Annotated in this window: 123 protein-coding genes and 1 pseudogene (2 of these 124 running past the window's edge); 21 read left to right on the plus strand and 103 right to left on the minus strand. The window is 48.2% G+C overall.

Translation table 11 applies throughout. The features are described 5' to 3' along the window. The 10 genes from mtrA to fdxA form a co-directional block, all read right to left on the minus strand. Positions 1–667, minus strand: the 5' portion of a protein-coding gene (mtrA, locus tag A1sIIA65_RS04960; protein WP_095676456.1) for an MtrAB system response regulator MtrA. Its footprint begins 14 nt before the window's first position; only the first 667 of its 681 coding nucleotides appear in the window; its start codon is at positions 665–667; its stop codon lies beyond the left edge, outside the window. Beyond that, positions 668–1948 carry an adenosylhomocysteinase gene (gene ahcY, locus A1sIIA65_RS04965; RefSeq protein ID WP_190277104.1) on the minus strand — a complete coding sequence of 427 codons (1281 nt, stop codon included), beginning with the start codon at positions 1946–1948 and terminating at the stop codon, positions 668–670. It abuts the gene before it with no gap. A 98-nt stretch (positions 1949–2046) separates the two neighbouring features. Continuing rightward, positions 2047–3426: a phosphomannomutase/phosphoglucomutase gene (locus tag A1sIIA65_RS04970; RefSeq protein ID WP_095676458.1), complete on the minus strand. Its 1380-nt coding sequence runs from the start codon at positions 3424–3426 to the stop codon at positions 2047–2049. A gap of 36 nt (positions 3427–3462) precedes the next feature. Next, a complete protein-coding gene (locus A1sIIA65_RS04975) occupies positions 3463–3834 on the minus strand; it encodes a DUF3499 domain-containing protein (RefSeq protein ID WP_095676459.1) in 372 nt (123 codons plus the stop codon). Between the two features lie 32 nt (positions 3835–3866). Continuing rightward, complete coding sequence (locus A1sIIA65_RS04980) at positions 3867–5168, minus strand: DUF5719 family protein (RefSeq protein WP_095676460.1); 1302 nt, start codon at positions 5166–5168, stop codon at positions 3867–3869. Continuing rightward, on the minus strand, positions 5165–8200 hold the full coding sequence (locus A1sIIA65_RS04985; RefSeq protein ID WP_095676461.1) for a glycosyltransferase: 3036 nt from the start codon (positions 8198–8200) through the stop codon (positions 5165–5167). Before A1sIIA65_RS04985 ends, A1sIIA65_RS04980 begins: the two co-directional genes overlap by 4 nt. 42 nt (positions 8201–8242) lie before the next feature. Further along, complete coding sequence (locus A1sIIA65_RS04990; protein WP_223298028.1) at positions 8243–8551, minus strand: WhiB family transcriptional regulator; 309 nt, start codon at positions 8549–8551, stop codon at positions 8243–8245. A 149-nt stretch (positions 8552–8700) separates the two neighbouring features. Beyond that, the gene (locus tag A1sIIA65_RS04995; protein ID WP_095676462.1) at positions 8701–9657 is read right to left on the minus strand and encodes a nucleotidyltransferase family protein; all 957 of its coding nucleotides are present in this window, start codon (positions 9655–9657) and stop codon (positions 8701–8703) included. After that, positions 9657–10754 carry a succinyldiaminopimelate transaminase gene (gene dapC, locus A1sIIA65_RS05000; RefSeq protein ID WP_095676463.1) on the minus strand — a complete coding sequence of 366 codons (1098 nt, stop codon included), beginning with the start codon at positions 10752–10754 and terminating at the stop codon, positions 9657–9659. The genes A1sIIA65_RS04995 and dapC overlap by 1 nt, the downstream gene beginning before the upstream one ends. Continuing rightward, complete coding sequence (gene fdxA / locus A1sIIA65_RS05005; RefSeq protein WP_095676464.1) at positions 10717–11037, minus strand: ferredoxin; 321 nt, start codon at positions 11035–11037, stop codon at positions 10717–10719. The genes dapC and fdxA overlap by 38 nt, the downstream gene beginning before the upstream one ends. Before the next feature lie 98 nt (positions 11038–11135). Here fdxA and cysS point away from each other — a divergent pair, with 98 nt between their 5' ends. After that, complete coding sequence (cysS, locus tag A1sIIA65_RS05010) at positions 11136–12710, plus strand: cysteine--tRNA ligase (RefSeq protein ID WP_223298029.1); 1575 nt, start codon at positions 11136–11138, stop codon at positions 12708–12710. Position 12711: 1 nt separating this feature from the next. Here cysS and A1sIIA65_RS05015 read toward each other — a convergent pair whose 3' ends face one another. The 3 genes from A1sIIA65_RS05015 to moeZ are packed head-to-tail and all read right to left on the minus strand — an operon-like array spanning position 12712 to position 15073. Continuing rightward, positions 12712–13023: a hypothetical protein gene (locus A1sIIA65_RS05015; RefSeq protein ID WP_095676466.1), complete on the minus strand. Its 312-nt coding sequence runs from the start codon at positions 13021–13023 to the stop codon at positions 12712–12714. After that, positions 13023–13865, minus strand: a complete 843-nt coding sequence (gene mshB, locus A1sIIA65_RS05020; protein WP_223298512.1) for an N-acetyl-1-D-myo-inositol-2-amino-2-deoxy-alpha-D-glucopyranoside deacetylase — start codon at positions 13863–13865, stop codon at positions 13023–13025. The genes A1sIIA65_RS05015 and mshB overlap by 1 nt, the downstream gene beginning before the upstream one ends. Before the next feature lie 26 nt (positions 13866–13891). Beyond that, complete coding sequence (gene moeZ, locus A1sIIA65_RS05025; RefSeq protein WP_095676468.1) at positions 13892–15073, minus strand: adenylyltransferase/sulfurtransferase MoeZ; 1182 nt, start codon at positions 15071–15073, stop codon at positions 13892–13894. Positions 15074–15128: 55 nt separating this feature from the next. On the opposite strand from moeZ, the gene A1sIIA65_RS05030 reads away from it, so the two are divergent. From A1sIIA65_RS05030 to A1sIIA65_RS05040, 3 genes are read left to right on the plus strand one after another with little or no spacing between them, the layout of a single operon-like run. Continuing rightward, entirely contained in the window at positions 15129–15764 is a 636-nt protein-coding gene (locus tag A1sIIA65_RS05030) for a TetR/AcrR family transcriptional regulator (protein ID WP_095676864.1), read from the plus strand. 16 nt (positions 15765–15780) lie between these two features. Beyond that, positions 15781–16032, plus strand: a complete 252-nt coding sequence (locus A1sIIA65_RS05035; RefSeq protein WP_095676469.1) for a DUF3107 domain-containing protein — start codon at positions 15781–15783, stop codon at positions 16030–16032. After that, positions 16033–17394, plus strand: a complete 1362-nt coding sequence (locus A1sIIA65_RS05040; protein ID WP_095676470.1) for a DEAD/DEAH box helicase — start codon at positions 16033–16035, stop codon at positions 17392–17394. It abuts the gene before it with no gap. Here A1sIIA65_RS05040 and A1sIIA65_RS05045 read toward each other — a convergent pair whose 3' ends face one another. The 3 genes from A1sIIA65_RS05045 to A1sIIA65_RS05055 are packed head-to-tail and all read right to left on the minus strand — an operon-like array spanning position 17395 to position 19756. Beyond that, positions 17395–18006, minus strand: a complete 612-nt coding sequence (locus tag A1sIIA65_RS05045; RefSeq protein WP_095676471.1) for a MarC family protein — start codon at positions 18004–18006, stop codon at positions 17395–17397. It lies immediately after the preceding gene. Beyond that, positions 18003–18848, minus strand: coding sequence for a PHP domain-containing protein (locus tag A1sIIA65_RS05050; RefSeq protein ID WP_095676472.1), 846 nt, complete (start codon positions 18846–18848; stop codon positions 18003–18005). The genes A1sIIA65_RS05045 and A1sIIA65_RS05050 overlap by 4 nt, the downstream gene beginning before the upstream one ends. Further along, complete coding sequence (locus A1sIIA65_RS05055) at positions 18845–19756, minus strand: DMT family transporter (protein WP_095676473.1); 912 nt, start codon at positions 19754–19756, stop codon at positions 18845–18847. The genes A1sIIA65_RS05050 and A1sIIA65_RS05055 overlap by 4 nt, the downstream gene beginning before the upstream one ends. A gap of 41 nt (positions 19757–19797) precedes the next feature. Between A1sIIA65_RS05055 and A1sIIA65_RS05060 the strand changes: the two genes are divergently transcribed. Together A1sIIA65_RS05060 and A1sIIA65_RS05065 are read left to right on the plus strand one after the other, a co-directional pair. Further along, positions 19798–21099, plus strand: coding sequence for a magnesium transporter MgtE N-terminal domain-containing protein (locus A1sIIA65_RS05060; protein ID WP_095676474.1), 1302 nt, complete (start codon positions 19798–19800; stop codon positions 21097–21099). Positions 21100–21101: 2 nt separating this feature from the next. Next, positions 21102–21596, plus strand: coding sequence for a DUF1003 domain-containing protein (locus A1sIIA65_RS05065; protein WP_095676475.1), 495 nt, complete (start codon positions 21102–21104; stop codon positions 21594–21596). Here the strand turns inward: A1sIIA65_RS05065 and A1sIIA65_RS05070 are convergent. From A1sIIA65_RS05070 to A1sIIA65_RS05110, 9 genes are all read right to left on the minus strand, one after another. Beyond that, on the minus strand, positions 21567–22685 hold the full coding sequence (locus A1sIIA65_RS05070) for an Mrp/NBP35 family ATP-binding protein (RefSeq protein WP_095676476.1): 1119 nt from the start codon (positions 22683–22685) through the stop codon (positions 21567–21569). The two genes, A1sIIA65_RS05065 and A1sIIA65_RS05070, sit on opposite strands and share 30 nt — an antisense overlap. Next, the gene (locus A1sIIA65_RS05075; RefSeq protein ID WP_095676477.1) at positions 22682–22990 is read right to left on the minus strand and encodes a sec-independent translocase; all 309 of its coding nucleotides are present in this window, start codon (positions 22988–22990) and stop codon (positions 22682–22684) included. The genes A1sIIA65_RS05070 and A1sIIA65_RS05075 overlap by 4 nt, the downstream gene beginning before the upstream one ends. A gap of 19 nt (positions 22991–23009) precedes the next feature. Beyond that, on the minus strand, positions 23010–24128 hold the full coding sequence (locus A1sIIA65_RS05080; protein ID WP_095676478.1) for a S1C family serine protease: 1119 nt from the start codon (positions 24126–24128) through the stop codon (positions 23010–23012). A 12-nt stretch (positions 24129–24140) separates the two neighbouring features. Beyond that, complete coding sequence (locus A1sIIA65_RS05085) at positions 24141–24767, minus strand: O-methyltransferase (protein ID WP_095676479.1); 627 nt, start codon at positions 24765–24767, stop codon at positions 24141–24143. After that, complete coding sequence (locus A1sIIA65_RS05090; protein WP_223298513.1) at positions 24764–25933, minus strand: leucyl aminopeptidase family protein; 1170 nt, start codon at positions 25931–25933, stop codon at positions 24764–24766. The genes A1sIIA65_RS05085 and A1sIIA65_RS05090 overlap by 4 nt, the downstream gene beginning before the upstream one ends. A gap of 327 nt (positions 25934–26260) precedes the next feature. Further along, positions 26261–26440, minus strand: coding sequence for a DUF3117 domain-containing protein (locus tag A1sIIA65_RS05095; RefSeq protein WP_020045748.1), 180 nt, complete (start codon positions 26438–26440; stop codon positions 26261–26263). A gap of 112 nt (positions 26441–26552) precedes the next feature. Then, positions 26553–26753, minus strand: coding sequence for an RNA polymerase sigma factor (locus A1sIIA65_RS05100; protein WP_095676481.1), 201 nt, complete (start codon positions 26751–26753; stop codon positions 26553–26555). 52 nt (positions 26754–26805) lie between these two features. Next, entirely contained in the window at positions 26806–27255 is a 450-nt protein-coding gene (locus A1sIIA65_RS05105) for an SRPBCC family protein (RefSeq protein WP_095676482.1), read from the minus strand. A gap of 2 nt (positions 27256–27257) precedes the next feature. After that, positions 27258–27797 (minus strand): LOG family protein, encoded by a 540-nt coding sequence (locus A1sIIA65_RS05110; protein WP_095676483.1) that lies wholly within the window; start codon positions 27795–27797, stop codon positions 27258–27260. A 30-nt stretch (positions 27798–27827) separates the two neighbouring features. On the opposite strand from A1sIIA65_RS05110, the gene dapD reads away from it, so the two are divergent. Continuing rightward, complete coding sequence (dapD, locus tag A1sIIA65_RS05115; RefSeq protein WP_095676484.1) at positions 27828–28745, plus strand: 2,3,4,5-tetrahydropyridine-2,6-dicarboxylate N-succinyltransferase; 918 nt, start codon at positions 27828–27830, stop codon at positions 28743–28745. 3 nt (positions 28746–28748) lie between these two features. Here the strand turns inward: dapD and A1sIIA65_RS05120 are convergent, their stop codons facing one another. The 4 genes from A1sIIA65_RS05120 to A1sIIA65_RS05135 are packed head-to-tail and all read right to left on the minus strand — an operon-like array spanning position 28749 to position 32563. Further along, on the minus strand, positions 28749–29930 hold the full coding sequence (locus A1sIIA65_RS05120; protein ID WP_095676485.1) for a SpoIID/LytB domain-containing protein: 1182 nt from the start codon (positions 29928–29930) through the stop codon (positions 28749–28751). After that, entirely contained in the window at positions 29923–30729 is an 807-nt protein-coding gene (locus tag A1sIIA65_RS05125; RefSeq protein WP_223298031.1) for an ABC transporter ATP-binding protein, read from the minus strand. The genes A1sIIA65_RS05120 and A1sIIA65_RS05125 overlap by 8 nt, the downstream gene beginning before the upstream one ends. Further along, positions 30707–31534 (minus strand): ABC transporter permease, encoded by an 828-nt coding sequence (locus A1sIIA65_RS05130; protein ID WP_125932729.1) that lies wholly within the window; start codon positions 31532–31534, stop codon positions 30707–30709. The genes A1sIIA65_RS05125 and A1sIIA65_RS05130 overlap by 23 nt, the downstream gene beginning before the upstream one ends. 30 nt (positions 31535–31564) lie before the next feature. Beyond that, positions 31565–32563: a glycosyltransferase family 2 protein gene (locus A1sIIA65_RS05135; protein ID WP_095676487.1), complete on the minus strand. Its 999-nt coding sequence runs from the start codon at positions 32561–32563 to the stop codon at positions 31565–31567. Between the two features lie 36 nt (positions 32564–32599). On the opposite strand from A1sIIA65_RS05135, the gene A1sIIA65_RS05140 reads away from it, so the two are divergent. Together A1sIIA65_RS05140 and A1sIIA65_RS05145 are read left to right on the plus strand one after the other, a co-directional pair. Then, a complete protein-coding gene (locus A1sIIA65_RS05140) occupies positions 32600–33700 on the plus strand; it encodes an LCP family protein (protein WP_095676488.1) in 1101 nt (366 codons plus the stop codon). 46 nt (positions 33701–33746) lie between these two features. Next, positions 33747–35057: a UDP-glucose dehydrogenase family protein gene (locus A1sIIA65_RS05145; protein WP_095676489.1), complete on the plus strand. Its 1311-nt coding sequence runs from the start codon at positions 33747–33749 to the stop codon at positions 35055–35057. Here A1sIIA65_RS05145 and purE read toward each other — a convergent pair. The 3 genes from purE to A1sIIA65_RS05160 are packed head-to-tail and all read right to left on the minus strand — an operon-like array spanning position 35054 to position 37369. Continuing rightward, complete coding sequence (purE, locus tag A1sIIA65_RS05150) at positions 35054–35569, minus strand: 5-(carboxyamino)imidazole ribonucleotide mutase (protein WP_095676490.1); 516 nt, start codon at positions 35567–35569, stop codon at positions 35054–35056. The two genes, A1sIIA65_RS05145 and purE, sit on opposite strands and share 4 nt — an antisense overlap. Beyond that, positions 35562–36674, minus strand: coding sequence for a 5-(carboxyamino)imidazole ribonucleotide synthase (locus A1sIIA65_RS05155; RefSeq protein ID WP_095676491.1), 1113 nt, complete (start codon positions 36672–36674; stop codon positions 35562–35564). Before A1sIIA65_RS05155 ends, purE begins: the two co-directional genes overlap by 8 nt. Before the next feature lie 5 nt (positions 36675–36679). Next, positions 36680–37369 (minus strand): biotin--[acetyl-CoA-carboxylase] ligase, encoded by a 690-nt coding sequence (locus tag A1sIIA65_RS05160; protein ID WP_190277105.1) that lies wholly within the window; start codon positions 37367–37369, stop codon positions 36680–36682. A 90-nt stretch (positions 37370–37459) separates the two neighbouring features. Here A1sIIA65_RS05160 and A1sIIA65_RS05165 point away from each other — a divergent pair, with 90 nt between their 5' ends. The 9 genes from A1sIIA65_RS05165 to A1sIIA65_RS05205 are packed head-to-tail and all read left to right on the plus strand — an operon-like array spanning position 37460 to position 47258. Further along, positions 37460–39037 carry an acyl-CoA carboxylase subunit beta gene (locus A1sIIA65_RS05165; protein WP_095676492.1) on the plus strand — a complete coding sequence of 526 codons (1578 nt, stop codon included), beginning with the start codon at positions 37460–37462 and terminating at the stop codon, positions 39035–39037. A gap of 2 nt (positions 39038–39039) precedes the next feature. Beyond that, on the plus strand, positions 39040–39222 hold the full coding sequence (locus A1sIIA65_RS05170; protein ID WP_095676493.1) for an acyl-CoA carboxylase subunit epsilon: 183 nt from the start codon (positions 39040–39042) through the stop codon (positions 39220–39222). Next, positions 39223–39825 (plus strand): Maf family protein, encoded by a 603-nt coding sequence (locus tag A1sIIA65_RS05175; RefSeq protein ID WP_095676494.1) that lies wholly within the window; start codon positions 39223–39225, stop codon positions 39823–39825. Next, the gene (locus A1sIIA65_RS05180) at positions 39822–41540 is read left to right on the plus strand and encodes an acetyl/propionyl/methylcrotonyl-CoA carboxylase subunit alpha (protein ID WP_095676495.1); all 1719 of its coding nucleotides are present in this window, start codon (positions 39822–39824) and stop codon (positions 41538–41540) included. Before A1sIIA65_RS05175 ends, A1sIIA65_RS05180 begins: the two co-directional genes overlap by 4 nt. After that, entirely contained in the window at positions 41537–42367 is an 831-nt protein-coding gene (locus A1sIIA65_RS05185; protein ID WP_095676496.1) for a purine-nucleoside phosphorylase, read from the plus strand. The genes A1sIIA65_RS05180 and A1sIIA65_RS05185 overlap by 4 nt, the downstream gene beginning before the upstream one ends. Positions 42368–42385: 18 nt before the next feature. Then, the gene (locus tag A1sIIA65_RS05190) at positions 42386–44002 is read left to right on the plus strand and encodes a phospho-sugar mutase (protein ID WP_095676497.1); all 1617 of its coding nucleotides are present in this window, start codon (positions 42386–42388) and stop codon (positions 44000–44002) included. Then, positions 43999–44946 carry a deoxyribose-phosphate aldolase gene (deoC, locus tag A1sIIA65_RS05195; protein WP_095676498.1) on the plus strand — a complete coding sequence of 316 codons (948 nt, stop codon included), beginning with the start codon at positions 43999–44001 and terminating at the stop codon, positions 44944–44946. The genes A1sIIA65_RS05190 and deoC overlap by 4 nt, the downstream gene beginning before the upstream one ends. 11 nt (positions 44947–44957) lie before the next feature. Next, positions 44958–46406, plus strand: coding sequence for an aldehyde dehydrogenase family protein (locus A1sIIA65_RS05200; protein WP_095676499.1), 1449 nt, complete (start codon positions 44958–44960; stop codon positions 46404–46406). Then, a complete protein-coding gene (locus tag A1sIIA65_RS05205; protein ID WP_095676500.1) occupies positions 46407–47258 on the plus strand; it encodes an aldehyde dehydrogenase family protein in 852 nt (283 codons plus the stop codon). Positions 47259–47262: 4 nt separating this feature from the next. On the opposite strand, the gene A1sIIA65_RS05210 is transcribed toward A1sIIA65_RS05205, so the two are convergent. The 10 genes from A1sIIA65_RS05210 to A1sIIA65_RS05255 form a co-directional block, all read right to left on the minus strand. Further along, positions 47263–48357 (minus strand): adenosine deaminase, encoded by a 1095-nt coding sequence (locus tag A1sIIA65_RS05210; protein WP_095676501.1) that lies wholly within the window; start codon positions 48355–48357, stop codon positions 47263–47265. A gap of 3 nt (positions 48358–48360) precedes the next feature. Further along, positions 48361–49644 (minus strand): thymidine phosphorylase, encoded by a 1284-nt coding sequence (locus tag A1sIIA65_RS05215; RefSeq protein ID WP_095676502.1) that lies wholly within the window; start codon positions 49642–49644, stop codon positions 48361–48363. After that, positions 49641–50039 carry a cytidine deaminase gene (locus A1sIIA65_RS05220; RefSeq protein ID WP_095676503.1) on the minus strand — a complete coding sequence of 133 codons (399 nt, stop codon included), beginning with the start codon at positions 50037–50039 and terminating at the stop codon, positions 49641–49643. The genes A1sIIA65_RS05215 and A1sIIA65_RS05220 overlap by 4 nt, the downstream gene beginning before the upstream one ends. After that, complete coding sequence (locus A1sIIA65_RS05225) at positions 50039–51316, minus strand: ABC transporter permease (protein WP_223298515.1); 1278 nt, start codon at positions 51314–51316, stop codon at positions 50039–50041. The genes A1sIIA65_RS05220 and A1sIIA65_RS05225 overlap by 1 nt, the downstream gene beginning before the upstream one ends. After that, a complete protein-coding gene (locus A1sIIA65_RS05230; RefSeq protein ID WP_095676505.1) occupies positions 51316–52467 on the minus strand; it encodes an ABC transporter permease in 1152 nt (383 codons plus the stop codon). Before A1sIIA65_RS05230 ends, A1sIIA65_RS05225 begins: the two co-directional genes overlap by 1 nt. Continuing rightward, positions 52464–53963, minus strand: a complete 1500-nt coding sequence (locus A1sIIA65_RS05235; protein WP_095676506.1) for an ABC transporter ATP-binding protein — start codon at positions 53961–53963, stop codon at positions 52464–52466. Before A1sIIA65_RS05235 ends, A1sIIA65_RS05230 begins: the two co-directional genes overlap by 4 nt. 105 nt (positions 53964–54068) lie before the next feature. Then, entirely contained in the window at positions 54069–55130 is a 1062-nt protein-coding gene (locus tag A1sIIA65_RS05240; protein WP_095676507.1) for a BMP family lipoprotein, read from the minus strand. Between the two features lie 137 nt (positions 55131–55267). Then, positions 55268–56254: a BMP family lipoprotein gene (locus A1sIIA65_RS05245; RefSeq protein ID WP_095676508.1), complete on the minus strand. Its 987-nt coding sequence runs from the start codon at positions 56252–56254 to the stop codon at positions 55268–55270. Continuing rightward, positions 56254–57246, minus strand: a complete 993-nt coding sequence (gene trpS, locus A1sIIA65_RS05250) for a tryptophan--tRNA ligase (protein WP_095676509.1) — start codon at positions 57244–57246, stop codon at positions 56254–56256. The genes A1sIIA65_RS05245 and trpS overlap by 1 nt, the downstream gene beginning before the upstream one ends. Positions 57247–57266: 20 nt before the next feature. Then, positions 57267–58562, minus strand: coding sequence for a hemolysin family protein (locus A1sIIA65_RS05255; RefSeq protein ID WP_095676510.1), 1296 nt, complete (start codon positions 58560–58562; stop codon positions 57267–57269). A gap of 134 nt (positions 58563–58696) precedes the next feature. Here A1sIIA65_RS05255 and A1sIIA65_RS05260 point away from each other — a divergent pair, with 134 nt between their 5' ends. Further along, complete coding sequence (locus A1sIIA65_RS05260; protein ID WP_095676511.1) at positions 58697–59779, plus strand: ABC transporter ATP-binding protein; 1083 nt, start codon at positions 58697–58699, stop codon at positions 59777–59779. Positions 59780–59823: 44 nt separating this feature from the next. Here the strand turns inward: A1sIIA65_RS05260 and A1sIIA65_RS05265 are convergent, their stop codons facing one another. From A1sIIA65_RS05265 to pcrA, 11 genes are all read right to left on the minus strand, one after another. Next, positions 59824–60510 (minus strand): Type 1 glutamine amidotransferase-like domain-containing protein, encoded by a 687-nt coding sequence (locus tag A1sIIA65_RS05265; protein WP_095676512.1) that lies wholly within the window; start codon positions 60508–60510, stop codon positions 59824–59826. 21 nt (positions 60511–60531) lie between these two features. Further along, positions 60532–61746, minus strand: a complete 1215-nt coding sequence (locus A1sIIA65_RS05270) for an NADP-dependent isocitrate dehydrogenase (protein ID WP_095676513.1) — start codon at positions 61744–61746, stop codon at positions 60532–60534. A 26-nt stretch (positions 61747–61772) separates the two neighbouring features. After that, a complete protein-coding gene (mdh, locus tag A1sIIA65_RS05275; protein WP_095676514.1) occupies positions 61773–62723 on the minus strand; it encodes a malate dehydrogenase in 951 nt (316 codons plus the stop codon). A gap of 52 nt (positions 62724–62775) precedes the next feature. Beyond that, positions 62776–63003 carry a hypothetical protein gene (locus A1sIIA65_RS05280; protein WP_095676515.1) on the minus strand — a complete coding sequence of 76 codons (228 nt, stop codon included), beginning with the start codon at positions 63001–63003 and terminating at the stop codon, positions 62776–62778. After that, positions 62991–63833 carry a bifunctional methylenetetrahydrofolate dehydrogenase/methenyltetrahydrofolate cyclohydrolase gene (locus A1sIIA65_RS05285; RefSeq protein WP_095676516.1) on the minus strand — a complete coding sequence of 281 codons (843 nt, stop codon included), beginning with the start codon at positions 63831–63833 and terminating at the stop codon, positions 62991–62993. Before A1sIIA65_RS05285 ends, A1sIIA65_RS05280 begins: the two co-directional genes overlap by 13 nt. A gap of 21 nt (positions 63834–63854) precedes the next feature. Further along, on the minus strand, positions 63855–65402 hold the full coding sequence (gene purH, locus A1sIIA65_RS05290) for a bifunctional phosphoribosylaminoimidazolecarboxamide formyltransferase/IMP cyclohydrolase (protein WP_095676517.1): 1548 nt from the start codon (positions 65400–65402) through the stop codon (positions 63855–63857). After that, positions 65395–65955: a phosphoribosylglycinamide formyltransferase gene (gene purN / locus A1sIIA65_RS05295; RefSeq protein ID WP_095676518.1), complete on the minus strand. Its 561-nt coding sequence runs from the start codon at positions 65953–65955 to the stop codon at positions 65395–65397. The genes purH and purN overlap by 8 nt, the downstream gene beginning before the upstream one ends. Next, the gene (locus A1sIIA65_RS05300; RefSeq protein WP_095676519.1) at positions 65952–67025 is read right to left on the minus strand and encodes a cell division protein PerM; all 1074 of its coding nucleotides are present in this window, start codon (positions 67023–67025) and stop codon (positions 65952–65954) included. Before A1sIIA65_RS05300 ends, purN begins: the two co-directional genes overlap by 4 nt. Positions 67026–67032: 7 nt before the next feature. Continuing rightward, positions 67033–67914: a succinate--CoA ligase subunit alpha gene (gene sucD, locus A1sIIA65_RS05305; RefSeq protein ID WP_095676520.1), complete on the minus strand. Its 882-nt coding sequence runs from the start codon at positions 67912–67914 to the stop codon at positions 67033–67035. Then, a complete protein-coding gene (gene sucC, locus A1sIIA65_RS05310; protein ID WP_095676521.1) occupies positions 67914–69080 on the minus strand; it encodes an ADP-forming succinate--CoA ligase subunit beta in 1167 nt (388 codons plus the stop codon). The genes sucD and sucC overlap by 1 nt, the downstream gene beginning before the upstream one ends. Positions 69081–69141: 61 nt before the next feature. Beyond that, complete coding sequence (gene pcrA, locus A1sIIA65_RS05315) at positions 69142–71385, minus strand: DNA helicase PcrA (RefSeq protein ID WP_095676522.1); 2244 nt, start codon at positions 71383–71385, stop codon at positions 69142–69144. A gap of 28 nt (positions 71386–71413) precedes the next feature. On the opposite strand from pcrA, the gene A1sIIA65_RS05320 reads away from it, so the two are divergent. Continuing rightward, on the plus strand, positions 71414–72139 hold the full coding sequence (locus A1sIIA65_RS05320) for a PIG-L deacetylase family protein (RefSeq protein ID WP_095676523.1): 726 nt from the start codon (positions 71414–71416) through the stop codon (positions 72137–72139). 1 nt (position 72140) lies between these two features. On the opposite strand, the gene A1sIIA65_RS05325 is transcribed toward A1sIIA65_RS05320, so the two are convergent. The 5 genes from A1sIIA65_RS05325 to A1sIIA65_RS05345 are packed head-to-tail and all read right to left on the minus strand — an operon-like array spanning position 72141 to position 77545. Next, complete coding sequence (locus tag A1sIIA65_RS05325) at positions 72141–72821, minus strand: peptidylprolyl isomerase (protein WP_095676867.1); 681 nt, start codon at positions 72819–72821, stop codon at positions 72141–72143. Positions 72822–72832: 11 nt separating this feature from the next. After that, positions 72833–74383: a glutamine-hydrolyzing GMP synthase gene (gene guaA, locus A1sIIA65_RS05330; RefSeq protein ID WP_095676524.1), complete on the minus strand. Its 1551-nt coding sequence runs from the start codon at positions 74381–74383 to the stop codon at positions 72833–72835. Further along, positions 74373–75485, minus strand: a complete 1113-nt coding sequence (locus tag A1sIIA65_RS05335; RefSeq protein WP_095676525.1) for a GuaB3 family IMP dehydrogenase-related protein — start codon at positions 75483–75485, stop codon at positions 74373–74375. Before A1sIIA65_RS05335 ends, guaA begins: the two co-directional genes overlap by 11 nt. A 2-nt stretch (positions 75486–75487) precedes the next feature. Beyond that, positions 75488–76600, minus strand: coding sequence for an IMP dehydrogenase (guaB, locus tag A1sIIA65_RS05340; protein WP_095676526.1), 1113 nt, complete (start codon positions 76598–76600; stop codon positions 75488–75490). A 45-nt stretch (positions 76601–76645) separates the two neighbouring features. Beyond that, a complete protein-coding gene (locus A1sIIA65_RS05345; RefSeq protein WP_095676527.1) occupies positions 76646–77545 on the minus strand; it encodes a MerR family transcriptional regulator in 900 nt (299 codons plus the stop codon). 143 nt (positions 77546–77688) lie between these two features. On the opposite strand from A1sIIA65_RS05345, the gene A1sIIA65_RS05350 reads away from it, so the two are divergent. After that, complete coding sequence (locus A1sIIA65_RS05350; protein ID WP_095676528.1) at positions 77689–77991, plus strand: WhiB family transcriptional regulator; 303 nt, start codon at positions 77689–77691, stop codon at positions 77989–77991. A gap of 62 nt (positions 77992–78053) precedes the next feature. Here the strand turns inward: A1sIIA65_RS05350 and groL are convergent, their stop codons facing one another. From groL to rplN, 45 genes and pseudogenes are all read right to left on the minus strand, one after another. Next, positions 78054–79688: a chaperonin GroEL gene (groL, locus tag A1sIIA65_RS05355; protein WP_095676529.1), complete on the minus strand. Its 1635-nt coding sequence runs from the start codon at positions 79686–79688 to the stop codon at positions 78054–78056. 3 nt (positions 79689–79691) lie between these two features. Continuing rightward, on the minus strand, positions 79692–79985 hold the full coding sequence (gene groES, locus A1sIIA65_RS05360) for a co-chaperone GroES (RefSeq protein WP_095676530.1): 294 nt from the start codon (positions 79983–79985) through the stop codon (positions 79692–79694). Between the two features lie 121 nt (positions 79986–80106). Further along, positions 80107–81135, minus strand: a complete 1029-nt coding sequence (gene tsaD / locus A1sIIA65_RS05365; RefSeq protein WP_095676531.1) for a tRNA (adenosine(37)-N6)-threonylcarbamoyltransferase complex transferase subunit TsaD — start codon at positions 81133–81135, stop codon at positions 80107–80109. After that, positions 81135–81587 carry a ribosomal protein S18-alanine N-acetyltransferase gene (gene rimI, locus A1sIIA65_RS05370; protein ID WP_095676532.1) on the minus strand — a complete coding sequence of 151 codons (453 nt, stop codon included), beginning with the start codon at positions 81585–81587 and terminating at the stop codon, positions 81135–81137. The genes tsaD and rimI overlap by 1 nt, the downstream gene beginning before the upstream one ends. Beyond that, positions 81584–82117, minus strand: a complete 534-nt coding sequence (gene tsaB / locus A1sIIA65_RS05375; RefSeq protein WP_095676868.1) for a tRNA (adenosine(37)-N6)-threonylcarbamoyltransferase complex dimerization subunit type 1 TsaB — start codon at positions 82115–82117, stop codon at positions 81584–81586. The genes rimI and tsaB overlap by 4 nt, the downstream gene beginning before the upstream one ends. After that, positions 82114–82569 carry a tRNA (adenosine(37)-N6)-threonylcarbamoyltransferase complex ATPase subunit type 1 TsaE gene (gene tsaE, locus A1sIIA65_RS05380; protein WP_190277106.1) on the minus strand — a complete coding sequence of 152 codons (456 nt, stop codon included), beginning with the start codon at positions 82567–82569 and terminating at the stop codon, positions 82114–82116. Before tsaE ends, tsaB begins: the two co-directional genes overlap by 4 nt. A 54-nt stretch (positions 82570–82623) precedes the next feature. Next, complete coding sequence (locus A1sIIA65_RS05385) at positions 82624–84261, minus strand: serine aminopeptidase domain-containing protein (RefSeq protein WP_095676534.1); 1638 nt, start codon at positions 84259–84261, stop codon at positions 82624–82626. Then, on the minus strand, positions 84261–85559 hold the full coding sequence (locus tag A1sIIA65_RS05390; RefSeq protein WP_095676535.1) for an ABC transporter substrate-binding protein: 1299 nt from the start codon (positions 85557–85559) through the stop codon (positions 84261–84263). The genes A1sIIA65_RS05385 and A1sIIA65_RS05390 overlap by 1 nt, the downstream gene beginning before the upstream one ends. 48 nt (positions 85560–85607) lie before the next feature. Further along, the gene (locus A1sIIA65_RS05395) at positions 85608–86585 is read right to left on the minus strand and encodes a branched-chain amino acid ABC transporter permease (protein WP_095676536.1); all 978 of its coding nucleotides are present in this window, start codon (positions 86583–86585) and stop codon (positions 85608–85610) included. Continuing rightward, a complete protein-coding gene (locus A1sIIA65_RS05400) occupies positions 86578–87468 on the minus strand; it encodes a branched-chain amino acid ABC transporter permease (protein WP_223298035.1) in 891 nt (296 codons plus the stop codon). The genes A1sIIA65_RS05395 and A1sIIA65_RS05400 overlap by 8 nt, the downstream gene beginning before the upstream one ends. A 17-nt stretch (positions 87469–87485) precedes the next feature. Then, on the minus strand, positions 87486–88196 hold the full coding sequence (locus A1sIIA65_RS05405) for an ABC transporter ATP-binding protein (RefSeq protein WP_095676538.1): 711 nt from the start codon (positions 88194–88196) through the stop codon (positions 87486–87488). A 1-nt stretch (position 88197) separates the two neighbouring features. Next, complete coding sequence (locus A1sIIA65_RS05410) at positions 88198–88962, minus strand: ABC transporter ATP-binding protein (protein ID WP_095676539.1); 765 nt, start codon at positions 88960–88962, stop codon at positions 88198–88200. Beyond that, positions 88952–90055, minus strand: a complete 1104-nt coding sequence (alr, locus tag A1sIIA65_RS05415; RefSeq protein WP_095676540.1) for an alanine racemase — start codon at positions 90053–90055, stop codon at positions 88952–88954. Before alr ends, A1sIIA65_RS05410 begins: the two co-directional genes overlap by 11 nt. Continuing rightward, positions 90052–90393, minus strand: a complete 342-nt coding sequence (locus A1sIIA65_RS05420) for a holo-ACP synthase (RefSeq protein ID WP_095676541.1) — start codon at positions 90391–90393, stop codon at positions 90052–90054. The genes alr and A1sIIA65_RS05420 overlap by 4 nt, the downstream gene beginning before the upstream one ends. 20 nt (positions 90394–90413) lie before the next feature. After that, positions 90414–91082, minus strand: a complete 669-nt coding sequence (locus A1sIIA65_RS05425) for a phosphatase PAP2 family protein (protein ID WP_223298516.1) — start codon at positions 91080–91082, stop codon at positions 90414–90416. 2 nt (positions 91083–91084) lie between these two features. After that, complete coding sequence (glmS, locus tag A1sIIA65_RS05430; RefSeq protein WP_095676542.1) at positions 91085–92923, minus strand: glutamine--fructose-6-phosphate transaminase (isomerizing); 1839 nt, start codon at positions 92921–92923, stop codon at positions 91085–91087. A 3-nt stretch (positions 92924–92926) separates the two neighbouring features. After that, positions 92927–94273 carry a phosphoglucosamine mutase gene (glmM, locus tag A1sIIA65_RS05435; RefSeq protein WP_095676543.1) on the minus strand — a complete coding sequence of 449 codons (1347 nt, stop codon included), beginning with the start codon at positions 94271–94273 and terminating at the stop codon, positions 92927–92929. Positions 94274–94321: 48 nt separating this feature from the next. Then, positions 94322–94807 carry a 30S ribosomal protein S9 gene (gene rpsI, locus A1sIIA65_RS05440; protein ID WP_095676544.1) on the minus strand — a complete coding sequence of 162 codons (486 nt, stop codon included), beginning with the start codon at positions 94805–94807 and terminating at the stop codon, positions 94322–94324. 17 nt (positions 94808–94824) lie between these two features. Beyond that, positions 94825–95277 (minus strand): 50S ribosomal protein L13, encoded by a 453-nt coding sequence (rplM, locus tag A1sIIA65_RS05445; RefSeq protein ID WP_095676545.1) that lies wholly within the window; start codon positions 95275–95277, stop codon positions 94825–94827. Between the two features lie 133 nt (positions 95278–95410). Beyond that, positions 95411–97012 (minus strand): ABC-F family ATP-binding cassette domain-containing protein, encoded by a 1602-nt coding sequence (locus tag A1sIIA65_RS05450; protein ID WP_095676546.1) that lies wholly within the window; start codon positions 97010–97012, stop codon positions 95411–95413. Beyond that, complete coding sequence (gene truA, locus A1sIIA65_RS05455) at positions 97012–97860, minus strand: tRNA pseudouridine(38-40) synthase TruA (protein WP_095676547.1); 849 nt, start codon at positions 97858–97860, stop codon at positions 97012–97014. Before truA ends, A1sIIA65_RS05450 begins: the two co-directional genes overlap by 1 nt. A gap of 33 nt (positions 97861–97893) precedes the next feature. Beyond that, positions 97894–98247: pseudogene (gene rplQ / locus A1sIIA65_RS05460) on the minus strand (50S ribosomal protein L17); the annotation flags it as partial. Between the two features lie 11 nt (positions 98248–98258). Beyond that, positions 98259–99269, minus strand: coding sequence for a DNA-directed RNA polymerase subunit alpha (locus tag A1sIIA65_RS05465; protein ID WP_017955271.1), 1011 nt, complete (start codon positions 99267–99269; stop codon positions 98259–98261). 62 nt (positions 99270–99331) lie between these two features. Then, positions 99332–99958 carry a 30S ribosomal protein S4 gene (gene rpsD / locus A1sIIA65_RS05470; RefSeq protein ID WP_095676549.1) on the minus strand — a complete coding sequence of 209 codons (627 nt, stop codon included), beginning with the start codon at positions 99956–99958 and terminating at the stop codon, positions 99332–99334. Positions 99959–99974: 16 nt separating this feature from the next. Continuing rightward, positions 99975–100394: a 30S ribosomal protein S11 gene (gene rpsK, locus A1sIIA65_RS05475; RefSeq protein WP_095676550.1), complete on the minus strand. Its 420-nt coding sequence runs from the start codon at positions 100392–100394 to the stop codon at positions 99975–99977. Next, on the minus strand, positions 100394–100771 hold the full coding sequence (gene rpsM / locus A1sIIA65_RS05480) for a 30S ribosomal protein S13 (RefSeq protein ID WP_029166716.1): 378 nt from the start codon (positions 100769–100771) through the stop codon (positions 100394–100396). The genes rpsK and rpsM overlap by 1 nt, the downstream gene beginning before the upstream one ends. Positions 100772–100903: 132 nt before the next feature. After that, positions 100904–101017, minus strand: a complete 114-nt coding sequence (rpmJ, locus tag A1sIIA65_RS05485) for a 50S ribosomal protein L36 (protein ID WP_017955275.1) — start codon at positions 101015–101017, stop codon at positions 100904–100906. A gap of 30 nt (positions 101018–101047) precedes the next feature. Then, complete coding sequence (infA, locus tag A1sIIA65_RS05490; protein ID WP_017955276.1) at positions 101048–101269, minus strand: translation initiation factor IF-1; 222 nt, start codon at positions 101267–101269, stop codon at positions 101048–101050. A gap of 144 nt (positions 101270–101413) precedes the next feature. After that, positions 101414–102565, minus strand: a complete 1152-nt coding sequence (locus tag A1sIIA65_RS05495) for an MFS transporter (protein ID WP_095676551.1) — start codon at positions 102563–102565, stop codon at positions 101414–101416. 6 nt (positions 102566–102571) lie between these two features. Then, positions 102572–104074 (minus strand): tripartite tricarboxylate transporter permease, encoded by a 1503-nt coding sequence (locus tag A1sIIA65_RS05500; RefSeq protein WP_095676552.1) that lies wholly within the window; start codon positions 104072–104074, stop codon positions 102572–102574. Next, on the minus strand, positions 104074–104556 hold the full coding sequence (locus A1sIIA65_RS05505; RefSeq protein ID WP_190277107.1) for a tripartite tricarboxylate transporter TctB family protein: 483 nt from the start codon (positions 104554–104556) through the stop codon (positions 104074–104076). Before A1sIIA65_RS05505 ends, A1sIIA65_RS05500 begins: the two co-directional genes overlap by 1 nt. A gap of 24 nt (positions 104557–104580) precedes the next feature. After that, a complete protein-coding gene (locus A1sIIA65_RS05510) occupies positions 104581–105699 on the minus strand; it encodes a Bug family tripartite tricarboxylate transporter substrate binding protein (protein WP_190277108.1) in 1119 nt (372 codons plus the stop codon). Between the two features lie 125 nt (positions 105700–105824). Further along, on the minus strand, positions 105825–106637 hold the full coding sequence (map, locus tag A1sIIA65_RS05515) for a type I methionyl aminopeptidase (RefSeq protein WP_095676555.1): 813 nt from the start codon (positions 106635–106637) through the stop codon (positions 105825–105827). A 9-nt stretch (positions 106638–106646) separates the two neighbouring features. Next, entirely contained in the window at positions 106647–107282 is a 636-nt protein-coding gene (locus A1sIIA65_RS05520) for an adenylate kinase (protein WP_095676556.1), read from the minus strand. Continuing rightward, a complete protein-coding gene (secY, locus tag A1sIIA65_RS05525) occupies positions 107282–108577 on the minus strand; it encodes a preprotein translocase subunit SecY (RefSeq protein WP_095676557.1) in 1296 nt (431 codons plus the stop codon). The genes A1sIIA65_RS05520 and secY overlap by 1 nt, the downstream gene beginning before the upstream one ends. 37 nt (positions 108578–108614) lie before the next feature. Continuing rightward, positions 108615–109055, minus strand: a complete 441-nt coding sequence (rplO, locus tag A1sIIA65_RS05530; RefSeq protein WP_095676558.1) for a 50S ribosomal protein L15 — start codon at positions 109053–109055, stop codon at positions 108615–108617. A gap of 2 nt (positions 109056–109057) precedes the next feature. Beyond that, positions 109058–109240: a 50S ribosomal protein L30 gene (rpmD, locus tag A1sIIA65_RS05535; RefSeq protein WP_017955281.1), complete on the minus strand. Its 183-nt coding sequence runs from the start codon at positions 109238–109240 to the stop codon at positions 109058–109060. Next, the gene (gene rpsE, locus A1sIIA65_RS05540; RefSeq protein ID WP_095676559.1) at positions 109240–109875 is read right to left on the minus strand and encodes a 30S ribosomal protein S5; all 636 of its coding nucleotides are present in this window, start codon (positions 109873–109875) and stop codon (positions 109240–109242) included. Before rpsE ends, rpmD begins: the two co-directional genes overlap by 1 nt. Next, positions 109875–110252, minus strand: a complete 378-nt coding sequence (gene rplR, locus A1sIIA65_RS05545) for a 50S ribosomal protein L18 (protein ID WP_095676560.1) — start codon at positions 110250–110252, stop codon at positions 109875–109877. The genes rpsE and rplR overlap by 1 nt, the downstream gene beginning before the upstream one ends. Beyond that, the gene (rplF, locus tag A1sIIA65_RS05550; RefSeq protein ID WP_095676561.1) at positions 110252–110791 is read right to left on the minus strand and encodes a 50S ribosomal protein L6; all 540 of its coding nucleotides are present in this window, start codon (positions 110789–110791) and stop codon (positions 110252–110254) included. The genes rplR and rplF overlap by 1 nt, the downstream gene beginning before the upstream one ends. A gap of 7 nt (positions 110792–110798) precedes the next feature. Further along, positions 110799–111203 (minus strand): 30S ribosomal protein S8, encoded by a 405-nt coding sequence (gene rpsH / locus A1sIIA65_RS05555; protein ID WP_095676562.1) that lies wholly within the window; start codon positions 111201–111203, stop codon positions 110799–110801. Positions 111204–111270: 67 nt separating this feature from the next. Continuing rightward, positions 111271–111456 carry a type Z 30S ribosomal protein S14 gene (locus tag A1sIIA65_RS05560; protein ID WP_017955286.1) on the minus strand — a complete coding sequence of 62 codons (186 nt, stop codon included), beginning with the start codon at positions 111454–111456 and terminating at the stop codon, positions 111271–111273. Between the two features lie 2 nt (positions 111457–111458). Then, entirely contained in the window at positions 111459–112016 is a 558-nt protein-coding gene (rplE, locus tag A1sIIA65_RS05565; RefSeq protein ID WP_095676563.1) for a 50S ribosomal protein L5, read from the minus strand. Further along, the gene (gene rplX, locus A1sIIA65_RS05570) at positions 112016–112327 is read right to left on the minus strand and encodes a 50S ribosomal protein L24 (protein ID WP_095676564.1); all 312 of its coding nucleotides are present in this window, start codon (positions 112325–112327) and stop codon (positions 112016–112018) included. The genes rplE and rplX overlap by 1 nt, the downstream gene beginning before the upstream one ends. A 2-nt stretch (positions 112328–112329) precedes the next feature. After that, on the minus strand, positions 112330–112372 hold the end of the coding sequence (rplN, locus tag A1sIIA65_RS05575; protein ID WP_017955289.1) for a 50S ribosomal protein L14. It continues 326 nt past the right edge of the window; the window shows 43 of its 369 coding nt (coding positions 327–369); the start codon falls outside the window, past its right edge; the stop codon is at positions 112330–112332.

A 112372-nucleotide genomic window follows, 5' to 3' on the forward strand; every position in this document is an offset into this window, starting at 1 on the left:
CTGCCTTATAGCCAACACCACGAACTGTCATAACAATTTCAGGATGCTCAGGATCGTGCTCGATCTTTGAACGAAGACGTTGAACGTGAACATTTACTAGGCGAGTATCCGTGCTGTGACGATAGCCCCAAACCTCACTGAGCAGCGCATCGCGCGTGAAGACTCGTCCTGGATCTTTAGCAAGTGCCACTAGAAGGTCGAATTCAAGACGTGTGAGCTGAATAGATGTAGCACCACGATGGACTTCATGAGCTGTCACATCGATGGTGAGATCTCCGATGGTGAGTAGACCTGTGACATCGGCATTGGTGCGACGAAGACGTGTGCGAATTCGAGCTATGAGCTCGGCCTTATCGCGAAAGGGCTTTTGCATGTAATCATCTGCGCCAGCTTCAAGGCCACGGACAATGTCCTGTGTTTCACCTTTAGCGCTGAGCATGACGATTGGAACCATTGATTCTTGTCTGATTAATCTGCAGACCTCAATGCCATCAATTCCTGGCAACATCACATCGAGTAAGACGAGGTCTGGAGGATTATTTCTAAATACCTCCAGCGCCTCATCTCCGCGACTGACAAGATCTACATCGAAGCCTGAACTTGTGAGAACAATTCCAAGCATTTCTGCGAGGTCTTGATCGTCATCGACGACCATAACCAAGGTCATTTATGAACCGTGCTCCCAAGAGTTGAGGTACATATCTTGTGCAGGTGTAAGCGTGTCGATGCGTCCACCCATTGACTTGAGTTTCAGTGAAGCAACTTCCTTATCAATGTATGTAGGAACTTCGTGAACACCAGCTGGAAGATTCTTTGCTTCCTTGACTAAGTATTCAGCTGTAAGTGCCTGATCAGAGAATGACATATCCATTACTGATGCTGGGTGACCTTCTGCAGCTCCAAGGTTTACAAGGCGTCCTTCTGCAAGAAGAAGTAGGCGACGGCCATCCTTCATGACGTATTCGTCAGTCTGGTGACGCATCTTCTCGTTCTTCTTTACTGAGTTCTGCTCAAGCCATGCAACATCGATTTCGATATCAAAGTGACCTGAGTTGGCCATGATTGCGCCATCCTTCATCACTGCGAAGTGCTCATCGCGAAGAACATCGCGGTTACCTGTAACGGTAATGAATACATCGCCGACCTTTGCCGCATCAACCATTGGCATAACGCGGAATCCCTGCATCATGGCATCAAGTGCCTTAGTTGGATCGATTTCAGTGACAACAACATCAGCGCCCATGCCCTTGGCACGTTCTGCAACGCCCTTACCGCAGTAACCAAATCCAGCAACAACGACGATGCGTCCTGCAAGAAGGAAGTTAGTCGCACGGAATACAGCATCCAGTGTCGACTGACCTGTTCCATAACGGTTATCGAACATGTGCTTTGTATCAGTGTCATTGACAGCGATCATTGGGAAAGTCAGTGCGCCATCTTTTGCCATCTGGTTCAGACGGATAACACCCGTTGTTGTCTCCTCGCAACCACCAGCGATGTTGGGAAGAAGTTCCTTACGGGTTGTGTGAAGAGTGTTCACGAGGTCGCAACCATCATCAAAGACTTGGTGTGGGTTGATATCAAGTGCTGCGTTGATGTGTGCGTAGTAACCATCACGGTCGACTGAGTTACGTGCAAATACTGAAATACCGTATTCGTGAACGAGCGCAGCTGCTGTGTCATCTTGTGTTGAAAGTGGGTTTGAAGCACAGAGTGCGATATCAGCGCCTCCTGCTTTAAGAACGCGCATCAAGTTTGCAGTCTCTGTTGTGACGTGCATGCATGCTGCGATACGTACGCCTACGAATGGTTGTGACTTTTCAAAACGCTCACGGATCTGAGCAAGCACAGGCATGTTGCGCTCTGCCCATTCGATCTTCTTACGGCCAGCTTCAGCAAGTGATGCATCTGCAATGTCATGCTTTGGAATAGTTGTGACAGGTGTCATGTGTATTTTTCTCCCTAGTGTAAAAACGGCTGTTTTATTCGCTTGACCTTCGGCGTAGGGCTCTACTGTGCTAGTCGGCTATGGGCATAGCCTACTAGTTACGGGATTAATACGAGGATGTCGAGGTCGCCTCGAATGGTGTTAAGTACATCATCTCGAACCTTCTTCATGCGGGCCTCTGTTGAAGCCTCAACGTTGAGTCGAAGGAGGGGCTCGGTATTGGATGCGCGCAGGTTAAACCACCAGGTATCGCCATTGATGGTCAGGCCATCCAGATGATCAACTTCAACACCATCTTTCTTTCCATAGATTCCTTCAATTTTAGCCATCGCAGCTTTAGCATCCGAAACCGTTGAATTGATTTCACCGCTTGAGTGATATCGATTAAATGGAGCTAGAAGTTTTGACAGCGAAGTCTTTCTTTCTCCAAGAGCTGCGATTGCGTGGAGGGCTGCAAGCATTCCTGAATCTGCCTTCCAGAAATCGCGGAAGTAGAAGTGACCTGAATGCTCTCCCCCGAATACAGCGTTTGTCTCAGCCATCAACTTCTTAATATATGAGTGGCCCACTCGTGAGCGAACTGCAGTGCCACCATTTTCTTCAACAACTTCCTTCACTGCGCGCGATGAGATTAAGTTATAAATAATGTTTGAGCCTGGATGAAGCTTGAGTTCGCGGGTGGCTATCAAAGATGTGAGAGAAGATGGATTTACGAGATCTCCATTCTCATCCACAAGGAAGCAGCGATCGGCATCACCATCAAAGGCAAGGCCAATATCTGCGCCATGCTTCTTCACAGCCTTCTGGAGATCTTTAAGATTTGATGGCTCAATCGGATTTGCTTCATGGTTGGGGAAGGTGCCATCGAGCTCAAAATACATCTCAATAACTTCAGCGTTCAGGCGCTTAAAGACTGCAGGTGCTGTGTATCCACCCATTCCATTACCGGCATCAATAACTATTTTCAGTGGTCGAATGGCTGAGACATCAACGAGTGAGAGAAGGTGATCTACATACTCCTCAAGCATGTTCTGAGTCTTCTCAACTCCAACGTTACGCATCGCCATAGGAGTTCCTTCTTTGACGAAGTTTTCAATGGTTACTAGACCCGACTCTTTACCAATGGGTCTTGCGCCACTAAAGCAGAGTTTGATTCCGTTGTAGGCAGCAGGATTATGGCTTGCAGTGAACATCGCACCTGGAAGATTGAGCTTTCCTGATGCGAAATACAACATATCTGTTGAGGCTAAACCAATACGAATGACATCAAGTCCTTGAGAGGTAATTCCTGCAGCAAATGCAGTTGCAAGTGTGGGAGATGACGGGCGCATATCTTCACCGATTACCACAGTGCCCGGTTCGCGCTCTAATTCAAGAAATCGAGCAACGGCAACACCTGTAGCAAAGGCAAAATCAGGGGTGAGTTCTTTATCGACTAGACCACGTATGTCATAGGCCTTAAAGATAGATGCGCTCATATGGATATCGTAAAGAGAAGAGTGTGGAAATAGAAATTAGGAAGGGACTGCGCGTAAGTGACCACGTCGACCCACGCTTGACTGGGATGGCGATGTTGATACTTCGTGCTCAGAGGCGAGTGCAACCTGAGCTACTTCGCGGACTGCATCTGCAATTGCCATCAAATCATCATCACTGGGTCCAGCGCTATCAACATCAACGCTCTGACGAATTACATTCCAACCATTGGGAACTGTAAGCCGTGCTGAATGTTTTTCACAGAGATCATAGGAATGTGGTTCAGAGAAAGTAGCAAGTGGACCTAGGACTGCTGTGGAATCTGCATAGATATATGTCAGAGTCATCGATGCGACGGAGCGACAAGTCACACGTGAACACACGCGACCTGTCCGTACTTGATTACTCATGTCAACAAGATTAGTGGGGGTGAGTCCGAAAGTTAGGGATTGAGTACTCGAATATTCGATGCGGGTACAGAAGATTTTGCTAGAACGCTGCCAGCATTGAGTGGGATGTAGCCATAGCCACTCTTGGATGCGATCAGTGCAGCGCCCGATGTGCCCGATGAGATTGCGCTAAATGAGACTGCTCGTACAGAATCAGGAACGACATAGGTTGCAATATCCTCGGCTGCAATCTTGATCGTCTTCGTTTTGCCATTGGTATAGGTCAGCTCCAGATTGACCTTGATGCCAGTGCCAGTAAATACAAGGGTAGGAGCCAATCCTGTTGTGGCAAGGGTGTACTCAGTCAGATCTTCGGCTGCAGTACTCCAGACAAAGTCACGCTTTCCCTTCACCAAAGTCTGAGAGAAGACAGAGCCAAGGATTGGTTGATCCGATGAAATATGCAGCGCAAATTTTCCAGATTCCATCGTCACATCCAGGGGAATTTCAATGACTTTCTTATGTGCAATCACTCTTCCATCAATACCAGCTGGGGCAAATGTTCCATCTGTTGATTTGATTACCGCAGTAATTCGCGCATCAACATCACCGGGAACAAGAAGGCGCAGAGTATGCGGTGTGGAGCCCCGCCTTCCAGTCTGTTGAGGTATTGCAGGGATTTGCAACTTCTTTATTGGCTCCCTTGTTGAATTCACAATATCTCCACCGAGGGCCTTTAACCCTTTGCCACGTTCATCGATGACAAATCCATTCACGCGTCCCGAACGAGGAAGTAAATGGATGGCAATCTGCTTAGAGCCCGGCGCCAAGGACGCCAACGAAATAGATGTAAAGGTATTTGGTTTGAGTGAAATGGTGCGTGGAGTGATTGCTCCATTTTCAGTAAACAGCTTTATCTCAACCAGTGCGCGACCTAGACCACTATTAACAACGTTGAGTGAACCTTTAGATGTGATATCTGCAGTTGCGCCGACAAACCACTGCGATGCAACCGGTGCACTGCAGGGAACAGCGCCCGCCCACACTCCCGTGCGCACTTGCCATGCAACAGGAGTGATAACACCTGCTTCAATCACAGCAGATTGTGCAGCCACTGCAAAGCGCCTAATGCCAACCTCTGACGTCTGCATCGATGAGGTTCCAGTTTTGCGCACAAGTGTCTTCGGGCTTGTTAAAGAAATTGCAGTAGATAGGCCTGCTGTATTGGGTGGGCATACCGATGCTGGGTATGAAGAGTTAAACCTGCTGGTTGAGACTGTGAAATTAAGTATGTTGCTCAGAAAGAGCACTGTTGCAGTGGCGATAGCAAGGATCAATATGCGTTGGTTTTTCATGCAATCACCGCATCTTCAATTTCACTTCTGCGACGACCTGAAGGGAGGGCGAGAACAACTGTGGTGACCAACACGATGAGGAATAGTGAGATCCATCCACGTCTGATAGTGCCATCGTGAATGACTGAGATATCTCCCCCTGTTGTGACCTCAAATGATGGGAGTTCGTTGGCATTCTCAATTTTTGCTAAGCGGTATCCATTCTGGAAAATCTGCCATGCATTGCTATAGCTCTCAGTTAATGTGATTGTTCCTGGAGAAGGTGCATAGGCGCGCACGCCTTTAGAGGCAAGAGTCATCTCTTTGCCAGAGTAATCAACAAATCTTAATCGTCCAGTATCTTTCAAAACTCGCCAAACAATTCCAGCATTTGTTGCAGATGTTCGATTAAAACCACCTAGGCCATCGATTGTTTGTACAACATCATTGCTGACTGGATTCTTTAAGAACACATACTTAATGCCATAAGTTGAGAAAATATTGCTTGATGTGACGCCAGTGTTGTCAACAAGCCCCTCGATAGCTTGAGTCAGAACGGGAAGATCTTTCGGAGCAACATCTGGTTCGCCCAACATAATCGCAGATCCTCGTGAAATGTAATACGACAATGTGGTCTGATTGTTATGTCGATATGAACGTAGAACAACAGTTTTGGCATCTTTCTCAATAGCAAGAAAGGCTGGAAGTATCTCCTTTGATGTAGTTCGAAGAGGTGAATCAGCTCCGGCAGTGACTAGCCAGAAAGTTGAAGTGACTGAGTAAGCCATCGTAATGAGTAGAACTAGTGCAACCGAGACGTGACGGTAATTCACGTGTGACTGTTCAAGTCGGGCGCGAACTTTGTCGAACATCACCACAGCCGATGTAATCGATAGCAAGGTGGCAACTGCAATGAATGTGGCTGCATTAGCGCGAGTACTGGTAGCTGAACCGTTTCCTGAGACAACGAGTGCACTGAAGAACGTTCCAGCAAGCAAGAAGATTAAACCTAGCGTTGCAAATTTGCGCGAGGCAGTTGTTGAAAAGAATGTAACAAGGAGAACGATCGCTATTGGGCTTACAGACCACCATGGAAGTGAACCTGGACCACCAGGGTTTGCAAAGAATGCGAAGTTGGCACCGCCTCCTGGGATAGTGAGTCCGATCTCTGCAAGAAGTCGTGTTGGCTTCATAAAGACTGCAAAGGAACCAGGCGCTGATAAGAGAATAGGCAGAACCACCAAGGTGGTCCTGCGAATGACTCTCTCAATAAAGAGTGGATCTTTATGGTTCTTCTGCGCACGTAGAAAATCTCTATAGAGAGCAAAAGCTACTGCGGCAATCAGAATCAGGAGCACCGATGGGTTAAAGGCAAAGAGCAACCAGATAAAGAGCGAATAGGCGAAGATGCTTCGCCATGTCCGCTTTTCAATATCAACCCAGTTGCGAAGGCCTGCAGCAAATATTGGCAAGAGCGCTATAAAGACAAGCACTCCTAAGCGCCCAGAGTTCACAGCAGCAATTGAGACAGGAGAGAGTGCATATAAGAGCGATGCTCCCGCGGATAGCCACTGGTTATCGGTATAGCGCTTGAGGAATTGATGTGAAGTCAAAAGGAATATAAAGGGGGCTGCAAGAAAGAAGAGAGAGATAAATACCTTCACATTACCGAATGTGAGTAGCGATGCACCGCTGAGGAGTAATACCCATGGAGGCGTCGATAGACCGCTTCCCATTCCAATTTCATGCCAACTTTGGAGATAGAGCTTAAAGAGATCTTGGAAGCTGCTGGGAGATTGCGGAAGCGCTCCCCCAGAGACTGCGCCAAGTCTGTGACGAGCCCAGAATATAGAAATCACAGCAAGAATTGTGAACACCGCAACGAGAGGGCGAGCAAAGACTAATCTCCATGGCTTAACTGAAATCGGAGTAAGTAAATCCTCATCTTCATTGATATTCAGAACACTTGCAGCAGGAACACTTTCATTAACGTCGTCAGGCAGTAAACGCGATCGCAACCTTTCAAATCCGTGAGAAATTGAACTTCGCAGTTGTGTGAATCGCGAGGGAATAAAAGTCTTTACTACGCGGCTTGAAATGTAGCGGCTCGCCTTGCGTACCTTGCGTGCCTTCAGAAGCTCTGTGGGATGAATAAGAAGGGTAGCGATTGCCAAAATCTCATCACTTGCATATCCAGGAAGTTTGGCAAAGAGATATCCAACAGATCGCAGAAGAGCACCTGCAAGCAATTGGATGGATAACCAAGGAAGTGAGTACCAACTTGAATTTGCTAGAAGAACATAGGCAGCGTTGCGGCGATCAAGAAGTAATGGGCGATGCAGGAATGCACCTTTGACATCCACCGCACGCCGTTCATTGCTAGCAGCTTGCGCGTGATACCCAATGGCATCGGTGACAACTGCAACGGAGTGGCCTGCTGTTCGCACTCGCCAGCCAAAATCAACATCATCGCGGAAGAGTTCAAGGTTCTGATCAAATCCACCAAGCTCTTCAAAGACATCGCGTCTGATGAGTGCTCCAGCAGTACTTACTGAGAGAACTTCATATATTCCATCGCGCTGACCTTGGTCATATTCATTTGCTTCAAGACCTGTCCAACGAGCACCGTTACTAGCAAGACTGATTCCAACTTCAAGTAAGTGTGTGCGGTTATGCCACCCGAGTAACTTTGGTCCAGCCATCACAACGCTGGGTCTTTCAGAAAGTGCGCTTAAGAGTGATTCAAGGGCGCGCGGATGCAGTGCGCAATCATCATGGAGAATCCATAACCATTCTTCATCACCTTCGATAGGAGCTGCCAGTTTTTCCACTCCATAGGCAACTGCTTCACCAAAACCTGTTGCGCGATCAAGAGTTGTCACTGGAATGCGAGCGCCTTTAAGAAGTTTTGCCGAACCATCAAGTGAGCCAGTATCGACTGCAAGAATCTGATCAACGTTTCGCGTCTGAGAGACGATCGATGCAACAACTTCAGGCAACCACGTTGACCCATCATGGACAACGAGAATTGCAGAAACGCGTTGCGTACTCATAAGGGAAACTTATCGTTTGAAACGGTGGGTGAAGCGGCGCGCTTAAGCAGGGCGACGCTTGAGACGGCGGCGCTCACGCTCGGAGAGGCCACCCCAGATTCCAAAACGCTCATCATGTGCGAGCGCGTATTCAAGGCACTCTTGGCGGACATCACATGAGAGGCAGACACGCTTTGCTTCGCGTGTAGATCCACCCTTTTCAGGAAAGAAAGCTTCGGGATCTGTCTGAGCGCAGAGAGAGCGCTCTTGCCAGGAGAGTTCAATATTCTCTCCACTTGCTAGTTGGATAGTTGGTCCAGCAGTGGGGGCTGATGGCTTGCCAGTCGATGTTCCTTCTGGGCGGATCGGCATATGAAAAGCTCCTCAAGTCATTAGGGCGCACTTCGGTGTGAAGAACGCGCTCTAGGTATGAATTACACCGTTGTAATCCCTCTGAGTCAACCCCAAGGTTGAGACTTTCCTCAGAAATTTAGGCACAAATGAAGAAAAAATAAAGATTTCTACACAATTATCGGTAAATCGAGCTTTTGTGAGAGGTAATGAGCGCTTTTCTGAACCCCTGCGGCAACTGCTGTGCCATGGGCGATAAATGAATGTGAGAGCCGGGCTCCATCCCCGATTGTGACGTCATCTCCAATGATGCAGTCATCGATATGAACCCCTGCGCCAATGGTGCAGCGAGCACCGATAGATGTTCCACCGGCAATCACCGCATCGGGTGCAATGGTGGTGCCAGCCATCGCCTGGAAATCGCCTTCAACAAGATCGCGCGAGCCCTTAAAGAGCGCCGCTGGAGTTCCCACATCTAACCAATAGGACTGCTCTTTATATCCAAAGACAGATCTACCACTTGCAACGAGTGCGGGGAAAGTTTCGCGTTCAACACTGACTACTGTGCCGAGAGGGATTTTATCAATCACATCAGGGCTAAATACATAGCATCCAGCATTGATTGAGTTCGTGACTGGGTTATCCATCTTCTCAAGAAAAGCTGTGACGCGACCATCGGCATCGGTTGGGACGCAACCAAAGGCGCGAGCATCTTCCACATCAATCAAGTGAAGTGTGACATCTGCCTTGTTATCGGTATGAAACTTGATTTGATCTGCAATCGAATGGCGACTTAAGACATCACCATTGAAGACAACTACTGGTTCATCTCGTCCAAGTAGCTCTGCAGCATTACGAATTGCACCACCTGTGCCAAGAGGTTCTTTCTCAACGGCGTAGAGGATCTTCATCCCCCACTTAGCTCCATCACCGAAGTAGGGAGTAAAGATCTCTGCAAGATATGAGGTTGCTAAGACGAGTGTGTGAACTCCAGCTTTCTTCGCAGCAAGGATTTGATGTTCTGTGACAGGAAGACCTGCAACAGGAAGCATCGGCTTAGGTGATTCATCTGTCAGAGGTTTCAGTCGTGTACCAAAACCACCAACTAAAAGAATGCCTACAGCCATTATTTGGCACCTACTTTGCTGATGATGCGTGCTGCAGCATCTTTTATCTGCGCATCCGTAGCTGTCAGTGCGATACGAATATGGGATGATCCGCCTTCGCCATAGAAGATACCGGGAGTTGCGATGATGCCAAGATCTGCAAGCCATGAGACTGAGTCCCAACAATCTTCTTTGCGGGTGGCCCAGATATAGAGCCCGGCTTCTGAATCTTCGATCGTAAATCCTGCTGCAACAAGTGCCGGTGCAAGAGTTGCGCGACGAGCGTTATAGCGCCCACGTTGTTCTGTCACATGCTTTTCATCAGAGAGAGCTGCAATCATCGCGTGCTGCACAGGCAAGGGCACCATCATCCCTGCATGTTTGCGCACCTCAAGGATTCGAGCAATCAACGCAGCATCTCCCACAATGAAGGCAGCACGATATCCAGCCATAGATGAGCGCTTGGAGAGTGAGAGGACAGAGAGAATGTTGGTGTTATCTCCCCCTGTGTATTGCAAGATGGATGTCGGTTTTACGGAATCTCCAAATTCGAGATAGCACTCATCAGAGACGACAACGCTCTTGTGCTTGCGTGACCAATCGATTGCAGCCTTTAACTCGGCTTCAGTATGAACGCGACCTGTCGGGTTTGATGGTGAGTTCACCCATGCCATATCTGCCTGTGGCCATGAAGTGGCATCGAGTGAGACAGGTGTTGCTTTGGCTTGTGCAAGAAGAGAGCCCACCACATAGGTTGGATATGCAACATCAGGATAGAGAACACTCTGTGCTTCAATGAAAGTAGGAAGCCATGCAACAAACTCTTTTGAACCAATAAGTGGAAGCACGCCGAAGTCACCTGTTGCTCCAAGATATTTCTTTGCCCATGCCGTAATTGCTTCACGCAGTTCAGGAGTTCCTACGGTGACGGGATAACCTGGTGAGTTAGATGCTTTCTGAAATGCTTGCTGAATAAATTCAGGAGTTGGATCTACTGGTGTTCCCACGGAGAGATCGATTGCTCCTTGTGGGTGCGCTCTTGCGATAGCTCCGTATGGGGCTAGCGCATCCCAAGGAAAATCAGGAAGTTTTTGGCGCAAGAGCAGTGACTTCTGCATGGTCGGTATTTGTCTCCCCGACCTTCGCAGCTCCCCCAGGTGAACCGAGTTCGATAAAGAATTCTGTATTGATCTTCTTATAGCCCTGCCACTGACCTGGAACATCATCTTCGTAGTAGATAGCTTCCACTGGACATACTGGTTCGCACGCACCGCAATCAACGCATTCATCAGGCTGGATATAGAGCATGCGGGTTCCGTCATAGATGCAGTCGACGGGGCACTCCTCGCGGCATGACTTATCTTTTACATCCACACACGGTTCAGCAATTACATATGTCACGAAAGTCCTCCGAGGGCTTTAAATACTTATGAGCGGTAGGCGGTAATTCTAACCCTGCAGGAGCGCCCGTGCACGATTATGGTTGCTATATGGCCTCCATGAGTTTGCGCACGCAAATAGCGCAGGCGCTCGGCAAGCGAGCGACTATCCGCCTGCGCGATAGCGATGGGGGCTTGCGAGATATCGTGGGCGTTTTACAGAGTGAGACAGAGCTGATTAACCGCCGTGGTGAAGTAGTGAACTTCAACCCTGATGAGGCCGTGGCCTTTCGAGTGATCCCTGTATTTAATCGTCGTGATGTGTCGACAGGTTCACTATCTATATATGACACCAAGTCAAAATCATTACACACCATTGCCGGCACTGACGGAGTAGTGCGGATCTATTGCTGTGGTCCGACTGTCTATCGCGATGCTCATGTGGGAAACCTTCGCACCTTCTTACTCTCAGATCTCATCTCTCGCACTCTGCAGATGACAGGACTTGATGTGAGCCTGGTGCAGAACATCACCGATGTTGGCCATATGGCTGATGATTTTGAAGAAGACAAGATGTTGGCAGAGTCTGCAAAGACAAAGGTGAATCCTTTTGAGATTGCCCGCACATTTGAAGATAGATTCCATATTGATTTAGAGCGTCTGAATATTCAGCCTGCAGCTTCATATCCACGAGCATCAGAGAAGATGGCTGAGATGATTACTGCAATCGAGAAATTGATTGCGATGAAGCGCGCTTATGTTGGTAGCGATGGATCTGTCTACTTTGATGCTACATCTTTCCCCACTTATGGCGCTCTGAGTGGAAATAAACTTGATTCACTTCAACCAGGACATCGATATGAATTCACCGATGAAGGTGGCAAGCGTTTTCATGCAGATTGGGCGCTCTGGAAATTAGCAGGTGCTCGAACACAAATGATTTGGGATTCACCATGGGGTGCTGGTTTTCCGGGCTGGCACATCGAGTGCAGCGCAATGTCTATTGAGCTCCTCGATGCTCACGTCGATCTTCACCTTGGCGGTATTGATCTGCGCTTTCCTCACCATGAAAATGAGCGAGCACAATCGAACTCACTCACAGGCAATGAAACCGTTGATACGTGGGTTCATGGCGAGCACCTGCTCTTTGAGGGGCGCAAGATGTCAAAGAGCGCAGGAAATGTTGTCCTGCTGCAGGATGTTATTGATCGTGGGTTGGATCCACTCTCCTTGCGTTTTGCACTCCTTGAGAACCGATACCGCTCACAGATGGATTTAAGTTGGGCATCTCTTGAAGCAGCTCATTCCACTCTTAAACGATGGAGACAGCTACTGAGTAATGCTGGGACAAGTGCAGAGATGAAATTTGATCAAGAAGTAAGTGATGCCCTAACAACTGATCTCGACACACCACGCGCTATGCAGCGCATTCGCACCATTGAAAAGGACTCAACTATTGGGGCACTCGATAAACGCGCGCTCTTTCTCTTTGCAGATCAAGTATTCGGGTTGGACCTTGATCGTGGAGTTGAACAACGAGAAGTAAGTAGTGAGATTCAAGCGTTATTGGATGCTCGCATCACAGCGCGTGCTGAGAAAAATTGGAGCTTGAGTGATTCTTTACGTGAGCAGTTAACCAATGCTGGACTTGAAATCAATGATGGAGCAGAAGGTCAAAGTTGGAGCTGGAAGTAGCTTAAGGATTGCGTAAGACTGCAACAACGCCTGCAACAAAGCCGATAGTTAAGAGTGCACTGCCTTGGTTATCTCCTTGAATCAGAAGTTCCTCACCAACGCCAAATGAACCAGCAATCGAAATCACAGCCAACCAAGCACTGAGGGCGATGAGTTTGTAGCGACGCTTTCCATAATGGCGACCCACATACCAAATACCTAAATAGGTAGCGAAGATTCCAACGCTCACACCAACTGGTGGCAACGTCTGGTGCACAAGGGTTGCGGAAATAGCGATCATTGCGCCAAAGAGGAGTGAGGATAGAAATTGCATTACGAAGGATTTATCCCTGCAAAGAGATCCATCTCGTGTCCACGAGAATCCAATGGCTCAGACTTTTCTCCCTTTACAAGTGTGTAGTACTCATTGCCCCACACTTGAAGTCCTAAGTTGTTGGAGAGTGCAAAGAAGGGGCCATCAACCTCAATCTGCGTTGAGTGTGCTCGCATTGCATCCATCTTCTTCTCAACATAGGCATTGCCATCAACCATCGCATGAACGAAAGAGTCGTCCTTTGCGAAGGGAAGATCTTCAGCTTTCTCTGCTCCCATAAAATCAGAGCCAAGCTTCTTCATCGCATCGATTCCCTCTTGAATGACAGAGCGTGGCATGACATTCCAATAGATCTTTTCAATATTCCAGGACGATTTCTCAGATGCTCGCATGGCAACGCGGTGAGCTTGAATGTGATCTGGGTGCCCATAACCACCAATCTCGTCATATGTGATGAGTACGTGTGGCTTCACTTGATCAATAACCTTCACTAACTCACTTGATGCTTCCTCTAAGTCAGCCTGCCAGAAGACATCGGGGCGATTATTAGGTTCTGTTCCCATCATCCCGCTATCACGATACATCTTTTCTCCTTCACCAAGGAAGCGATGGTCAGTTATGCCAAGTGCTTTCATTGCATCAGCTAGCTCGCCTACGCGATGTTCACCTAGAGAATCGGTTTCGTGAGCAGCTAAATGAGCAAGATCCTTAACAAGAACTTCGCCTTCTTCACCACGCGTGCATGTCACCAATGTGACATCTGCGCCGAGTGCTGCGTACATCGCCATCGTGCTTCCATTATTAATCGTCTCATCATCAGGATGCGCATGAACGAGCAGCATGCGATAACCCTTATAGCTAGAGAGCATTAATAGACCGGCAAGGTTGTATCGATTTGCTTAGCCCATGCAATAACGCCACCAAAGACGTGGGATGCATCAGCAAAGCCTGCATTCTTCAAGATTGCTAAGCACTCAGCAGAGCGAACTCCACTCTTACAGTGAAGAACTATCGGCTTATCTTGTGGAAGTGATGCAAGAACACTGCCATCGATAAATCCTTGCTTAGGAATGAGATGCGCAGTTGGAATATTGACGATTTCATACTCACTGGGTTCACGAACATCGATGAGATAGAAATTATCCTTATTATCAATTTTAGCTTTGAGATCTTGCACAGTAATTGTCGAGCCAGAGCTAGCCTCTTGTGCTGCCTCTGAGAGTGTTCCGCAGAATGCTTCGTAATCAGGAAGCAGCGCAGTTTGTGTTGCATTCTCGCTACACAATGGGCAGTTAGGATCTTTGCGCACCTTAATCTTGCGAAATGTCATATCGAGTGCGTCATAGACCATCAATGAACCAATCAGTGGTTCACCAACTCCTGTCAGCACTTTGATTGCCTCTGTTGTCTGAATAGAACCGATGGTTGCGCAGAGAACTCCGAGCACTCCACCTTCGGCACAACTTGGAACCATTCCTGGAGGTGGTGGTTCTGGATAGAGACAGCGGTAGCAAGGACCGTACTCGGCCCAGAACACACTTGCCTGACCATCAAAGCGATAGATAGAGCCCCAGACATACGGCTTCTTCAGTAGCACGCATGCATCGTTAACTAAATAACGTGTAGCAAAGTTATCTGTTCCATCAACAATGATGTCGTACTGAGAAAAAATCTCCATCACATTGGAGTTATCAAGACGAGTCTCGTGAAGAATGACATTGACGTAAGGATTGATTTCGGCAATCTTCTCCTTGGCACTGAGGGCCTTGCTCTTTCCAATATCTGATTGGCCATGAATAATCTGGCGCTGCAAGTTAGATTCATCGACTGTATCGAATTCAACGATGCCCAATGTGCCAACGCCAGCTGCTGCAAGATACATAAGTGCAGGAGAGCCGAGTCCACCAGCGCCAACGCAGAGAACTTTTGCATTCATCAAACGTTGCTGACCCGCCATTGCTACATCAGGGATGATCAAATGGCGGCTATAGCGGCGCACTTCATCAACGGTTAGCGCAGGTCCTGGCGTGACTAGAGGAGGCGTCTTCATGCAGGTAATTCTGCCGTACTGTGCCTTTCGTGGCGAATTCAGTACGATTCGCACAATGACTACAGAATCAGCAACTGCAAACAATTCGCGTTCAGATAAGTCTCGCCTTCCTCGCGATGAAAGACGCGCAATTTTGCTCTCTGCTGCCCTCGAAGTTTTCACTGCGGCTGGGTATCACTCCGCAGCGATGGATGAGATTGCAGATCGAGCAAATGTCAGCAAGCCAGTTCTCTACCAACATTTCCCATCGAAGCTCGATCTCTACCTAGCCGTTCTCGATCTCCATATTGATTCACTGGTCTTTGAAATTCAGAAAGCAATTTCTTCAACGCCTGATAACGAGCGACGAGTGCATGTGACCATCGAGGCTTACTTCAACTTTATTGAGAACGAAGGAGAAGCATTCCGTCTGCTCTTTGAAAGCGACATGAGTGTTGAACCACAAGTGCGTGAACGTCTCAATCGAATGACATATGACTGTGCTGCGGCTGTGTCAGGTGTTATTTCAAATGACACTGGCCTTCCCAAGGAAGCTGCAATGATGCTTGGAGTTGGGTTAATTGGTTATGTCCAGGTCACAGCTCGCCACTGGCTTGAGCGTGATAGCAAACTCACGCGTCAGCAAGCTATGGATCTCGTTGAAAACCTCATGTGGCGAGGAATTTCTGGATTTCCCCGTACAGACTCTTAGCGAATAAGATAGGCACATGAGTTCAAAGAAATCTGAAAAAGCAGCAAAAGTTCGTATCTCCATTATCAATGTTGGAAGTGAACTCTCTTTTGACTGCCCTTCAACTCCCGCTGAGATCAAGAGCGCAGTTACTGCAGCTCTGACAGCGCAGACACCACTTTCTCTTCAAGATGTACAGGGCCACGAGATCATCGTCCCTGCGGACAAGATTGGTTATGTCGAAATCGGCGAGCCAGCTGAACGCCGCGTCGGTTTCGGCGTTGTGTAAGTGAGCCTGACTTTCGCAGATCTTCCTCTTCGCAAGGAAACAATTGATGCTCTCCACGAGCATGGCTTCACATCCCCCTTTCCTATTCAAGAGATGGTGATGCCTATTGCACTCGCTGATGGCGATGTCATTGGTCAGGCAAAGACAGGAACAGGTAAGACTCTCGCATTCGGAATTCCCGTTATTGAACGTGTTATCGCACCTAATGATGCAGATTGGGCCCAGCTTCCTAATCAAGGAAAACCTCAAGTACTCATCGTTGTTCCAACACGCGAACTCTGCGTTCAGGTCACCAAAGATGTTGAAGAGCTCTCATTTAACCGCGGCATCCGCACACTCGCTGTTTACGGTGGACGCGCATTTGAACCACAGATTGAGGCGCTTAACAACGGTGTTGAAATCGTTGTTGGAACACCAGGACGCCTTCTTGATCTCTATCGCCAAGGACAATTGACGCTCAAGTTTGTCTCTCGTGTTGTTCTTGATGAAGCAGATGAGATGCTCGACCTTGGCTTCTTACCCGATGTTGAAAAGATCTTTACAAGCACTCCAGCTCGCCAGCAAACAATGCTCTTCTCGGCAACAATGCCTGGCGACATCATTGCTCTCGCTCGCCGCTTCATGAATCAGCCAGTACATATTCGTACGCAAGATAATGAAGATGAAGGCGCAGTTGTCTCGCGCATTGAACAGCATGTTATTCGCGCACATGCCATGGATAAGATTGAAATGCTTGCTCGTATTCTTCAAGCAGATGGACGCGGACCAACAATCGTCTTCTGCCGCACCAAGCGCACAGCACAAAAGACTTCAGATGATCTCTTTGAGCGTGGATTCCGTGCAGCAACCATCCATGGCGATCTTGGACAATCTGCCCGTGAAAAGGCACTTAATGACTTTAAAGCCGGCAAATCAGATGTTCTGATCGCAACTGATGTTGCAGCTCGCGGAATTGATATCGATGGCATCACCCACGTCATCAACTACCAATGCCCTGAGGATGAGAAGACCTACGTTCACCGCATTGGTCGTACTGCTCGTGCGGGAGCAGCTGGAATAGCTGTGACCTTTGTCGATTGGGATGACCTTGCACGCTGGAAGATGATTGACACAGCACTAGTGCTGGGATTACCAGAACCAGTTGAAACGTATTCATCATCTGAGCATCTCTTTGAAATGCTCAATATTCCTGCAGGATCTTCAGGGCGTATGACAAAGAAGAGCGCTGCTGCGGTTGATAAACCAAAGAGTGATCGCCCTAAGAGTGATCGTCCAAGAAGTGAGAAGGCAGTTGAGCCAAAGAAGCCGGCAGCCGATCGCATCAAGCGCGAACGCACACGTACCAAGCGAATTTCTGAGTAATTAACTCGCAGCAAATGCCTTAATTGCATTTGCCAACATCTGAACAGCAATAGCTGCAAGTAAGAGACCTGCAATACTTGCAAGAAGTGTGACACCTGAATCCTTAATGAGACCAACGATTTTTGTCGATGCCATCAGTACAGTTCCGATAATCAGGTGCACGGCCAAAATGGCAATTACCAAACCAAGAATCTGAGCATTGGTATCTGCCTTCTGCACATAAATCATGGTTGCAACAATCGCACCAGGACCTGCAAGAAGTGGTGTTCCCAGTGGGACCATCCCAATGTTATCGCTGGCATTTTCTGTGCCAGTGTTTTTGTTGCCAGTTAGTAGCTGCAGAGCAACATAGAGAAGGAGTAATCCACCTGCTGCTTGTAGTGCTTCAATCGAAACATTCATGTAATCAAGAATGAAGCGACCAAAGAGAGCAAAGCTTGCAATAACAAAGAGTGAAACACCTGCAGCCTGCCAGGCAAGACGCACGCGCTCACGAGGAGACTTATCACCAACGAGTCCCAAGAAAATTGGTGTGGCACCCGGTGGATCCATAATGACAAAGAGGGTCACGAAGGCTTGGGTGGCAAAGGTAACTGCTCCGAGTGAATTCATTTCTTAACAACCCTTCGCGCATCTGCAAGTGACTCTAATTGTTCCCATTGTGCCTGATGAGTTGTGTTTTCTGCTAACCCATTAAGTTTGCCTGTGCCGTGATAATCACTTGAGCCTGTAATAACAAGATTTAACTCTTGAGCAATGGCAGTCAAGGTGCTTTGTTCGTCAGCGCTCTGATCTCGGTGATGCACTTCTATTCCATTAAGCCCTGCTGCGACTAAATCAGTAAATGTTGATGCAGTGATGATCTGGCCACGGCGAGATGCAAAAGGGTGAGCAATGACTGCTACTCCCCCAGCTTTTCGAATTACTTCAATCGCATCAACGGGTGTGGGCGCAGCATGGGTGACATAGTATTTCGATTCATTATTGAGCAGATCTAAGAAAGCTTCATCACGTGTTGCTACTACTCCATTTGCCACAAGTGCATCAGCTAAATGAGGACGTCCCACTGTGGCACCTTCTGGCGTTGCTCGATAGACATCATCGAGTGAGATGTTAATTCCATCTGCGCTCATGAGTTCAACCATCTTGCGCATACGTGGCACACGAGTATCGCGTGAATCCGACAGCATTTGCTGCATCTCACTGTTCTTACCATCAAAGAGAAGGCCGAGCATATGAACACTGATGCCATCTGTTGTTAAACACGAAATTTCTGCACCGAGTACGAGTTCGATTTGCGGCTGAATAGCAGAGACTGCTTCCTCCCATCCAGCAGTTGAATCATGATCGGTGATGGCAAGTGTTGTGATTCCTGCAGCTAACGCCTTCTTCACGAGTGCAAAAGGAGCATCCGTTCCATCGCTACAGGTTGTATGAGTGTGAAGGTCAATCATTGTTCTGTCATCACACTTTCTGGTCGAGTACGCAAGACAACAAGTATGCATCCAAGAAGAATAAGAATCACGCCAGGAATAATAGACAGGGTTGGTTGCTTACCAATATCAAAAACCAACGACACAATCGCTGCGACAGGAACTTCAAAGAAGACAATCATGGAAACTACTGCAGGTGACACGCGCTTTAAGGTCATGTTAAACATTGTGTGACCCAGAATTTGAGCCCCGATGATGAGTCCGAGCAAGATCCACCATTCGCGTAGAGCGAAGCCGACAATGTCATATCCGGATAAGAGTGCCATGGGAAGTGCCGTCATTGCGCAGACAAAATAACAAATAGTCGTATAGGACGTGGTTGCAAGCGTTTGCTGAGCACGTGAACCAATCAACATGTAAGCGGCAGCAAGCGCTCCTGAAATCAACGCTGCAAGGTCTCCAAGAAATGATCTGCGGTCGAGTTGAAGGTCGATACCTGTTACAACAAGTACTCCAGTGAAACTGATGAGCATTCCAAGCCAGGCTTTCGTTGGAATATGTCCACCAGTAAGTTTGACGAAGAATGCAGCAAAGATTGGTTGCGTTGCAACGATTGCAGTTCCAGCAGTCACGCTCGTCATGCGCATCGAGAGGAAGAATCCAACAAAGTGAACTGCAAGCACGATGCCAGCTAATACCGCCCACTTCACACCAGTGCGATCTAATTTATGGCGAAGAGCGAATGGAAGAGTCATGAGAGAGCCGCCGAGATTGCGCCAGAAAATTAAGGTCGGAACAGGCATGGCGCTCAAGGCGATGAGAGGGCCAGATGAGCCAATTCCAAATATGCCAATAATCAGGCGAATGAGGTCAGGTCGTGCGGGCAGCTCAGTGTGATTATGAACTGTTGCTTTCTGGGCCTCGGACATAAGGCAAACCTAGTCGATACCTCAACGGTTACTCTTATCCCATGAGCGGAAATAACATCAATCGCATATTTCTCGCCCGTCTTGCTGGAACTGCTGTCTTTGACCCAAATGGGGATCCTGTTGGCAAGGTGCGCGATGCTGTCGCGACCCTTCGTTCCAATAACCAATCACCACGCGTACTTGGTTTAGTTGTTGAAGTTCCTCTACGCCGTCGAGTCTTTGTTCCTATTACTCGAGTTACCTCTATTGAATCTGGCTCCGTTGTCATTACAGGGTTGCTCAACATGCGCCGCTTTGAAACTCGCACTGGTGAGATGTTGGTCCTTGGAGATTTACTTGACCGCACTATTTCACTGACTGAAAATAGTGAAGATGTTCTTGTCGAAGATATGGGCATGGAGCAGAACCGCACTGGTGATTGGCTCATCACTCGCGTTCACATCATGCGCAAAGGACGTGGGCTACGCCGCAAGGGTGCAACATCAACTGTCGCGTGGGAAGAAGTCACTGGCTTTACTCAACACGAAACTAATCAAGGTGTGTCAAACCTTCTCGCAACGCTCAGCAACCTGCGCGCTGCTGACTTAGCTGCAGTGATTCAAGATTTGGCGCCTAAGCGTCGCGTTGAAGTAGCGCGCGCACTCGATGACGAACGTCTTGCAGATGTTCTTGAAGAGATGGATGAGTCCGAGCGCGTTGCACTGATGGCAGAACTTGAAGGCGAACGTGCTGCAGATATTCTTGAAGAGATGGATCCAGATGATGCAGCTGACTTGCTGCGCGAAATTGGCGAAGAGCGTGCTCAAGAATTGATCGGGTTGATGGATCCTGAAGATGCTGAAGATGTTCTGCGCTTGATGACATATGAAGATTACTCAGCAGGCGGAATGATGACGACTGAGCCAATTGTGATGTCCGCTGATTACACAGTTGCAGATGCACTCGCTGCTGTTCGACAGAGCGAAATATCTCCAGCACTTGCATCCCAAGTTTTTATCGCTCGCCAGCCACTAGAGACTCCTACGGGTCGCTTCATTGGAATGGTGCATTACCAGCGCCTCCTACGTGAACCACCTTCAACACTTCTAGGCTCAATCGTCGATACCAATACGCAGGGCGTTAATCCCGATGCATCCTTGCATGCTGTTTCGTCATACTTAGCTAGTTATAACTTGCTCTCACTGCCTGTTATCGATGCCAATGATCGCCTACTCGGTGCAGTCACTGTCGATGACGTGCTCGATCACTTGTTGCCTACCAACTGGCGTCACGATCACAGAGATTCAGCAGCTGCTACAGCTGCTCTTGAAAGTATTGACACTAATTTCACCGAGGAGGTGTAACGATGGCACGCAACTTTGGTTTGGATACACCGCGCGAGACTCGTCGTTCGCTTCGCGGAAATATTGACCCTGAGACTTTTGGTCGCCTCTCAGAACGTTTTGCACGTTTCTTAGGCACCGCTCGCTTCTTGGTCTATATGACAGCCTTTGTTCTCACATGGGTTCTCTGGAACACATTGGCACCGCGAGATATTCGCTTTGATAATTATCCATTTATCTTCTTGACGTTGATTCTTTCACTTCAAGCATCGTATGCAGCTCCATTGATTTTGCTTGCCCAAAATCGCCAAGCAGACCGTGATCGCATTGCTCTTAATGAGGATCGCGCTCAGAATGCACGAAGTATTGCTGACACCGAATATCTCACTCGCGAGCTTGCAAGTCTTCGTATCGCTTTAGGTGATGTTGCAACTCGTGATTACCTACGTAATGAGCTTGGTGATATGGCGAAAGAAATCGTTGTAGAACTACGCAAGCCCGAGTCTGACGCCAAGTAGAGATTTTTCGCGCACAATCAACTGAGAAACAATTGCTTCGATTGCCTTAGCACTTGGGCTATCAGGTGCTGAGATCACCACAGGAGCGCCCGCATCTCCACCTTCGCGAAGATCTGGGCTAAAAGGAATCTTTCCTAGTAGCGGCACATCAGATCCCACTAATTGTGAGAGACGTCGAGAGGTTTCTTCTCCCCCGCCTTCACCAAAGAGTGAAGTGAGTTCGCCACATTTTGCACATGGATAGGCAGACATATTCTCAATCACGCCGATAACACGTTGGTGAATTTGATGCGCAATACGTCCTGCACGTTCTGCAACTTCAGCTGCTGCAACTTGTGGGGTAGTCACTACAACGATCTCTGATGAAGGAACTAATTGACCCAATGAGATTGCAAGATCGCCTGTTCCAGGCGGAAGATCGATATAGAGAAGATCAAGATCGCCCCAATATGCATCAGAGAGCAACTGCTCAAGAACGCGGTGCAGTAGCGGTCCACGATATGCGATGGCATCGGAGCGCTCTGGCTTAAACATCTCCATGGAGACTGTCTTCACACCGAAAGATTCCAGAGGAATAAACATCTGATCAATTGCTGTGGGGCGCTGACCAATCAGGCCCATCAGACGAGGAATCGAGTGTCCGTATACATCAGCATCAAGAATTCCGACTCGCAAGCCCTTTTGCGCAGATGACACTGCAAGATTGGCAGTCAGTGAAGATTTACCAACGCCGCCTTTGCCGGATGCAACTCCAATGACACGAGTGAGTGAATCCTTTTGAGCAAAGGAGATAAAACTTTCACGGCCATTACGAAGAAGCTTTTTAATATTGGCCCGCTGCTCTTCATCCATCACACCAAATGTGAGCTCTATGGCAGAGATGCCTTCCACTGCAGTCACAGCACTTTCAATATCTTTCTGCAGGCGATCGCGCATAGGACATCCTGAAATGGTCAGGAGAATTTCTAAGTGGGCAATGGAGCCTTTGATTTCAACAGATTTAACCATCCCAAGCTCAGGGAGAGCTCTGTGAAGTTCAGGGTCCTGGACAGTTGCAAGCGCTGCGTGGACTGACTCAAGAGTTGTCATAGCAGATCAGGATCTATTGTGCTTGTGCGCTTAGAAGTTGCTGGAGTTGAATCATCATCATCTAAGACGCTAGAGAGCTGCTTCTTAATAAAACTCTTTGGGTTCAAATCGGTAGGTTTGAGATCTTCAAAACCCGGCCCTAGATTATCTTTGAGCTCTTCTGTGGCCTTAGATGCCATTTCGCGGATGCGCTTTACAAACTTTGCAGCATCAACGGCCAAATTCGGCAGGCGCTCTGGGCCGATAAGAATCATCGCAAGAATCGCAAGGCCAACTAACTCGCCCGCACCAAAATCGAAGAACATAGTGGTGAACCTTACTCTGCTACTTCGAAGCCGTCAGCGTCAAAGTTGCTGACTTAGATTCAGAGCCACGCTTATATGTCACAACGACTGAATCTCCGATGTTAAGGGATCGAATCGTCACGATGAGCTCTTCGGGAGAAGTAATGGGGCGGCCATCTATCGCTGTGATGATGTCACCTGATTTCAAGCCAGCTTTGGCTGCAGGCCCACCTGGCAAAATTGCCTGTGCATTCTTTGCAATCATCGCGCCATCGCCTGAGAAATTCATATCGACAGAGATTCCCATAACTGGATATGTCGCTTTGCCATTCTTAATCAATTGATCTGCAGTCTTACGTGCTTGGTTGATGGGGATTGCAAATCCCAAACCAATGGAGCCCGTCTGCGAGCTAAAGCTTGAACCAAGAGATGCAATCGCAGAGTTAACGCCAATAACCGAACCCGTTGCATCTACAAGTGGTCCTCCAGAGTTTCCTGGATTAATAGCTGCATCTGTTTGCAGAGCATTGATAAATGAATTCTCAGAGCTGGATTCCCCAGCAGTAACGGCGCGGTCTTTTGCGCTAATGATTCCGAGTGTGACAGTGCCTGTTAATCCCAGTGGTGAACCGATTGCTATAACTGAATCTCCGACTGCAACCTTGTCGCTATCGCCAAATTGAAGTGCTTTAAGTGATGCGCCAACAATTTTAAGGACGGCCAAGTCATAGGAGCTATCGCGTCCAACAACTTTTGCATCAAAAGGTGATCCGTCATTGAGGCGAACAGTGATATCTCCCCCGCTCGTTACGGAGGATGCAATTACATGGTTATTGGTAAGAATGTATCCGCTGCTATCGATGACAAAACCTGATCCAGTTGAACCACCATTGGAAGATTTGGCCTCGATTGAGACTACTGATGGCAATACGCGCTGTGCTATTTCTGCAACAGAACCAGCTGGTCTCTCAATGGCAGATGTGGATTTCACTAAGTTCACTGAGCGACCAAAGAGTGATCCAGATGATGAAGCACCAAAAGCTCCAGCGATGACACCAACGACAAGGGCTAAAACAATGGCAGAACGCACAGTGATGTTCTTGCCAAGTCCACTCTTACTGGGAGCATCCCACCAAGGGCCACCGTTATTTATGCTCATAGGATTATTCTGCTACAACTTAGTTGCGAGCAATAATCCATCACCCGTTGGGATGAGTGAGCTCACCCACGAATCCGTATCGCCCTTAATCAACTTCCCGGCTTCGCGCAGAGCAATGGTCTTTGGATCACGTTGAGCTGGATCGTGAACCTTTGAACCACCGAAGAAGTTATCGATAACAAAGACTCCACCGCTTCGCAGAATGCGATGTGCTTCAGAGATTGCAAAGGATAAATCCTCAGGATTATGGCGGTATACAACTAAGTCATATGCGCGATCAGTGAGCTTTGTCATGACATCCATGACTGAATTGGTAATGAATCGATAGCGTGATTGAGCAATGTCAGCATCTGCCATTGCAAGCTTTGCAATAGATGTATGTTCCATCTCGTCATCGATTGAAGTAAGAGTTCCGCTTGCAATCATTCCTTCAAGAATCCAGAGTGAACCCACACCAGAACCAGTTCCGATTTCAACAACTGATTGCGCATCAAGGAGATGGGCAAGGTGGCGAAGATATGCGCCTGTGCCTTGAGATGCATCGAGGGTGCCGAGTTCTAGCCCACGTGCACGTGCAGCAATCTTTACCGCATCTTCTGCAATGAAGGATTCTGCATAAGAGTGCGGGTTGTTGTTCATGAGAGAGACAATATCCAATCGATGAAGAAACGCACGCCGAATCCAGTGCCGCCTTTAGCGTTTTCTCCAGAATCAGTTTCGCTACGGCCAGTTCCTGCAATATCTAGGTGGACCCAGCGAGAATCACCAACAAAGTGCTCGAGATAGAGAGCTGCAGTGACAGAACCAGCTGAGTAATCGCCCTTATCTGCAGCATGGTTGAGATCTGCAACATCACTTTCAAGTGAATCTTGGTAATCATCTATCAATGGCATATGCCAGACGCGTTCGCCGGAAGATTCACCAACTGAGACGAGCTCTTTGGCGAGTTTTTCATCGCGCGTGTACAGAGCGGCATATTGGCGACCAAGGCCAAGAGTTGCCGAACCTGTCAAAGTTGCAATATCAAATAGGTAATCAGGATCGAGATTTTCGACGGCATAGGCCAAACCATCTGCAAGAACGAGGCGACCTTCTGCATCGGTGTTAATGATTTCAACAGTTGTTCCACCATATTGTGTAATGACATCAGATGGACGCTGTGATGTGCCAGAGAGTGAATTCTCAGCACACATCATCAGCACTGTGACTTTTACCTGCGGTTGTAAATCTGGAAGTGCACTAATGGTTGCAAGGGCTGCAGCAGCACCTGCCATATCGCTCTTCATTGCTGTCATAAACTCATAAGGGCGCTTGAGTGAAATACCACCAGTATCGAAAGTAATTCCTTTACCAACAATGACAACATGAGGTAGCGCTGCAGCCGAACGTGCCTTGCCCTTGGGGATATATGTAATCTCGATAAATCGTGGGCCTGGCTTAGGTGATGAATTACCTACCGCTCGAAGACCGCCAAATTGTGAAAGGTCTTTACCTGCAAGAACGGATATTGATAAACCTTTTTCTTCGGCAATCTTCTTGGCCTCTTGCGCCATCCATAATGGATTCTTGATATTTGCTGGCGTGTGGATTAAATCGCGCGCTGTATAGAGGGCTCGAGCAATAACACCTGCTTCAGAGACCGATGCGCCATCTTTAGTTGCAATTGCAATCGTGGCAATTTCTGCTGGTTTTCCAGTCTTGAGATTCCACGTATATGCACCCAGAAGAATTGAGACTCCGTGGGCGCGAATTTCTGCTCGAGATTGGCAGACAAGTGAGATGAGTTCAATCGCCTTGCCACGCACTTTACGGCCAAGTGATGCCCCTGCTGCGCGAAGTGAGGCAAGTGAGCCATCTCCGACTGCAACGAGATAGAGGCGATCTACCGTGGAATCTTTATGGAGGACGGGGATTTCAAAGAGCTCCCCCGCTTTTCCAGAAGGTGCAAAGAAAGTGATTTCATCAATGAGGTTGATTCCAAAGTACTTTTCAAGTGATGAAATTAAGCGAGCGCTACCAACGAGCTCAATGTTTTCATCGTTCTTCTTTGTAAAACCCAGTGCAAGGACATCTGCGCTAATAAGCGCTTCGAGGTCAGGTGCAACTGTGTGAAGAATTTTCCTAAATCCGCTCTACTTCTTAATGAGGGCAACAGCGGCTTCAAGAGCTGCGCTGAGGTTATTTGCTTCCTGTGGGTTGAGTTCAACTACCAGGCGCCCGCCGCCTTCGAGAGGAATTCGCATAACGAGTGAGCGTGCTTCCTTAGTTACTTCCATTGGTCCATCACCGGTACGAGGTTTCATAGCTGCCATGGTGGGGACTCCTTGTTGGTCTGACTTCGGGCGGGGAAACTTTCCTCAGGGAAAGTCGAGGGGAGAAGTATCTCGCAGAATGAGCCGAGGGTGAAATCGGCAATAGCGGGCTTTAGAGGCCCAATATCGCCTTTAGGCGCGTCTTTCCAGACTCAATAACGACAATAACGGCGCGCTCTGGGACAGAGAGCAAGGTTGCAATCTCTCCACTTGATTTAGATCGAAGGTAATGCAAGGTCAAAATGATTCGCTCTTCTTCAGGAAGAGATGCGAGCAGTTCAGCAAGGGTTTGAGGATTGCTTGAGCTGCTCATAGGAATAGAGGTTACTCGCTTGATTCTTAAAGAAACCGAAGAAAAGGGTGACTTAGGTAAAAGATCGAGCAAATCGTGCCAGGGATATGCGCACGCCTACATAGAGAAAAGGAGCAGCAAGCAGAAATATCGCCTTAGGGGCCACGATCGTTTCTGACCAGTCAAATCGCGTGGATGAGCCATTTATCTCACTGAGTTGAAATGATCCACTTCCCTTTAACACCTTTCCAACATGGTCAACATCGCAACGGTGTGGAGGTTGCCACTGTGTCACCACCATGAGATCGAGAAGTCCAAGAGATTTTAAACGTGGATAAAACTTATGTAGTGGTCCTGTGAAAGCAGCAATTGAAGTTCCCACTCCCTCTACTTGATTAGATGTCACCCATACCTTTGTCTGCAACATCCAGTCACCTTGTGATTTCCAATCTGCAATTTTCTTCCACACAACTTCACGTGGTGCATCAATGGTCAGGCTAATCGAAAGCGTGTTACTCGACATTTTCACTTTTTACCGTAAGCAATAGCAACAGCTTCTTCAACTGTTGTAGTCCAATGCAAGAGATCGCGCATTCCTGGCTTCACAAAATTCTCATTTTCAAGATGCTCAACGAGTGCATGAAGTGGTTGAAATACACCATGTGGATCAAGAATGATGACTGGCTTATCGTGAAACTTAAGATAGCGGCCAACCCAAATCTCAAAGAGTTCTTCAAGGGTTCCAAGACCACCGGGAAGGGTTATGAAGGCATCTGATAGATCTTCAATCTTCGCCTTTCGGGTGCGCATGGAATCAACAACGATGAGTTCATCGCTATCGTGATCTGCAAATTCAATATCAACAAGTTTCTGAGGAATGATGCCAATTGTCCGGCCACCTTGACTGCGAGCACCTCGAGAGATGGCGCCCATTGCAGAGATATGGCCCCCGCCGGATACGAGTTCAGCGCCGCTTTGTGCAATGCCAGCGCCAAGTTCAAATGCCAAATCGATAAATTTGCTATCAATCGTGGGTGATGAGGAACAAAATACTGCAATGCGCATGAGGGACAGGATAGGGGTTAGGCTTAGAACATGTCTTCTTTAGCTCATGGCCATGGAATCGCAACACTTGCGGGTTCAACAGTTCTCGATGTGTGGTTTCCATCCCCTGCTTTAGGAGCACTTGCTGGCACACCTGATGCAACCCTGACTTCGATGGTCGGAAGCGATGAAGCGCGCGGTGTCACACGCGAATTAGTCTCAATTGAAATTGATCTCACCGTTGCACCAAAAGATGCAAAAGATGCTTATCTTCGACTTCACCTACTTTCACATCGACTTGTTAAGCCGCATGGTCAATCCCTTGAAGGGATCTTTGGGTTACTGACAAATGTTGTCTGGACATCTGCTGGAGCTTGCGCAGTCGATGGTTTTGAAGCCACACGAGCAAAGCTCAAAGCTAAACATGGACATGTCTCAGTATTCAGTGTCGATAAATTCCCTCGCATGGTTGATTACGTCATTCCTTCCGGGGTTCGTATTGCCGATGCAGACCGCGTTCGACTCGGTGCATACCTTTCCTCTGGTACAACTGTGATGCATGAAGGCTTTATCAACTTCAATGCTGGAACTCTCGGTACTTCAATGGTGGAAGGACGTATTTCAGCAGGAGTGGTTGTTGGGGATGGAACAGATGTTGGTGGCGGTGCATCCATCATGGGCACTCTCAGCGGTGGTGGTAAAGAGGTAATTTCAATCGGTGAGAAGTGTCTTCTCGGTGCTAATTCAGGACTTGGAATCTCACTCGGAGATAACTGCGTTATTGAAGCAGGTACATACATCACAGCTGCAGCAAAGGTGAAGCTGCCTGATGGCGAGATCGTAAAAGCTGGAACTCTCTCTGGTGCTAATAATCTTTTATTCCGTCGTAACTCACTTACTGGTGGACTTGAAGCGGTAATGCGTACCGGCACCTGGGGCGGATTGAACTCAGTTCTTCACGCTAATTGATATCTATTGCGCTAGCTGAAAATATGGCGAAGGAATCTTCGCACGGCTTCTGAAGGTATCTCCTCGCAGTAACTTTGTGGATCCGTTACTGCTTGTTCCTTTGATATAGGTAACTGCTCCTGCGCTATTGCGTGAGATTATCTCCAGAGAAATAACATCAGGAAGTAGAAATGCTGCTGCAACTAAATGTTGTGTTGAACTTGCCTTCCATGAGGCAAATCGAGGATTAAGTTTGGGATCAAGGCCAGCTGGATCTGCCACAGATTGGGTATAGGAGGTTGCCTGTCCCCATGCATCAAGAGTTGTCTGTGTAGCGCCACCAGATGATGATGAGTAGTAAGCCTGTATGGGCTTGCCGTTAGCAAGAATTACCAAACTAGTTGATGAGTCAATATTGGTACGAGTAACCGCGGCCTTCCACAACGCACCAATCTTTGGCTCAGCCTCTTTTGAATATCCTACAAAGTTTTGATCTGCGATATGTGAATACACGTGGCAATCACACGATGGCTTGAGAACACTGACCTTTGATAAAGCATAGGAGCGAGATGCAATCACTTGCGCTTCAAGTGCTGCTGTTGGCCATGCAGATGACATCTCACTGATACCCCATAAATATTCATCATGAATGCTCAGAGAGTTAGTTACTTCGATTGCGCCTTTTACTACCTTCATCTGCATCTGCCCGTAGCGATACTTCACAGCACTGCCCGGTTGAGAAAAAGTGATGACCGAATTGGGCCCAGTCCATCGAATAGTGAAGCTCTTTCCAGATACTGGCCCAGTGATAACGCCACTGGCATCGAGCCTGAAGGATGCTTTCTGCCGTGTAGAAAAAGTTGCTAGGGGTGCGATATCTGTAGGACCTACTACTTCACCTGCATAGATTTGAATGAGTGAATCTGGTGTTGCCGAGACAAATGAGACTGAGCGGAGCAGATGACCAATATTGACTCTCACAGTGTGTGTATCAACTGCTGGAGCAATCACAACATCTTTGTAGTAGAAATTAAGAATGGTAGTTGCACTCTCGCCAGCTAGTGCATGAGCTCGTGCACCCATCTGGCTCATGCCAACACCATGGCCATAGCCCGCACCAGTAAATGAAAAGGATTGCGGCGTTTCTGCCTGAGCTGTAGGAATGAGAGAAAAAGTTAGAAGTGAGAAAAGAAGGGCTTTATACATCCTCATCAGATGACGCGCTCTTTCTTGCATCTACGAATTCACGATAGGCGGCAATAACATCCGATGGATTACCTCGCATCATGAGTTTGCCCTTATTAAGCCAGATCACTTCATTACAAATATCTTCAATAGTTGCCAGCGCATGGCTAACAAGGATGAGTGCACGATCTGCAGTACGTAACTCTTTAATGCGATTAAGGCTCTTCTCCTTAAACTTCGCATCTCCCGTGCTGAGCGCCTCATCGATAATCAAAATATCGGGTTCAACCACAGCAGCTACAGAAAAAGCTAGACGCGCATACATACCTGATGAATAGGTGCGCATTGGTGCATCAATTGATTCTCCAAGTTCAGAGAACTCTGCAATGGAATCAAAGCTTGCATCAATTTCCTCACGAGACATACCTGCGGCGAGCCCACCTAAATAAACATTATCGCGGCCAGTCATTGAAGGATTAAAGCCAACACCTAAGGCAAGGAGTGTGCTGACACTTCCAAACACTTCCACGCGGCCTTGTGTGGGTGGAACAATTCCTGAAATCACACGCATAAGTGAGGACTTACCAGCACCATTTGAACCAATAATGCCAAGCACTGTTCCGTAATGAACATCGATTGAAACATCATTAAGTGCGCGGACAATGCGTGTGTGCTTTTTCCCTCGTCCAAGAGTTTTTAAACGAGCTTTCAGAGTTGGCTTCTTATCAATAGATGTTGTGTAGGTAAGGCCGAGATCTTTCACCGAGACAGCGATGCTGTGGGGAGAATGTTCGTGGTTATAGTCGGACAGCGAAATCACGCTCCCTCGATAGGAAGAAATAAGTTCCTGTTAAGAAGATAAAGAGAGCCCAGGCGGTTGCATGTAAGAGGCCATTCATTGAGGGTGCCTCGGCATGCACGATAACTCGTGACCAAGCATCAAGTAAATAGAAGATTGGGTTTGCAATCTCAAGAGTTCTTATTCGATCAGAAACACTGGATGCCTCATAGAGAATCGGTGATAAGTAGAGAAGGCTTCGAGTCAGGTATGGAAGCATGCTTGAAATATCACGGAAGTAGACATTGATGCATGAAATCAAAATAGCCATACCCAGCGCCATGATGAGCGCAATCAGAAGAATTGGTATCGCCCACAACATCTGCCATGAATATGGGAGTCCGATTACTGCATGGATGATGACGAAAACAAAGAGAGTTGGAATAAATTTAAAGAGGGCAATGACTGTTGCAGAAATTGGCAGCATGATGCGAGGAAATGAAGTGTTGAGAATCAAACGCTGACCCGAAGTAATTGCCTTCACTCCCCCAGTCAAGCTATTTGCAATGAGATAGAAGAGAAAGAGGCTGGCAGTCAGGTGGCCAAATCGAATTGCATCGCTACTTCCTCCGATTACATAGATCAAAAGGAAATAGACGCCAGAGAGCAGTAGAGGGTTAAGAACTAACCAGAGCTGACCGAAGATAGAACCGTAATTCTGCTCACGAAGTTCAGAGCGGGAAAACTCGGCGATAAAGGTGCGCCGGCTCCAGAGTGAGCGCATGTACTCGCGCATGGGAGGTAATCCCGCGCGGAATGGCTCGTAAACAACTACTGGTTTCTCCACGTGCGAAAGGCTACCGCAGTAGCCACCTCGTTATTCAGATGAAGGGACGAGAGTCTTTGGTGATGAGATAAATCCTGCTCCCCATGCGAAGTGCATGGTCGGAATCACTGCCAGGAGTAGGAAATATTCTCGAATGGAGGATGCAATTCTGACCGATGCTGCAAGGACAAAGAGAAGATAAATCCATGCTGGAATAAAGAGAATCGGTAGAAAGAATCCTGCAATCACGGAAAGTGAGAAACCAACAAGTGCAAAAGGTGGAGCAAGGTAGCGATAATTAATTGTCCCGCTATGTCGACGAGAGACAACGCGGCGCCAACGCCCATATTCAAAATATTGTTTCGCAAGTGCTCTCACCGTTGATCGCGGTCGATATGTCACATGAAGGCGAGGATCGAAATACACGATGCCTCCTTTTTCACGCAGTCGAAAATTAAGTTCCCAATCTTGTGCACGAGTAAATCGTTCATCGAATCCACCGATAGCAACGAGTGCTTCTCGTCTAAATGCACCGAGATAGACAGTATCTACAACTCCAGCTTCTCCACCTGTGTGAAAGCGTGATGCGCCTACTCCAAGTGGGCTGCGCATTGCACCTGCAACTGCTCGCTCAAACGGTGTGGTGCCAACAGCTGCCATGACTCCACCGACGTTGACCGCCCCAGTTTTATTCAGAATTTCAACAATAAGTCTGAGATAGTCATTTGGAATTTGCGCATGTCCATCCACACGAACAACTACCGGACTCTGAGATTTGTTGAGCGCAAGATTCAGGCCTGCGGCTGTGCGACCACTGGGATTATCAACTAAGACAACTCGTGAATCTCGGCGTGAGATGGATTGAGCAATTTCTAAGGTGCGATCATGTGAAGGTCCAACTGCAAGAATTACTTCAATCTTTCCCTGATAATCCTGAGAAAGAATTGAGTGCACTGCATCTTCGAGATGTGCCTCTTCATTTAAAACAGGAAGAATGACGCTGATGGATGGGTGTGGTGAGCCAAATAACTCAGGAGTCTGTGTCGCCATAACCCCTCCACGCTATCGTCCAAGTACCCTACGGATGTGAAATCATCTCGTGCAATTCGAATTATTACATCACTCTCTGTGGGTGTTGTCCTGATTGCATCCCTTTCATGGCTCGGATTGGGTCAGGTAAGTGGGCAAATTTCACGCATTGATGTCTTCGGTTCACTCAAAGATCGTCCGGAGAAAACCTCGCGCGCCCTCAATTACCTCGTCGTTGGTTCTGACACCCGTGAAGGACTTACTAAAGCGCAGATTAAAGCGCTGCGTGTAGGAAGTACGGCGGTAGCAGCAGGTGGGCGTTCTGACACAATGTTGCTTGTTCATATTTCAAAAGCGCGTGATGCTGCATTTATCGTCTCAATTCCACGTGACACGTTGGTAACAATCCCTGCTCACCGAAGCCAAGATGGGACAAGAGATATCCCGGCTCGTCCTGGAAAAATCAATGCGGCCTTTGCATTTGGTGGCGCACCTCTATTGATTCAAACTATTGAAGATAAAACGAACCTCAAGATTGATCACTATGTTGAAGTCAGCTTTGCTGGCTTTACGGGAGTTGTCGATGCACTGGGTGGCATTGAGGTCTGTTCTAAGGTTGCCATCAACGACCCAAAGAGCCACCTTGTGATGGCTGCAGGCACGCATGTACTCGATGGCATTGAAGCTCTCAAATATGTTCGAACACGTGATTTCGATGGTCGCGGAGATATTGGTCGCATGGAACGTCAACAACAATTTGTGGGCGCAGTGCTTCGCAAGGCAACAAGTAGCGGAGTGCTACTCAACCCAATCAAACTCACTCGGTTCTATAACGCAACCATTTCAACAGTGAAGATGGATTCATCCGTGAATAAGAATGACCTGCTTACACTTGCAAAGCAGATGCGTAATCTCTCATCAAGCAGTGTCCGCACATTGACTGTGCCACTTTCAGATCCCAACGGAAGCTATCCAGGAGTTGGATCTGTAGTGATTTGGGATGAAGAGCTTTCAAATGATTTATGGACTCGTATCCGGGGCGATGAAGTGCTCGTTGAGACGATCAAGCCAACAGCTAAAGCAACCACAAATGCTGTGATCATCGACAAATTTAAGAGTAAAACAGCGGCTGATAATCCATGTGCACCCTCGAAATAGCCTCAAATTTTCGGAATTCAAATAGCTCTGCAATAGACTGCCACTTATGACTCTGAAGCTTTCAGTAATTGGTTGCGGCTACCTCGGTGCAACACATGCGGCATGTATGTCCTCTCTCGGTTTCGAAGTAATTGGTATCGATACCGATCAGAGCAAGGTTGATCTCCTGTCTAACGGCGAGCTCCCTTTCTACGAGCCAGGGCTAGACACACTGCTTGCTGCAGAGATGAAGACCGGTCGACTCTCATTCACAACTGATTTCTCAGCTGTTGCTGATGCTGATGTTCACTTCATCTGCGTGGGTACACCGCAGAGTAAGGATGGGCTTGCTGCAGATCTAACCTATGTAAAGTCTTCTGTCGCAGCGATTGCACCATTTCTTAAAGAAGGTTCACTCGTTGTGGGAAAGTCCACAGTTCCAGTTGGAACGGCCCAATTGCTACGCGATCAGCTTTCTACGACTGCTCCTCAAGCAGATCTTGCATGGAACCCTGAGTTCCTTCGTGAAGGTTTCGCTGTTGAAGATACTTTGACTCCAAATCGTTTGGTTGTTGGCGTTGCCAATGATCGCGCTGAAGAGATTCTTAAAGAGGTTTATAAGCCAATCATTGATCTTGGCACTCCGTGGATTCGTGCAGATCTACCAACAGCTGAACTCGTCAAGGTCGCTGCAAACTCATTTCTTGCCACAAAGATTTCATTTATCAATGCCATGGCTGAAGTGTGTGAAGCAGCAGGAGGAGATGTCACTGTCCTTGCTAAGGCAATTGGCTATGACCCACGTATTGGAAGCCGCTTCTTGCAGGCAGGTATTGGTTTTGGTGGAGGCTGCCTACCTAAAGATATTCGTGCATTTATGGCGCGTGCTCAAGAACTGGGTGCAGATCAAGCTCTCGAATTCTTACGTGAAATTGATGCAATCAACATTCGTGCACGTCAGCGTGTTATCGATGTAGTGCGTGCAGATTTATCTCATGACCTTACTCAATACAAGATTGCTGTTCTCGGTGCAACATTTAAGCCCGACAGTGACGATGTGCGTGACTCTCCGGCACTTGATATCGCTGCACAACTTCAAGAAGCAGGTGCACAAGTTGTTGTTCATGATCCTAAGGGCATCGAACCTGCACGCAAGCGCTTTCCTAATCTTGATTACCAGGAGAAGGTCGTTGATGCAGTTAAAGGTGCAGATGCAATCTTGCACCTTACTGAATGGAAGGAATATCGCGAGCTCGATCCTTCAGTCATTGGTCAACTAGTAAAGTCAAAATTCCTTATTGACGGTCGCAATATGTTAGATCGCAATAAATGGCGCGCAGCTGGCTGGCGCGTACATGCACTGGGAAGAACTGACTAGAAACCAGTTTTAGTATTGCGACGGGCGCTCAATTGAGCGCCTTTTGCTTTTGCCTCATCTGTCAGTTCAGACAGTTGAGCCTCAATCTTCTTTGATACAGATGCATCTGATGATCCAATGATTCGTGCCGCAAGAATTCCAGCATTTTTTGCATTATCAATTCCCACAGTTGCTACTGGGATTCCACCAGGCATTTGAACGATGGAGAGAAGTGAATCCATTCCGTCCAAGTTCTTAAGAGATACGGGAACTCCGATAACAGGAAGTGTTGTGAGTGCTGCAACCATCCCCGGAAGGTGCGCTGCTCCCCCTGCGCCAGCAATGATTACTCTGTAACCCTTTGGTGCAGCGCTCTTTGCAAACTCAACCATCTCTTCTGGCATGCGATGAGCAGAGACAACATCAGCGCTATAGCTAATGCCAAATGAATCAAGTGCCTTTGCAGCTTCCTCCATGACTGGCCAATCAGAGTCAGAGCCCATGATGATTGCGACATCTTTACGATCACTCATCGATTACTCCGCTCATGTAGTCACGTGCATGCTGCACATCAGTGGTTAATTGTAGGAGGTCTGAACCAACTGCGGTGACATGGCCAATCTTGCGCCCAGCGCGAACTTCCTTCTTGTAGTGATGAAATTTGAGGTCTGGATTGCGCGCCATGAGATGCAGGTATGGGCGATACATATCCGTCTTATCGCCACCCAGGATATTTCCCATGACTGCAAAGTCGGCGGTCATCGAAGGATCGCCAAGCGGGAGATCAAGAATTGCTCGCAAGTGTTGTTCGAACTGACTTGTCACAGAGCCATCAATAGTCCAATGGCCAGAGTTATGTGGGCGCATTGCCAGCTCATTGATATAAAGATGTTCACCTTTTACAAACATCTCCACAGCCATAACGCCAATAACTCCAACTTCTTGTGCAATATCGAGTGCAATCTTCTGCGCCTTTTCAGCTAGCTCGGCAGAAATACTCTGGGCAGGAGAGATTGTCATCGTGCAGATTCCATCCTCTTGAACAGTCTCTGTTGGCGTCCATGATGTTGCTTGTCCATGAGGTGAACGTGCGACCATCACAGCAATCTCGGTATCAAATGAGATGAGTTCTTCAATCAGTAATTGTGGCGTTGTCTTAAGCACCTCGCCCAGCTCGTCTTGGGAGTTAATCTTCCAGACTCCGCGTCCGTCATATCCACCTGAAATTGCCTTTGCAATAAGTGGATAGCGATCAATATCTGCAGTTGATGTAACAACTTTCCAGGTTGGAGATGGGAATGAACTGAGCTTCTCGCGCATCTGCGCCTTGTCTTGTGAATAGATAAATGCTGATGATGGTGGATAAACCTTTACACCCGTTGCTTCAAGACCTTTGATGACCGATAGCGGCACAAGCTCGTGTTCGAATGTAATGACATCGCATGAGACTGCAAATTTCTTGAGAGCTTCCAAGTCTGTGTAATCACCAACAACGTGATGGGTGATCTGGGCACCAGAATCTTCGGCGCTTTGTGCAAAGAGAAGAAGATCAATTCCAAGTGCGGTAGCTGGCGCAACCATCATCCGTGCCAATTGTCCTGCACCTATAACGCCAACACGGGGGAATCTTTCGTTCACGGAAGCTATCGTAGATGAACGATGTCCCCCACTGTTACTCGAGAACCATCTTCCAGAATGAGTTCGCCAGTAAGCGTGACATCAACGGCCTTGCCCGTCTTATAGCTTCCATCAGGATGTTCAATTCGAACTTGCTGACCCATGGTTGATGAGCGTTCGCAGTAGAGATGGCGCAGATCTTCACCGCATTGCCACCTTTCAAAGAGTTCTTCAAAGGTGGTTAGAAATGAGGCAAGTATCAAATTGCGATCAAGAATTGGAAATTGATGGAGTGCAAGTGATGTCGCATGCGCAACAGGAAGTTCTTCCTGTGTCATTCCAACATTAACTCCAACTCCAATTATGACTCCATCTCCACTTACTTGGGCAATGATTCCGCCAACTTTGCCATCACCGATCACAATGTCATTCGGCCATTTAAGAGTCGGAGTAAATCCTGGATTAAGTTTTGTGAGTGCGAAGATCGCACTCAGTCCTGTGAGTAATGTGAGAAATGACCAATCAGATTTATCACGTTGTGGTTTTACATAGAGAGAGAACATGAGAGCAGATGAAGAAGCTGCATCAAATTTTCTATCGAGTCGACCACGTCCTGCACTTTGATATTCCGTTGCAATCACTTCGCCATGCTGCGCTTTTTCTTCTGCGGCCAATTGAGCAATATCGTCTTGTGTGGAACCCGTGACTTCAACCACGCTTACTCGCCAGTACCGCGAGATATTTTCTGAGATCACCGAACTATCAAGCGGTGGTCTTGGCGCAACTGTGCTCACGACTAGTACCTTATGTTCATGAGCCCTGATCTGCACACTACCGCGGGAAAAATCGAAGACCTCCGCGAAAGAATTGATGAAGCTGTCAACGCTGGTTCTGCCCGAGCAGAAGAGAAGCAGCATGCAAAGGGCAAGGGCACCGCTCGCGAACGTATCGAGATGCTTGTGGATCCTGATTCATTTACAGAAATCGATGAGTTTGCTCGCCACCGCGCACAGAACTTTGGCATGGAGAAGAACCGCCCCTATGGCGATGGAGTAATCATCGGAACTGCAACAGTAGATGGGCGACCAATTGCACTCTATTCACAAGACTTCACAGTCTTTGGTGGATCACTCGGTGAAGTACACGCAGAAAAGATTGTAAAGATTGCTGAGTTTGCGCTGAAGTCAGGAATTCCACTGATTGGAATTAACGATTCAGGTGGAGCTCGAATCCAAGAAGGCGTTGCCTCACTTAATGGTTACGGAAGAATCTTCCGCCTTAACACTCGTTCATCAGGTGTCATTCCTCAGATTTCACTCATCCTCGGTCCATGCGCAGGTGGATCTGCATATTCCCCAGCGCTGACTGACTTCACCGTTATGGTGAAGGAGACTTCAAACATGTTTATTACTGGTCCTGATGTGATCAAGACTGTTACGGGTGAAGATGTTGATATGGAAGAGCTCGGTGGAGCATTCACTCACAGCACCAAATCCGGAAATGCTCATTACATGGCAGATTCTGAAGCTGATGCCATCGACTACGTGAAAGCACTCTTGTCATATCTTCCATCAAATAATATGGATGGATCTCCGGTTCTTCCTCCTACTGAGACTCTCGATAAGAGCGCATCCGATACTGCCCTCAACACATTGATCCCTGATAGTCCTAACCAGCCTTATGACATGAAATCCCTGATCCAGGCCCTTGTTGATGAAGGTGAATTCCTAGAGGTACATGCGCTCTATGCACCGAATATTGTTGTTGGATTCGCGCGTATCGAAGGTCAATCCATCGGAATCATTGCTAACCAGCCATCACAACTTGCTGGAACACTGGATATCAACTCATCTGAAAAAGCAGCGCGCTTCTTGCGTTTCTGCGATGCCTTTAATATTCCAATTCTTACTCTCGTCGATGTGCCTGGATTTATGCCTGGAACAGAGCAAGAGTGGAACGGCATCATTCGCCGCGGCGCAAAGCTTCTCTACGCATACGCTGAAGCATCAGTGCCTCTTGTAACACTTATTACTCGTAAGGCATACGGTGGAGCATTTATCGTGATGGGTTCTAAATACCTTGGTAGCGATATCAACTTTGCGTGGCCTAGTGCTGAAATTGCCGTCATGGGTGCACAAGGCGCGGTCAACATTCTCTATCGTAAGGATTTAGCGGAAGCTAAAGATCCAGATGCAAAGCGTGCAGAGTTAATTACTGAATACACCGAAAAGTTCTCAAATCCATACTTGGCCGCAGAGCGTGGAACCATCGATAGCGTCATTGAGCCTGAAGATTCACGTCAATACATCACCAAGGCTTTTCGCACGTTAAAGACTAAGCGCGATACCTTGCCAGCTCGTAAGCACGGAAATATTCCTTTATAAGAATGAAATTCACTGTTACAGCAGGCAATCCAACGCCTGAAGAACTCCTTGCGCTCCAAGCGGTATTGGCGCACCACAAAGCAGTCGACATCAAACCTGTCATTAAGCGAAGTGTCTTTGCACTTCCTCAACTCCGCCAGCCTCTGCCACATCAACTTACCTTCAGCGCACGAAAGCACCGCTAAATGCCTCGTATTGTCTTAGCATCACAATCAACCTCTCGACGTCGCCTGCTTGAAGATGCAGGGCTTAAGCCAACGATCATCGTCAGCAATGTTGATGAAGAGACTGATTTCTTCAATGCCATGCCTCCTACAGATATGGTCATTGCTCTTGCAATATCGAAGGCTCACACTGTTCGCGAGATGCTTGATTACCCAGCAATTATCATCGGGTGTGATTCCACATTTGATGTCGATGGAGTCTCCTTCGGTAAGCCAGGAACACCTGAGATTGCAATCGAGCGCGCGCAGAAGATCAGTGGTCGAACAGGCCTTCTCCACACAGGTCATTGCATTATTGATACAGAGCAAGGAATAGAGATTGCTGATCGCGTGACTACAAAAGTCACCTTTACAGATATGACAGAAGAAGAGATTGCTGATTACGTGGCATCTGAAGAGCCTTTGCATGTCGCCGGAGGATTTACTCTCGATGGCTTCGGAAGTCCATTTATTCCCGTGATTGAGGGCGATTACACCAATGTTGTAGGTATATCGATGCCATTTCTTCGTAGCGCCATGAAGCAACTTGGTTATTCTTGGCCTCAAGTCAAGGAGATGTCATGAAACGTGTATTGATAGCAAACCGAGGAGAGATTGCTCTTCGCGTTATACGTGCTTGTAAAGACCACGGACTTGAATCTGTAGCGATGTACTCTGAAGAAGATCGCGATGCACTGCATGCACAAAGTGCAGATTTTGCTTATTCACTCAAGGGCACAGTTGCTAAAGATACTTACCTCAACATCCCTAAAATTATTGCTCTTGCAAAAGAGTCTGGTGCTGATGCTGTGCACCCTGGATATGGATTTCTTTCAGAGAATGCACATTTTGCTCAAGCAGTTCTCGATGCTGGACTGATCTGGATCGGTCCCCCACCTGAAGCAATTAGCGCACTCGGAGATAAAGTCTCGGCTCGTCGCATTGCAGCTAAGGCGGGTGCGCCACTTGTTGCAGGCACGAAAGATCCTGTTACTGGCCATGAAGAAGTTACCGCCTTTGCAAAGGAACATGGACTTCCTATTGCTATCAAGGCTGCATTTGGTGGCGGAGGCCGCGGACTTAAAGTTGCGCGCACTATGGAAGAAATTCCTGAGCTCTATGCATCTGCAGTTCGTGAAGCTATTGCAGGCTTTGGGCGCGGTGAGTGCTTTGTTGAGCGCTATCTCGACAAACCTCGCCACGTTGAGACTCAAGTTCTCGTTGATAAACATGGCCATGCAGTGGTTGTTTCAACTCGTGATTGCTCATTGCAACGTCGCCATCAGAAACTTGTAGAAGAAGCACCTGCACCATTTCTTACTGATGCGCAGAACGAGGAGCTTTATCGCTCTAGTAAAGCAATCATGAAGGAAGCCGGTTACATCGGCGCCGGCACATGCGAATTCCTTGTTGGACTTGATGGAACTATCTCATTCCTTGAAGTAAATACCCGTCTACAGGTTGAGCACCCCGTCTCTGAAGAGGTAACAGGAATAGATCTAGTGCGCGAACAATTCCGCATTGCAATGGGCGAAAGTCTCGGTTTTGATGATCCGGTTATTCGTGGGCACTCCATTGAGTTCCGGATCAATGGTGAAGATCCTGGACGATCATTCTTGCCAGCTCCAGGTCGCATTACTGCTTGGAATATCCCAACAGGTCCTGGTGTCCGAGTTGATGCGGGTTTCCGTAATGGTGATGTTATTGGTGGAAATTTCGATTCACTACTTGCAAAGTTGATTGTCACTGGTGCAACGCGCAAAGAGGCAATTCAACGTGCTCGTCGTGCTTTGGCTGAATTTGAAGTGGGCGGACTTGCAACAGCTATTCCATTCCACCGCGCCATTGTTGAAGATCCTGCATATACAGAAGATTTCAAGATCTACACAAGCTATATCGAAAATGAATTTAAGAACGATATTCCTGCCTTTGAATCAAGTGCTGCAGAGATCCAGACTCACGTTGCTGCTGAAAAGCTAGTCGCTGAAGTCAACGGAAAGCGTTTTGAAATCCTTGTTCATGCACCAGAACCTGTAGTCAAGCGCCATCGTGCCAAGCAATCATCAGGTGGTGGGTCATCGGGTACAGGACTCTCAAGTCCGATGCAGGGTACTGTCGTAAAGATTGCGGTTGAGGAAGGCCAGAGCGTTGAAGCAGGAGATCTCATCATTGTTCTTGAAGCGATGAAGATGGAGCAACCTCTCAATGCTCATAAGTCAGGTGTGATTAAGAACCTAAAAGCTGTTATCGGTGAGACCGTGGCCAGCGGAACAGTTCTCTGTGACATTATTGAGGCATGACCTCAACCGAACTTCTCTACTCTGATCCACTTGCTGCAGCCACTAAGGCAGCGGCAGAAATCGCAGAACGCACAGGTGTCACTTCCCACGATGTCGCCCTCGTGATGGGTTCTGGTTGGGTAACGGCAGCTGATGCACTGGGTGCTCCTGCATACGAGTGTGATGCACATGAAATCACTGGTTTTTTTGCACCAGCAGTTGAAGGTCATTCAGGAAAAGTTCGCTCTTATGAGATCGTTGAAAATGGAAAGACTATCCGCGCACTTGTATTTCTTGGTCGCACACACTTGTATGAGGGCAAAGGTATGGAGCCTGTTGTGCACGGAGTCCGTACAGCGGTAAAGGCAGGCTGCAAAGTTGTCATCCTTACCAATGCATGTGGCGGTATCAATACTTCTTACAAGGTAGGCCAGCCAGTCATCATTCGCGATCACATCTCTCTTACCGCCGCATCTCCACTATCTGGTGCAACATTTATCGATCTCACCGATCTCTATAACAAGCGCATTCGTGAGATTGTAAAGAAGGAAGATTCTTCACTCTCTGAAGGTGTCTATGTGCACTGGCGTGGACCTACATATGAAACACCTGCTGAAATCTTGATGATGCGCACCATGGGTGCTGACCTTGTTGGAATGTCTACAGTTCCTGAAGCAATTGCAGCACATGCACTCGGTGCAGAAGTTTTAGGTATCTCACTCGTTACCAATGCTGCTGCTGGTGTTACCGGCGAGAAGTTAAACCATGAAGAAGTAATTGCTGCTGGAAAAGCTGCAGCAGATCGCATGGGAACGCTCCTCAAGAACACTATTCCTAAACTCGTCTAACGCGATTAAACTTCATTTATGAATCCCACTCTGCGCGCTGAAGTTCAGGCGTGGATTGCTGACGATCCAGATCCCAAGACAGCTGCGCAGCTTCAATCGCTGCTGGATGTAGAAGATGAGAGCACATTAGGTAAGTACTTCAATGGTTTTCTTCAATTCGGAACTGCTGGCCTTCGTGGTCCTATAGGTCCTGGACCCTCCTGCATGAACCGCGCAGTTGTCGGTCGCACCGCAGCAGGCATTGCTTCCTATATGAAAAAGCGTGGAATGACGAAGGTAGTTATCGGACGTGATGCTCGTTATGGATCAGAGGATTACACCATTGAAACAGCTGAAATCATGAGTGGTGCTGGAATGGATGTCTACGTACTTCCGCGCCCGCTACCCACCCCTGTACTTGCCTTTGCAACAGCACATCTTGGATGCGATATCGGAATCATGGTGACTGCTAGCCATAATCCACCGCAAGATAATGGTTATAAAGTTTATGTGGGACCCGTTGCTGATGGAATTAACTACGCTTCATCACAAATTATTAGTCCAACTGATAGTTTCATTGCAACAGATATTGATGCAGTCACATCGCTAAAGTCACTTCCTCGTGGGAGTAAATGGACAGAGTTAAGCGAAGAAGTTATCACTGAGTATGTAAAGCGAACCTCAGCTCTTGCTCCACGCCCTGGTGATCTCAAGATTGTTTATACCGCTATGCATGGCGTGGGAACAGAGACAGTCCAACGAGTCTTTAACCATGCAGGATTTGCCACTCTGATTCTTGTAGATGAGCAATGCACTCCTGATCCAGATTTTCCTACCGTTGCATTTCCCAACCCTGAAGAACCAGGAGCAATTGATTTAGCTCTGAAGAAAGCTCGTGATTTTGGTGCAGACCTTGTTATTGCAAATGATCCCGATGCAGATCGCTGTGCTGCTGCATTCAAGGACCCTCTGGTTGGCTGGCGCATGCTACGCGGTGATGAACTCGGCATTGTTTTTGGTGAATGGATTGCTCGTTCAAAGCCTAAGGGAAGCTTTGCTAACTCCATCGTGTCATCTTCCGCTCTTCGAAAAATTAGCAGTCATTACGGTATAGATTTCCAAGAAGTACTCACAGGATTTAAGTGGATTGCAAAGATTGAAGATCTCGCCTTCGGATATGAGGAAGCAATTGGTTATGCCGTTGACTCTGATAACGTCAACGATAAAGATGGAATATCTGCAGCAGTCTTCTTGGCTCAAATCGCCATGGATCTCAAGCGTGATGGTTTAACAATCTCTGATTTGCTTAATCAGGTGTGGGAGCGACATGGTTTCCATGGCACTGAACAGATTTCAATCCGAGTAACAGATATGTCTGCGATTACGAATGTACTGACAGGCCTGCGCGCTAACCCTCCACGTGAAATTGCAGGCCGCGCAGTCGAATCTATTGATGACTTGGCAGCACCCAGCGATGGCCTTCCTCCAACAGACGGTCTTCGCATCTGGTTAGCAGGAGGCATCCGCATCATTGTGCGTCCATCAGGCACTGAGGCGAAGATGAAGTGCTACATAGAGGTTGTCACTGCGACGTCAGATGAATCACAGAAATTGCTCGACGAGATTCGCCAGCCTCTGAAAGAATTACTTTCATGAGTTTCTACGGTCTAGTTGATGGATCAGAGAAATCTCTTATCCACTTCCTTGATCAACTCTCTGGCGTTGATCAAGTTGGCGCAGAGGCACGAGCTGCGATGCTTGCAACTCGAAGCATTAAGACTTCGAGTAAGAAGTGGGCTATCGAAACTGCAATATCCATGGTTGACCTCACGACTTTAGAAGGTGCAGACACACCAGGCAAAGTCCGAGCGCTCTGTTCTAAGGCTGTGCGACCAGATCCCACAGATCCAACCGTTCCAAGCGTTGGTGCTATCTGTGTCTATAACGATATGGTCGCAGTTGCTCGCACACATCTTGATGCAATCGGTGGAAAACACGTTCCAGTTGCTGCAGTTTCCACTGCATTCCCATCTGGGCGTGCATCCATGGAAGTAAAGATTCAAGATACGCAGGATGCAATTGATGCAGGTGCTGCCGAGATCGATATGGTGATCGATCGTGGAGCATTCCTTGCTGGCAAATACGGATTAGTTTTCGATGAAATTGTGAAAATCAGAGAAGTCTGTGGAGATAAAGCCCACCTCAAAGTTATCTTTGAGACAGGCGAGCTAGTCACCTATGACAACGTTCGCAAAGCTTCTTATCTTGCAATGCTTGCAGGCGCTGATTTCATCAAGACTTCAACCGGCAAAGTTGCCCCAGCCGCAACGCCTCCCGTAGTCCTCGTGATGTTAGAAGCAGTCCGCGACTTCTACTCGATCACTCAACGCAGAATTGGTGTGAAGCCTGCAGGTGGTATCCGCACTACAAAGGATGCAATCAAGCAACTTGTTCTGGTCAATGAAACGGCTGGTCCCGAATGGTTGACACCCGAGCTCTTCCGTATCGGTGCCAGCGCTCTTCTCAATGACTTGCTGATGCAACGTATGAAAATGTCAGATGGCTACTACGCTAGCCCTAACTACGTCACGATTGATTAGAAGAGGCCAGAATGACTTTCGAATACGCACCAGCGCCTGAATCTAGATCAATCGTCTCTATCAAGCCTAAGTATGGCCACTTCATCAATGGCTCCTTTGTCGCTGGAAAGAAGCATTTTCCCACCATCAATCCTGCAACTGAAGAGATCCTGAGCCATATCGCATTAGGTGGAGCATCTGATGTTGATAAAGCTGTGATGGCTGCGCAGAAGGCATATACAAAGACATGGTCAAAGTTATCTGGCAAAGAGCGAGGGAAGTACCTCTATCGCATTGCACGCATTCTTCAAGAGCGAGCACGTGAGTTCGCAGTTCTTGAAACTCTTGATAATGGAAAGCCAATTCGCGAAACTCGCGATATCGATATTCCACTCGTTGCAGCACACTTTTTCTATCACGCAGGGTGGGCAGATAAATTAGATTATGCCGGCCTTGGCCACTCCCCTAAGGCATATGGTGTTGCAGGACAGATCATCCCGTGGAATTTCCCGCTACTTATGCTTGCATGGAAAGTTGCACCTGCACTTGCAACAGGTAACACGGTAGTTCTTAAGCCAGCTGAAACCACATCTCTTACCGCACTTCTCTTCGCTGAAGTCTGCCAGCAAGCAGAACTTCCAGATGGTGTTGTAAACATTGTTACAGGCGATGGTTCTACGGGTAGTGCAATTGTTAATCACCCAGGAATCCACAAGATTGCATTCACAGGCTCGACTGAGGTTGGTAAGAAGATTGCTCGCGCAATAGCTTCCACTGATAAGAAGGCAACTCTTGAGCTTGGTGGCAAAGGTGCAAATATTGTCTTTGATGATGCGCCTGTCGATGAAACAGTAGAAGGCATAGTTAACGGAATCTTCTTCAATCAAGGCCATGTCTGCTGCGCAGGCTCACGTCTGATTGTGCAGGAAAGTATTGCTGAAGAGATTATTGAAAAGCTCAAAGTGCGAATGGCAAAGATTCGTGTGGGCGATCCCCTTGATAAGAACACAGATCTCGGTGCAATCAACTCCAAAGAGCAGCTCATTAAAATCAAGGAGCTCTCTGCCATTGGAGATGCTGAAGGCGCTGAAAGATGGAGCCCACAGTGCAATCTCTCCAATAAGGGTTTCTGGTTTGCTCCCACTATTTTTACTGGTGTCACACAAGCCAATCGCATTGCTCAAGAAGAGATTTTTGGTCCCGTCCTTTCAGTCTTAACCTTTAGAACTCCACAAGAGGCGATGGATAAGGCAAATAACACTCCCTTTGGATTATCGGCAGGAATCTGGAGTGAGAAAGGCTCACGTATTTTCTGGGCAAGCCAACACCTCAAGGCCGGAGTTATCTGGGCCAATACCTTTAATAAGTTTGATCCAGCATCTCCCTTCGGTGGTTATAAAGAATCTGGCTGGGGCCGCGAAGGTGGCAAGCATGGCTTAGCTGCATATTTGAAAAATGGTAAAGAAACGGGGGCGAAGTAAATGGCTACTAAAAAAGAGTCTCGCGTAGAAGTGAAGAAGACATACAAGCTATTTATCAATGGTGCATTCCCCCGCAGTGAATCTGGTCGCGTCTTCGAAGTCACTGCAAAAAATGGTGACTTCATTGCAAATCCAGCACTTGCATCCCGTAAGGATCTGCGTGATGCAGTCACCGCAGCTCGCGCAGCGCAATCTGGATGGTCAAAAGCAACTGCCTATAACCGCGGCCAGATTCTCTATCGCATTGCAGAGATGCTTGAAGGACGAGCAGATCAATTCGAAGTAGAGATTGCTCTCACCTCTCAGGTAACTCCCACAAAAGCGAAGGTGCTAGTTGCTGAAGCAATCGATCGATGGGTTTGGTATGCGGGTTGGAGCGACAAACTTCAAGCTGTCAGCGGTGCAACGAACCCGGTCTCGGGTCCATACTTTAACTTCTCTATCTCTGAACCTCAAGGTGTGGTTGCAATCGCATCCTCAGATAGCTTCCTTGAATTTATCGATGCGATTGCTGCAGCAGTAGTTTCAGGAAATACCTCTGTTGTGCTTGTTCCAGGTGGCTTGGCAGTTCCTGCAATGTCATTTGCTGAAGTTCTTGCCACAAGTGACCTTCCTGCTGGTGTCATCAATATTCTCACTGGCTCACTTGATGAACTTGCTCCATGGGCTGCATCTCACATGGATATTGATGGCTTTGATATCTCTGGAATACAGAAGAAGAAGCATGGTGGACTCAAAGAAGCTGGCGCTGAGAACCTCAAGCGGATTCACTCATTTGGATCAGGCAAGACTCCTGCGCGCATTCTTGCATTTATGGAATCTAAAACTGTCTGGCATTCAGTAGGAGTTTAAGCTCTTACTCTCCAGAAATCTTTAGGTAGGCAGGCTTCACAACGCTTTCAATAATGGCAAGTCGCTCTTCAAATGGAATAAATGAGCTCTTGAGTGCATTAATGGTCACACGCTGTAAGTCCTGGAAGGTCCAATCGCATTGATTGACCATCTCCGTCATTTCGCGAGTCATAGACGTTGCTGACATCAGGCGATTATCAGTATTGATTGTGACTCGGAAGCGAAGCTTTGCAAGGCGCGCAAGCGGGTGGTGAGCAAATGAATCTGCAACACCTGTCTGAATATTTGATGATGGACACATCTCAAGAGGAACGCGGCGATCGCGAACATATGCAGCAAGCCGACCAAGGCGCGGTGGCGTGTGATTGAAATCGATATCGTCAGTGATGCGAACTCCGTGGCCTAAGCGCTCAGCACCACATAATTGAATTGCTTCCCAGATAGAAGGGAGTCCATATGCCTCACCAGCATGGATGGTGAAGTGTGCATTTTCACGACGCAGGAACTCAAAGGTATCGAGCTGATCACTAGGTGGGAATCCGTCTTCAGGGCCAGCGATATCAAATCCCACAACACCTTGATCGCGATACTTCACTGCAAGTTCTGCTACTTCCTGCGAAAGTTCATTCTGGCGCATTCCACAAAGCAGAGTCATCACACGGATAACACTTCCTTCAGTCTTTGCTTCAGCTTCTCCCTCACGGAATCCTTCAAGAATTGCTTCAATAGCTTGTGAGAGCGTTAAACCCTTTTCTGTAATGAGTTCAGGTGCCATACGTACTTCGGCATAGACAACGCCATCACGCGCTAAATCAACTGCGCATTCACGAGCTACGCGCACGATGTCCTGCTTACGTTGCATCACAGCAACAGTGTGGGCAAAAGTTTCAAGATAGAGAACGAGTGAACCTGAATCACATGAGCTACGGAACCATTCAGCAAGTTCAGCTGGGTCATAGGTTGGAAGCTCATGGCCAATTTCCTTGGCAATATCAATAATTGTTTGAGGACGCAGCCCACCATCAAGGTGATCATGCAGAAGTGCTTTAGGTAAACGCTTTACCTGCTCCGCTGTTGGCTTCTTTGTTAAGTCACTCATTACTTAAATTCTCTCTAACACTAGAGGCAGACGATTGACCGTTCCACCTTCAACTATTGTGACAGCACCTTCGAGAATTTCCAGAGCGCGAGGGAAGCGGGCACCTTCATCGGTGTGCAAGGTCATCAGCGGTGCGCCAGCTGCGATGTAATCCCCAGGCTTTGCATGCAGTTCGATTCCAGCACCAGCTTGGACCTTCTCGCCCTGCTTAGAGCGTCCTGCGCCTAGTCGCCAAGCGCTGACACCAACCTTCATCGCATCCATCGTTGTAATCGTTCCGCTATTTCCTGCCTTCACAACGTGGGTCTCACGTGCCACAGGAAGCGCTGCATCAGGATCTCCACCTTGTGCACTAATCATGCGACGCCAATGATCCATCGCACTTCCATCTTTAAGCGCTGTCTCCGGATCTTTACCGACAATTCCTGCTGCATCAATCATTTCTCGTGCAAGGATAATTGTTAACTCAACAACATCAGATGGACCTCCACCTGCAAGTACTTCAACAGATTCACGGACTTCAAGTGCATTGCCAGCAGTAAGTCCAAGTGGAACATCCATAGCTGTTACTAATGCGCGAGTCTTCACGCCTGCATCTTTGCCCAGCTGAACCATTGTGCGAGCCAGTTCAGATGCCTTTGCAGGATCTGACATAAATGCTCCACTTCCAGTCTTCACATCCAGAACGAGTGCCGAAGTGCCTTCAGCAATCTTCTTGCTCATAATCGATGATGCAATCAGAGGAATCGCCTCGACAGTTGCTGTGACATCTCGTAGTGCATAGAGCTTCTTATCTGCAGGAGCTAACCCAGCACCTGCAGCACAAATGACTGCACCTGTCTCTTGAAGAACTTTCAACATCTCATCATTTGTTAATGATGCGCGCCATCCAGGAATAGATTCAAGTTTGTCGAGAGTTCCACCTGTGTGGCCAAGTCCGCGACCAGAGAGTTGAGGTACTGCTCCCCCGCATGCTGCAACAAGGGGTGCAAGAGGTAGAGTGATCTTGTCTCCAACTCCACCCGTTGAATGCTTATCTGCAGTCTTACGATCTAACTTCGACCAATCCATACGTTCGCCGCTATTGATCATCGCATTGGTCCAGCGAGAAATCTCGCGAGAGTTCATACCATTTAGAAGAATGGCCATAAGAAGTGCTGACATCTGTTCATCTGCAACAGCACCCCGCGTGTAAGCGTCGATGATCCAATCGATTTGTGGATCTGTTAACTCGTTGTGATCACGTTTAGCGGCAATAATTTCAACGGCTGCAAAAGGCTCAATCATGACAAACGTTCGTTCATCTCTTCAGGGCCAAATGCCCATGGGAGTAAATCACCAAGAGTCTTAATGCCTTCATTGGTAGCCATCTGCAACTTAGATCCACCGTGTTCTTGCAAGAGCTGGCGACAGCGGCCACATGGCATCAAAGGATTTCCTGCAATATCAACACATGCAAATGCCACAAGACGACCACCACCGGAAGCGATCAGAGTAGAGACCAATCCGCACTCAGCGCAGAGAGTTAACCCATAACTAGCATTTTCAACATTGCACCCTGTAATGATGCGACCATCATCGACAAGAGCTGCAACACCGACAGGAAACTTTGAATAGGGGGCATAAGCCTTCTTCATCGCACCGAGTGCTTCTGTGCGAAGCAAATCCCAATTGATGTCCATTAGTGAGAACCGCCTCCACGTTTATAAGCGACGCCATCGGCTGCCGGCGCTCGAACCCTGCCGACAAAACCTGATACAGCGATGATCGTTGCAATATAAGGAGCCATCAACATAAATTCAGATGGAATTGGTGTGCCTGTGATGGTGAGCAATCCTTGCAAGTTATCGGCAAAGCCGAAGATAAGAGCTGCAGCTACTGCTCCAAGAGGACTCCAGCGACCAAAGATGAGAGCGGCAAGTGCAATAAATCCCTTACCTGCAGTCATCTCCTTACTGAAGGAGCCAACTGCTCCGAGTGTGAAGAATGCCCCACCCAGACCTGCGACAGCACCCGCAATAAGAACATTGCGGAAACGAATTTTGTTGACATCAATACCAACAGATTCGGCAGCCGTTGGATGTTCTCCAACAGAGCGAGTACGAAGGCCCCACTTAGATTTAAAGAGAGCTACGTGAATAACAATCACAGCCACATACATCAAATAGACAATGATGCTCTGTGCAAAGAGAGTCGGTCCAATGACAGGGATTTTCGAAAGTATCGGAATTTCAATAGGTGCAAAGGTGCCGCCTGAATTCCATGTGGATTGATACGGGATAAGCAATCTCTTATAGAGGAAGCCAGTAAGACCAATGACAAGAACATTGAGCACGAAGCCTAGAACAACTTGATCTATTCCATACTTAATCGCAAAGACTGCAAGTAACCAAGCGATAGCCATACCCGCAAATGGGGCGATGATGAGTCCAGCAATCTTGTTTTGTGTCAGGGAGGCAATGACGCCTGACATAAATGCACCAGCAAGTAACTGACCTTCAATGGCGATATTGATAACACCAGAGCGCTCTGAGAGAACACCTGCCATCGCTCCAAAGATCAATGGAACGGAGAGGAAGAGCGCACCTTGCAAAAGCCCTGTGAATGGAATGAACTTACCTGCAGCTGCCCAGCAGAGAAATGACATGAGGAAAGTGGCGCCAAAGAGAGCACTCGCTGCGCGGCTTGTCTTGCGAGCACGGAACTGTAGCGTTGCAATTCCCACGGCCAACAAGGAAATTACTGCAAAGAGAAGTCCGCCGGTCTTTGAATTAACAATAATCTCTTTTGCAAGTACCCATTCATTACCTAAGACAAAGCTATAGGTGACAGGTTGTCCTGTCTTTGGAAGCAGACCAAAGATCGCAAGAGCAAATGCTCCAAGGCTTGCCATCGTGATGATTCCGCGCTTGCGGCGACGTTCTGGCGCAGAGAGTGCGCGCACTTCAACAGTACTCATTAGCCATTCCATCCCTTCGAAGCAACGGTTGTGCCCTCATCGACATTCTTAAGACGGAAGAGAGATTTAATCAGCGCAGGTGCTGCAATAAAGAGAACTACCAACGCCTGGATCACCAAGACAAGATCAAGTGGCGTTTCAGTACTTGCCTGCATCGTTAATCCACCAGCGCGTAGTGCGCCAAAGAGAAGCGCTGCAAAGACGGTTCCGATGGGTGTTGCGCGACCAAGGAGAGCCACAGTGATTGCATCAAAGCCAAAACTTCCACCCACACCTGAAGTCATCGCAGGTTCTGATCCAAGAATTTGAACTGCTCCACCAAGACCGGCAAGTGCTCCTGCAATAAACATTACGGAAGTTGTCACGCGAGCGACAGAGATACCTGCGGTACGAGATGCTGCTGCGTTTGCACCAACTGCACGGAATCTAAATCCCCACGTACTGCGGCTAAGGAGCCACCAGATTGCAGCTGCTGCGATTAGTGCAATGATGAAACCTAAATTAGCGCGCAGGTCAGGACCGAATAGATGCGGCAATTGCGCACTCTCTCGCACATCAGGTGCCAATGGATCTTGTCGACCTGGACGCAAGAACGCAGTTGTACTGAGCAACCAGAGCAAGAAGTAGCCTGCAACATAGTTGAGCATGATTGTCACAATAACTTCATGGGCACCGGTTCGAGCTTTGAGTAATCCAACAAACCCGCCATAGAGTCCTGCAAAGAGCATTGCAACCACAATTGCTGCAATTGTGTGGATGACAATGGGAAGTTCGAATGTGAAACCAATCCAGCTTGCTCCTATTGCACCAGCAATAAATTGACCTTGTGCACCGATATTAAAGAGCCCTGCGCGGAAGGCCAGTGCCACAGATAAACCAGTAAGGATCAAAGGAGAGGCTGCAACAAGAGTTTCAGAAAGCGGATAGAAACCTTGGAAGAAATGTCCTTCTGCAAGTTGCGGATCAAAGATTGATCCGCGAAAGAGCGCCCAATAGGCGCCAGCTGCAGTTGAAAATCCTTTACCAATCATTGATAGAGGTTGATCCTTAAGCGCTAATACCTTGGAATCAGAGAGTGCAACAAGTAAGCCACCCACAAAGAGCGCCATTCCAAATGAGAGTGCAGGAAGAATGAGTTTCTTTAACTTCATGGCTTCACCCCTGCCATCAATAGACCTAGATCTTCGCGAGAAGTAGTTGCGGGAACAATTGCGATAAATTCTCCGCGATACATCACAGCGATTCGATCTGCGAGTGCTGACACTTCATCGAGTTCGGTACTGAAGAGAAGTACTGCTCGACCAGAATCGCGCTCAGCGATAATGCGCTCATGCACAAATTCAATAGATCCCACATCAAGGCCACGTGTTGGTTGAGAAGCAACGACAAGCTTGACCGGACGCGATAGTTCTCGTGCAAGAACTACCTTCTGCTTATTTCCACCCGATAGTGATGATGCACTGTCTTTTGCTGACTGAGTACGAATATCAAACTCGGCAACGAGCTTTTGCGCCTCTTGTGAAACAACGCTCTGGGAGATGACAGGTCCTTTTGCATAAGGAGGCAAGTCATGAAGATCAAGGATGAGATTCTCCTCAATACTAAATGAACCAATAAGTCCATCCTCTTCGCGTGATTCAGGCACAAATGCGATCCCTGAGTGCAAGGCTTCACGCACGGATGCCTTAGTGATATCAATGCCATCAAGTGCAATAGAGCCATGAACATGCTCTTGCAGACCCACGATGGCTTCAGCTAATTCAGTTTGCCCATTACCTTGCACTCCTGCAACAGCGAGTATCTCTCCCGTATGGAGCTCGAATGAAACATTCTTCACAAGAGAGCGCCCTGTGTGATCTGAAATATTGAGATTCCTTACATCAAGCATGACCTTGCCCAAATTTGGTGCTTTCTTTTCGACATCCAGAGAAACCGGACGACCCACCATAAGAGATGCCAGTTCTTCTTGTGAGGCACTTGGGGAGGCTGTTCCTACAACTTTTCCACGGCGGATAATGGTGATCTTGTCGGCTGCTTCCTTCACTTCACGTAGTTTGTGAGTGATAAAAACAATTGAAGTTCCCTTTGCTTTGAGCTTTTTCATATTACGCAGCAGCTCATCAGTCTCTTGTGGGGTGAGAACTGCAGTTGGCTCATCAAGGATTAAGACCTTTGCGTCATAGATCAGTGCTCGAATGATTTCAACCCGCTGTTGAAGTCCAACTGGAAGATTCTCAACGAGTGCATCAGGATCGATATCAAAATTGTATTCAGCCGAGACGCGCAAGATCTCTTTCCGCGCAGCCTCAAGATCTAGTAGTCCAGGTCCTTTGGTTTTCTCATGTCCTAGGACAATGTTTTCTGCAACAGTAAACACTGGAATAAGCATGAAGTGCTGATGAACCATTCCAATACCTGCAGCGAGAGCATCTAATGGAGAATCAATAGAGACGACTTTGCCATCAACACTAATCGTTCCTTCATCAGGGGCAAGTAAGCCATAAACAATATTCATTAGAGTTGATTTGCCTGCACCGTTTTCACCAAGGATTGCGTGAATCTCACCATCACCTACTGCAAGATCTATTCCATCGTTTGCGGTGAGGGACCCAAAGCGCTTGGTGATACCGCGCAATTCGAGTGACATGTGCGTAAATCTACTAGTTTTCGTTCACTTTAGAAAGTTAAATCAAAATAAAACTGGGCTAGCACCGAAGTGCTAGCCCAGTTTTATAACTGATTGGTCAACTAATTACTTAGCTGAGACCTTTCCGTTGCGAATATCTGCACCAAGCTTTGTAACTTCTGTACGAAGCTTTGTTGGAACCATACGGATTAGGTCATGGTAAGGAGCTAGGAATGTTCCTGCATTCTTGAGGTTACCGTTGTAACCTGTTGCAGAGAACTTTCCATCAGCTTGGTCCTTGATGACAGCCTGTACAGAAGTTCCAACACCCTTAACTACTGATGTAAGGAGAACCTTCTTGTACTGTGGAGCTGCAACGTAACCATCTGTATCAACCCAGATAACTACTGACTTCTTTGAAGTAAGTGAGTTTCCTGCTGTTGCTCCACCAAGTCCACCAGCAACAGGGAAGATTACATCTGCACCCTGCTGCTCGAAGTTCTTAGAGATCTGAAGAGCCTTCGCTGAATCTGAGAAGCCACCGACGAATGTTCCGTCCTTCTTAGCTATATCCCAGCCGAGAACTGTGACTGACTTGCCCTTTGCCTTGTTGTAGTGAGCTACACCCTTAGCAAAGCCATCCATGAAGATTGTGACTGGTGGAATATTAAGTCCGCCGTATGTTGCAACCTTGCCGGTCTTTGAAACACCAGCTGCTACATAACCAGCCTGGAATGCTGATTCATTTGTAGAGAACTGAATTCCCTTCAAGTTAGCAAACTTTGTACCTGGGTAGACGGAACCGTCTGCACCGTGGTCTTCGCCATCCTGATCAACAATTGCAAAGTTAACTGTTGGGTTTGCCTTAGCAGCTGCAACGATTGCATTGTTAATAAGGAAGCCAACGCCAATGATGATGTTGCACTTCTCGTCTACAAGCTTCTTAATGTTTGGTGCGTAATCTGCATCTGCCGCAGCCGCAAGATACTTAACTGTTACGTTCTTATCTGCCTTTGCTGCAGCCTGTGCGCCTGACCATGCTGATGCGTTAAATGACTTGTCGTCAACGCCGCCTGTATCGAGTGCAAGACATGCCTTTGTTGGTGTTGATGCGGTTGCAGCTGGAGCTGCACCGAATGCAAGTGCTGCAGCAGCGAAAACTGCTACAAACTTAAGTGTCTTCTTCAAGGTTTCCTCCAAGGAATAAATTGAGTGTTTCTGTATCGGTGAGCCTAGTAGTTAGGGGTGAGAATGGTAAAAAATGCTGCCTATTTCGAGGGTGTGGCATATAACATTTGAGAAAACTCTCAAGTTCAACTTTAAAGCTATGCGAGGATTTTCTCCGCGGTTGCAGCAGCCAGATTGATGGAATCGCTCATGGCTGCAAGCTCCTTGGAGCGAATCGTGAATTCGATTCCCCCGCCTGTAATGCCATAGCGGCGCCCGTAGATACCGGCATCGCCATCAAGAATATCCAGGTATGCCTTCTTGGCAACAGAGAGTGCGATGACATCGTAGATCGCTTTATCAACACGCTTAACAACAGATGCAAAAAGGAACTTCTTTGTTGCACTTGTCACTGTGATGTACTGATCAGGTTCAATATTGATAAGGCCAATATTTGAGCCCTTCTTCTTCGCATTGCGAGAGACGATGACTTTGAAAATCTCTGAGTTCGACCCATGAGTTGCTGCAAAGACAACATCGGCACCCGCATCTAGGACCTGAGTAGTTGCAAGTGAATACGAGCCAGAGACATATTTAACAATGGGAATCACTTTTTTCTTGCTGGCAAATACTCCAGCCGAAAATCCATCCTTATAGAGATCTGCTTGATCAGGATTGGCAATCATGGCAACTTTGCCGCTCTTGCTTACTTGAGCTGCGCTAAAGCCTGCAAGGTACGCGCCTTGAGTATCTGCAAAGACCACAGAGGTCACATTAAGAGCTGCAACGCTTGCATCATTAATGATTGCGAATTGAGTGTTAGGAAATTCAACAGCGAGTGCCTGCAAGGTTGCTGCATATCCAGCGCCAATTGCGATGATGGGATTGCACTTCTTTGTAATTAATGAGCGAATACGTTTTTCGCGATCGGCACTTGTTCCATCGGTTACTACTGCTTCAAGGTTGAAATCGAATTGCTTTTGAGCCTTCTCAAGTCCTGCAGCGGAGGCATCATTGAAGGATTTATCTCCACGGCCACCAATGTCATAGGCGACTCCCACGCTGAGTTCAGGCGCAGCATGAGCAGGAGCTGAGACAAGTGATGCCCCAAGCACCACTGCAAGGAGGATGGAGCGAATCTTCATTAAAGAACCACGCCTAAATTCTTATAGGTGGTTGCAATCGTCTCTTGCGCAACCGCCCGAGCTTTCTCAGATCCTTGATGCAAAATCTGTAAGAGGTGCTTTTCATCTTCAAGCAACTCCATTGCCCGTGCGCGAATAGGGCGTAGGTATTCAACAACCACATCTGCAACTGCTGCCTTAAAGTCTCCATAGCCCTTGCCATCAAATTCATTTTCGAGCTCTGCAATTGTGCGCCCTGAGAGCGCTGAATGGATCGTAAGAAGGTTACTGATGCCAGGCTTTTGCGCCACGTCATACTTCACTTCGCGCCCCGCATCAGTCATCGCACTCTTAATCTTCTTCAAGTTTGCCTCTGGTGTATCCATGATTTCAATAACGCCTGCAGCCGATCCTGCAGATTTACTCATCTTTGCAGTTGGTTCTTGAATATCGTTGATCTTTGCAGCTGTCTTTAAAATATATGCCTCAGGTAATTGGAAGGTCTGTCCATAGCGCGCATTAAATCGTCCAGCTAAATCGCGAGTGAGTTCAATGTGTTGTCGTTGATCCTCGCCCACAGGAACGAAGTGCGCTTGATAGAGCAGGATGTCTGCAGCCTGCAACATCGGATAGGTAAAGAGCCCAACCCTTGCAGAATCAGCTCCTGCCTTAGAAGACTTATCTTTAAATTGCGTCATGCGACTTGCTTCACCGAAACCAGTCAGGCACTCCATGATCCAACCCAATTGATTGTGCTGCGGAACTTGTGACTGCACAAAGAGCGTGGACTTCTCGGGTGAGATGCCGAGTGCAAGCAATTGTGCTGCAGATGCCAGAGTGCGCTTACGAAGTAGAGCAGGATCGGTTTCGATAGTGAGCGCATGCAGGTCCACGATGCAATAGAAAGCATCGTGACCGTCCTGGAGTTCCACCCATTGCTTTACAGCACCTAGATAATTTCCCAGGTGGAAAGAATCACTGGTTGGCTGAATGCCAGAGAGAACGCGCTTCATAGTTGTAATTCTCGCACGACTTAGTAGTTACGCGAGATCAATAGTCGGCCAGCGCGCTTTCCTTCCATAGAAAGCACTGTGATTCGGACTCCATTAACTCCAACAATGTCGCTAATAACCGGTATTCGACCGAGGAAATGCATCACAAAACCGCTTGCGGTTTCATAAGGCCCTTCTGGGAGTTCGATTCCCGTCTGCTCTAGAAGGTCTTCCAGGGAGATCAGGCCATCAATTTCGAAGTCACCTGTGCGAGATTCAAGAGAGACATCTTTCTCATCTCCATCATATTCATCGCGAATATCACCGATAAGGGTTTCGACAAGATCTTCGAGGGTAACGATGCCATCTGTTCCACCATATTCGTCAAGAACGATTGCTAAATGCTGGCGCTGATTACGCATCTCAGTCAGCGCAGGCAAAATTCCATTAGTTCCAGGTAAATACATAATATTGCGTGCAAGTTCTTGAATCTTTGCATTGGAATTTGCAAGCGAAGTATCGAGCAAGTCGCGCACATGGATAAATCCAATGACTTCATCAGATGAGCCACGAACAACCGGATAGCGTGAATGTGCCTTTTCGATAGCGAGCGCAATTGCCTTACTCACCGTCAGCGATGCATCCATAAAATCAACTTCAGTACGCGGAACCATCACTTCATGAACCTGGCGCTCTGATGCGTTAAATACTTCTTCAACGATGTCACGTTCTTCATCGGTAAGGGCAGCATGACCTGCAACGAGATCTAGGAGCTCCTCTTCTGAAATCTGAGCACGTTGCTCTTTAGGGTCAATCCCAAAGAGGCGAACGACAAGACTTGTTGAGTGCGAAAGAATCCAGATGATGGGGCGGAAAAGATGGGTAAGGATCTGCACGATTCCAGCGGATGCAAGTGCAATCTCCTCCGCGCGATAGAGAGCAATTCTCTTAGGAACAAGCTCGCCGAATACAAGTGAGAAGTAAGCGATGATAAGAGTGACACCAACGAGTGATGTTGTATTGGCGGTCCTAGAAGCAACTCCTAGTTCTTCAAGCCAAGGGATCACATAGACGCCAAGTTTTTCGGCGCCTAGGGCTGCCGAGAGAAATCCCGTGACTGTTACACCGACTTGAAGGGCTGCTAAGAGTCTGTTGGGATTTGCTGCAACTTCGGCAACCTTTGCCCCGCGCTTTCCCCGTGTAGCGATCTGCTTGATCTGGCTTTCGCGCAGGGAGATTAGGGCAATCTCAGCTGCGACAAAGAGTGCTCCCAGAAAGATGAGGCCGACGACAAGGGCTACTGCAGGGAAGATAGATCCCGGGGGGTGGCTTTCCATGATGTGAGAAGTCTAGCGAAAGCACTTCCTAAACGCTCCCCTGTGACATAGCCTTGCCCACGCTGGTCAACCGACCAGCACCTTCATCCTCGGACCGTCGGGCACGTACCTGCCCGGATAAGGAAATGTAAAAAATGGCATCAGTTGTATTCGAAAACGCATCACGTATCTACCCAGGCACAACAGCTCCTGCAGTAGACAAGCTCAACCTCACCGTCGCAGATGGAGAGTTCCTTGTTCTTGTTGGACCATCAGGTTGCGGTAAGTCAACATCACTTCGTATGTTGGCAGGACTTGAAGAGATCGACGGTGGTCGAGTTCTTATTGGAGATCGTGACGTCACAAACGTTGCACCAAAAGATCGCGATATCGCGATGGTCTTCCAGTCATATGCGCTCTACCCACACATGACCGTTGCAGAGAACATGGGCTTCGCACTCAAGATCGCAGGCGTCGATAAGGCAGAGCGTGAGAAGCGAGTTCGTGAAGCAGCTAAGTTGCTCGACCTTGAGCCATACCTAGAGCGCAAGCCAAAAGCGCTTTCAGGTGGACAGCGTCAGCGCGTTGCAATGGGTCGCGCGATTGTTCGCGAACCACAAGTGTTCTTAATGGATGAACCACTTTCAAACCTTGATGCGAAGTTGCGCGTTGCAACTCGTACACAGATCGCCGCTCTTCAGCGTCGCCTTGGAATTACAACTGTTTACGTAACACACGACCAGGTTGAAGCTATGACCATGGGTGATCGCGTTGCAGTTCTTAAGGATGGCTTGCTCCAGCAAGTCGATACTCCTCGTAATCTCTACGATAAGCCAGCAAATGCATTCGTTGCAGGCTTTATCGGCTCTCCTGCAATGAACCTTCTTACCGCACCTGTATCAGGCGGAAAGGCTCAACTCGGAGATCTCAATATTGATGTTCCAGCATCTGCTGGCTCATCTGTCACAGTAGGTATTCGTCCAGAAGGTTGGATCCCTGCAGATAAGGGCTTCCACGTTCTCGTAGAAGTTGTTGAAGAACTTGGTTCTGATGCATTCGTCTATGGAAAGCCTGCAGATAGCAATGTGAAGTTTGCAAATGCAACTGAAGAAGGCGTTCAAGTAATTGTTCGCTGGGATCCAAAGAATCCACCTAAGGCTGGTCAGACAGTCACAGTGGCAAACGTTGCAGGTGCTCTACACCTCTTTGATTCAACAACAGGTCTACGCATTAACTAAGTCCAACTTAGTAAAAAGCCCGTCGCATCACTGCGGCGGGTTTTTTATTCCTCAAATTCGAGCGAACCACGTAAGACGTGAACTTTGCCGCGACCATATCTACGCCACGCATCAGTAAGCACAAGGGCGGTGTTCTCATCAATTCCAAGCAGAGTTCCTCTGGTAATGCTCTGTGTAATAAATGCTGCAACGCGGTCAGGTAACCAGCCAAGCATCTTGTCGTAGTGCGGAATCACTTCAATATCAGGAAGCAGTGCAAGGCCTTCGCTATGTTGAGAGCGGCGCAAACCCATAATGCTTCCACCAAAGGCCATAGCCCCTGCAGAACATCCAGCAAGGGAAGTGCCGGTTCGCCACTCTTCAACAATCTTCTGCCACACAGGTGAATCTCGATAAATCTCGGCAACGCGATGAGGGTCTCCCCCAGAGAAGTAGATCAACCCTGCATCTTTTATCGCATCTACAAATTCTGCGTTGAACGCATCATCACGTTCGTGAATCGGCAGGTAAATACATTCACTACCAATACGATCAGATTGTTCTTGACCCAGACGCTTCCACTTCTCACGGCTTGCATCGCCTTCATGCGAGGAGGCAGTTGGGATCTGTATAAAGGTATTTCTCTTACCCTTAGAAATAGCACGATGCAGAAGCTGTGTTTCCAGCTCCTGCATCTGTACTGAATATTCACCAGAACCTACGAGCGCAATCGCACCTGGGTTCTGATCCATAGGCTTTCTTAAGCCGAAGCTTTAAGCCATCGCCTTCTTAAGATTTTCATCGATTGAGTTAAGGAACTCTTCCGTCGTTTGATATGGCGCAGTCTTTGAGATCAGAAGCGCGAGATCCTTTGTCATCTTTCCCTGTTCTACAGTCTGAATACAGACCTGCTCAAGAGTCTTTGAAAACTTCGCAAGTTCAGCGTTGTTATCAAGCTTTGCGCGGTGAGCAAGACCTTGAGTCCAAGCAAAGATGGATGCAATCGGGTTGGTAGATGTTGCCTTGCCAGCCTGGTGATCGCGGTAGTGACGTGTCACAGTTCCGTGAGCTGCCTCTGATTCGCAGACCTTTCCATCTGGTGTCATCAATACAGATGTCATCAAACCAAGTGAGCCGTAACCCTGTGCGACGGTATCTGACTGAACATCTCCGTCGTAGTTCTTACAAGCCCAGACATAGCCACCTTCCATACGAAGTGACATTGCAACCATGTCATCGATAAGGCGGTGCTCATACCAAATTCCTGCAGCTTCAAATTCAGCCTTGAACTCTGCTTGATAAATCTCTTCAAAGATATCTTTAAAGCGTCCGTCATATGCCTTAAGGATGGTGTTCTTTGTTGAAAGATAGACGGGGAACTTACGAAGCAGTCCGTAGTTAAGGGATGCGCGAGCAAAGTCGCGGATGGAATCATCGACGTTATACATCGCCATTGCCACACCTGATGATTCAAATTTAAAGACTTCAAACTCTTGAGGTGCAGATCCATCTTCAGGAACGAAAGAGAGTGTGAGCTTTCCAGCTCCTGGAACCCTAAAATCTGTTGCGCGGTATTGATCACCAAATGCGTGGCGACCGATAACAATCGGCTTAGTCCAATGTGGAACAAGACGTGGAACGTTGCTGATGATGATTGGTTCGCGGAAGATCACGCCACCAAGGATGTTGCGGATAGTTCCGTTGGGAGACTTCCACATCTTCTTCAGGCCAAACTCTTCAACGCGTGCTTCATCAGGAGTAATAGTTGCGCACTTAATACCAACGCCATGCTTCTGAATTGCTTTTGCAGAGTCGATAGTGACCTGATCATCGGTTGCATCGCGGTGTTCCATGCCAAGGTCGTAGTACTCAAGGTTGACGTCGAGATAAGGCAGGATCAACTTATCCTTGATGAACTGCCACATAATGCGGGTCATCTCATCGCCATCGAGCTCTACAACTGTGCCTTCTACCTTGATCTTTGACATTATCTTCTCCGGTTAGTTTCTTGTGATTAAAGAGTTAAAACATCTGCTTGCTTAGCGCGGACTGCTTCAGCAGCTTCCTTCAGGGATGCAACTTCTGCATCGGTGAGCTTGCTTTCAACAACCTTGCGAATACCACTCTTGCCAATCTCTGCTTCAACGCCGAGATAAACACCTGAGATTCCGTATTCGCCATCAACCCATGCACACACTGGCATCACAGCACCTGAATCTTCGATAACAGCCTTTGCCATACGGGCAGCGGCTGCAGATGGTGCGTAATAAGCAGAACCTGTCTTAAGGAGTGCAACAACTTCTGCGCCACCATTGCGTGTGCGATCAACAAGTTCATCAATCTCAGCTTGTGACAACTTATCCGACAGTGGAACGCCACCAACGGTGCAGCGACTTGGAACTGGCACCATGGTGTCACCGTGTGATCCAAGGGTCAGAGTCTTGACCGACCCCACTTCAACGCCGAGCTTTTCAGCAACAAAGTTGGTAAAGCGCGCAGTATCAAGCATTCCTGCTTGACCCATCACGCGGTTCTTAGGAAAGTTAGTAGCAATCTGAGCAAGTGCTGTCATCTCATCAAGTGGGTTTGAGACCACGATAATGACCGCATTCGGTGAGTGCTTAGCGATATTTTCTGCAACGCCACGGACGATGCCAGCATTAACGCCAATCAAATCCATACGGCTCATACCAGGCTTACGTGGAAGGCCTGCTGTAATGACAACTACATCTGAGTTAGCTGTCTTTTCATATCCAGCGCCTTCAGCAGTTGTGGTTGCTCCAGTGATCTTGGTTTCGAATCCTTCGATGGAACGTGATTGGTTCATATCGAGCGCCAAGCCTTCAGGCTTTCCCTCGAGAATATCTGTTAATACAACTTCATCGAAGATGTTGTATTCGGCAAGACGAAGAGCTGTTGTTGAACCATAGAAACCTGCACCTACAACGGTGACTTTCTTTGACATAAAAGTTTTCCTTTTTAGCTAGAACTGGATATATCTTGACGTCGAGAGAACTCTACAACCCCTTCGGAAGGGCTATTGCCAGACCAAAGAGAATGATTGCAATTGCCAGCGGGAGGTAGCGCTCAATTCGTCGCTTATCCCACTGAGAGAGGGCAATCACACCGGTGCCAGCTGAGATCAGCAGGGCGCCAGTGCGAACAAATCCTGCAATGCCTGCAAGAACGCCGAGTGAAATCGCGATGTATGCAGCGCGAAGTTGAAGGCCTGTTATCGCTCGCATGCATCAACCACATTCGTCAACAGCATTGCACGCGTCATTGGTCCAACGCCTCCAGGCATCGGTGCAACAAATGCAGCCACATTCATCACGCCAGGATCAACATCGCCAAGCAATCCTGCATCTGTGCGAGATATTCCAACATCGAGGACTGTAGCCCCTGGCTTAATCATCTCGGCCTTAAGGAAATGCGCCTTGCCAATTGCAGCGACGACAATATCTGCGCGCTTTGTATGAGCTGCTAAATCTTTTGTTCCAGTATGAGTAAGAGTCACTGTTGCATTCTCTTGCTTACGAGAAAGAAGAAGTCCGAGTGGGCGTCCAACAGTGAGCCCGCGACCAATGACAACAACTTCTGCTCCCGCAAGTGAAATCTTGTAATGGTTAATCAGTTCCACGATTCCGCGAGGTGTGCATGGAAGTGGTGCGTCATAACCTGCAACGAGTCGACCTAAATTCATTGGGTGTAATCCATCAGCATCTTTATCAGGATCAATCGCTTCAAGAATTACTTGAGTATCAATCCCGTTCGGAAGTGGAAGCTGCACGATATATCCCGTGCACTCACTTGCTGAGTTAAGATCTTTAATCGCAGCAAGAACATCTGCTTGCGTAGCAGATGCGGGGAGATCAATACGGATGGAGTTAATGCCAACTTCTTGGCAGTCGCGGTGCTTGCCACTCACATAGGAGTGTGAACCTGGGTCATCACCAACAAGGACAGTTCCTAGCCCCGGAGTAATTCCCTTAGCTTTAAGAGCGACGGTGCGAGCAGCAAGGACTTTCTTGATGGATGCGGCAAGTGCCTTGCCATCAAGTACTTCTGCGCTCATGAGTGAATCCTATTGGCTGCTCTATGCGTGTGAGAAATGTCGAGTGCCGGTAAAGAACATTGCCACGCCTGCCTTGGTGGCTGCAGCGATTACTTCTTCATCGCGCACACTTCCCCCTGGCTGAACAATTGCCGTAACCCCTGCTGTGGTGAGGATTTCTAGACCATCAGCAAATGGGAAGAATGCATCCGATGCTGCCACACTTCCTGCGACGCGATCTCCTGCGCGATCTACTGCAAGCTTTGCAGAATCAACGCGATTGACCTGACCCATACCAATTCCTACTGCTGCACCTTCTTTAGCAAGCAAGATTGCATTGCTCTTCACAGCGCGCACTGAGCGCCAGGCAAATACAAGATCCTTCATTACATCTGCTGAAACAGGTGAGCCTGTTACCTGATTCCAATTCTTTGCATCATCGCCTTCAGCGCTAATCAAATCTGTCTGCTGCACAAGCACTCCCCCAGATACTGGGCGAAGTTCAAGTGGAGATATCTGTGTTGTAGGGCATGTGAGAATTCGAATAGATGGCTTCTTCATTAATATTTCACGGGCTGCTGGTTCATACTCCGGGGCAATAATTACTTCAGTAAAAATCTGTGAAAGTGGCTGCGCCATTGCAACGGTAACTTTTCTATTCGCCGCAACTACGCCACCGAAGGCCGACACTGGATCACATGCATGTGCCTTTGCATAGGCATCTGCAATATCTGAACCCACTGCAACTCCACAAGGGTTTGCATGCTTGATGATGGCAACACAGGGTTCGGAGTGATCAAGGGCTGCTCGCCATGCAGCATCTGCATCGGTGTAATTATTAAATGACATCTCTTTGCCATGTGATTGAACTGCGTTCACAATTCCGGCAGGGCCGCCTCGATATATCGCAGCCTTCTGATGCGGGTTCTCGCCATAGCGCAATGAATTCTCGCGCTTCCAAATAAGTCCCAGCCAATCGAGATCTTCCACCTCATGGCTCATCGTTGATCCAAGCCAGCTTGCGATAGTCAGGTCATATTCAGCTGTTGTGCGAAAGACATCAAGTGCCAAACGTTTACGTTCTTCATCAGTAAATCCACCAGCTTTAATGGATGTAATGACATGGTCGTATTGAGATTCATTACAAACAACAGCTACAGAACCGTGGTTCTTTGCAGCTCCCCGCAGCATGGAAGGGCCACCGATATCAATCTGCTCTATGCACTCAGCAAAATCAGCACCTGATGCAATCGTTGATGCGAAGGGGTAAAGATTGATGACAACCAAATCAAAGGGAGCGATATCTAGATCTGCAATCGCTTTGAGATGTTCTGGATTATTCTGATCAGCCAAGATTCCTGAGTGGATCTTTGGATGCAACGTCTTCACACGACCGCCCATGATTTCTGGGAAACCTGTGTAGTTACTGACTTCAGTAACGGCAATGCCAGCACCAGCTAGAGTCTTTGCTGTAGATCCTGTTGAGAGAATTTCAACACCAGCATCTGATAGACACTTACCGAGTTCAAGAAGTCGCTCTTTGTCATAGACGCTGACAAGTGCGCGTCGTATTGGTTTGCGATTAGCCATTGGTCTTCTCCAGAGTTGGTAAGAGTTCTGCAATGGTCGCAACTATGAGACCCCGTTCCACAATCTTAATGCGCTCGTGCAGTGACTCCTGCGTATCGCCAGCAAGGATCTCCACGCGCTCCTGAGCAATCACCTGGCCTGTATCAACGCCTGCATCGACCCAATGAATCGTTGTTCCAGTCTGCGTGGCCCCAGCAGCCAGAGCATCGCGAACAGCATGGGCTCCTGGAAATAGTGGCAAGAGAGCAGGATGGCTATTGATGATCTTAAATTTGCTGGTGATGCGCTCGGAGAGAATGCGCATAAACCCTGCACTCACAACGAGGTCTGGTTTGAGAGCTGCAATAAGAGTTTCAAGCTCGCGATCCCACTCTGTGCGATCTGGCAACATGGGAATCGTAAAAGTTTCAATATGTGCTGTGTGTGCGCGTTCTATAACAGCTGCATCTTTCTGATCTGAGATCACCGCAACGATATCTGCATCAAGCTGTGCGTCAAAGATTGCTTGAGCAAGGGTTCCACTTCCTGATGCGAGGATGACAATCCGTTTCATCGCAGATTTCTATTCATAATCAACATCGTTGCAGCAGCTCCCAGTCCCACTTCAACTGCTATTGAGAGTGCAAATTTCCATATAGAAACTCCCATCGCACCCATCTCAGCTGTCATCAGCGAACCACTTGCTAGATATCCAATAAGAATGGCTCCCACAACTGTGAAGGTATAACTCTGAATTAGCGCTTGTATTCCATAGACAAGTGACCATCGAGCAAGGAGAACTCCTAGTCCAATAAATAGAAGAATTCCAAAGAGTGCATATGGTTGCTTACCTGTTGGGAGAATGCCAAGAAGTGGCAGCGCCGGTATTTGTCCCAATTGATACCACAATGGTGAAACGAGAGTTCCTGCACCCACAGCCAATCCAGTTCCTGCAAAGTATGAAGCTAGCGCAACTGCGGCATTTGGAAGATAGAGAACGTTGAGGAAGAGAAGTAATAAGCCACCAAAGAAACCAGGCTGCAGTGTTGTCGTGATGTCTTTTACTTGAGAAAAGTTAATGAAGATCAATATGGTAACCATGGTCAGAGATGCGCCAAGGATCAAAGCCCATATGCGCGCAGCAATACGAACTGGGCGTGAGAGCGCAACCCGGACGCCTGCAGTGAGAGTGGCAACGAGTGCTATCAAGAATGCAATCAGAGGAGCTAAATACCACTGCGGTGTGATTGCATCAGACTTACTTAAGAATGAAAGAGCTGTAACAAGGAGTGCATACAACGCCGCGAAAATGATGCGCACGCCGTTGATATCGTGGAAATCTCCTTGCAGGCGATCTGCTGCACGATTAAATGCAGAGCGAATTGCAATGAATGGAAGAACCACTCCTCCAATCGGCAGATAGGTCAGATACCCAGCTATTCCTGTTGGTGGAAGTTCTAATTGAAAAGGTATGTGGTGCGCACCAAGCCAAATCCAGACAGCGCCTCTTATGGGATCTGTCGTACTGCCACTTGCACTACCTGCGGTAGCCCAAGCGATGAGTGCGAGAAATGAAAATGGGAGGAGAAGAAAAGCGGCGCTACGTATTACATGAGACAACGAGACCGAGAGGACGCGTTGCATAGGAGAACTAGCGACCTAGAACATCGCGCATCAATTGCGCGGTTTCACTTGGTGTTTGTCCAACCTTGACCCCAGCTGCTTCTAGCGCATCTTTCTTAGCCTGCGCTGTGCCTGAAGAGCCAGAGACGATTGCACCTGCATGGCCCATCGTCTTTCCTTCAGGTGCTGTAAATCCTGCAACATAACCAACAACAGGCTTTGTTACATATTCAGAGATGAATGCTGCTGCACGCTCTTCCGCATCTCCGCCAATTTCACCGATCATCACAATCGCTGTTGTCTCAGGATCATCTTGGAATGCACGAAGGCAATCAATATGAGTTGTTCCAATAACAGGGTCTCCACCGATGCCAACAGCTGTTGAGAACCCAATATCACGTAGTTCATACATCATCTGATAGGTCAATGTTCCTGACTTTGAAACAAGTCCAATTGGTCCACGCTTTGTAATATCTGCAGGAATGATGCCGACATTAGATTGATCAGGGCTAATTAGTCCTGGGCAGTTTGGCCCAATGATCTGTGTTGTTCCCTTTTGTAGTGAGTATGCATAGAAGTATGCAGAGTCATGCACAGGAATTCCTTCAGTAATGACAACTACCAGCGGCATCGTTGCATCAATTGCATCAATGACCGCGGCCTTTGCAAACTTAGGCGGAACGAAGACGACAGAGACATTGGCACCTGTTGCAGCCATCGCTTCAGCAACTGTGTTGAAGACAGGAAGTGATGTTCCATCGATATCGACTACTTGACCACCCTTGCCCGGTGTTACTCCACCGACGACTTTGGTGCCTGATGCCAACATACGACGTGTGTGCTTAGTTCCTTCAGAGCCCGTCATGCCTTGAACGATGACATTGCTTGATGAGTTAATAAAAATTGACATTACTTTGCCGCCAATTCTGCAGCACGTGATGCTGCTCCATCCATGGTTTCAGCTTGCTCAACCAATGGGTGGTTTGCAGCGTTAAGAATTGCACGTCCCTCAAGAACATTGTTTCCATCAAGGCGCACAACAATCGGCTTTGTCGCCTTTGGTCCAAGTAGTTCTAGCGCTTGAACAATTCCATTTGCCACAGCATCGCATGCTGTAATTCCACCGAATACGTTCACAAATACGCTCTTCACATCAGGATCGCCAAGAATGATCGAAAGCCCATCTGCCATCACCTGCGCAGATGCACCGCCTCCAATATCAAGGAAGTTAGCAGGGCGCATTCCACCGAATTTTTCGCCAGCGTAGGCAACAACATCGAGAGTCGACATCACAAGTCCTGCACCGTTTCCGATGATTCCAACTTGACCGTTATCGAGCTTGACGTAGTTCAGGCCCTTCTCTTTTGCAGCAGCTTCAAGAGCATTTGCAGTGTCATGGTCAACGAGTGCTTCATGATCTGGCTGACGGAAATCTGCATTCTCATCGAGAGTGACCTTGCCATCGAGTGCAACAACGCGACCATCTTCAGTCTTCACAAGTGGGTTTACTTCAACAAGGGTTGCATCCTCTGATTGGAATGTCTCCCATAGCTTTACCAATACATCGGCAACTTGAGCTGCGACATCTGCGGGAAACTTAGCTTGGGCAACAATTTCTTTCGCCTTTGCAAGTGAGATTCCATCGACCGCACTGACAGGAACCTTTGCAAGTTTTTCAGGAGCAGTGTGTGCTACCTCTTCAATTTCCATACCACCGGCAACAGATGCCATCACAAGGAATGTGCGATTAGAGCGATCAAGAAGAATGGAGACATAATACTCATCAACGATAGGTGCTGCCTGGGCAATCATCACTTTGTGAACTGTGTGGCCCTTAATGTCCATTCCAAGAATGGCACTTGCCTTTTCAAAAGTATCTGCCGGATCTACTGCAAGCTTTACGCCACCAGCTTTTCCACGACCGCCCACTTTAACCTGTGCCTTCACGACAACCTTAGTTCCCATCTTCGCAGCAGCATCACGTGCTTGCTCTGGGGTTGTTGCAACAGCGCCTTGTAATACAGGAACGTTGTGCTTTTCAAAAAGATCGCGTGCTTGGTATTCGTAGAGATCCACGTAGGCTCCTCGTAGGTTCGAGATAAGGGATGCGTTGAGAGCCCAATCCTAAGTGGTTATTTTAAAGAGTTGTGACAGGGGCATAGCGCAGCAATAAGCGCTTATCGCCATATTGGCCGAAGTTGATGGTCGCCTCTGATTTATCGCCTTCTCCAGCAAGTGCCACCACAGTCCCTAATCCGAATGTGTCATGTGACACACGCTGTCCCACTTCAAGAACCATCGCGGTTGATTTCTTGCCCGTAGCTCGTGGAGGTGGACCAGATGGAAGACGAGATTTCTTCACAGCAGAAGATGTTGTAAATGTGCTGCGACCTTCATTCTTCCATTCGATCAATTCAGATGGGATCTCATCAAGGAATCGAGAACCTGGATTGTATTTCGGTGTTCCAAAAGTTAAACGATATTCAGCGCGTGAAATATAGAGACGCTTTTCTGCGCGCGTTAATCCAACATATGCAAGGCGACGTTCTTCTTCAATCTCTTTGGGATCATCGAGTGTGCGTGCATGAGGAAAGATTCCATCTTCCATACCTGTGAGAAAGACTGTGGGAAATTCAAGACCTTTCGCAGTGTGCAGAGTCATCAGTGTGACAACTCCCCCGTGATCTTCTCCATCAGGAATCTCATCAGCATCGGCAACAAGGGATACCTTCTCCAAAAACCCAGAGAGTGAAATCTCTTCATCTTCACCAAGTTCTTCAAAGGGGCGCTCTTCATACTCCATCGATGCAGAGACAAGTTCCTTCAAGTTCTCAACGCGCACTTCATCTTGTGGGTCTTTACTTGCTTCAAGCTCTGTCAGTAACCCTGACTGTTCAAGGACTGCTTCGATAATCACAGATGGCTTAGTCTTTGCCTCCACCAGTGTCTGCAGCGCAATCAGCATCGAAGTAAAGGAGGCGATGGATTGCGCTGCCTTATTGGGAACAGATGTTGCCTCTGATACTCGCAGTAGTGCGTTCCAGAAAGAGATTCCTTGAGCTTCGGCGAAGATTTCAACTTCCTCTAGCGCGCGATCTCCAATACCTCGCTTAGGTAAGTTGATGATGCGACGTATGGAAACTTCATCATCGGGATTAGCTAGAACGCGAAGGTAGGCAAGTAAATCCTTCACCTCTTTACGTTCATAGAATCGAAGGCCTCCCACAACTTTATAAGGAATGGCAGCGCGCATAAAGATTTCTTCAAAGATACGAGATTGAGCGTTGGTGCGATAGAAGACCGCTGTATCTCCTGGATTGGAGTGGCCCATATCCTGTAAGGAACGAATTTCACTCTTAATGAACTCTGCTTCGTCATATTCAGATTCAGCAACATAACCAACAAGTGGTGCACCAGATCCTGCATCAGACCAAAGGTTCTTCTCTTTCCGTGATTCATTCTTGGTAATCACAGCATTTGCAGCGTTGAGAATATTCTGTGTTGAACGGTAATTTTGTTCAAGCAAAACTGTTGCAGCATTGGGGTAATCAACCTCAAATTGCAAGATATTGCGGATGGTTGCACCACGGAATCCATAGATAGATTGATCAGCATCTCCCACAACGCAGAGCTCTGCAAGTGGGAAGCCATCTCCTTCAACACCGGTGAGTTCCTTTACCAATTGATATTGCGCATGGTTGGTGTCCTGATACTCATCGACAAGGATGTGGCGAAAGCGGGAGCGAAAGCGCGCTTTAGCTTCAGGAAACTTCTGCAGAACCTGCACAGTCTTCATAATCAAGTCATCAAAGTCCATCGCATTTGCCTGCTGCAAGCGCTTTTCATACATCGTATAAACATCGGCGACGATGGTCTCGAATTGATTGGTGGCATGGCTTAAATACTCATACGGAGTTTGAAGTTCATTCTTTGCATTAGAAATCAGGTTCTGGAATTGACGGGCTGGATATCTCTTGGAATCAATATTGAGAGTCTCCATCACACGTGAGATCAGCTTCTGTGAATCTGCTGAGTCATAGATGCTAAATGTGCTGCTATATCCAAGACGTTCAACCTCTTGGCGCAGCATGCGCACACAGGATGAGTGAAATGTTGAGACCCACATTGATTTAGCAACCGGTCCCACAAGTTCGCTCACACGCTCTTTCATCTCACCAGCTGCCTTATTGGTGAAGGTAATTGCCAAGATTTCATAGGGGCGAACTTCGCGACGAGCCATGATGTATGCGATGCGACGAGTAAGAACTCGAGTCTTTCCAGATCCAGCACCTGCGACTACTAAGAGTGGAGAACCAGCGTGGGCAACGGCCTTTTGTTGCTGGGGATTGAGTCCATCCAGCAATGGGTCGGTCGTGGTCATGGCGGGGAGTCTATTAGGCTTGGCTGTCATGGAGCCTTTAGCAGATTCAGAGATCAAGCGCGTTTTAGTTATCAACGCCCACCCCGATGATTCCGACTTTGGCGCATCAGGAACTATCGCGCAGTGGGTTCAAAAAGGCATTGAAGTCTCCTACGTTCTCTGCACCAATGGCGACCAAGGTGGCGAAGAGTCAGGTTTTACCAAGGAAGAGATGCCTGCTGTGCGCCAACGCGAACAACGCGCTGCATGTAAAGCACTTGGAATTAGCGATGTCACATTCCTTAACTATGTCGATGGCCATCTTGAGCCAACGATTGCGCTGCGTAAAGATATTGTTCGTCAGATTCGTCGCGTGCAACCAGATCGCATCGTCTGCCAATCACCTGAACGCAATTGGGAGCGCATCGGTGCAAGCCATCCCGATCACTTAGCTGCAGGGGAAGCAACTATTCAAGCTGTCTATCCCGATGCGCGTAATCCTTTTGCATTCACAGATCTGCTTGAACAAGAGAATTTGCAACCATGGAGAACGAAAGAGGTATGGATGCAAGGCCATGCCCACCCAGATCACTTCGTCGATATCACAGACACATTCCATTTCAAGATTGCTGCCCTTAAAGAGCATGCATCACAGACTGGCCATATGGAAAATCTCGAAGAGATGCTTCGTGAATGGGGTCAGCGCAATGCAGGTATGGGGCAACTTCCTGAAGGGCGTATTGCTGAAGCCTTTAAGATTGTTAACACCAACTAAATTACTTAGCTGAAGCCTTAACTATTTCAACCATCTGGATGGGAAATCCATCTGCTGCATACATCGCCTGAGTTCCACTCATTTGATACGCACCCACTGCGCCAATTTTCTGCACAAGATCTAAGCCTTTGGTGATCTTGCCCCAGATTGTGTAGTCAGGTCCAAGCGTGGTGTCTTGATAGACAAGAAAGAACTGTGATCCGTTGGTGTTGGGGCCAGAGTTAGCCATAGCCACTGTCCCTGCTGGGTAATTGATGCCGGCAGCCTTTGGAAGGTTTTCATTGGCATAACCTTTCCATCCTGTTGGAGAACCACTTCCACTTGCTGTGGGATCGCCACATTGCAGAACAAAAATTCCTTCCGTTGTTAAACGATGGCAGAGAGACTTGTTGTAGTAACCAGCATTTGCAAGGGATGCAATCGATGTCACTGTGATTGGCGCCTTTGCACCAAGGAGTGAAATCACAATAGGGCCGCAGTTAGTTGTAATCGTTAAAGTCTTTGCAGGGCTCTTTGCAGCAACAGTTGGCTGCTTTACCTTGGCCGGAGCATGTCCCTTAGCGGTGCTCTTTGCGCATCCTGGAACTGAGATGGCACGCTCGGCTGCATGAGCAGGAGCTGTTACCGACGTTGCTGCAAGAAGTATGAGTGCAATGGCTGCGACCTTCGCGTTCTTAAACATTTCTGTGGTTCCTATTCCCATTCAATCGTGCCTGGTGGCTTACTTGTCACATCAAGGACCACGCGGTTGACCTCGCGGACCTCATTGGTAATTCGTGTTGAAATCTGCTCAAGAACTTCGTATGGCACACGTGACCAATCTGCAGTCATCGCATCCTCACTTGAAACTGGGCGCAAAACTATCGGATGACCGTAAGTGCGTCCATCGCCCTGAACTCCAACGCTTCGCACATCAGCCAAAAGCACAACCGGGCATTGCCAGATATCTCGATCAAGGCCTGCAGCCTTTAATTCATTGCGCGCAATCAGATCGGCATGACGCAAAATTTCTAAGCGCTCAGCTGTTACCTCACCGATAATGCGAATGCCAAGGCCAGGACCTGGAAATGGTTGGCGCCAGACAATCTCTTCAGGCAAGCCAAGTTCAATTCCAACCTGGCGCACTTCATCTTTAAAGAGAGTGCGCAGTGGTTCTACAAGTTTGAATTTAAGGTCATCAGGAAGCCCACCAACATTGTGGTGAGATTTGATGTTGGCAGTACCTGTTCCGCCCCCTGATTCAACAACATCTGGATAGAGCGTGCCCTGCACAAGGAATTCAACATCTCCGCCCGCTGCAATATCGCGAGCTGCTGCTTCAAAGGAGCGAATGAATTCACGGCCGATAATTTTGCGCTTTTCTTCAGGGTCTGTAACTCCAGCAAGTGCGTTCAGGAACTGATCTACGGCATCTACGACGACGAGTTCGACTCCAGTGGAGGCAACAAAGTCACGCTGCACTTGCTCTGATTCACCACTGCGCAGTAGACCGTGATCTACGAAGACACAGGTCAGTTGCTTGCCCACAGCGCGCTGCACGATTGCAGCTGCAACTGCTGAATCAACGCCTCCAGAGAGACCACAGATAACGCGCTTATTACCAATAACTTCCCTAGCCTTTGCAACTTCATCTTCTGCGATGTTATGCGTTGTCCACGTTGGCTTACATCCTGCAATATTGATAAGCCAATTCTTCAAGATTGCTTGGCCATGCTCTGAGTGAAGAACTTCTGGGTGAAATTGCACTCCTGCAAGCTTTCCGGATGCATCTTCAAATGCTGCAATAGGTGTGTCAGACGTTGATGCTGTCACGCTGAAACCAGATGGAACCTCAGAGACTGCATCACCATGTGACATCCACACAGATTGCGCTGCAGGAAGACCTGCAAACATCTTGGAACCAGCTTTTACTGCAAGGGGTGTGCGACCAAACTCTGATTTACCAGTCTGTGCCACAACGCCAGCAAGGGCTGCAGCCATTGTTTGAAATCCATAGCAAATTCCAAAGACTGGAATACCGAGCGTGAAGATTGCAGGATCGACTTTTGGTGCGTGATCTGCATAGACCGATGAAGGCCCACCTGACAAGATAATTGCTTCGGGATTCTTTGCACTTACTTCATCTGCAGTAATGGAAGATGGAACAATTTCAGAGTAAACATTGGCTTCGCGAACACGACGAGCAATGAGCTGTGCATACTGTGCGCCGAAGTCGACGACAAGAACGCCGTGCTTATCGGCCATGCTGCATAATGATTTCTACGCGCTGGAATGACTTCACATCTGAGTATCCGCAGGTGGCCATTGCACGACGTAGTGCACCGAACAAATTCATTGAGCCATCAGAGGTATGAGATGGGCCGTTGAGAACTTCTTCAAGAGTGCCAACAGTTCCGACATTCACGCGCTGACCGCGTGGAACATCTTGGTGATAGGCCTCAGATCCCCAGTGCCAACCAAGTCCTGGAGATTCAACTGCCTTAGCAAGTGCTGAACCCATCATGACCGCATCTGCCCCGCATGCAATTGCCTTTGCGATATCGCCAGATTTACCAACAGAACCATCTGCAATAACGTGAACATATCGTCCGCCTGATTCATCAAGGTATTCACGGCGCGCTGCTTCAACATCGGCAACCGCTGTCGCCATCGGAACCTGAATTCCAAGAACAGTCTGTGTTGTGTGAGCTGCTCCCCCACCAAAGCCAACGAGAACACCAGCAGCTCCTGCACGCATCAAGTGAAGGGCGCCTGTTGTCGTTGCAACGCCACCAACAATGACAGGAACATCGAGCTCATAGATAAACTTCTTTAAGTTAAGAGATTCACTCTCTGCAGCAACATGCTCAGCTGAGACAGTAGTTCCGCGAATAACGAAGATATCAACGCCTGCATCGATCACAGCTTTGTGTAGCTGTGCGGTGCGCTGTGGTGAAAGCGATGCTGCAACGGTAACGCCCGAGTCGCGGATCTGCTTGATGCGCTCCTTAATCAATTCAGGTCGGATTGGTGCTGCATAAATCTCTTGCATACGTCGCGTTGCATGCTTATCTGGCATTGATGCGATTTCACCCAGTGGAATACGTGGATCGTCATAACGAGTCCACAAGCCCTCAAGGTTGAGAACTCCAAGGCCTCCAAGCTTTCCGATAGCGATCGCTGTCTCAGGTGAGACAACTGAATCCATTGGAGCTGCAATCAGTGGAAGATCAAACTTATAGGCATCGATCTGCCATGAGGTGCTGACCTCTTCAGGAGTGCGAGTACGACGGCTTGGAACGATGGCGATATCGTCGAATGAATAAGCCTGGCGGGCGCGTTTTCCGGGAGCGATTTCGTAATCCATAGTTATTTCTTCTTGCTGTAGTTAGGGGCATCGGCCACATCGAGAACATCATGTGGGTGGCTCTCTTGTAAGCCAGCTGCAGTTATTTGAATCAAGCGACCTTCACGGCGCAGAGTTTCGATATCAGGAGCGCCTGCATATCCCATGCCGCTACGAAGTCCGCCCACAAGTTGGTGAACAACATCGGCAACAGGTCCGCGATAGGCAACCTTTCCTTCAATTCCTTCAGGAACAAGTTTATCTTCTGAGAGAACATCATCTTGCATGTAGCGATCCTTAGAGTATGACTTCTTCTCTCCACGAGATTGCATCGCACCGAGTGAGCCCATTCCGCGATATGCCTTAAACATACGGCCATCAATTTCAACGAGTTCGCCAGGAGATTCTTCACACCCTGCAAGAAGTGAACCGAGCATCACTGAATGTGCGCCGGCAACAATTGCTTTGACGATATCCCCTGAATATTGAAGTCCACCATCTGCAATCAGTGGAATGCCAGCTTTATTACAAGCCTTCGCAGCTTCCATGATGGCGGTGACTTGTGGAACACCGACACCTGCTACAACACGCGTTGTGCAGATAGATCCTGGACCAACACCAACCTTTACTGCATCCGCTCCTGCATTAATCAGGGCCTGTGCACCTGCACGTGTTGCAACATTTCCACCAATGATTTCGATGGTGGAGGAAAACTTCTTAATGCGCTCTATCGCATCGAGTACTGCTCGGTGATGGCCATGCGCTGTATCCACAACGATGACATCAACTCCTGCCTCAATCAGCTTCTGTGCACGGGCAAAACCATCATCGCCCACACCAACTGCTGCCCCTGCAAGGCCAACGTTTTTTACTAACTTCACATGGGTGACTTGTTCATCGACAGGAAGGTTGCGGTGAATAATCCCGATGCCACCAGCCTTTGCCATAGCAATCGCCATCGTGGATTCTGTAACGGTATCCATGGCGGAGGAAATAACAGGAACTGCCAGAGTGATATTGCGTGTGAGGCGAGTTGAGGTATCAACCTCAGATGGCACTACATCAGATGCATCTGGAAGAAGAAGGACATCGTCATATGTCAGGCCAAGGAGCGCGACCTTCTCAGAATCGATCACGGCGGCTCCCTTGAATAGCAACGAGAGCGCAGTCTACCTGCTCAATTACGCGCCTAACGCCTGCGCAATTTCCTCACAGGCATGCTCAAGGCCCTCGGCCCGCACAACTTGATCACATGAAATTGCATCCCAACCAGGCCCACCCACCACGATGCGAGGAGCTGGGCGGATTGCAGGAATTTCATTCCAATATTTGCTTTCGGCATTCTTTGGTAATTGTGCCCATAAGAAAATTGCAGGGGGTGCACATCGCGTCACCATCGCAGATAGGGCCTCAAGCGGTGTGCGAGCACCAAGAACCGATGTCTGGATATTGCGTTCGCAGAGCGCTGCAGCCAGGGCATAGATGGGCAGCGAATGAAGCTCTTCGCCCACTGCGGCCAGTAATACAGGGCGAGGATTGATGGGCTTCTTTAATTCAACTACTCGATTATGCATTGTGCGTTTGAGAATTTCAGAGAAGAGATGCTCAACCTCAATACCCTTCTGATTGTTCTCCCACTCTTCGCCAATCAAAAAGAGAACCGGCGCAATCACATCAGACCATGCGCCTTCAACCCCGTATGTATCAATTTCATGGGCCAACGTTGTTTCTACAAATGTATGATCAAAACTTTGTAAGGCTTTATAGAGAGCTGCGACAACTTCTTCGCGGACTTCAAAATCATTCACGATCTTCTTCAGTGGCACCGCTGTCTTGCAAGCCTTCGCTTGCTCGGCTGCATCTGCAGGAGTAACCCCAGCAACGATAAGGCGGCGCATCATGGTCAGCTTTGCTAAATCATTGGGGCAGTAACGGCGATGCTCGCCCTCTTCATGATCGGATGGTCCAAGGCCGTAGCGGCGGGCCCACGTGCGCAGCGTGGCTGGTGCTACACCGATGCGACGGGCAACTGCTGCCACCGTCAGTTTCTCTTCAGCGTCTACTGAAGCGCTCTTTGCCATGCCCCTATCGTGGCGTGAAGTGGCCTAACTCACCACTCCAAAATCGGACATTTCGCACATTGAACAACGCGTGACCCGATAGGTACTTGAACAACCTACGAAACGGTTGTATGGTGCAGATATCTAGAACAAAGGAGAACCACATGGCTGAACTATCACGTCTACCGCAACCTATTGCTGAGCAATGGGAGTGGCAGTATGAAGGTGCATGCCGTTCACTCGATTCAGAGATGTTCTTCCATCCAGATGGCGAACGTGGTCCACGTCGACGCAATCGTGAGAATGCTGCAAAGGCTGTCTGCGCTTCATGCCCAGTTATTCAAGCCTGTCGCACACACGCCCTTGCAGTCCAAGAGCCATATGGAATCTGGGGAGGCATGTCAGAAGATGATCGCGCCACTATCCTGATTCAGCGCGGTATTCCTTTGATTTCACACGCTTCATAATTTTTGAGTTAAAAAAGAAATCCCCCGCACATAATGTGCGGGGGATTTCTTTCTTTAATTACTTAGTGACCGTGTCCACCTGGACCATGTGAATGACCATGACCGCTCGATGCTGGCTCTTCATTTGCCGGGCGCTCATAGACAACAGCTTCTGTTGTAATAAACATTGCAGCAATAGATGCAGCATTTGCAAGTGCTGAACGAGTGACCTTCACTGGGTCGATAACGCCATCTTTTGCAAGATCGCCATAGACATCAGTTGCAGCGTTGAAGCCTTCATTTGGCTTCATTGCGCGGACCTTTGCAACTACTACGTAGCCTTCAAGTCCAGCGTTTTCTGCAATCCAGCGAAGTGGTTCATCGCATGCCTTGCGAACAAGTGCAACACCGACAGCCTTATCGCCTGTGAAGCCGAGGTTGTCATTGAGAGCATCAGCTGCATGCACAAGGGCAGCGCCTCCGCCGATAACGATTCCTTCTTCAACAGCTGCGCGAGTTGCAGAGATAGCATCTTCAAGACGGTGCTTCTTCTCCTTCAACTCAACTTCTGTATGTGCTCCGACCTTGATAACGCAGACTCCACCAGAGAGCTTTGCAACTCTCTCCTGAAGCTTTTCGCGATCCCAGTCAGAATCAGATTGTGAAATCTCTGCACGAAGTTCTCCAACGCGACCTGCTACAGCTGCCTTATCGCCAGCTCCATCGACAATGGTGGTTGTCTCCTTGGTGACCACGATGCGACGAGCGCGTCCGAGATCTTCCAGAGTTGCAGCCTCTAACTTCATACCAACTTCTTCAGAGATGACAGTTGCACCAGTCAAGATCGCCATATCTTGCAAGATTGACTTGCGACGATCTCCAAATGCTGGAGCCTTTACTGCAGCTGATGTGAATACTCCGCGCATGCGGTTTACAACGAGAGTTGAAAGCGCTTCGCCTTCAACATCTTCAGCAACGATAAGAAGTGGCTTTCCTGCCTGTGAAACCTTCTCAAGAAGAGGAAGGAGTTCAGCAAGAGCTGAGACCTTGTTGGAGACGAGAAGGATGTAAGCATCTTCAAGGACTGCTTCCATGCGATCTTGGTCTGTGACGAAGTATGGAGAGATGTAGCCCTTATCGAACTGCATACCTTCAGTGAACTCGAGCTCCAGTGCTGTAGTCGATGCTTCCTCCACAGTAATGACGCCATCTTTGCCGACCTTATCCATCGCTTCTGCGATGAGGTCTCCAATTGCGCGGTCCTGTGCTGAAATCGTTGCAACATCTGCGATCTGCGCCTTGTCTTTAACGACAGTTGCATTCTCGCGAAGACGAGCTGAGATTGCCTCAACAGCTGCTTCGATTCCCTGCTTAAGATCCATTGGCTGTGCTCCGGCAGCAAGGTTACGAAGACCTTCCTTGACCATTGCCTGAGCAAGCACTGTTGCAGTCGTTGTTCCGTCTCCTGCGACATCGTTGGTCTTTGTAGCAACTTCCTTCACGAGCTGTGCGCCCATGTTCTCAACAGGATCTGAGAGTTCGATTTCCTTAGCAATTGTCACACCATCGTTAGTGATGGTGGGTGCGCCAAATGACTTAGCGATGACAACGTTACGACCCTTAGGTCCTAGCGTTACCTTGACGGTGTCAGCGAGCTGATTAACACCGCGTTCCATTGCGCGACGAGCATGCTCGTCGAATTCCAACATTTTGCCCATGGACTACTTCTCGATTATCGCGAGAATGTCGCGAGCAGAGAGAACGAGGTAATCCTCGTTGTTGTATTTAACTTCTGTTCCGCCGTACTTGCTGTAGAGAACGACATCGCCGACCTTTACATCCATCGGTACGCGAGCGCCATCATCGAAGCGGCCTGGGCCTACTGCAACAACTGTGCCTTCTTGTGGCTTCTCTTTCGCTGTATCTGGGATGACAAGACCTGATGCAGTTGTTGTCTCAGCTTCATTTGCCTTAACAACGATGCGATCTTCGAGCGGCTTAATGGCTACTGCCATGGTGGTACTCCTTTTAGATTCGATATATCCACTTTGTTCGGGGCTCACCTGCTTTAGCAGTGTCGACCCTAGAGTGCTAACGCCAAGCCTATGGGGGCTTATTCCAGCGGGCAAATCGGGCCTACAGGCTGACCTGCTCCACCTTCAGGCTGGAATCAGCGTCAAAGGCGCCCTTGGTGGCGGGCCTACCAGCGCTGACCATCAGGCTGCCCAGGGATGCCACCATCGCCCCGTTATCGGTGCAGAGAGCCGGAGATGGAATACGAAGTGCAATACCAGCCTTCTCACAGCGCTCTGTGGCAACGGCTCGAAGACGAGAGTTGGCGGCAACACCGCCTGCGATCACCAACGAATCAATGCCCGTTGATTTACAGGCAGCCAGTGCTTTGAGCATCAAGACATCAACTATGGCTTCTTGGAAAGATGCTGCAACGTCGGCGCGAATGAAGGATGGAGTTCCTTCAAGATAACGAGCAACCGCAGTCTTTAGCCCTGAGAATGAAAAATCATAGGGGCGCGTTGCCCAGTCATTTGATGTTGTCAGGCCCCGTGGAAAATCGATGGCGCTCGCAGATCCGCTCACTGCTTCTCGATCTATCGCAGGACCACCAGGAAAACCTAAATCCAGAATACGTGCAATTTTATCGAATGCCTCACCTGCAGCATCATCCATCGTTGCGCCAAGTTTGGTTATTGAACCTGTGATGTCATCAACTTGAAGAAGGGATGAGTGGCCACCGCTGACAAGGAGTGCGATAGTGGGATCAGTTGGTTGATCATGAGTTAAGTAATCAACGGATACGTGAGCTGCTAAATGGTTAACGCCATAGAGCGGACGACCAAGTCCTTGCGCCAATCCACTTGCTGATGCAACACCGACAAGGAGTGCGCCGACGAGTCCTGGGCCAGCAGTGACCGCAATCGCATCAATATCTGACAGTGAAATCTTCGCATCTGTGAGTGCGCGCTGGATACTTGGCAACATCGCCTCCAAATGAGCACGCGATGCAATCTCAGGAACTACTCCCCCAAAACGTGCATGTTCATCAACGCTGGATGCAATGACATTGGCAAGAAGTGTGCGACCACGAACAATGCCGATTGCGGTTTCATCGCATGAAGTTTCAATACCAAGGACTACTGGTTGCATTAGGCAAAGTCCTTGCGCATCACAAAGGCATCTTTACCGGGGCCGTAGTAATCCATGCGTACTGAGATCTTCACATAGCCAAGGCCCTTATAGAGCTCGATAGCTGATTCATTACTCTGTTCTACTTCCAGCATCATCGCGCTGGCGCCACGCTCCATCGACCACTGCTCAATCTGGCGCATAAACTCTTTAGCAATACCTTGTCTGCGATATTCAGGTAGCACTGCCACAGTGAGAATGTCTGCTTCTACCCCTGGGGCTGGCACAAATACACCGCAATAACCCACGATGGTGTTATCGCTTTCAGCAACAGACATGAAGCGCGTTGTGGGAATACCAGCAAACTCTTCCTTGAACTGAGCTGTGTTCCAAGGAGAGTAAGGAAATAACTGCTTCTCATAGGATGCAAGAACAGGAATATCGAGAGCAATCGGTTGGCGATAGGTAATCATGTGCGCTCCGCAGTTGGAACAGCATCTGGTCTGCGCAAATACATCGGCTCTGTGACATTCTGTGAAGTGGCAAGGGCAACCAACTTCTTCATATCTGGATAGTGATCGATGATAAATCCATCAACCTCCGCAGGCTTACTTACCAAAGGGCCTTCAACGCGCACACCATCTTTATAGCGAGCCCAGTAAATCTCTTTACGGCGTGCGTCAATTGCCACGGTGTATTCGCTCTCTTCGATTGCAATTGCATCCAGTGAACACACTCCAATCACAGGGATGGTGCGAGCAAGTCCAAAGGTGTGAGCAAAGGAGATTCCAACGCGAAGTCCAGTAAATGGTCCAGGTCCCATTCCAACAACAACCTGCTTGGGTGGATGTGAAACCTTGAGGGCTTCTGCCACCAACTCCGAAAGAGCACGACCATGATCTGTGGCGCCTTCATGGAACTTTTCAAAGAGAACGCTATCTCCGTCAATGATTCCAACGATGGTGCGCGAAGTTGATGTATCAATAGCGAGCGTCAGAGTCATAGCTTTAACACCTGCCATCGTGTTCCCACAGGAGTAATTGTGACTTCACGAATTTCTTCAGTGCGATCAATAACTATCTCAAGGCGCTCTTCACTTAATCGCGCAGATTCTGCCCCACCCCATTCGATAACGGTGACAGCTCCTTCTCGAGGTGAATCAAGATCAAGATCATCTAAGTACAGGGCAGCTTTGCCACCTTCTAGTAACCGATAGGCATCGACATGAATTAAGGGAAGTGGCGCCTTATGAATACGAGAGATAACAAAGGTGGGAGATGTGACATCACCGATTCCGAGGGCATCGCCAATTCCTTGCACCAGAACAGTTTTGCCAGCACCGAGTGGGCCATTGAGAAGGATGAGATCACCAGCTACGCACTGCGCACCTATGCGTTTACCGAGTGCATGCATATCGGCAGCTGTCGTTATCTTCACTGGTTGAGGATAGTTCAATAAAAAGAAGAAGGGCCCCGGTCTCCCAGGGCCCTTCTCTACTTAACTTATATGTTACGCGAGTGACTTGAATGTCGGAACGCGGAACTTCTTGTCATAAGACAAGCCGACCTTCTTAGCAGCGGTAACGATTGGTCCCTGGATAGGGAACTTACCTGCATTGACTGCTCCTGCAACCATCTTCGCAGCAGCAAGGTACTGAGCAGATGTGAAGAGGCAGTGACCTGTACCGGCACCGACTGTGGCACCAAGATCAGGTGAACCAGCAGCAGTGAACTTGGAGTACTTAGGAGCAGTCTTTGCCCAAAGCATGACCAACTTATTCACTGGTGCTTGGTAGTTACGTGAGCTCTTTGCAGCAGCAATTGCAGCATCTTTAGCTGCAGCAAATTGTGCGTCGTAGCCATCGATATACCACTGTGCAATTGATGCAGGTGTGTACTCATCTGATTCAGCAGCCATGATCACTGTTGGCTTTGCAATCGTTCCCTTAAGACCAATGAGTCCAGGAATCTTTGCAACAGCTGCAGCATCTGCTGTTTCACGCGGAGTTGCAGCTAGTGCGCCAAGCATGGCGTCAACTGCAGAGTTTCCACTGAATGCGAATGAGTAGATATCGCGATCTGATGCAACACGTGCTGCGTAATCAGTCTTTGAGTTATCAAATACCTTTCCACCAGTGAGCAATTCACCATCTGCGATAAGCAAGCTTCCAGCAACTCCGACAGTTCCCATGTTTTCAAGAATTGCCACAGCTGGAGCAACAGCTAATGGATAAGTCTCAGCAGCACCTGCTGGACCTGAAGTTCCATCAACGTGCTTGCTTCGAGTTGGAATTCCAGCCATCGATCCGACTAAGAGAAGTGCAGATCGTGATGGGATTCCAGCTGCCTGAAGTGCCTTACCTGCAGGGCTTGCTGTATCTGGCCATGCGCCAGATGAAAGTCCGCCAGAGAGCTTTCCAAGAACGGTAAGAACCTTACCGATATTAGCTAACTGCTCTGTTTGGCGAGTTACTGGGTCAGTTGAATATCCACCAACCTTGATGCTTGGATCAAAGAAAGCCTTAAATCCATAGAGTGCATCACCGAAGTAGTTAATCATTGCATCACTTGGGTTAGCAGCAGGACAAGCTAAGACAACACCATCTACAAGATCAGGGTTTGTCTCAGCAAGCTTCTGTGAGTGCATTGATCCAAGTGAATCTCCCCACGCAACAACCTTCTTTGTCGTTGGGAACTTCTTCTTAAATGCGGCAATTAACTCAACGTTTGCAGCAAGTGCTTCCTTAACGTTCAAGCTCTGTCGAGAGAAACCAGAACCTGCAACGCCGTAGCCAGCTGCAACAAGTGCGTTGACTACAGAGAGATCACCTGAAGATGAACGAGGACCAGGCTCAGCCGCATTGGTAATTGTGTATGGGCCAACTGGTGCAAGAGTTGCTGGGATGTTGATTGCTGGGCGAATTCCGTGGGACCAGATAAATACTGTTCCGTTGAAGTTCGCTGCTGCGATCATGAGGTAAGGAGCGCCATCAGCACCCGCACCTGCGCACTGAGTTACATAACTTGCAGTTGCGCACTGTGGGTCAGCTGCCTGAGCAACTGATGGGATTCCGATTACTGCTGTAGCAACAAGTGCTGCAGATGCAACAGTTGTTATTACACGTGATTTTTTAAATGAGATTTTCATTAGTTTGGTAATCCCTTCGCAGGCATTGCTGGACGCTTGTATGTTGATTCAACAACTGGACCATTGCCTGAGTCTGTGGTGTACACGGTGTACTTGCCACCATCTGGCTTAAGTGCTCCAGTTTGGTCATATGTTCCAATCCAGTATCCAGTTGCACCTACGTGTGATGTTGCTGAATAACCAAGTGGAGTGAGGAATGGGTTAGCAAAAGATGCACCCTTTGACTCAATTGCCTTAATCAATCCGGCACGTGTGAGGCTTGATCCAGCTGCTTGCAGAGCCTGCACTGCTACGAATGCATTAGACATACCTGCGACAACGTTATTGTCGAAAGTCTGTGTTGGCTGAGCTGTTGCATAGATTGACTGGAACAACTTGATGTATTCATCAGTTGCATCTGTTGGAGCGGGAGCGAAAGAGAAGCCCTTTGCACCGAAGAGAAGTGGGACATATGCCTTGTTAGTAGCTGCGATTGTTGTTGCATCGCCACCAACTGAGCCGAGTACCCACTGAGTCTTGAACTGCGCTGCATATGCGTTAGCAAGTGCTGCAGTTGAAGCTGATGAGACACCGAAGAGAACTGTTACTTCAGCGCCAGATGCCTTGAGCTTTGAGATCCAGCCAGCACCTGTTGCAGGTAGTGACTGTGATCCTGATGCGTAAGGAATATATGTTCCGAATGTGATGCCTGCCTGCTTAAAGCCTGCGAGCGCATCGCGACCGAAGTCATCATCCTGATAGATAAGTGCAAGCTTCTTATCTGCATACTTATCTTTCAGGAACTTACCCATGATTTTTGCTTCCATTTGATAGGAAGGAAGGATTGAGAATGTTGTTGGGTATGCCTTCTTATCTGCGAATCCGCTAAATCCTGTGTTGACGAAGAGTGATGGGATGCCGCGCTTTGCTAGCTGTGTTGATGCTGAAATCGCTTTTGTGCTCGCGGTTCCAAGAGTTCCAACAAGAGCAAAGACTTTATCCTTCAAGATGAGCTCGTTCGCCTTGGCGACAGCAGTTGTTGGAATGTATTGGTCATCTTTGACTACCAAAGTAATCTTGCGACCATTTACTCCACCATTTGCATTGACGTAATCGAAGTACGCCTTCATTGCGCCTGGAATCTTGTTATAACCAGGTGATGCGATACCAGTCAGTGGGACAGTGATGCCCAACTTGATTGTTGTCGAAGTTAAACCTGGATCAGATGCTGCTTGTGCTGGTAACGAGCTAGCCGTCATTGCTGCAACTGCTAGCACCGCAGAAGTTAGAGCTAACTTCCGACGATTTGTTCGGATCATGTCATTCCTTCCATCGAGGGCCTCTAGGTATTTCCCTAAAGGGATGTTCTAACGCTTTGCTCGCTTTTCATGGCGCGCACGCATTTGTTCGACAGGGCCATTTGGGACAAAGAGCACTGTCAAAATCAGTAACGTACTAACCAAGAGACCGGGCAAGTTATTGGCAACGCTCTCTGAGCTTTCGAAACGATGAACCACCGTATCGACGATCTCAGGTATTGCTACCAGTGTCACTGCCCCAATCATTACGCCTCCGAGGGTAGTAACGCCAGATAGCACTGCGCCTGTCGCCAGAGAAAATGAGAGGGCAAGAGGGAAGGCACCGGGTGATACGGTGCTGATGGTCATGGCTAAAAGGGCTCCTGCAAGGCCTGCAAGGCCTGCGCTGACGGTAAATGCCAGCACTTTATTGCGCCCCACGTTTATACCTGCAAGTTCGGCTGCAACATCATTTCCTCGCACAGCCTTCCAGCTCCTACCGTAACGAGAGTTCATAACATTTCGTAACCAATAAATGGCGATGAGGGCTGCCAGGGATGCAATCCAGAAGAACCACTTGTATTGGGTGAACTCTTCTCCAAGAAATGATGGTGGTGTTCCAATATCAAAGAGTAACCCTTGCTCTCCACCAAGAATAGTAAATTGATTTGCAATCGATGGAAGACCAATAGCAAGTGCAAGAGTTGTGCCAGCTAAGTAAGGACCACTTAATCGAGCCGCTGCTAATCCAAGGAGATAGCCACCGAGTGCTGCAGCAAGCACGGCAATGCAGAATGTTAACCAGACTGGTGCTCCCCATTCATTGCGCGAAAGTGCTGCTGCATATCCGCCAATTGCAAGTAGGGCGCCATGACCCAAAGAAACTTGACCGGAATAACCGGTGAGAAGAATTATTGAAGCAATTGCAATGACATAGATTGCAACAGTTGCGCCTTGGAAAACACGTAACTCATCAACTCTATTACTCAAAAGAAAGAGAATTACTCCAAAGATAATGAAGGTGAAGAGTGGATGTTTCTTAAGCACGGCGACCTGCCTTTGATCCGATAAATCCTTGAGGGCGCACTAAGAGCACAAGCAAGAGAAGAGCAAAGGCGACTATAAAGACAAGAGTTCCACTGATATAGATCTGAACTACCGCTAAGACCAATCCGAGGACCACAGCGCCTAGAACTGCACCAGGTAGCGATTCAAGTCCACCAATAACTGCTGCAATAAATCCAAAGGTGAGTAGAAGACTAAATTCAAGAGAATCAGGTGAGATAGCACCTGTTCCATTCACAGTTTGCAGAAGTCCTGCTGCAGCTCCCGCTGCTCCCGCAATCGCCCAGCCGATGGTGCGAATTGCTCCCACTCTGATTCCAGCAAGCTGTGCAATCTCCGGTGAATATGCCGATGCTCGAAGTGAAAGACCCAAATTAGTCTTCTGAAAGATAAACCCAAGGATGATCACCATTCCGACAACTGTGAGCAGAACCAGTAAATTCATTGGCGAGAGCGCAATGGTCTCTTCGCCCACTTTAAATCCAACTTTTGAAAGTGGTGGTTGAATCTGAATATCTTGATTACCCCAAATAAATCCTATGGTTGCTCGAATAACTCCAAGTAACCCCAGAGTGGCGATAATCGGAACTATGCCGGCAACAGGTCCGGAAGTACTGTGTTTAATCAGAGTGCGGATCAAGAGAATTTCAACCAGTGCACTAAAGAGAGCACCAAGGATCATCGCTAATGGGAGAGCAATCCAAAAGTTTCCAGTTTTTTGCACTAACTCAAAACCGATATAGGTGGAGAGCAGAGCCATTCCAGCTTGAGCAAAGTTGATCACGCGCGTTGAGCGCCATACCAAAACCATGGCAATCGCCATCAGCGCATAGATGGATCCTGCACCGATTCCGATTAAGAGCATATTAAAAAATTGAATCATCAGTACCCCAAGTAAGCAGCGCGCACTGCTGGGTCGGCGATGAGGTCTGCTGCGCTTCCAGAAGTTGCAACACGTCCCAAGTTAAGAACAACTGCAGTATCTGCAATCTTCAGGGCTCCCATTGCATTCTGTTCAACCAAGACAACCGTCAGACCCATTGAGTCCACAATGCCACGGATAGTTTGAAGAATCTGTTCAATCACAAGAGGAGCAAGTCCAAGTGAGGGTTCATCAAGGAGCAAAAGATTTGGCTTAGACATTAAAGCGCGACCGATTGCAAGCATCTGACGTTCTCCGCCCGATAACGTATCTGCGCGCTGGCTAAGGCGCTCACCTAAACGTGGAAAGAGTTCAAGGGCTTGCTTCTTAGATTCTGCAGCTTCCTTCTTATTGCGACGCCAGAGAGCTCCTAAATCGAGATTTTCTTCAACGGTAAGTTCTGCAACAACTGACTTTCCTTCAGAGACATGCGAGACACCGCTTCGCACATGAGACTCTGGCTTGCCATGCAAAAGATTGTGATCGCCCCAATGCGCACTTCCTTCTGTTGCCTTATTAAGTCCTGAGAGAGTGCGCAGCAAAGTGGATTTACCAGCACCATTGGCGCCAATGACTGCAGAGAGCTTTCCAGTTTCAACGGCAAATGAGACTTCACTGATTGCACGGATTGCACCGTGATCAACGGTGAGATCTTTAATAACGAGGCTCAACTTATGCCCCCGTTCCAAGGTAGGCGGCAATCACTGCTGGATCACGGCGCACAACATCTGCTGATCCACTTGAAATAACTTCACCGAAGTTGAGAACATAGAGGCGATCACAGACTGACATCACTACATCCATATGGTGTTCGACAATTAAGACAGACATATGGGCCGTCAAATTACGAATCAGCCCATTCATCCATTCAATATCTTGAGGACCCAATCCGCCTGCAGGTTCATCAAGCATCAATACCTTGGGTTCGCTTACAAGTGCTCGTGCAATAGCTACTCGCTTAGTATCAGGATAAGAAAGTGTGTTTGCGCGACGATGAGCAAGTGCTCCTGCATAAACGCGCTCAAGGGCAGCCATAGAACGATCTGCAAGGTCTGCTTCATCTTTTGTATTGCGTCCAAAGCTTGCAGAAATCAAACCAGTCTTTGCAAACTTCTGAGCACCAATCATGACATTCTCAAGAACTGTCAGATCTGGAAAGAGACCGACTCCTTGCAGAGTTCGTGCAATTCCAAGATCGGCTAATTCATCGGTGCGTGGCCATGAACGTTGCTTACCTTCAAATGAGAATGTTCCAGAATCTGGAGTAACCAGACCGCAGATAGCGTTAAAGAGAGTTGTCTTGCCAGCACCGTTTGGACCAATAACTCCAACAACTTCTCTCTCATTCAGCTGCAGATAAACATCATGCAGAGCGCGAAGTCCCCCGAAGGAGACAGAGACTCGTTCGGCGTGGAGAAGGGGCGTATTAGTAGACATGAGCTGAATAGATTCTAGGCACACGAGGACCGATTCGTGTCACTATCTCGTAATTAATTGAGTGTGAGGCTGCTCCCCAATCATCGGCTGTGTATTCACCATGGGAGCTATTACCGAAGACGACGACCCAATCCCCCGACTTAGCCTTTGATGCAGCCCCTAAATCCACAACGAATTGATCCATTGAGACACGACCAATAATCGGTGATTTCTTACCTGAGAACCAGATACCTGCATCATGAGCAACGCGTGGAATTCCATCTGCATAACCCATCGCAATCACACCTAGCTTGGTATCGGCACTGGTGCTCTCTGTTGCTCCATACCCAACGGGTGTGTGAGCTGGAACTTCTTTTACTAAATAGAGAGCTGCCCGTAATTGCATTGCAGGTCGAAGTCCAAGTGATTGTGAATTACCAAGAGTTATCACATCAGGTGATAACCCATACATAGCAATACCTGTGCGGACCATGTCGAATGCAGCAGCGTGATTCTTCAAGGTTGCAGCAGAGTTAGATAAATGGCGAATGACATCGGTAAATCCAAGTTCGTGCACACGTGCAACCATCTTGTTAAAGCGATCCATCTGATCAGAGTTCTGTTTCTCATCCGGCTCATCAGCGCGTGCAAAGTGGGAGAAAATTCCAACAATCTCCACATTCACAAGATGCGAGGCCGTAAGTGAGTCCCATTCACCAAGGAATCCACCACGTGACATTCCTGTATCAACCTCTAAATGCACCTTGGCCTTCTTTGAAGTCGATGCATCAGAAATCTCTTTTAGGGCTGCAAGAGATGCAACAGCTATTTCAATATCAAGTTCTATCGCCTTCTTAAAATCTGATCCAGGTTGCACAAGCCATGCCAAGATGGGTGCATCAATTCCTGCCTCACGAAGAGCGATTGCTTCTTCAAGAAGTGCCACACCTAAATAATCAGCACCTGCAGAAAGTGCTGCCTGTGCAACAGGAACAAGTCCATGTCCATAGGCATCAGCCTTCACAACTGCGAGCAGCTTTGTTCCAGCTGCCTTCTTTAACAACTCAACATTGTGCTTAATTGCGCTGAGATCAACGATTGCCTCTGCTCTCATCGCTCAAGCACCACCATGGCGGATGCAATTCCAGCATCGTGTGACAGTGAGAGATGCACCTGTGCGCCATCAACAAGATCTGCAATCTCACCGCGGAAGAGAAATTCAGGTTTTCCATTCGGTTGATTAATCACTTCAGCATCATGCCAGTGCAAACCATGGCTTGGGCTCAACGCTTTATAGAGAGCCTCTTTAGCAGCAAAGCGTGCAGCAAGTGATTGTGAAGATAGCGTGCGCTCTGATTCTGTAAAGAGCTTCTCGCGTAACCCTGGTGTGCGCTCTAAGGATTCAAGGAATCGTGCAATATCCACGACATCGATGCCGATTCCATCAATCATGGGAGTGAGTGTATTAGCCCCTAGTGAAGTTGGCTATCAGATGGAAAGAAGCGATCGATTGCGATGATGAGGACCAAGAGAGCGCCGCCTAGTAGTAGCCCTCCAAATAAATCCAAGAACCAATGAGTATTACGAAGAAGTGAGACCACACAGACAGTCAAAGCTAGGAGTCCCACACCAGCACTCGCAAGGCGTCCGTTATATCTATCCACATGCGCATATCGATAAATCAGATATGCAACAACGCCCCAGATGAAGATTGCATTGGAAGCATGCCCACTGGGATATGACATCCCTCCTGCATGCAAAATATCAAAACCATCGCGAGGCTTTGTGCGACCTAACCCATATTTAAATGCACCGACAACAACATTGAGTGAGATGAAAGATAGGAGGCCGAGATTGATTGGTCTCCACGTCTTAAAACGTCGGGATATATAGAGAGCGACAATCAGGAGTGCAATGCCTGAGACACCGCGCAGACCCAGATCATCAAGGCGGCGAACAATGAAACCGACAGTTCCTGTAAATCGTGGGTGTTCGAGTTCACTGAGTTCGCGATCGATGCGGACCATAAATCCATCGGTAAGAACTTGATAGGTAATAAAGAGGTAACCTGCAAAGAGGCTCGCAGACCACTTGAGTGCGCGGCGCATCTGACGGTGGCGATGATCGAGAACTGTTGGCATGGTTATTCGACGGTGACTGATTTAGCGAGATTACGTGGCTGATCGACATCATTTCCACGAGCGACAGCGATTTCATAAGCAAATACTTGAAGTGGAACGGTTGCAAGAACTGGTTGAAATAGTGGGGAGGCGACAGGAATACGAATGATGTGCTCTGCGCCAATAACTTCAGCACCTTCGGGCGCAATTACGATCACGCGAGCACCACGTGCCTTCACCTCTTGAATATTGCTCAGCATCTTCTCATCAAGTGCATGCTCATCCTTTGTTGGAAGGATTGCAATCACTGCAGTTCCTTCTTCAATGAGAGCAATAGGACCGTGCTTAAGTTCTCCGCCTGCAAAACCTTCAGCATGGATATAGGCAAGCTCTTTGAGCTTGAGCGCACCTTCTAGGGCTACTGGGTATTCAATCCCGCGACCTAAGAAGAGAACAGTGTTGTCCTTTGCAAATTTACGAGTTAATTCACGAAGTGGCTCAATAGTTTCAAGAATCTGTTCAACCTGTCCTGGTAGCTCAAGCATTTCGGTATAGAGGCTCTTGACCTGTGCATCGGTGAGTGTGCCGCGCACCTGTGCCAACTTAAGACCGATGAGATAGACAGCAACAATCTGTGTAAGAAAAGCCTTAGTGGAAGCAACAGCAATTTCAGGGCCAGCATGTGTATAGAGAACAGCATCTGATTCACGTGGAATCGTTGAAGAGTTTGTATTGCAGACTGCGAGTACTCGAGCACCTGCTGCCTTTGCATGGCGCACAGCCATCAGTAGATCCATCGTTTCACCTGATTGTGAAATAGCAATCACAAGTGAATCTTTATCAACGATGGGGTCGCGATAGCGATACTCAGATGCAATCTCAACATCAACAGGAACTTTTGCCCACTTTTCAATTGCATACTTTGCAACCATTCCAGCGTGATAAGCAGTTCCGCAGGCAATGACTGAGATGCGCTTAATCTTCTTCATTTCATCATCACTCATATGTAGCTCATCGAGTTGGATCTGATTGTTATCGCTCAAGCGACCAATCAAAGTATCTGCAATCGCCTTAGGCTGATCGAAGATCTCCTTCAACATAAAGTGGGAAAAGCCACCCTTTTGCGCAGCAGCTGCATCCCACGTAATTTCATACTCTTTCAAGGCCAGCACCTTGCCATCTAGGTCGCAGATAGCAATACCTTCAGGAGTGATAGTCACAACTTCATCTTGGCCAAGTTCAACAGCGCGCTTTGTGTAATCGATAAAGGCTGCAACATCTGATGCCAAGAAGTTCTCACCATCACCGAGGCCAGCAACAAGTGGTGAATTGCGGCGCACACCGACAATTGTCTGTGGTGCATCGGCATGAATTGCAAGGAGAGTAAAGGAGCCGCGAAGACGCTTGACTGCAGCTCTCATCGCAGCTGTTAAGTCACCTTTATATTCTTTGCGAAGTTCAGAGAGCAGGTGAGCCACAGATTCTGTATCAGTCTCTGATTCAAACTTATGGCCACGCTTTTCAAGTTCTGCTTTGAGCTCTGAGTAATTCTCAATGATGCCGTTGTGAATAACAGCAAGCTTGCCTTCGTTATCAAGATGCGGGTGGGCATTGCGATCTGTTGGTCCACCGTGGGTTGCCCAACGTGTGTGGCCAATACCTGAGTGAACGGTCGGAAGATTTGCAGGTAGTGCACCTTCAAGGTTTGCTAGCTTTCCTGCGCGCTTTTCTACAAATAAAGATGTGCCGGTGCCGAGTGCAATACCTGCTGAGTCATATCCTCGATATTCAAGTCGGCGAAGTCCTTCAACGATGGGCGTGAATGCAGATTGTGGTCCTGTGTAACCCACGATTCCGCACACGAATTAGTTCCCCAGTTCTGCCTTAACGGTTGCAGCAAGTGATGCTGCGATTTCTTGTGCAAGGTTATCACTCGAGGCTTCGACCATGACTCGAATGAGAGGTTCTGTGCCTGATGCGCGAAGTAATACTCGACCATCACTGCCCAGAATTGCTTCAGCTTTGGCAACAGCATCGGTAATTGCCTTAGATGTTGCAAGCTTGTCTTTAGCAACATTAGGAACGTTAATCAATACTTGAGGAAAACGCTTCATCGTTGCAGCAAGATCTGCCAAAGACTTCTTAGTGCGAACGACCTCTTGAGCTAATTGAAGAGCGGTAAGGATTCCATCTCCTGTGTTGGCAAACTCGCGCATAATCAGGTGGCCAGATTGTTCCCCGCCTAATGAGAAATCACCTTCGAGCATCTTCTCAAGAACATAGCGATCGCCCACAGCTGTGGTGATGACTTCAATGCCAGCTTCTTTCATCGCATGCATAAATCCAAGGTTGCTCATCACTGTGCCAATGATGGTGTTGGACTTCAGTGCACCGCGCTCTTTAAATCCACGAGCGAGAATTGTCATGATGGCATCGCCATCAATCACATTTCCCTGTGCATCAACTGCAAGGCAGCGGTCTGCATCTCCATCATGGGCAATACCAAAGTCAGCACCTTCTTTAAGAACGCGTGCCTGTAAATCTTCAAGGTGAGTTGATCCACAATTCTCATTGATATTCCACCCATCAGGTGTGTGATGGATGGCAATGACTGTGGCTCCTGCCTTCTCATAGGCAAGAGGTCCCACAACTGAAGATGCACCATTGGCACAATCAATAACAATCTTTAAACCATTAAGTGGAGTTGAAACTGATGCAAGCAGGTGGCTGACATAGCGATCACGAGCTGTCTTATCAAAGGTAATGCGACCAACATCGCGTCCTGTGGGACGAGTCCATGGCTCACCCATACGCTTTTCAATCGCAGCTTCAATTGCATCATCGAGCTTTCCACCACCGCGTGAGAACAACTTAATTCCATTATCTGGCATTGGATTATGTGATGCTGAAATCATCACACCAAGATCGGCGCCAGATTCACCCACAAGATAAGCAATAGCTGGTGTGGGAAGAACTCCGACGCGATAAACATCAACGCCAGCACTTGCAAGACCTGCAGCAACTGCTGCCTCTAGAAATTCTCCTGATGCGCGTGAATCTTGACCGACGATTGCACGTGGGCGCTTGCCCTTATTAGAAGATGATTCAACGAGGATATGAGCTGCAGCTACTGCAACATCAACAGCGATTTCTGCTGTGAGAGTCTGCCCGTTTGCTAAACCACGAATCCCGTCTGTTCCAAAGAGAGCCATAAAAACTCCTTTACTGCAGGAACAAACGGGATATCGAGATAAAAAGAATTAACGCTTTGAGTACTGTGAACGCTTACGCGCCTTCTTCAGACCGTACTTCTTACGTTCGATAACGCGAGCATCGCGCTTGAGGAAGCCAGCCTTCTTAAGAGCTGGACGGTTTGCCTCTGTGTCGATCTCATTCAATGAACGAGCAACGCCAAGACGTAGTGCGCCAGCCTGACCTGAAACTCCACCACCGTTGATGCGTGCAAATACATCGTATGTATTTTCGGCACCTACTGTGCGAAATGGTTCAGAGACGAGCTGTTGGTGAACCTTATTTGGGAAGTAACCATCAAGAGTCTTGCCGTTAACTACCCAGCGACCTGTGCCTGGTACGAGGCGAACGCGAGCAACTGCTTCCTTACGGCGACCTGTTCCAGCACCTGGTGCTGTGATTGCCTTGCGGTTAGTTGCAGCCGCTGGTGTTGATGAAGAGTAAGAAGTAGGTGTCTCTGTCTCGTCGATCTCGTTAAAAGTTGTATCTGACATATTTATTTACTTATCCCTTACTTCGCTACTTGAGAAACTTGAGTGAAAACATATGGTGTTGGAGCTTGTGCAGCATGTGGATGCTCTGGACCTGCATAGACCTTGAGCTTTGATGCAACCTGTGCGCCAAGACGGTTCTTAGGAAGCATTCCCTTAATTGCCTTTTCAACTGCGCGTGTTGGGTGCTTCTCCATCAATTCTCCGTAGACAGTTGATGTAAGACCGCCTGGGAAACCTGAGTGGTGGTGTGCAAACTTTGTTGTTGTCTTTGTTCCAGAGAGTGCGATCTTCTCTGCATTGATTACGATGACGAAGTCACCCATATCCATGTGTGGGGCGAATGTCGCCTTGTGCTTACCGCGAAGAAGAACTGCAGCGTGAGTTGCTAGACGACCGAGCACAACATCTTGTGCATCGATGACGTGCCACTTACGGACGGCGTCGCCTGCCTTTGGGCTATATGTACGCATGCTTTATTACCTTCTTCTTCTTCAGTTGAGCTTGGACTTACCGAGTAGCACCTCGCTGGTGCAGGAGTGGAACTTTACCTTTCATGCGGGGGGTGGGTCAAAATGGCCTCAAAACCCCCGCGTAGACCAAGGGCTAGAAATCAAAGACCGGCTCTGGGGACTCATAGACCTGGCCATCTGCCCCAAAGACCAAGAATCGGTTAAATCCTCGGGTAAACCAGCGATCGTGGGTCACAGAGAGAACAGTTCCTTCATAGTGATCGAGAGCATGTTCAAGAGATTCAGCACTGGCCAAATCTAGGTTATCTGTTGGTTCATCAAGAAGGAGCAGTGTCGAACCTGAAAGTTCGAGTAACAAGATTTGAAAGCGCGCTTGTTGTCCCCCAGATAACGATGTGAACTTCTGCTCTGCCTGTTTATCAATTTCATACTTACGTAGCACGCTCTTGGCAGGCCCTAACTGCAAGGAATATGTCTCCCAGAGAATTTCCAAAAGTGATTTACCTTCAAACTCTGGGTGTGAATGAGTCTGAGCAAAGTATCCAATCTCAACGCGCGCTCCCACCTTGAAATTGCCTGCATATTTAACAGTTGTATCCCCCGAAATCATTCGGAAGAAGTGAGATTTTCCTGTGCCGTTTTTACCAAGAACTGCGATGCGGTCGCCGAAGAAGACTTCAAAGTTAAAGGGCTCTGTCAGATTCGCTATTGCCACATTTTCAAAGGTGAGAGCACGAAGTCCTGTGCGACCACCACGCAGCCCCACCTTCACATCTTGTTCCACAGGTGGTGCTTCAGGTGCTCCCGCTTCTTCAAATTTACGAAGTCGCGTCTGCATCGCATGATACTTACTTGCCATTGCAGGAGAGTTTGCTGCTTGAACTTGCAAAGTCTTTACTAACTCAATTAACTTCTGATGAGCTTCTTCCCAACGTAAGAGAAGTTCGGCAAAACGCTCATTACGAGCCTTTCTAGCGGCGTGCCACGTGTCGAATTTTGCTCCATGCACCCACGCTGAATTTCCAAAGACGCCCTGTTCCAGTGCCACAATGCGTGTTGCAGTGTTTTGTAGCAGTTCGCGATCGTGGCTAATAAAGAGAACTGATTTCTTGGTCTCACCAATGACTTTTTCAAGCCATCGCTTTGATGGAACATCCAGATAGTTATCTGGCTCATCAAGGAGCAGCACTTCTTCAGGTCCTTCAAGCAGTGCTCGTAAAACAAGCTTCTTCTGCTCTCCCCCTGAGAGAGTATTTACTTTGCGGTCTGCAACCTCATCAAAAGTCTTCCCAAGCATCTCTGTGCAGCACTTATCCCAAATAACTTCGAATTCATATCCACCGCAATCGCCCCACTCGATAATTGATTGCGCATAGGCCATCTGGCTCTTCTCAGAATCATCTTCATTCATCTCTTTTTCGGTAGCAATAATCTTTGCTGCAGCTTCGCGAATACGTGGGGGCGCTACAGAGATGAGAATTTCGCGCACAGTAGTTTCATCGCGCACAGAACCGATGAACTGACGCATAACACCAAGACCGCCTGTGATTGCAACGCTGCCTTCATCAGGAGAGATATCCCCACAAATCATTCTCACCAACGTTGTCTTGCCTGATCCATTAGGACCAATCAGCGCAACCTTTGCTCCATCACCAACGCGGAATGAAACATCGTTGAGCAATACACGACCATCAGAGAGCGAGTATTCAACGGCTGAGACATCAATATGCCCCATTAATCGCTGCCATCTCTCTTAGCTACAGTAATTTTTGCCCGCTCAAGAAGCTGATCATCACTTGGATAATCCACTTGGTAGAGAGTCAGGCCGCGAGCAGGAAATACCAATGAATCAGAGACTCGCTCTTTATTAGCCAATAACTCTGCAATCCAACTCGGCTCTTTACGCCCATCTGCCACACAGACAACTGCCCCCACAAGATTGCGCACCATCGAATAACAGAAAGCATCAGCGACGATATCTGCCACCAGCACGCCATCATCTGTGCGCTTCCATTCATACTTTTCAAGGGAGCGAATCGTTGTGCTGCCCTCTCGGAATTTACAGAATGCTGCAAAATCATGGTGGCCAAGGACAAGCTTGCTTGCCTCATTCATACGATCGACATCTAGTGGTCGATACCAGGATGCAACATCGTTTCGGGTAAGAGGCGGAATCACATCATTGTTATCGATCAACTTATAGACGTAGTGGCGGCGCAGCGCTGAGAAGCGCGCATGAAAGCCGCTCGGTGCATCAGTAATAGACATGATGCGCACATCTTCATCGAGGATGCGGTTGAGTTTGTATCGAAAATCTATGTAGTTAAGTTCGCCATCAAAGATCGCATCAGGAACATCAACATGGATAACTTGGCCTGTGGCATGCACACCAGCATCAGTGCGGCCTGCAACGATGGATTCTGTATCTACTCGCGAAATACGTGAGATTGCTTCTTCGACGAGATCTTGAATGGTGCGACGATCAGGTTGGGCGCCCCACCCATAGAAGTTGGTGCCGTCATATGCGATATCAATGCGTAAACGACGAAACCCACTCTCGGGATGGAGAGTGGGTTTGGCCATAAGAATTACGCTATTGGAACGTACGGATTACTTCTCTGTTACGAGTTCGATTACTGCCATAGGAGCGTTATCGCCCTTACGTGGACCGATCTTTGTAATACGTGTGTATCCACCTTCGCGGTTAGCAAATGTTGGAGCGATTACTGTAAAGAGGTTGTGAACAACGCTCTTGTTAGCAATACGTGCCATCACTTGGCGACGAGCTGGAAGGTCACCCTTCTTACCGAATGTGATCAACTTTTCAGCAAGTGGACGAAGTCGCTTCGCCTTTGCCTCTGTAGTTGTGATCTTTCCGTGCTCGAACAACTGCTCAGCAAGAGTACGAAGAATCAAGCGCTCGTGTGATGGGCCTGAACCCAGACGAGGACCTTTAGTTGGCTTTGGCATTGTCTTCTCCCTTATGCCTGATCTGCGTCAGCGAAGTCTTCATCTGACACGTTGTAGTTCTGGTGTTGTGATGGATCGAAACCTGCTGGGCTGTCCTTAAGAGACATTCCCATTGATACAAGCTTCGCCTTGATCTCGTCGATTGACTTAGATCCAAAGTTACGGATGTCGAGTAGGTCAGCCTCTGAACGGTTGACGAGCTCTCCCACTGTGTGAATGCCTTCGCGCTTCAAGCAGTTGTATGAACGAACTGTGAGATCGAGATCTTCGATTGGAAGAGCAAGATCTGCAGCAAGGGCAGCATCCATAACAGATGGCCCCATCTCGATACCTTCAGCATCAAGATTGAGTTCGCGTGCAAGACCGAAGAGTTCAACAAGTGTCTTACCAGCTGATGCAACAGCATCACGTGGCTTCATTGATGGCTTTGTCTCGACATCAACAACAAGACGATCGAAGTCTGTGCGCTGTTCAACGCGAGTTGCTTCAACCTTGTATGTAACCTTCAAAACTGGTGAATAGATTGAGTCAACAGGAATGCGACCAATCTCTGCTCCAGCTTGCTTGTTCTGAACTGCAGTCACGTAACCGCGACCGCGCTCAACTGTAAGTTCGATTTCTAGGTTTGCCTTGCCGTTCAGTGTTGCGATGTGGAGTTCAGGATTGTGAACTTCTACGCCACTTGGAACAGCAATATCAGCACCTGTGACAGCGCCTGCACCTGACTTGCGGATGTAGATAACAGAAGGCTCATCGTTATCACTTGAAAGAACTAGGTTCTTAATGTTCAAGACGATATCTGTGAGGTCTTCCTTCACACCTTCAAGTGTTGTGAACTCGTGGAGAGCTCCAGCAACGCGAATGCTTGTCACTGCTGCACCTGGAATAGATGAAAGCAGAGTACGGCGCATTGAGTTGCCGAGTGTGTAGCCGAAACCTGGCTCAAGCGGTTCAATGATAAATCGTGAGCGGTTCTCGGAAATTACTTCTTCGCTAAGCGTTGGGCGTTGTGCAATTAGCACTGGTGCTCCTCTTTCTTCTCGCGGAAATCCACTATTTGATTTCCTCTAGGGGGTAGAAAAAATTACTTGCTGTAGAGCTCAACGATGAGCTGTTCTTGAACCTGTGTATCGATGATTGATCGAGCAGGTACGCCGTGGATGATGATGCGCATCTGAGCTGCGACAACTTCCATCCACGCTGGAACAGACTTCTCACCGAACTCTGCGCTTGCGACGATAAATGGTGTGAGGTCGTGTGACTTTGGAAGAACATCGATGATGTCCATTGGAGTCACGCGGAATGAAGGAATGTTTACCTTCTTACCATTTACAAGGAAGTGACCGTGGCGAACCATCTGGCGCGCCATGTCACGTGACTTTGCAAATCCTGCGCGGAATACAACGTTATCGAGACGTGTCTCAAGGATGACGAGAAGGTTTTCACCAGTCTTGCCCTGCTTGCGGTTCGCCTCTTCGTAGTAACCACGGAACTGCTTTTCGAGAACACCGTAGATACGTGCGCACTTCTGCTTCTCACGCATCTGCAATAGGTATTCAGATTCCTTTGAACGGCCGCGGCCGTGCTGCCCTGGTGGATAAGGACGTGATTCGATCGGACACTTTGGTCCATCGCACTTTGCGCCCTTAAGGAAGAGCTTTACTTTTTCGCGACGGCAACGCTTGCAGTCTGCTCCGGTATAACGAGCCATTTATTCTCTTCCTTCCTTAAACTCGACGAGGTTTCGGTGGGCGGCAGCCATTGTGTGGAGCTGGAGTTGTATCTGAGATAGCTCCAACTTCTAGGCCTGCTGCTTGCAATGAACGGATTGCAGTTTCGCGTCCGGAACCAGGTCCCTTTACGAATACATCTACCTTCTTGAGGCCGTGCTCCTGTGCGCGACGAGCTGCTGCTTCTGCGGCTAGCTGTGCTGCGAATGGAGTCGACTTACGTGAGCCCTTGAAACCTACTTGGCCAGATGAAGCCCAAGAGATAACAGCCCCTGTTGGATCTGTAATAGAGATGATTGTGTTGTTAAAGGTCGACTTAATAAAAGCCTTACCTACTGCAACGTTCTTCTTCTCTTTCTTACGAATTTTTACTTTGCCCTTTGCTGGGGCAGCAGTCTTTACCTTAGGAGCGGCCATTACTTAGTCACCTTCTTCTTACCGGCAATTGCCTTACGTGGACCCTTACGAGTACGAGCGTTTGTATGTGTGCGCTGACCACGTACAGGAAGTCCCTTACGGTGACGAATACCTTGGTAGCTCTGGATTTCAACTTTACGACGGATATCGCCTGCGATTTCGCGGCGGAGATCACCCTCGATTTTGTAGTTAGCTTCGATGTATTCACGAAGCTGAGCAAGTTCTGATTCTTGCAAATCTTTAACGCGGGTATCTGGAGAAATTCCAGTTGCCTTAAGCGTTTCGTGGGAACGGGTTAGACCCATTCCGAAAATATAGGTGAGTGCAATCTCTACACGCTTTTCGCGTGGAAGATCGACACCGACTAGACGTGCCATGTATTCAACCGTTTCTGTATCCGGAGGTCCTCCGCAATGCTCCTCGACATATTTATCGAGCCCTGGCCTACCGGTCCGGGGGTCTTAACTATTTCTAGTTAAGTCGCATCACGCGTACTTATTGTCTGGGTATTAGCCCTGACGCTGTTTGTGACGAAGATTTTCGCAGATCACCATTACGCGACCTTTGCGACGAATGACTTTGCACTTGTCGCAAATCTTCTTCACGCTTGGATTAACCTTCACGCGATTTTCCTTTTCTTTGTGGCGAATTACTTACTTGTAACGGTAAATAATTCGACCCTTTGTAAGGTCATATGGACTGAGCTCTACGATCACACGGTCAGCAGGCAGAATACGAATGTAGTTCTTTCGCATCTTTCCACTGATATGTGCCAAGACCTTATGTCCATTTGTTAGCTCAACACGAAACATTGCGTTAGGTAACGCCTCAGCAACAGTGCCTTCGATTTCGATCGCACCATCTTTACTTGCCAAGGATCAATACCTTCTTCTCTTATTTCATATGAACGAACAGGGTCGAACCCCGAAAAACCCTGTGGATTTCTTGGAGCGCGAAGGGAGATTCTATTGCCGACCCCCCTTATAAGGGAAATTGGCTAGAAATGGGGTATTAAACCCCTATTGGCGAGGGATAAATGTCGTCGAAACCAGGATCGCAAGGCCAATAAAGACAGCGCTGGCTCCAGCAGAGGCTGCCACCAACCCTGCCACCGCAGGAATCAGGAATTGGCCAAGGCGATTGCCAGTCAGGCGAGTTGAGACGGCCAGGGCTCTCTCATCAGGTGCGGTCAGCTGAGAAATCAAAGTCATCGTCAAAGGTTGACCCACTCCGAGTGAGAATCCTGCAACAAAGACAACTGCTCCAAGCACCCATGCATTCGGTGCAAATGCCATCGCAACACACATTGCGATAGAGATGAGATTGCTGCTTGTAATCAATTGGCGCGCGCTAAATCGCGCGCTGAGGCGACCTAAGAAGAAGCGCGATGCCATCGATGTTGCGGCGCGAATAGAGATGATGATTCCAATGGAGAGCGCCGAAAATTGATTCTCATTCCCGTAGAGAGGCAAGAAGACCACCAAAATATCTGCAGTTGATGAGATGGCAAGGGAGGTAAAGATCGCTGCAAAGATTCCAGGTTTCTTCAGTAATTTTCCTGCAGCGCGCAGCGCACCAGAATCTTCTTTACGACCCACAACTGTTGGGGGCTCATTTCTCCAAGAGATAACAGGAACCATTGCAAGGGCTGCAAGTGCAAGTGCCAGAGCAAATGCAGCGCTCGTTGATTTCGGCATCACACCGGTTGAACCTGCAACAAGAGTTGCAAGGATGGGACCAATCATGTGTCCTAACGATGCGCTGAAGGTATATCGCCCAAAGTGCTCTTCATACTGATCCGGTGGACTCTTGAGCGCGACCATTGTCTGACCACCCACCATGCAGGCAAGATGTGCAAGACCTGAAAGTGCTGCTGCTATTGCCAACAATGTGAGGGAATCTGCTGCCATGAGAAGTACTGCAGAAACTCCAATGAAGAGAGTTCCAAAGATAACGAAACGTCCTTCGCCAATCTGTCCCACCATCTTGCCAAATGTCAGTGCGAGCAAGACGGGAAGGAGTGCATAGACAGCTGCGATAAATCCGATAGTTGAAGCCGTCGCATCTAACTCGAGTGCGCGATAGGTAATCATCGGGCGGATTACATAGATCGCACCTTGCGTTATTGCAGAACTATAGAAAAGCTTTGTAGCCCACTGAGATTGAGACATTAGCGCTTACGCGTGAGCGTCCTTACGAACTTTGCGCATCACCTTAGTGATGATCGGCGTAAAGAGAGCTATCAATAGAACCGCATAGAGAACCTTTGATAGCGGTGATGCCCACAGAGTTCCGTAATCCCCCGCACTAATTTGAAGTGCACGACGGAACTGAAGTTCAAGGTTTGGCCCCAAGATCAGCCCCAGAATCAGTGGCGTGATGGGCATTCCAAACCTACGGAATAAGAATCCAACAATTCCAATCGCAATAGCGACTTGAACATCAAAGGTAGAGGTATTCAGTGCATAAGCACCGAGCATTGCAAAGGTCACAATCCCTGCAAAGAGATAAGGGCGCGGAACTTTAAGTAGCTGAACCCACACGCGAACGAGTGGAAGGTTGAGAATCAAGAGAAGAGTGTTGCCAATAAAGAGCGAAGCAATCAAAGTCCAGATAAGTGCGCCATTGGTAAGAAAGAGGGTTGGTCCAGGTTGAATTTGATATGTCTGGAATGCAACAAGAATGACGGCAGCAGTTGCTGATGTTGGTAGACCCAATGCAAGAAGTGGCACAAGAGCACCTGCTGCATTGGCATTATTTGCTGCCTCCGGCCCTGCAACACCTTCGATGGCGCCATGGCCAAATTCTTCAGGGTGTTTCGATAATTTCTTCTCCACCGAATAACTCAAGAATGTTGGAACTTCAGAGCCACCTGCAGGGATAACTCCAAGTGGAAAACCTAGCGCAGTGCCTCGAAGCCATGGCTTCCATGATCGCTTCAAATCATCACGAGACATCATCGCTTTGCCCTTCATAGGGATGATGTTCCATCCCATCTCCTTAAAGCGGCTAGCAATATAGAGAGCTTCACCGAGTGCGAAGATAGAGACGATGACGGGAACAGTTTCAATTCCTTCAACGGCTGCTTGGTTTCCAAATGTCAGTCGTGAAAGTCCAGATTGAAGGTCTGCGCCAACAAGTCCCAGAACAAGGCCAACTGCAAGTGAAATAAATCCACGTATTTGAGAAGCGCCAAGAAGGGATGAGACAGTAGTAAATGCCACCAGCATCAACGCTACATAGTCTGCAGCACCTACTTTGATTGCTAAATCTGCAATGGTTGGAGCAGTAAATGCCAAAATAAGTGTTGCAATAGTTCCTGCAACGAATGAGCCGATAGCAGCTGTTGCAAGAGCAGGGCCTGCGCGTCCATTACGCGCCATCTTGTTGCCCTCAAGGGCTGTGATAACTGAACCAGATTCGCCTGGAGTATTGAGCAAGATTGAAGTTGTCGATCCACCATACATAGCGCCGTAGTAAATAGCTGCAAACATAATGAGGGCAGAAGCTGGGCTGACTGTGTAGGTAATCGGAAGAAGAAGAGCAATTGCCAGTGCTGGACCAATACCAGGCAGGACTCCAACAAGGGTTCCAAGGAAAGTGCCGAGAAGTCCAAAGCCGAGGTTACTTAAGGTAAGTGCGCTGGCAAAACCATCGATCAGTGAATCAAAACTACTCATCAAAGGCCCTTCAAGATGCCGGCTGGAAGCTGGACGTGGAGAAAGTGTGTAAAGGAGTAATAAACAATGGAGATAAAGAGGGTGCCAAATACTGCAGCATGTAGGTGCTTCTTATTTCCAAATGCCACAGTAATACCAAAGAATGTGATGGAGGCGGCGATGATAAATCCAGCTCGCTCAATAAGAAGTAGATATGCAAACAGGGATCCAAGTACTAGCCCAAAGGTCTTGTAATCAGATTTTTCAATGGCATCGCCTGCTTCAAGACCTTCAGGCACTGCGCGGTCACCGCGCACAATATTAATCATGAGAAGTGCGCTTAACCCCATTAAGAGAATGGCGATAGCGAAGGGAAACACCTTAGGGCTGACAGTTAAGTTAAAGGCTGGAAGCTCTTTTGTTGCCGTATCCCAGAAAACAATAAGTCCAAGGAGAAAGAGTGAGCCCACAAATGTGAGCTCACTCTTTCCGCCTTGAGGCAATTTAACGTTGATGTCTAATTGACCTTACTTGATCAACTTGAAATCGGTGAGAACGTTGATGATTGCTGTGTTCTCTGTCTTGATCCACTTAGAGAATGCATCTCCAGCGCGGTACTCATCGATCCATGACTTAGCGACCAATGTGTCCTTCCAAGACTGTGTTGAGTGAAGTGCATCAATGACCTTAAGGGTATTGAGCAGATCAGCTGCAGGAAGATCTGCTGGTGCAAGGATTCCGCGCCAGTTACCGAATGTGAGATCCACACCCTGCTGGACGAGGGTCTTGCCCTTGATGACCTTAAGTGGCTTTGGAGAAGTCACTGCAAGTACGCGCATCTTTCCAGCTGCAACGTATGAAGCAAATTCAGATGTGCCTGAGATACCAACTGCTACACGTCCACCAATAACGTCAGGTGTAAGAGTTCCTCCACCTGAGTATGGGATGTAGTTAAGGTCTGTGGCCTTTACGCCAACAGTTGCAGCAAGTGTTGCCACTGTTACGTGGTCGACTCCGCCGTAGTTACCGCCACCAATTGCGACAGCCTTTGGATTTGCCTTGATATCTGCCATCAAATCATTGATTGTCTTGTACTTAGATGATGTTGGAACTACGAAAGCCTCAGCTTCGCGCATGATTCCAGCTACAGCGTTTGCTGTTGTGATGGTGAGCTTTGAACCGTTAGTGGCAAGACCACCAGGCATTGCAAATCCTGTAATAAGAAGCATGTCCTTGCGATCCTTCTGGTCATAGAAATATCCAAGACCAAGTGGCGCATTTGTCTTATATGTAACGGTGTAATCCTTAAGAAGGCCTTCCTTCTTCATTGCATCACCGATTGCGATTGCTGTTGTTCCGTAACCGCCACCGATTGCAGATGATGAAACCCATTCAAGAGTTCCGTATGGCTTCATTTCTGGATACCACCAGCGAAGAGTTCCTGCAAATGTTCCTGTTGCAACCTTGGTACATGTGAGATCAGATCCGTTCACACCACGAGCTGCAGCTTTTGTTCCTGCGCGAAGACATTCATCTCCAACGTTTGCCTTTGCCGCAGGCTTTGCACCAGCGTTTGCTGATGGCGCTGCAATAAGTGAGGCAGCAATAGCCAGAACACCGAGCGCAATAACTTTCTTCTTAAACATGATTTCTCCTTTTGGCACCCCGAGGGTCAGGGCCATTGGAGAAGAATCTAGATGTATCTATGGATAAATTGAATAGATATCGGGTAACAGATTGATATCAAGAAAAATTCTCACGATTTTTGAGCCTACGAAAGTGTGTCTGAGGTCTCAATTCCAAAGCGTGCAAGCTCGCCCTTGCCACCATCAATGGAGGTCAAAACAAAAGGCTTTCCATCTGGGCAGATCACATATGAATGCTCAAAGTGGGCACCACGAGATTGATCTGTTGAGACCACTGTCCAATCATCTGCGAGCACCTTGGTCTTATGTGTTCCACGAGTGATCATCGGCTCGATAGCAAGTGCCATTCCAGGAATGATTTCAGGACCATTTCCTGCTTTTCCAAAGTTGAGAACATGTGGCTCTTGATGCATCTCTGTGCCAATTCCGTGGCCACCATATTCTTGCAAGATTCCATATTTACCTTGCGAATTCACGTACTGCTCAATGGCATAACCGATATCTGAAAGCTTTCCACCATTCTTACCGGCAGCAATTCCCACCCACATAGATTCCTGACACACATCCATCAACTTCTGATCTGCAGGATCTACCTTTCCAATACCGATAGAGAATGCTGCATCTCCATGCCAGCCATCAATGATGGCACCGCAATCGATGGAGACAACATCGCCTTCATTAATGATGCGAGGTCCGGGAATTCCGTGAACAATTTCATCATTGATAGAGACGCAGATAGTTGCTGGAAAACCATGATAATTCAGGAAGTTCGGTGTGGCACCGCTTCGCTTGATGTGGGCTGCAGAGATTGCATCCAGAGCACTTGTGGTCATTCCAGGCTTAATCGCTTCACGGATAAGTTGATGAATTTCGGCAACTACTAATCCAGCACGGCGCATAACCTTGAGTTGTTCAAGGTCCTTAATCTGGATTGCCATAGAAGTAATTTAGCCGTGTACGCGGCTTAACGCAGTAATCGCGCGCTCTGTAATATCTGCAACATCGCCATCGGCTGAGATTGTGATGAGCAGGCCTTCTGTGCGATAGAAATCAACAATAGGTGCAGTCTGCTCTTCATAGACTGCAAGGCGCTTAGCAATCACTTCTTCCTTGTCATCTTCACGCTGGTAGAGCTCACCGCTACAAGAAACACACTTCGATGCTTCAGGGGAAGCCGGAGCGCCACAATCCTTACAGGTGCGTCGTGATGAAAGACGTTTGATGATGATCGCATTCTCAATCGCAAGCTCAAGAACCGCTTCCAGTGGTGTCTGCTTTTCAATCAAAAATGCGCGCAGTACTTCAGCTTGAACAGTATTTCGTGGGAATCCATCAAGGAGAAAACCGTTGATTGCATCATCATGAGTCAGGCGATCTTTGACCATCTCATTGGTAACTTCATCAGGAACTAACTGACCTGCATCCATATATCCCTTAGCTTGCAGACCTAGTGGTGTGCTTGCTTTGAGATTTGCTCGGAAGATATCCCCTGTTGAAATATGGGGAATCGAGTAGTGCGCGGCGAGAAACTGAGCTTGTGTTCCCTTACCAGCACCTGGTGGACCTACCAGGACTAAACGCATTACTTCAAGAAACCTTCATATGAACGCTGCTGCAACTGGCTCTCGATCTGCTTTGCAGTATCAAGACCGACACCGACAACGATAAGAATCGCAGTTCCACCGAATGGGAAGTTCTGTGATGCACCGAAGACGATGAGAGCAAGGATCGGAATAATTGCAACGAGTGCCAAATAGACAGATCCTGGAGCTGTGATGCGTGAGAGTACATATTGCAAGTACTCAGATGTTGGGCGTCCTGCACGGATACCTGGAATAAATCCACCGTACTTCTTCATATTATCTGCAACCTCATCAGGGTTAAATGTGATTGCAACATAGAAGTAGGTAAAGAAGATAATCAAGGTTGCATAGGCCACCATATAAATTGGGTGATCACCGCTGACCAAGTTACGTGAAATCCAGACAGCCCAGCTAGCTTGGCTATTGGTGAAGTTCACAAGAAGAGATGGGATATAAAGAAGAGATGATGCGAAGATAACCGGAATAACGCCAGCCTGGTTTACCTTGATTGGAATATAAGTTGATGTTCCGCCATATGCCTGACGTCCCACCATGCGCTTTGCATACTGCACAGGAATACGACGCTGAGCTTGCTCAACAAAGACAACTGCTGCAACAACGAGGACTCCGACTGCGCAGACAAAGAGGAATGCAAACAAGCCCTTTTGAAGCTTGATTGACCAGAGCTGGGATGGGAATCCTGCAGCGATAGATGTGAAGATCAAGATAGACATACCGTTACCGACGCCGCGATCTGTGATGAGCTCACCGAGCCACATGATCACAGATGTTCCGGCAGTCATTACAACAATCATTGTGAGAACGCGCTGCCATGAAGCATCAGGAATGATCGGAAGTGAACAACCTGAAATCAAACGACCTGGTGTGCGAGCAACCGCAACCAAACCAGTTGACTGCAAGATTGCAAGACCAATTGTTAAGTAACGTGTGTACTGAGTAAGAGTTGCTGTTCCTGACTGTCCCTCTTTCTTCAGCGCTTCAAAACGTGGAATAACCACAGTGAGCAGCTGAACGATGATGGATGCAGTGATGTAAGGCATGATGCCGAGTGCAAATACTGAGAGCTGAAGAAGTGCTCCACCAGAGAATAGGTTGATAAGTCCGAAGAGACCACCGGTCTGAGCCTGATCAATACATTGCTTCACATTTGTATATGAAACACCTGGTGTTGGGACAACAGAGCCAAAACGGAACAGAGCCATGATTGAGAGAGTGAAGAAGATTTTCTTACGAAGTTCTGGCGTCTTAAAGGCCATTCCAAATGCTGAAAGCATCAATCTTCTCCCTCTATCAAATCACGACTAGTTGTTTTTACAGTTTTGCTGTTGATCCGCCAGCTGCAGCAATCTTTTCGATCGCTGATGCTGAGAATGCATGTGCTGTAACAGATACCTTGACTGCAATATCGCCATTTCCAAGGACCTTTACGGGCAAGGAATCGCGAACTGCACCCTTTGCAATGAGATCTGCAACAGTGACATCCCCACCCTTAGGAAAGAGTGCGTTGATTGTTGAGACATTCACTGCCTGGTATTCAATGCGAGCTGGGTTCTTAAAACCACGAAGCTTTGGAAGACGCATAACGAGAGGAAGCTGACCACCTTCGAAACCAGGGCGAACCGTGTTACGAGCGTGAGTACCTTTTCCACCGCGACCTGCAGTCTTACCCTTTGATGCTTCACCGCGACCCTTACGAGTCTTAGCTTTCTTAGCACCTGGAGCTGGACGAAGATGATGAAGTTTAAGTGTCATCTTTATTCGACCTCCTCTACCTTGATCAAGTGGCGAGCAGCAACTGCCATGCCACGAATTTCTGGACGATCTTCCTTAACGACAACATCGTTGATTCGCTTAAGTCCGAGTGAACGAACAGTGTTACGAATCTCTGGCTTGTTGCCAACGGTTGACTTAACCTGAGTGATTTTCAAACGTGGCATTATGCACCAACTGTCATCTGTGAAGCGCGGATAATTGCTGCAGGTGCTACATCTTCGAGCGGACGACCGCGACGAGCTGCAATCTGTGCAGGTGACTCGAGCATCTTCAGCGCAGCAACGGTTGCGTGAACCATGTTGATTGCATTTGAAGAACCGAGAGACTTAGTAAGAACATCCTTAACTCCAGCGCACTCGAGTACGGCGCGAACAGGACCACCAGCGATAACTCCGGTACCTGGACTTGCTGGGCGAAGTAGAACTACGCCAGCCGCTGTCTCGCCCTGAACTGGGTGAGGGATTGTTCCTTGAACGCGAGGGACTGTGAAGAATGACTTCTTAGCTTCTTCAACTGCCTTAGCAATAGCTTGTGGAACTTCCTTAGACTTTCCATAGCCAATACCGACAGTGCCATTTTCATCGCCCACAACAACAAGTGCTGTGAATGAGAAGCGACGTCCACCCTTTACAACCTTTGACACGCGGTTAATGAAAACCACGCGCTCGGTGTAAGGAGACTTCTCCTTCTCGCGATCATCACGACGTTCGCGGCGTTCGCCACGACCTTTGCCTGCATTACCTTGGTTAGAAGGTGCACCAGTTGTAGGTGCTGCATCGTTAGTTGGATTAACAGCCATTAGAACTCCAATCCGTTCTCTCGTGCAGAATCTGCAACTGCTGCAATGCGACCGTGGTACTTATTACCTGCGCGGTCGAAGACAACTGTAGAAATTCCAGCTTTCTTAGCGCGTTCTGCAATGAGTGCTCCGACCTGCTTTGACTTATCTGTCTTATCGCCAGATGCCTTGCGTAGGTCTGCTTCCATTGTTGATGCGTAAGCAATTGTCTGGCTTGTGGTGTCATCAATGACCTGAACGAACAGGTGACGTGATGAACGTGAAACGACGAGGCGTGGACGTGATGGTGTGCCTGAGATCTTCTTACGAAGACGGAAAGCACGACGAGCACGCGCGTTCTGCGCTGAGCCCTTGCGGACCTTAACTCCGATTGCCATTACTTCTTACCTGCCTTTCCTGCCTTGCGGCGAACAACTTCGCCTTCAAGACGCAAGCCCTTGCCCTTATATGGATCTGCCTTGCGAAGCTTCTTAACCTTCGCTGCAGTTTCTCCAACGAGCTGCTTATCAATTCCGCTGATAATCAACTTTGTTGGTGACTCAACCTTGTAGGTGATTCCTTCTGGGGCTGGGAAGTTAATTGGGTGGCTGTAGCCGAGCTGGAATTCAAGATCCTTGCCCTTTTCAGCAACACGGTAACCAACACCGACGATGTTGATTGTGAGTGAGTAACCAGTTGTGACTCCGTGGACCATATTCGCAACAAGTGTGCGAGAAAGACCGTGAAGTGAACGAGTGACGCGCTCTTCGTTTGGACGAGCAACGGTGATAACACCATCTGCTTGTGAAACCTGGATAGGTGCTGGAACTGCAATTGCAAGTGAGCCCTTAGGTCCCTTGACTGCAACGTTCTGACCTGTGATTGAAATTTCTACACCGCTTGGAACAGCGATTGGCATACGACCGATACGTGACATTAGATAGTTACCATACGTAAGCGAGAACTTCTCCGCCTACACCCTTCTTATTTGCCTGCTTATCAGTCAAGAGACCTGACGATGTTGAAATGATTGCAACACCAAGTCCGCCGAGAACCTTAGGAAGCGCAGTTGACTTTGCGTAAACGCGAAGTCCTGGCTTGCTCACGCGGCGAAGGCCAGCGATTGAACGCTCGCGATTGGTGCCGAATTTAAGGTCAAGAACAAGGTTCTTACCTACTCCTGTTGTAGTTGCTTCAACGCGGTGATCTGCAATGAAACCCTCTTGCTTGAGGATCTCTGCAATTCGTACCTTGACCGATGATGACGGCATTGAAACCGTGTCATGGTAGGCAGAGTTCGCGTTGCGCAGACGTGAAAGCATGTCCGCGATTGGATCTGTCATTGTCATACGTGGCCTATGGCCTTTCTCGAATCAGTATCCAAACAATCTGTCTGGACTTTTTTCGTTTGTAGATTTACCAGCTTGCCTTTGAGATGCCTGGAAGTTCGCCGCGGTGCGCCATTTCACGGAAGCAGATGCGACAAATTCCAAATTTTTGGTAGACAGAGTGCGGACGACCGCAACGCTGGCAACGTGTGTAACCGCGAACCTTGAACTTTGGCTTGCGAGCAGCTTTAACCTTGAGTGATGTTTTAGCCATTCTTATGCCTCCTTGAAAGGAAAGCCGAGCGCCTTAAGTAGTGCGCGACCTTCGTCATCGTTCTTAGCTGTAGTTACGATTGTGATATCCATACCGCGTGTGCGATCGATCTTGTCCTGTTCGATTTCTGGGAATACAACCTGCTCGGTAAGACCGAAGGTGTAGTTGCCCTTTCCATCAAATTGCTTAGGTGAAAGACCGCGGAAGTCACGGATACGTGGAAGAGAGATTGAGAATAGGCGATCTGCGAACTCCCACATGCGATCTCCGCGAAGTGTGACGTGTGCACCAATTGGCATGTTCTCGCGGAGCTTGAACTGCGCGATTGACTTGCGTGACTTGGTGACCTGTGGCTTTTGACCAGTGATGATTGCAAGATCCTTGATGGCACCTTCAATAAGCTTTGCATCACGAGCAGCTTCACCAACACCCATGTTGACAACAATCTTGACGAGTGTAGGAATCTGCATTGGATTTGTATATCCAAATTCGCTCTTCAACGTTGGTTGGATTTCGCTCTTATAGCGAGCCTTGAGACGAACATCTGTAGTTGTACTCATTAGATGTCCTTTCCTGTGCGACGTGAGATACGAACATTGGATCCGTCTTCCGTTGTGCGAACGCCAAGACGTGTTGCCTTGCCATCTCCATCAACAATCATGACGTTTGAAATATGGATTGATGCTTCCTGTGTGATGATTCCGCCAACCTTGACGCCACGTTCGGTTGTTGATTCCTTTGTGTGGCGCTGAATGCGATTAACACCTTCAACAGTTACACGGGATCCATCTACATGAAGGACCTTGCCGGTTACGCCCTTGTTCTTGCCAGCGATAACCAAAACTTCGTCATCTTTCTTAATCTTCGCCATGGTTAGAGCACCTCCGGAGCGAGTGAAATGATCTTCATGAACTTC

This window comes from Candidatus Planktophila dulcis, from assembly GCF_002288225.1.
Classification (GTDB): Bacteria; Actinomycetota; Actinomycetes; order Nanopelagicales; family Nanopelagicaceae; genus Planktophila; species Planktophila dulcis.

What these genes read in the sequence shown, in the direction of transcription:
- purN (WP_095676518.1), bottom strand. Translation starts at nt 65,955, where the DNA reads ATGAAACGGATTGTCATCCTCGCATCAGGAAGTGGAACCCTTGCTCAA.
- A1sIIA65_RS05135 (WP_095676487.1), bottom strand. Translation starts at nt 32,563, where the DNA reads ATGGCGACACAGACTCCTGAGTTATTTGGCTCACCACACCCATCCATC.
- A1sIIA65_RS04980 (WP_095676460.1), bottom strand. Translation starts at nt 5,168, where the DNA reads ATGAAAAACCAACGCATATTGATCCTTGCTATCGCCACTGCAACAGTG.
- rpmD (WP_017955281.1), bottom strand. Translation starts at nt 109,240, where the DNA reads ATGCCACGTTTGAAAATCACTCAGGTTAAGTCAACCGTTGGCAACAAG.
- rplF (WP_095676561.1), bottom strand. Translation starts at nt 110,791, where the DNA reads ATGTCACGTATCGGTCGTATGCCAATCGCTGTTCCAAGCGGTGTAGAA.
- A1sIIA65_RS05145 (WP_095676489.1), top strand. Translation starts at nt 33,747, where the DNA reads ATGACTCTGAAGCTTTCAGTAATTGGTTGCGGCTACCTCGGTGCAACA.
- A1sIIA65_RS05520 (WP_095676556.1), bottom strand. Translation starts at nt 107,282, where the DNA reads ATGCGTTTAGTCCTGGTAGGTCCACCAGGTGCTGGTAAGGGAACACAA.
- A1sIIA65_RS05045 (WP_095676471.1), bottom strand. Translation starts at nt 18,006, where the DNA reads ATGAATTCACTCGGAGCAGTTACCTTTGCCACCCAAGCCTTCGTGACC.
- A1sIIA65_RS05410 (WP_095676539.1), bottom strand. Translation starts at nt 88,962, where the DNA reads ATGTCTACTAATACGCCCCTTCTCCACGCCGAACGAGTCTCTGTCTCC.
- A1sIIA65_RS05400 (WP_223298035.1), bottom strand. Translation starts at nt 87,468, where the DNA reads ATGCTCTTAATCGGAATCGGTGCAGGATCCATCTATGCGCTGATGGCG.
- A1sIIA65_RS05225 (WP_223298515.1), bottom strand. Translation starts at nt 51,316, where the DNA reads ATGAGTACTGTTGAAGTGCGCGCACTCTCTGCGCCAGAACGTCGCCGC.
- A1sIIA65_RS04970 (WP_095676458.1), bottom strand. Translation starts at nt 3,426, where the DNA reads ATGAGCGCATCTATCTTTAAGGCCTATGACATACGTGGTCTAGTCGAT.
- rpsD (WP_095676549.1), bottom strand. Translation starts at nt 99,958, where the DNA reads ATGGCTCGTTATACCGGAGCAGACTGCAAGCGTTGCCGTCGCGAAAAA.
- A1sIIA65_RS05230 (WP_095676505.1), bottom strand. Translation starts at nt 52,467, where the DNA reads ATGAAGTTAAAGAAACTCATTCTTCCTGCACTCTCATTTGGAATGGCG.
- A1sIIA65_RS05325 (WP_095676867.1), bottom strand. Translation starts at nt 72,821, where the DNA reads ATGTTTAAGAACGCGAAGGTCGCAGCCATTGCACTCATACTTCTTGCA.
- A1sIIA65_RS05015 (WP_095676466.1), bottom strand. Translation starts at nt 13,023, where the DNA reads ATGCAATTTCTATCCTCACTCCTCTTTGGCGCAATGATCGCTATTTCC.
- A1sIIA65_RS05165 (WP_095676492.1), top strand. Translation starts at nt 37,460, where the DNA reads ATGTTCATGAGCCCTGATCTGCACACTACCGCGGGAAAAATCGAAGAC.
- rimI (WP_095676532.1), bottom strand. Translation starts at nt 81,587, where the DNA reads ATGATTACCTATCGCCAACCGATTGCTCTCGATATTCCTGTTCTTGCA.
- A1sIIA65_RS05285 (WP_095676516.1), bottom strand. Translation starts at nt 63,833, where the DNA reads ATGAGCGCAGAAGTACTTGATGGCAAGGCACTTGCCGCATCCATCAAG.
- rpsH (WP_095676562.1), bottom strand. Translation starts at nt 111,203, where the DNA reads ATGACAATGACAGATCCAATCGCGGACATGCTTTCACGTCTGCGCAAC.
- A1sIIA65_RS05175 (WP_095676494.1), top strand. Translation starts at nt 39,223, where the DNA reads ATGCCTCGTATTGTCTTAGCATCACAATCAACCTCTCGACGTCGCCTG.
- A1sIIA65_RS05265 (WP_095676512.1), bottom strand. Translation starts at nt 60,510, where the DNA reads ATGGATCAGAACCCAGGTGCGATTGCGCTCGTAGGTTCTGGTGAATAT.
- alr (WP_095676540.1), bottom strand. Translation starts at nt 90,055, where the DNA reads ATGAGAGCAGAGGCAATCGTTGATCTCAGCGCAATTAAGCACAATGTT.
- A1sIIA65_RS05170 (WP_095676493.1), top strand. Translation starts at nt 39,040, where the DNA reads ATGAAATTCACTGTTACAGCAGGCAATCCAACGCCTGAAGAACTCCTT.
- guaA (WP_095676524.1), bottom strand. Translation starts at nt 74,383, where the DNA reads ATGGCCGATAAGCACGGCGTTCTTGTCGTCGACTTCGGCGCACAGTAT.
- A1sIIA65_RS05235 (WP_095676506.1), bottom strand. Translation starts at nt 53,963, where the DNA reads ATGTCACTCGAATTGCGCGGTATCACCAAGCGCTTTGGGTCCCTCACC.
- groL (WP_095676529.1), bottom strand. Translation starts at nt 79,688, where the DNA reads ATGGGCAAAATGTTGGAATTCGACGAGCATGCTCGTCGCGCAATGGAA.
- A1sIIA65_RS05390 (WP_095676535.1), bottom strand. Translation starts at nt 85,559, where the DNA reads ATGATCCGAACAAATCGTCGGAAGTTAGCTCTAACTTCTGCGGTGCTA.
- map (WP_095676555.1), bottom strand. Translation starts at nt 106,637, where the DNA reads ATGGCAATCCAGATTAAGGACCTTGAACAACTCAAGGTTATGCGCCGT.
- rpsK (WP_095676550.1), bottom strand. Translation starts at nt 100,394, where the DNA reads ATGGCCGCTCCTAAGGTAAAGACTGCTGCCCCAGCAAAGGGCAAAGTA.
- A1sIIA65_RS05185 (WP_095676496.1), top strand. Translation starts at nt 41,537, where the DNA reads ATGACCTCAACCGAACTTCTCTACTCTGATCCACTTGCTGCAGCCACT.
- A1sIIA65_RS05070 (WP_095676476.1), bottom strand. Translation starts at nt 22,685, where the DNA reads ATGACAACTCTTGAGTCAGTCCACGCAGCGCTTGCAACTGTCCAGGAC.
- A1sIIA65_RS04995 (WP_095676462.1), bottom strand. Translation starts at nt 9,657, where the DNA reads ATGGCTGTAGGCATTCTTTTAGTTGGTGGTTTTGGTACACGACTGAAA.
- A1sIIA65_RS05085 (WP_095676479.1), bottom strand. Translation starts at nt 24,767, where the DNA reads ATGAACAACAACCCGCACTCTTATGCAGAATCCTTCATTGCAGAAGAT.
- rpsI (WP_095676544.1), bottom strand. Translation starts at nt 94,807, where the DNA reads ATGTCAGATACAACTTTTAACGAGATCGACGAGACAGAGACACCTACT.
- A1sIIA65_RS04990 (WP_223298028.1), bottom strand. Translation starts at nt 8,551, where the DNA reads ATGCCGATCCGCCCAGAAGGAACATCGACTGGCAAGCCATCAGCCCCC.
- rplR (WP_095676560.1), bottom strand. Translation starts at nt 110,252, where the DNA reads ATGGCAATCGGAGTTAAGGTCCGCAAGGGCTCAGCGCAGAACGCGCGT.
- A1sIIA65_RS05220 (WP_095676503.1), bottom strand. Translation starts at nt 50,039, where the DNA reads ATGGACATCAATTGGGATTTGCTTCGCACAGAAGCACTCGGTGCGATG.
- A1sIIA65_RS05030 (WP_095676864.1), top strand. Translation starts at nt 15,129, where the DNA reads ATGACTACAGAATCAGCAACTGCAAACAATTCGCGTTCAGATAAGTCT.
- A1sIIA65_RS05320 (WP_095676523.1), top strand. Translation starts at nt 71,414, where the DNA reads ATGGAGCCTTTAGCAGATTCAGAGATCAAGCGCGTTTTAGTTATCAAC.
- A1sIIA65_RS05075 (WP_095676477.1), bottom strand. Translation starts at nt 22,990, where the DNA reads ATGTTCTTCGATTTTGGTGCGGGCGAGTTAGTTGGCCTTGCGATTCTT.
- A1sIIA65_RS05095 (WP_020045748.1), bottom strand. Translation starts at nt 26,440, where the DNA reads ATGGCAGCTATGAAACCTCGTACCGGTGATGGACCAATGGAAGTAACT.
- rplO (WP_095676558.1), bottom strand. Translation starts at nt 109,055, where the DNA reads ATGACACTTAAACTTCATCATCTTCGTCCAGCTCCAGGTGCTAAGAAA.
- A1sIIA65_RS05190 (WP_095676497.1), top strand. Translation starts at nt 42,386, where the DNA reads ATGAATCCCACTCTGCGCGCTGAAGTTCAGGCGTGGATTGCTGACGAT.
- A1sIIA65_RS05500 (WP_095676552.1), bottom strand. Translation starts at nt 104,074, where the DNA reads ATGAGTAGTTTTGATTCACTGATCGATGGTTTTGCCAGCGCACTTACC.
- rpsM (WP_029166716.1), bottom strand. Translation starts at nt 100,771, where the DNA reads ATGGCACGTCTAGTCGGTGTCGATCTTCCACGCGAAAAGCGTGTAGAG.
- A1sIIA65_RS05110 (WP_095676483.1), bottom strand. Translation starts at nt 27,797, where the DNA reads ATGCGCATTGCAGTATTTTGTTCCTCATCACCCACGATTGATAGCAAA.
- rplM (WP_095676545.1), bottom strand. Translation starts at nt 95,277, where the DNA reads ATGCGTACATATAGCCCAAAGGCAGGCGACGCCGTCCGTAAGTGGCAC.
- A1sIIA65_RS05280 (WP_095676515.1), bottom strand. Translation starts at nt 63,003, where the DNA reads ATGCGAGCGATAACAGGCCTTCAACTTCGCGCTGCATACATCGCGATT.
- A1sIIA65_RS05060 (WP_095676474.1), top strand. Translation starts at nt 19,798, where the DNA reads ATGAGCGGAAATAACATCAATCGCATATTTCTCGCCCGTCTTGCTGGA.
- A1sIIA65_RS05385 (WP_095676534.1), bottom strand. Translation starts at nt 84,261, where the DNA reads ATGAAAATCTCATTTAAAAAATCACGTGTAATAACAACTGTTGCATCT.
- ahcY (WP_190277104.1), bottom strand. Translation starts at nt 1,948, where the DNA reads ATGACACCTGTCACAACTATTCCAAAGCATGACATTGCAGATGCATCA.
- groES (WP_095676530.1), bottom strand. Translation starts at nt 79,985, where the DNA reads ATGGCAGTAGCCATTAAGCCGCTCGAAGATCGCATCGTTGTTAAGGCA.
- trpS (WP_095676509.1), bottom strand. Translation starts at nt 57,246, where the DNA reads ATGAAGCGCGTTCTCTCTGGCATTCAGCCAACCAGTGATTCTTTCCAC.
- rplE (WP_095676563.1), bottom strand. Translation starts at nt 112,016, where the DNA reads ATGAGTACAACTACAGATGTTCGTCTCAAGGCTCGCTATAAGAGCGAA.
- A1sIIA65_RS05200 (WP_095676499.1), top strand. Translation starts at nt 44,958, where the DNA reads ATGACTTTCGAATACGCACCAGCGCCTGAATCTAGATCAATCGTCTCT.
- cysS (WP_223298029.1), top strand. Translation starts at nt 11,136, where the DNA reads ATGAGTTTGCGCACGCAAATAGCGCAGGCGCTCGGCAAGCGAGCGACT.
- A1sIIA65_RS05180 (WP_095676495.1), top strand. Translation starts at nt 39,822, where the DNA reads ATGAAACGTGTATTGATAGCAAACCGAGGAGAGATTGCTCTTCGCGTT.
- A1sIIA65_RS05245 (WP_095676508.1), bottom strand. Translation starts at nt 56,254, where the DNA reads ATGAAGATTCGCTCCATCCTCCTTGCAGTGGTGCTTGGGGCATCACTT.
- A1sIIA65_RS05210 (WP_095676501.1), bottom strand. Translation starts at nt 48,357, where the DNA reads ATGAGTGACTTAACAAAGAAGCCAACAGCGGAGCAGGTAAAGCGTTTA.
- purH (WP_095676517.1), bottom strand. Translation starts at nt 65,402, where the DNA reads ATGGCTAATCGCAAACCAATACGACGCGCACTTGTCAGCGTCTATGAC.
- rpsE (WP_095676559.1), bottom strand. Translation starts at nt 109,875, where the DNA reads ATGGCTGTTAATCCAACTAACGATGCAGCACCTACAACTGGTGCACCT.
- dapC (WP_095676463.1), bottom strand. Translation starts at nt 10,754, where the DNA reads ATGCAGAAGTCACTGCTCTTGCGCCAAAAACTTCCTGATTTTCCTTGG.
- A1sIIA65_RS05105 (WP_095676482.1), bottom strand. Translation starts at nt 27,255, where the DNA reads ATGTCGAGTAACACGCTTTCGATTAGCCTGACCATTGATGCACCACGT.
- A1sIIA65_RS05055 (WP_095676473.1), bottom strand. Translation starts at nt 19,756, where the DNA reads ATGTCCGAGGCCCAGAAAGCAACAGTTCATAATCACACTGAGCTGCCC.
- moeZ (WP_095676468.1), bottom strand. Translation starts at nt 15,073, where the DNA reads ATGAAGACGCCTCCTCTAGTCACGCCAGGACCTGCGCTAACCGTTGAT.
- A1sIIA65_RS05255 (WP_095676510.1), bottom strand. Translation starts at nt 58,562, where the DNA reads ATGGAAAGCCACCCCCCGGGATCTATCTTCCCTGCAGTAGCCCTTGTC.
- A1sIIA65_RS05350 (WP_095676528.1), top strand. Translation starts at nt 77,689, where the DNA reads ATGGCTGAACTATCACGTCTACCGCAACCTATTGCTGAGCAATGGGAG.
- A1sIIA65_RS05100 (WP_095676481.1), bottom strand. Translation starts at nt 26,753, where the DNA reads ATGAGCAGCTCAAGCAATCCTCAAACCCTTGCTGAACTGCTCGCATCT.
- dapD (WP_095676484.1), top strand. Translation starts at nt 27,828, where the DNA reads ATGTCTTCTTTAGCTCATGGCCATGGAATCGCAACACTTGCGGGTTCA.
- A1sIIA65_RS05450 (WP_095676546.1), bottom strand. Translation starts at nt 97,012, where the DNA reads ATGGGGCATATTGATGTCTCAGCCGTTGAATACTCGCTCTCTGATGGT.
- mshB (WP_223298512.1), bottom strand. Translation starts at nt 13,865, where the DNA reads ATGCTGCTCGTTCATGCGCATCCTGATGATGAGACGATTAATAATGGA.
- secY (WP_095676557.1), bottom strand. Translation starts at nt 108,577, where the DNA reads ATGCTTTCAGCATTTGGAATGGCCTTTAAGACGCCAGAACTTCGTAAG.
- A1sIIA65_RS05205 (WP_095676500.1), top strand. Translation starts at nt 46,407, where the DNA reads ATGGCTACTAAAAAAGAGTCTCGCGTAGAAGTGAAGAAGACATACAAG.
- A1sIIA65_RS05260 (WP_095676511.1), top strand. Translation starts at nt 58,697, where the DNA reads ATGGCATCAGTTGTATTCGAAAACGCATCACGTATCTACCCAGGCACA.
- A1sIIA65_RS05420 (WP_095676541.1), bottom strand. Translation starts at nt 90,393, where the DNA reads ATGATTGATGGAATCGGCATCGATGTCGTGGATATTGCACGATTCCTT.
- A1sIIA65_RS05510 (WP_190277108.1), bottom strand. Translation starts at nt 105,699, where the DNA reads ATGTTTAAGAAGAAAGTTATTGCGCTCGGTGTTCTGGCTATTGCTGCC.
- A1sIIA65_RS05120 (WP_095676485.1), bottom strand. Translation starts at nt 29,930, where the DNA reads ATGTATAAAGCCCTTCTTTTCTCACTTCTAACTTTTTCTCTCATTCCT.
- truA (WP_095676547.1), bottom strand. Translation starts at nt 97,860, where the DNA reads ATGGCCAAACCCACTCTCCATCCCGAGAGTGGGTTTCGTCGTTTACGC.
- A1sIIA65_RS05050 (WP_095676472.1), bottom strand. Translation starts at nt 18,848, where the DNA reads ATGATTGACCTTCACACTCATACAACCTGTAGCGATGGAACGGATGCT.
- purE (WP_095676490.1), bottom strand. Translation starts at nt 35,569, where the DNA reads ATGAGTGATCGTAAAGATGTCGCAATCATCATGGGCTCTGACTCTGAT.
- A1sIIA65_RS04975 (WP_095676459.1), bottom strand. Translation starts at nt 3,834, where the DNA reads ATGAGTAATCAAGTACGGACAGGTCGCGTGTGTTCACGTGTGACTTGT.
- glmM (WP_095676543.1), bottom strand. Translation starts at nt 94,273, where the DNA reads ATGGCTCTCTTTGGAACAGACGGGATTCGTGGTTTAGCAAACGGGCAG.
- A1sIIA65_RS05560 (WP_017955286.1), bottom strand. Translation starts at nt 111,456, where the DNA reads ATGGCTAAAACATCACTCAAGGTTAAAGCTGCTCGCAAGCCAAAGTTC.
- pcrA (WP_095676522.1), bottom strand. Translation starts at nt 71,385, where the DNA reads ATGACCACGACCGACCCATTGCTGGATGGACTCAATCCCCAGCAACAA.
- A1sIIA65_RS05425 (WP_223298516.1), bottom strand. Translation starts at nt 91,082, where the DNA reads ATGCCAACAGTTCTCGATCATCGCCACCGTCAGATGCGCCGCGCACTC.
- deoC (WP_095676498.1), top strand. Translation starts at nt 43,999, where the DNA reads ATGAGTTTCTACGGTCTAGTTGATGGATCAGAGAAATCTCTTATCCAC.
- A1sIIA65_RS05215 (WP_095676502.1), bottom strand. Translation starts at nt 49,644, where the DNA reads ATGATTGAGCCTTTTGCAGCCGTTGAAATTATTGCCGCTAAACGTGAT.
- tsaD (WP_095676531.1), bottom strand. Translation starts at nt 81,135, where the DNA reads ATGCAACCAGTAGTCCTTGGTATTGAAACTTCATGCGATGAAACCGCA.
- A1sIIA65_RS05270 (WP_095676513.1), bottom strand. Translation starts at nt 61,746, where the DNA reads ATGTCAAAGATCAAGGTAGAAGGCACAGTTGTAGAGCTCGATGGCGAT.
- mdh (WP_095676514.1), bottom strand. Translation starts at nt 62,723, where the DNA reads ATGTCAAAGAAAGTCACCGTTGTAGGTGCAGGTTTCTATGGTTCAACA.
- A1sIIA65_RS05300 (WP_095676519.1), bottom strand. Translation starts at nt 67,025, where the DNA reads ATGCAACGCGTCCTCTCGGTCTCGTTGTCTCATGTAATACGTAGCGCC.
- A1sIIA65_RS05065 (WP_095676475.1), top strand. Translation starts at nt 21,102, where the DNA reads ATGGCACGCAACTTTGGTTTGGATACACCGCGCGAGACTCGTCGTTCG.
- rplX (WP_095676564.1), bottom strand. Translation starts at nt 112,327, where the DNA reads ATGGCGAAGATTAAGAAAGATGACGAAGTTTTGGTTATCGCTGGCAAG.
- A1sIIA65_RS04985 (WP_095676461.1), bottom strand. Translation starts at nt 8,200, where the DNA reads ATGAGTACGCAACGCGTTTCTGCAATTCTCGTTGTCCATGATGGGTCA.
- A1sIIA65_RS05035 (WP_095676469.1), top strand. Translation starts at nt 15,781, where the DNA reads ATGAGTTCAAAGAAATCTGAAAAAGCAGCAAAAGTTCGTATCTCCATT.
- A1sIIA65_RS05345 (WP_095676527.1), bottom strand. Translation starts at nt 77,545, where the DNA reads ATGGCAAAGAGCGCTTCAGTAGACGCTGAAGAGAAACTGACGGTGGCA.
- A1sIIA65_RS05080 (WP_095676478.1), bottom strand. Translation starts at nt 24,128, where the DNA reads ATGAGCATAAATAACGGTGGCCCTTGGTGGGATGCTCCCAGTAAGAGT.
- sucD (WP_095676520.1), bottom strand. Translation starts at nt 67,914, where the DNA reads ATGTCAATTTTTATTAACTCATCAAGCAATGTCATCGTTCAAGGCATG.
- tsaB (WP_095676868.1), bottom strand. Translation starts at nt 82,117, where the DNA reads ATGACTCTGACGCTCGCTATTGATACATCAACTTCGCGCACCATCGTT.
- A1sIIA65_RS05495 (WP_095676551.1), bottom strand. Translation starts at nt 102,565, where the DNA reads ATGTCTCAATCTCAGTGGGCTACAAAGCTTTTCTATAGTTCTGCAATA.
- A1sIIA65_RS05335 (WP_095676525.1), bottom strand. Translation starts at nt 75,485, where the DNA reads ATGGATTACGAAATCGCTCCCGGAAAACGCGCCCGCCAGGCTTATTCA.